General features: G+C 64.2%; 98 protein-coding genes and 1 pseudogene (1 of these 99 running past the window's edge). 41 read left to right on the forward strand and 58 right to left on the reverse strand.

Translation table 11 applies throughout. The features are described from left to right. The 10 genes from CAG44_RS18235 to CAG44_RS18290 form a co-directional block, all read right to left on the reverse strand. On the reverse strand, positions 1 to 269 hold the 5' end (the start) of the coding sequence (locus tag CAG44_RS18235; protein ID WP_085692691.1) for a riboflavin synthase subunit alpha. The gene continues 358 nt to the left of window position 1, outside the view; the window shows 269 of its 627 coding nt (coding positions 1-269); it begins with the start codon at positions 267 to 269; its stop codon lies beyond the left edge, outside the window. Positions 270 to 1,017: 748 nt separating this feature from the next. Beyond that, on the reverse strand, positions 1,018 to 3,084 hold the full coding sequence (gene treS / locus CAG44_RS18245; protein ID WP_085591194.1) for a maltose alpha-D-glucosyltransferase: 2,067 nt from the start codon (positions 3,082 to 3,084) through the stop codon (positions 1,018 to 1,020). 203 nt (positions 3,085 to 3,287) lie between these two features. Then, a complete protein-coding gene (locus tag CAG44_RS18250) occupies positions 3,288 to 4,130 on the reverse strand; it encodes a TIGR03915 family putative DNA repair protein (protein WP_025338955.1) in 843 nt (280 codons plus the stop codon). Then, entirely contained in the window at positions 4,121 to 5,341 is a 1,221-nt protein-coding gene (locus tag CAG44_RS18255) for a putative DNA modification/repair radical SAM protein (RefSeq protein ID WP_075045108.1), read from the reverse strand. The genes CAG44_RS18250 and CAG44_RS18255 overlap by 10 nt, the downstream gene beginning before the upstream one ends. 334 nt (positions 5,342 to 5,675) lie before the next feature. Further along, positions 5,676 to 7,196 (reverse strand): glycosyltransferase family 39 protein, encoded by a 1,521-nt coding sequence (locus tag CAG44_RS18265; RefSeq protein WP_085692693.1) that lies wholly within the window; start codon positions 7,194 to 7,196, stop codon positions 5,676 to 5,678. Between the two features lie 3 nt (positions 7,197 to 7,199). After that, positions 7,200 to 7,472: a lipid-A-disaccharide synthase N-terminal domain-containing protein gene (locus CAG44_RS18270; RefSeq protein WP_025338958.1), complete on the reverse strand. Its 273-nt coding sequence runs from the start codon at positions 7,470 to 7,472 to the stop codon at positions 7,200 to 7,202. Continuing rightward, positions 7,469 to 8,212: a glycosyltransferase family 2 protein gene (locus tag CAG44_RS18275; protein WP_075045110.1), complete on the reverse strand. Its 744-nt coding sequence runs from the start codon at positions 8,210 to 8,212 to the stop codon at positions 7,469 to 7,471. The genes CAG44_RS18270 and CAG44_RS18275 overlap by 4 nt, the downstream gene beginning before the upstream one ends. Before the next feature lie 34 nt (positions 8,213 to 8,246). Next, positions 8,247 to 9,221 (reverse strand): NAD-dependent epimerase/dehydratase family protein, encoded by a 975-nt coding sequence (locus CAG44_RS18280; protein WP_075045111.1) that lies wholly within the window; start codon positions 9,219 to 9,221, stop codon positions 8,247 to 8,249. Next, the gene (locus CAG44_RS18285; RefSeq protein WP_085692694.1) at positions 9,209 to 10,546 is read right to left on the reverse strand and encodes a UDP-glucose/GDP-mannose dehydrogenase family protein; all 1,338 of its coding nucleotides are present in this window, start codon (positions 10,544 to 10,546) and stop codon (positions 9,209 to 9,211) included. Before CAG44_RS18285 ends, CAG44_RS18280 begins: the two co-directional genes overlap by 13 nt. A gap of 48 nt (positions 10,547 to 10,594) precedes the next feature. Further along, positions 10,595 to 11,530, reverse strand: a complete 936-nt coding sequence (locus tag CAG44_RS18290) for a LysR substrate-binding domain-containing protein (RefSeq protein WP_085692749.1) — start codon at positions 11,528 to 11,530, stop codon at positions 10,595 to 10,597. Positions 11,531 to 11,648: 118 nt separating this feature from the next. On the opposite strand from CAG44_RS18290, the gene CAG44_RS18295 reads away from it, so the two are divergent. Then, positions 11,649 to 12,512, forward strand: coding sequence for a type 1 glutamine amidotransferase domain-containing protein (locus CAG44_RS18295; RefSeq protein ID WP_085692695.1), 864 nt, complete (start codon positions 11,649 to 11,651; stop codon positions 12,510 to 12,512). 120 nt (positions 12,513 to 12,632) lie between these two features. Continuing rightward, a complete protein-coding gene (locus CAG44_RS18300) occupies positions 12,633 to 13,679 on the forward strand; it encodes a class I SAM-dependent methyltransferase (RefSeq protein ID WP_075045114.1) in 1,047 nt (348 codons plus the stop codon). Between the two features lie 143 nt (positions 13,680 to 13,822). Here CAG44_RS18300 and CAG44_RS18305 read toward each other — a convergent pair whose 3' ends face one another. The 6 genes from CAG44_RS18305 to yghU all read right to left on the reverse strand — a co-directional run bounded on the left by CAG44_RS18305 (position 13,823) and on the right by yghU (position 21,115). Next, positions 13,823 to 15,067 (reverse strand): saccharopine dehydrogenase family protein, encoded by a 1,245-nt coding sequence (locus tag CAG44_RS18305; protein WP_003248123.1) that lies wholly within the window; start codon positions 15,065 to 15,067, stop codon positions 13,823 to 13,825. Positions 15,068 to 15,098: 31 nt separating this feature from the next. Then, positions 15,099 to 16,196, reverse strand: coding sequence for a carboxynorspermidine decarboxylase (gene nspC, locus CAG44_RS18310; protein WP_085692696.1), 1,098 nt, complete (start codon positions 16,194 to 16,196; stop codon positions 15,099 to 15,101). Between the two features lie 333 nt (positions 16,197 to 16,529). Continuing rightward, a complete protein-coding gene (locus CAG44_RS18315; protein WP_085692697.1) occupies positions 16,530 to 17,447 on the reverse strand; it encodes a pyridoxal-phosphate dependent enzyme in 918 nt (305 codons plus the stop codon). Next, positions 17,444 to 18,118 carry a transcriptional regulator gene (locus CAG44_RS18320; protein WP_085616524.1) on the reverse strand — a complete coding sequence of 225 codons (675 nt, stop codon included), beginning with the start codon at positions 18,116 to 18,118 and terminating at the stop codon, positions 17,444 to 17,446. The genes CAG44_RS18315 and CAG44_RS18320 overlap by 4 nt, the downstream gene beginning before the upstream one ends. Before the next feature lie 184 nt (positions 18,119 to 18,302). Further along, positions 18,303 to 20,006: an amidase gene (locus tag CAG44_RS18325; protein WP_075045118.1), complete on the reverse strand. Its 1,704-nt coding sequence runs from the start codon at positions 20,004 to 20,006 to the stop codon at positions 18,303 to 18,305. Positions 20,007 to 20,272: 266 nt separating this feature from the next. Beyond that, positions 20,273 to 21,115, reverse strand: coding sequence for a glutathione-dependent disulfide-bond oxidoreductase (gene yghU / locus CAG44_RS18330; protein ID WP_085692698.1), 843 nt, complete (start codon positions 21,113 to 21,115; stop codon positions 20,273 to 20,275). 200 nt (positions 21,116 to 21,315) lie between these two features. On the opposite strand from yghU, the gene CAG44_RS18335 reads away from it, so the two are divergent. Further along, complete coding sequence (locus CAG44_RS18335; RefSeq protein ID WP_085591174.1) at positions 21,316 to 22,362, forward strand: dienelactone hydrolase; 1,047 nt, start codon at positions 21,316 to 21,318, stop codon at positions 22,360 to 22,362. On the opposite strand, the gene CAG44_RS18340 is transcribed toward CAG44_RS18335, so the two are convergent. The 3 genes and pseudogenes from CAG44_RS18340 to CAG44_RS29350 form a co-directional block, all read right to left on the reverse strand. Further along, on the reverse strand, positions 22,324 to 23,517 hold the full coding sequence (locus tag CAG44_RS18340; protein WP_085692699.1) for an MFS transporter: 1,194 nt from the start codon (positions 23,515 to 23,517) through the stop codon (positions 22,324 to 22,326). The two genes, CAG44_RS18335 and CAG44_RS18340, sit on opposite strands and share 39 nt — an antisense overlap. A gap of 726 nt (positions 23,518 to 24,243) precedes the next feature. Further along, positions 24,244 to 25,830: an ABC-F family ATPase gene (locus tag CAG44_RS18350; RefSeq protein ID WP_025338972.1), complete on the reverse strand. Its 1,587-nt coding sequence runs from the start codon at positions 25,828 to 25,830 to the stop codon at positions 24,244 to 24,246. A 32-nt stretch (positions 25,831 to 25,862) separates the two neighbouring features. Beyond that, a pseudogene (locus CAG44_RS29350) lies at positions 25,863 to 26,231 on the reverse strand (integrase). Positions 26,232 to 26,374: 143 nt separating this feature from the next. On the opposite strand from CAG44_RS29350, the gene CAG44_RS18360 reads away from it, so the two are divergent. Next, a complete protein-coding gene (locus CAG44_RS18360) occupies positions 26,375 to 26,734 on the forward strand; it encodes a DUF6713 family protein (RefSeq protein WP_025338973.1) in 360 nt (119 codons plus the stop codon). Positions 26,735 to 26,778: 44 nt separating this feature from the next. Here the strand turns inward: CAG44_RS18360 and CAG44_RS18365 are convergent, their stop codons facing one another. Together CAG44_RS18365 and CAG44_RS18370 are read right to left on the reverse strand one after the other, a co-directional pair. Further along, on the reverse strand, positions 26,779 to 27,447 hold the full coding sequence (locus tag CAG44_RS18365; RefSeq protein ID WP_085591170.1) for an SOS response-associated peptidase: 669 nt from the start codon (positions 27,445 to 27,447) through the stop codon (positions 26,779 to 26,781). 130 nt (positions 27,448 to 27,577) lie between these two features. After that, entirely contained in the window at positions 27,578 to 28,945 is a 1,368-nt protein-coding gene (locus CAG44_RS18370) for an HD domain-containing phosphohydrolase (RefSeq protein WP_085692701.1), read from the reverse strand. 171 nt (positions 28,946 to 29,116) lie between these two features. On the opposite strand from CAG44_RS18370, the gene CAG44_RS18375 reads away from it, so the two are divergent. The 10 genes from CAG44_RS18375 to CAG44_RS18410 all read left to right on the forward strand — a co-directional run bounded on the left by CAG44_RS18375 (position 29,117) and on the right by CAG44_RS18410 (position 47,633). Next, positions 29,117 to 30,043 (forward strand): cytochrome-c peroxidase, encoded by a 927-nt coding sequence (locus CAG44_RS18375; protein WP_085591165.1) that lies wholly within the window; start codon positions 29,117 to 29,119, stop codon positions 30,041 to 30,043. Continuing rightward, positions 30,040 to 31,851, forward strand: coding sequence for a DAHL domain-containing protein (locus tag CAG44_RS18380; RefSeq protein WP_085692702.1), 1,812 nt, complete (start codon positions 30,040 to 30,042; stop codon positions 31,849 to 31,851). Before CAG44_RS18375 ends, CAG44_RS18380 begins: the two co-directional genes overlap by 4 nt. An 18-nt stretch (positions 31,852 to 31,869) precedes the next feature. Then, positions 31,870 to 32,019: a hypothetical protein gene (locus CAG44_RS28845; protein ID WP_158091101.1), complete on the forward strand. Its 150-nt coding sequence runs from the start codon at positions 31,870 to 31,872 to the stop codon at positions 32,017 to 32,019. Positions 32,020 to 32,263: 244 nt separating this feature from the next. Then, positions 32,264 to 32,419 (forward strand): hypothetical protein, encoded by a 156-nt coding sequence (locus CAG44_RS28850; protein WP_155951619.1) that lies wholly within the window; start codon positions 32,264 to 32,266, stop codon positions 32,417 to 32,419. A gap of 310 nt (positions 32,420 to 32,729) precedes the next feature. Further along, on the forward strand, positions 32,730 to 33,062 hold the full coding sequence (locus tag CAG44_RS18385) for a hypothetical protein (protein ID WP_085591161.1): 333 nt from the start codon (positions 32,730 to 32,732) through the stop codon (positions 33,060 to 33,062). Positions 33,063 to 33,192: 130 nt separating this feature from the next. Next, a complete protein-coding gene (locus CAG44_RS18390; RefSeq protein ID WP_085591159.1) occupies positions 33,193 to 33,504 on the forward strand; it encodes a hypothetical protein in 312 nt (103 codons plus the stop codon). A 409-nt stretch (positions 33,505 to 33,913) separates the two neighbouring features. Continuing rightward, complete coding sequence (locus tag CAG44_RS18395) at positions 33,914 to 43,033, forward strand: Ig-like domain-containing protein (protein ID WP_085692703.1); 9,120 nt, start codon at positions 33,914 to 33,916, stop codon at positions 43,031 to 43,033. After that, positions 43,033 to 44,304 (forward strand): TolC family protein, encoded by a 1,272-nt coding sequence (locus CAG44_RS18400; RefSeq protein WP_085591155.1) that lies wholly within the window; start codon positions 43,033 to 43,035, stop codon positions 44,302 to 44,304. The genes CAG44_RS18395 and CAG44_RS18400 overlap by 1 nt, the downstream gene beginning before the upstream one ends. Next, positions 44,294 to 46,456, forward strand: coding sequence for a type I secretion system permease/ATPase (locus CAG44_RS18405; protein ID WP_085692704.1), 2,163 nt, complete (start codon positions 44,294 to 44,296; stop codon positions 46,454 to 46,456). Before CAG44_RS18400 ends, CAG44_RS18405 begins: the two co-directional genes overlap by 11 nt. Next, positions 46,446 to 47,633, forward strand: coding sequence for an HlyD family efflux transporter periplasmic adaptor subunit (locus CAG44_RS18410; RefSeq protein ID WP_085692705.1), 1,188 nt, complete (start codon positions 46,446 to 46,448; stop codon positions 47,631 to 47,633). Before CAG44_RS18405 ends, CAG44_RS18410 begins: the two co-directional genes overlap by 11 nt. Before the next feature lie 9 nt (positions 47,634 to 47,642). Here CAG44_RS18410 and CAG44_RS18415 read toward each other — a convergent pair whose 3' ends face one another. Beyond that, positions 47,643 to 48,500: a LysR family transcriptional regulator gene (locus CAG44_RS18415; protein WP_075045131.1), complete on the reverse strand. Its 858-nt coding sequence runs from the start codon at positions 48,498 to 48,500 to the stop codon at positions 47,643 to 47,645. A 90-nt stretch (positions 48,501 to 48,590) separates the two neighbouring features. On the opposite strand from CAG44_RS18415, the gene CAG44_RS18420 reads away from it, so the two are divergent. The 3 genes from CAG44_RS18420 to CAG44_RS18430 all read left to right on the forward strand — a co-directional run bounded on the left by CAG44_RS18420 (position 48,591) and on the right by CAG44_RS18430 (position 50,980). Continuing rightward, complete coding sequence (locus CAG44_RS18420) at positions 48,591 to 49,004, forward strand: VOC family protein (RefSeq protein WP_085692706.1); 414 nt, start codon at positions 48,591 to 48,593, stop codon at positions 49,002 to 49,004. A 45-nt stretch (positions 49,005 to 49,049) separates the two neighbouring features. Further along, entirely contained in the window at positions 49,050 to 50,300 is a 1,251-nt protein-coding gene (locus CAG44_RS18425) for a cation:dicarboxylate symporter family transporter (RefSeq protein WP_238066261.1), read from the forward strand. Between the two features lie 257 nt (positions 50,301 to 50,557). Beyond that, positions 50,558 to 50,980 carry an anti-virulence regulator CigR family protein gene (locus tag CAG44_RS18430; protein WP_015270222.1) on the forward strand — a complete coding sequence of 141 codons (423 nt, stop codon included), beginning with the start codon at positions 50,558 to 50,560 and terminating at the stop codon, positions 50,978 to 50,980. 566 nt (positions 50,981 to 51,546) lie between these two features. Here CAG44_RS18430 and CAG44_RS18440 read toward each other — a convergent pair. After that, positions 51,547 to 51,747 carry a hypothetical protein gene (locus CAG44_RS18440; RefSeq protein ID WP_085692708.1) on the reverse strand — a complete coding sequence of 67 codons (201 nt, stop codon included), beginning with the start codon at positions 51,745 to 51,747 and terminating at the stop codon, positions 51,547 to 51,549. Positions 51,748 to 51,881: 134 nt separating this feature from the next. Here CAG44_RS18440 and CAG44_RS18445 point away from each other — a divergent pair, with 134 nt between their 5' ends. Further along, the gene (locus CAG44_RS18445; RefSeq protein ID WP_085591140.1) at positions 51,882 to 52,241 is read left to right on the forward strand and encodes a hypothetical protein; all 360 of its coding nucleotides are present in this window, start codon (positions 51,882 to 51,884) and stop codon (positions 52,239 to 52,241) included. A 1-nt stretch (position 52,242) separates the two neighbouring features. Here CAG44_RS18445 and osmE read toward each other — a convergent pair whose 3' ends face one another. Both osmE and CAG44_RS18455 read right to left on the reverse strand, forming a co-directional pair. After that, entirely contained in the window at positions 52,243 to 52,599 is a 357-nt protein-coding gene (gene osmE, locus CAG44_RS18450; protein WP_085591138.1) for an osmotically-inducible lipoprotein OsmE, read from the reverse strand. A gap of 81 nt (positions 52,600 to 52,680) precedes the next feature. Beyond that, on the reverse strand, positions 52,681 to 53,916 hold the full coding sequence (locus CAG44_RS18455; RefSeq protein ID WP_085692709.1) for an NADH:flavin oxidoreductase/NADH oxidase family protein: 1,236 nt from the start codon (positions 53,914 to 53,916) through the stop codon (positions 52,681 to 52,683). 111 nt (positions 53,917 to 54,027) lie between these two features. On the opposite strand from CAG44_RS18455, the gene CAG44_RS18460 reads away from it, so the two are divergent. Further along, positions 54,028 to 54,447 carry a MerR family transcriptional regulator gene (locus CAG44_RS18460; RefSeq protein WP_085591134.1) on the forward strand — a complete coding sequence of 140 codons (420 nt, stop codon included), beginning with the start codon at positions 54,028 to 54,030 and terminating at the stop codon, positions 54,445 to 54,447. 148 nt (positions 54,448 to 54,595) lie between these two features. Here the strand turns inward: CAG44_RS18460 and CAG44_RS18465 are convergent, their stop codons facing one another. Then, the gene (locus CAG44_RS18465) at positions 54,596 to 54,802 is read right to left on the reverse strand and encodes a hypothetical protein (protein ID WP_025338990.1); all 207 of its coding nucleotides are present in this window, start codon (positions 54,800 to 54,802) and stop codon (positions 54,596 to 54,598) included. Between the two features lie 228 nt (positions 54,803 to 55,030). Between CAG44_RS18465 and CAG44_RS18470 the strand changes: the two genes are divergently transcribed. From CAG44_RS18470 to CAG44_RS18500, 7 genes are all read left to right on the forward strand, one after another. After that, positions 55,031 to 56,011, forward strand: coding sequence for a quinone oxidoreductase (locus CAG44_RS18470; protein WP_085692710.1), 981 nt, complete (start codon positions 55,031 to 55,033; stop codon positions 56,009 to 56,011). Positions 56,012 to 56,024: 13 nt separating this feature from the next. After that, the gene (locus CAG44_RS18475; RefSeq protein WP_013972530.1) at positions 56,025 to 56,873 is read left to right on the forward strand and encodes a TauD/TfdA family dioxygenase; all 849 of its coding nucleotides are present in this window, start codon (positions 56,025 to 56,027) and stop codon (positions 56,871 to 56,873) included. Between the two features lie 54 nt (positions 56,874 to 56,927). After that, positions 56,928 to 57,980 carry a 3-keto-5-aminohexanoate cleavage protein gene (locus CAG44_RS18480; protein WP_085692711.1) on the forward strand — a complete coding sequence of 351 codons (1,053 nt, stop codon included), beginning with the start codon at positions 56,928 to 56,930 and terminating at the stop codon, positions 57,978 to 57,980. A 188-nt stretch (positions 57,981 to 58,168) separates the two neighbouring features. Continuing rightward, the gene (locus tag CAG44_RS18485) at positions 58,169 to 59,485 is read left to right on the forward strand and encodes an MFS transporter (protein WP_085692712.1); all 1,317 of its coding nucleotides are present in this window, start codon (positions 58,169 to 58,171) and stop codon (positions 59,483 to 59,485) included. After that, positions 59,482 to 60,135, forward strand: coding sequence for a DsbA family protein (locus tag CAG44_RS18490; RefSeq protein ID WP_085692713.1), 654 nt, complete (start codon positions 59,482 to 59,484; stop codon positions 60,133 to 60,135). Before CAG44_RS18485 ends, CAG44_RS18490 begins: the two co-directional genes overlap by 4 nt. Beyond that, the gene (locus tag CAG44_RS18495) at positions 60,132 to 60,458 is read left to right on the forward strand and encodes a Rieske 2Fe-2S domain-containing protein (RefSeq protein ID WP_025338995.1); all 327 of its coding nucleotides are present in this window, start codon (positions 60,132 to 60,134) and stop codon (positions 60,456 to 60,458) included. Before CAG44_RS18490 ends, CAG44_RS18495 begins: the two co-directional genes overlap by 4 nt. Next, the gene (locus CAG44_RS18500) at positions 60,455 to 61,465 is read left to right on the forward strand and encodes a YeiH family protein (RefSeq protein WP_085692714.1); all 1,011 of its coding nucleotides are present in this window, start codon (positions 60,455 to 60,457) and stop codon (positions 61,463 to 61,465) included. The genes CAG44_RS18495 and CAG44_RS18500 overlap by 4 nt, the downstream gene beginning before the upstream one ends. A gap of 152 nt (positions 61,466 to 61,617) precedes the next feature. Here the strand turns inward: CAG44_RS18500 and CAG44_RS18505 are convergent, their stop codons facing one another. Next, positions 61,618 to 62,676, reverse strand: coding sequence for an AraC family transcriptional regulator (locus tag CAG44_RS18505; protein ID WP_085692715.1), 1,059 nt, complete (start codon positions 62,674 to 62,676; stop codon positions 61,618 to 61,620). Between the two features lie 207 nt (positions 62,677 to 62,883). On the opposite strand from CAG44_RS18505, the gene CAG44_RS18510 reads away from it, so the two are divergent. The 8 genes from CAG44_RS18510 (at position 62,884) to CAG44_RS18550 (ending at position 75,268) form a co-directional block, all read left to right on the forward strand. Beyond that, positions 62,884 to 63,462 (forward strand): alpha/beta hydrolase, encoded by a 579-nt coding sequence (locus CAG44_RS18510; protein ID WP_085692716.1) that lies wholly within the window; start codon positions 62,884 to 62,886, stop codon positions 63,460 to 63,462. A 74-nt stretch (positions 63,463 to 63,536) separates the two neighbouring features. Next, a complete protein-coding gene (locus CAG44_RS18515; protein ID WP_085692717.1) occupies positions 63,537 to 65,492 on the forward strand; it encodes a DUF1302 domain-containing protein in 1,956 nt (651 codons plus the stop codon). 38 nt (positions 65,493 to 65,530) lie between these two features. Further along, positions 65,531 to 66,889: a DUF1329 domain-containing protein gene (locus CAG44_RS18520; RefSeq protein ID WP_003258795.1), complete on the forward strand. Its 1,359-nt coding sequence runs from the start codon at positions 65,531 to 65,533 to the stop codon at positions 66,887 to 66,889. Positions 66,890 to 66,910: 21 nt separating this feature from the next. Beyond that, on the forward strand, positions 66,911 to 67,906 hold the full coding sequence (locus tag CAG44_RS18525) for a YCF48-related protein (protein WP_085692718.1): 996 nt from the start codon (positions 66,911 to 66,913) through the stop codon (positions 67,904 to 67,906). A gap of 15 nt (positions 67,907 to 67,921) precedes the next feature. Next, positions 67,922 to 70,486 (forward strand): RND family transporter, encoded by a 2,565-nt coding sequence (locus tag CAG44_RS18530; protein ID WP_085692719.1) that lies wholly within the window; start codon positions 67,922 to 67,924, stop codon positions 70,484 to 70,486. Continuing rightward, positions 70,479 to 72,257: an acyl-CoA dehydrogenase C-terminal domain-containing protein gene (locus CAG44_RS18535; protein ID WP_085692720.1), complete on the forward strand. Its 1,779-nt coding sequence runs from the start codon at positions 70,479 to 70,481 to the stop codon at positions 72,255 to 72,257. Before CAG44_RS18530 ends, CAG44_RS18535 begins: the two co-directional genes overlap by 8 nt. Before the next feature lie 11 nt (positions 72,258 to 72,268). Continuing rightward, a complete protein-coding gene (locus CAG44_RS18540; protein ID WP_085692750.1) occupies positions 72,269 to 73,909 on the forward strand; it encodes a fatty acid--CoA ligase in 1,641 nt (546 codons plus the stop codon). An 858-nt stretch (positions 73,910 to 74,767) separates the two neighbouring features. Further along, a complete protein-coding gene (locus tag CAG44_RS18550; RefSeq protein ID WP_085591111.1) occupies positions 74,768 to 75,268 on the forward strand; it encodes a methylated-DNA--[protein]-cysteine S-methyltransferase in 501 nt (166 codons plus the stop codon). Positions 75,269 to 75,272: 4 nt separating this feature from the next. On the opposite strand, the gene CAG44_RS18555 is transcribed toward CAG44_RS18550, so the two are convergent. From CAG44_RS18555 to CAG44_RS18565, 3 genes are all read right to left on the reverse strand, one after another. After that, positions 75,273 to 75,515 (reverse strand): hypothetical protein, encoded by a 243-nt coding sequence (locus CAG44_RS18555; RefSeq protein ID WP_085692722.1) that lies wholly within the window; start codon positions 75,513 to 75,515, stop codon positions 75,273 to 75,275. Beyond that, positions 75,512 to 76,255 (reverse strand): carbon-nitrogen hydrolase family protein, encoded by a 744-nt coding sequence (locus CAG44_RS18560; RefSeq protein WP_085692723.1) that lies wholly within the window; start codon positions 76,253 to 76,255, stop codon positions 75,512 to 75,514. Before CAG44_RS18560 ends, CAG44_RS18555 begins: the two co-directional genes overlap by 4 nt. A gap of 76 nt (positions 76,256 to 76,331) precedes the next feature. Beyond that, complete coding sequence (locus CAG44_RS18565) at positions 76,332 to 76,847, reverse strand: DUF3016 domain-containing protein (RefSeq protein WP_085591104.1); 516 nt, start codon at positions 76,845 to 76,847, stop codon at positions 76,332 to 76,334. 75 nt (positions 76,848 to 76,922) lie between these two features. Between CAG44_RS18565 and CAG44_RS18570 the strand changes: the two genes are divergently transcribed. Next, positions 76,923 to 77,648, forward strand: coding sequence for a metallophosphoesterase (locus CAG44_RS18570; protein WP_085692724.1), 726 nt, complete (start codon positions 76,923 to 76,925; stop codon positions 77,646 to 77,648). Here the strand turns inward: CAG44_RS18570 and CAG44_RS18575 are convergent. Next, positions 77,596 to 78,210 (reverse strand): LysE family translocator, encoded by a 615-nt coding sequence (locus tag CAG44_RS18575; RefSeq protein ID WP_085692725.1) that lies wholly within the window; start codon positions 78,208 to 78,210, stop codon positions 77,596 to 77,598. The two genes, CAG44_RS18570 and CAG44_RS18575, sit on opposite strands and share 53 nt — an antisense overlap. A gap of 203 nt (positions 78,211 to 78,413) precedes the next feature. After that, positions 78,414 to 79,232 (reverse strand): AraC family transcriptional regulator, encoded by an 819-nt coding sequence (locus CAG44_RS18585; RefSeq protein ID WP_085692727.1) that lies wholly within the window; start codon positions 79,230 to 79,232, stop codon positions 78,414 to 78,416. A gap of 131 nt (positions 79,233 to 79,363) precedes the next feature. Here CAG44_RS18585 and CAG44_RS18590 point away from each other — a divergent pair, with 131 nt between their 5' ends. Then, entirely contained in the window at positions 79,364 to 79,987 is a 624-nt protein-coding gene (locus CAG44_RS18590) for a LysE family translocator (RefSeq protein WP_085692728.1), read from the forward strand. Positions 79,988 to 80,004: 17 nt separating this feature from the next. Here the strand turns inward: CAG44_RS18590 and CAG44_RS18595 are convergent, their stop codons facing one another. The 19 genes from CAG44_RS18595 to CAG44_RS18685 all read right to left on the reverse strand — a co-directional run bounded on the left by CAG44_RS18595 (position 80,005) and on the right by CAG44_RS18685 (position 101,336). Next, positions 80,005 to 80,280, reverse strand: coding sequence for a peptidylprolyl isomerase (locus CAG44_RS18595; RefSeq protein ID WP_013972552.1), 276 nt, complete (start codon positions 80,278 to 80,280; stop codon positions 80,005 to 80,007). A 189-nt stretch (positions 80,281 to 80,469) separates the two neighbouring features. Continuing rightward, positions 80,470 to 82,428: an acetoacetate--CoA ligase gene (locus CAG44_RS18600; RefSeq protein ID WP_085692729.1), complete on the reverse strand. Its 1,959-nt coding sequence runs from the start codon at positions 82,426 to 82,428 to the stop codon at positions 80,470 to 80,472. Positions 82,429 to 82,571: 143 nt separating this feature from the next. Next, a complete protein-coding gene (eco, locus tag CAG44_RS18605) occupies positions 82,572 to 83,051 on the reverse strand; it encodes a serine protease inhibitor ecotin (protein WP_063914771.1) in 480 nt (159 codons plus the stop codon). Between the two features lie 55 nt (positions 83,052 to 83,106). Further along, positions 83,107 to 83,877, reverse strand: a complete 771-nt coding sequence (gene hbdH / locus CAG44_RS18610; RefSeq protein WP_085692730.1) for a 3-hydroxybutyrate dehydrogenase — start codon at positions 83,875 to 83,877, stop codon at positions 83,107 to 83,109. A gap of 10 nt (positions 83,878 to 83,887) precedes the next feature. After that, positions 83,888 to 85,279 carry a GntP family permease gene (locus CAG44_RS18615; protein WP_075045288.1) on the reverse strand — a complete coding sequence of 464 codons (1,392 nt, stop codon included), beginning with the start codon at positions 85,277 to 85,279 and terminating at the stop codon, positions 83,888 to 83,890. 284 nt (positions 85,280 to 85,563) lie between these two features. After that, complete coding sequence (locus CAG44_RS18620) at positions 85,564 to 86,958, reverse strand: sigma-54-dependent Fis family transcriptional regulator (RefSeq protein ID WP_085692731.1); 1,395 nt, start codon at positions 86,956 to 86,958, stop codon at positions 85,564 to 85,566. Between the two features lie 140 nt (positions 86,959 to 87,098). Beyond that, positions 87,099 to 88,115: an ABC transporter permease gene (locus tag CAG44_RS18625; RefSeq protein WP_025339234.1), complete on the reverse strand. Its 1,017-nt coding sequence runs from the start codon at positions 88,113 to 88,115 to the stop codon at positions 87,099 to 87,101. Further along, positions 88,115 to 89,173 (reverse strand): microcin C ABC transporter permease YejB, encoded by a 1,059-nt coding sequence (locus CAG44_RS18630; protein WP_085692732.1) that lies wholly within the window; start codon positions 89,171 to 89,173, stop codon positions 88,115 to 88,117. The genes CAG44_RS18625 and CAG44_RS18630 overlap by 1 nt, the downstream gene beginning before the upstream one ends. Then, the gene (locus tag CAG44_RS18635; RefSeq protein ID WP_085692733.1) at positions 89,170 to 91,113 is read right to left on the reverse strand and encodes an extracellular solute-binding protein; all 1,944 of its coding nucleotides are present in this window, start codon (positions 91,111 to 91,113) and stop codon (positions 89,170 to 89,172) included. The genes CAG44_RS18630 and CAG44_RS18635 overlap by 4 nt, the downstream gene beginning before the upstream one ends. A gap of 13 nt (positions 91,114 to 91,126) precedes the next feature. Continuing rightward, the gene (locus CAG44_RS18640) at positions 91,127 to 91,408 is read right to left on the reverse strand and encodes a peptidylprolyl isomerase (protein WP_003258780.1); all 282 of its coding nucleotides are present in this window, start codon (positions 91,406 to 91,408) and stop codon (positions 91,127 to 91,129) included. A gap of 80 nt (positions 91,409 to 91,488) precedes the next feature. Beyond that, a complete protein-coding gene (locus CAG44_RS18645) occupies positions 91,489 to 92,544 on the reverse strand; it encodes a 3-deoxy-7-phosphoheptulonate synthase (protein ID WP_025339231.1) in 1,056 nt (351 codons plus the stop codon). A gap of 555 nt (positions 92,545 to 93,099) precedes the next feature. Then, positions 93,100 to 93,651: a YbhB/YbcL family Raf kinase inhibitor-like protein gene (locus tag CAG44_RS18650; protein WP_025339230.1), complete on the reverse strand. Its 552-nt coding sequence runs from the start codon at positions 93,649 to 93,651 to the stop codon at positions 93,100 to 93,102. 48 nt (positions 93,652 to 93,699) lie between these two features. After that, complete coding sequence (locus tag CAG44_RS18655) at positions 93,700 to 94,008, reverse strand: hypothetical protein (protein WP_075045285.1); 309 nt, start codon at positions 94,006 to 94,008, stop codon at positions 93,700 to 93,702. Positions 94,009 to 94,154: 146 nt separating this feature from the next. Further along, positions 94,155 to 95,120 carry an endonuclease gene (locus tag CAG44_RS18660; RefSeq protein WP_085616401.1) on the reverse strand — a complete coding sequence of 322 codons (966 nt, stop codon included), beginning with the start codon at positions 95,118 to 95,120 and terminating at the stop codon, positions 94,155 to 94,157. Positions 95,121 to 95,352: 232 nt separating this feature from the next. Beyond that, entirely contained in the window at positions 95,353 to 96,984 is a 1,632-nt protein-coding gene (locus CAG44_RS18665; RefSeq protein WP_085692734.1) for a BCCT family transporter, read from the reverse strand. Between the two features lie 119 nt (positions 96,985 to 97,103). After that, positions 97,104 to 98,228, reverse strand: coding sequence for a hybrid-cluster NAD(P)-dependent oxidoreductase (locus CAG44_RS18670; RefSeq protein WP_085692735.1), 1,125 nt, complete (start codon positions 98,226 to 98,228; stop codon positions 97,104 to 97,106). A gap of 5 nt (positions 98,229 to 98,233) precedes the next feature. Then, entirely contained in the window at positions 98,234 to 99,490 is a 1,257-nt protein-coding gene (locus tag CAG44_RS18675) for an SRPBCC family protein (RefSeq protein ID WP_085692736.1), read from the reverse strand. Positions 99,491 to 99,592: 102 nt separating this feature from the next. Then, positions 99,593 to 100,498, reverse strand: coding sequence for a LysR substrate-binding domain-containing protein (locus CAG44_RS18680; protein WP_256575276.1), 906 nt, complete (start codon positions 100,496 to 100,498; stop codon positions 99,593 to 99,595). Positions 100,499 to 100,868: 370 nt separating this feature from the next. After that, positions 100,869 to 101,336 carry an Lrp/AsnC family transcriptional regulator gene (locus CAG44_RS18685; protein WP_085692738.1) on the reverse strand — a complete coding sequence of 156 codons (468 nt, stop codon included), beginning with the start codon at positions 101,334 to 101,336 and terminating at the stop codon, positions 100,869 to 100,871. Between the two features lie 166 nt (positions 101,337 to 101,502). On the opposite strand from CAG44_RS18685, the gene CAG44_RS18690 reads away from it, so the two are divergent. From CAG44_RS18690 to CAG44_RS18705, 4 genes are all read left to right on the forward strand, one after another. Next, positions 101,503 to 102,753: a Zn-dependent hydrolase gene (locus CAG44_RS18690; protein WP_085692739.1), complete on the forward strand. Its 1,251-nt coding sequence runs from the start codon at positions 101,503 to 101,505 to the stop codon at positions 102,751 to 102,753. A 79-nt stretch (positions 102,754 to 102,832) separates the two neighbouring features. Continuing rightward, entirely contained in the window at positions 102,833 to 104,044 is a 1,212-nt protein-coding gene (locus CAG44_RS18695; RefSeq protein WP_085692740.1) for a diaminopropionate ammonia-lyase, read from the forward strand. Between the two features lie 69 nt (positions 104,045 to 104,113). Then, positions 104,114 to 105,742: an APC family permease gene (locus tag CAG44_RS18700; protein ID WP_085593406.1), complete on the forward strand. Its 1,629-nt coding sequence runs from the start codon at positions 104,114 to 104,116 to the stop codon at positions 105,740 to 105,742. Positions 105,743 to 105,756: 14 nt separating this feature from the next. Next, a complete protein-coding gene (locus tag CAG44_RS18705; RefSeq protein WP_085692741.1) occupies positions 105,757 to 106,923 on the forward strand; it encodes a M20 aminoacylase family protein in 1,167 nt (388 codons plus the stop codon). Between the two features lie 156 nt (positions 106,924 to 107,079). On the opposite strand, the gene CAG44_RS18710 is transcribed toward CAG44_RS18705, so the two are convergent. The 7 genes from CAG44_RS18710 to CAG44_RS18745 all read right to left on the reverse strand — a co-directional run bounded on the left by CAG44_RS18710 (position 107,080) and on the right by CAG44_RS18745 (position 114,185). Next, positions 107,080 to 108,264: an MFS transporter gene (locus tag CAG44_RS18710; protein WP_085692742.1), complete on the reverse strand. Its 1,185-nt coding sequence runs from the start codon at positions 108,262 to 108,264 to the stop codon at positions 107,080 to 107,082. Positions 108,265 to 108,488: 224 nt separating this feature from the next. Then, complete coding sequence (locus CAG44_RS18720) at positions 108,489 to 108,959, reverse strand: Lrp/AsnC family transcriptional regulator (protein WP_075045277.1); 471 nt, start codon at positions 108,957 to 108,959, stop codon at positions 108,489 to 108,491. Between the two features lie 20 nt (positions 108,960 to 108,979). Beyond that, on the reverse strand, positions 108,980 to 110,275 hold the full coding sequence (locus tag CAG44_RS18725) for an FAD-binding oxidoreductase (protein ID WP_085692744.1): 1,296 nt from the start codon (positions 110,273 to 110,275) through the stop codon (positions 108,980 to 108,982). Positions 110,276 to 110,372: 97 nt separating this feature from the next. Continuing rightward, positions 110,373 to 111,212, reverse strand: a complete 840-nt coding sequence (locus CAG44_RS18730; RefSeq protein WP_085692745.1) for an ABC transporter substrate-binding protein — start codon at positions 111,210 to 111,212, stop codon at positions 110,373 to 110,375. 61 nt (positions 111,213 to 111,273) lie between these two features. Then, positions 111,274 to 112,038 carry an amino acid ABC transporter ATP-binding protein gene (locus CAG44_RS18735; protein ID WP_085619546.1) on the reverse strand — a complete coding sequence of 255 codons (765 nt, stop codon included), beginning with the start codon at positions 112,036 to 112,038 and terminating at the stop codon, positions 111,274 to 111,276. A gap of 15 nt (positions 112,039 to 112,053) precedes the next feature. Beyond that, entirely contained in the window at positions 112,054 to 113,019 is a 966-nt protein-coding gene (locus tag CAG44_RS18740; protein WP_085692746.1) for an amino acid ABC transporter permease, read from the reverse strand. A 284-nt stretch (positions 113,020 to 113,303) separates the two neighbouring features. Continuing rightward, positions 113,304 to 114,185 carry a LysR family transcriptional regulator gene (locus tag CAG44_RS18745; protein ID WP_025339213.1) on the reverse strand — a complete coding sequence of 294 codons (882 nt, stop codon included), beginning with the start codon at positions 114,183 to 114,185 and terminating at the stop codon, positions 113,304 to 113,306. A 170-nt stretch (positions 114,186 to 114,355) separates the two neighbouring features. Between CAG44_RS18745 and CAG44_RS18750 the strand changes: the two genes are divergently transcribed. Then, the coding region (locus tag CAG44_RS18750; protein WP_256575277.1) for a thiamine pyrophosphate-binding protein at positions 114,356 to 114,721 on the forward strand (366 nt) is incomplete at its 3' end.

A 114,721-nucleotide genomic window follows, 5' to 3' on the forward strand; every position in this document is an offset into this window, starting at 1 on the left:
ATCTTCGCCGAGCGTTCGATGTTGACGCCCTGGCCGGCCTTGAAGTTGCGCAGGTTGGTGCGCTCGAGGGTGGCGGTCATGGCGTCGAACCTGACCTGGGTGCCGTGTATTTCGGTGACCGACAGGCAGGTGCCTTCGACACTGACGCTGGCGCCGATCTTCAGCTCGTCGAGCAGTTCGGGGGTGAGGTCGATGGTGAACTGGTTGTGGCCCGGGTAGGTAGTCACATCAAGCAGAGGGCGGACGGCCTGGACGATGCCGGTGTACATGGAGTTGCTCCTGGGCACGGAAAAGAAAACTTCCGAACGCTATGCCCGTGGAGCGGTAAAAGCAAGCCGGCCATTTGTCTGGACACTTGAAACCCACAGGTATGGCGCACTCCTTCAGCTGGTGGGTCCACCCTGTGGGAGCGGGCATGCCCGCGAAGCAGGCGACGCGGTGGATGGCGCCGGCTGCGCCGGTGTTCGCGGGTGAACCCGCTCCCACAGGTATGGCGCATTCCTTCAGTTGGTTGGGGCCCTGTGGGAGCGGGTTTACCCGCGAAGCAAGCGACGCGGTGGATGGCACCGGCTACGCCGGTGTTCGCGGGCGCGCCCGCTCCCACAGGTACGGCGCACTCCTTCAGCTGGTGGGGTCCCTGTGGGAGCGGGTTTACCCGCGAAGCAGGCGGCGCGGTGGATGGCACCGGCTACGCCGGTGTTCGCGGGCGCGCCCGCTCCCACAGGTATGGTGCAGTCCTTCGGCTGACGGGGACCCTGTGGGAGCGGGCATGCCCGCGAAGCAGGCGACGCGGTGGATGGCACCGGCTAGGCCGGTGTTCGCGGGCGCGCCCGCTCCCACAGGTACGGCGCACTCCTTCAGCTGGCGGGGTCCCTGTGGGAGCGGGTTTACCCGCGAAGCAGGCGACGCGGTGGATGGCACCGGCTGCGCCGGTGTTCGCGGGTGAACCCGCTCCCACAGGTATCGCGTGGCTACCGTTCTGAGCTTCACCGGCGAAGGCAATGGGGCAAATACAATTCAGACATGGCCGCTGCTGTTGACGATCCGCAGGCACAGCGCCTCATACGGGTCCAGGTTCACCATCAGGCGCCCATCCTCGGTCAAATCCCCTTCGACCGTTTCATTGATCATGTCCACCACCGGCCCCGGCGTGAACCCGGTCAGTTGCAGCTCCTCGGCAATCACTTCCTGGCCAAAGTTCAGCGCAGTGATCTGGATGCCACGCCCGGCCGGCAGTTCATGCACCATTACCAGCAAGCCTGGGCTGCTGACTTCAGGCACCAGCACCTGGCGGCTGGTGGCGATGCCATAGGCCTGGCGCACCGCCAGCAGCTTCTTCACCTTGCAGGCAAACGAATCGCCATTTTCCAGCTGGCTGTCCAGGCTGCCATACAGCGCTCGGGCACGGGGCATGCCACGCACCGACGTCTGGGCCTGCGGCTCCAGCCCGGCCAGGTCGTAGCCGCCGCGGTGAATCCAGCGGGTATCGCCATCCAGCATCCGCTGCGCGACCGCTTCGGCGGGCAAGGGCAGGGCGCCCACCAGGTCCCAGCCGGACAGCGCCACCACCCCCGGCTGCATGGCGTTGTACATGACCAGCAGTAGGTGCAACTTCTGGATCAGCTCGATTTCTGCAACCCCGATCTGCCCGAGGTCGCGGATGCCCAGTGCGGCAGCGATCAGGCTGGCCGTGGTGCAGGCTATGCCATTGGTGACGAAGCGCAGGTTGTACGGCGCATGCTCGCCCGAGAGCCGTTCGTAGATCTCTTCGCGGATGTGCTCGCGCAGGATGCCGCCGGGCAAGGTCTGGCCTTTGTACAGGTACATGTCATGGGCATGCAGGGTCCAGAAATGCACCAGCTCCACGGTCAGCTCGTCATGGTTCTGCAGGGCATGGATCAGCGAGGCCGGGTCGATGCCGAAGGCATGCATCTCCTTGAGCATCAGGCGCAGGAACTCGGTGTCACCGGTCAGCAGCGCATGCTGGTAGGCCGGCCGGGTAATGAAATCGTAGGACAGGTCGGCACCGCCCCTGGACATCTGCGCGATGTCGTCGAGGGTCAGGTTCAGTTCCTGGAAGCTGAAACCGCCGGCCTTGCGGATCATGCCGCCGATCAGCTGGTTGCCGACGATCGACAGCGGGTGGCTTTCCGACCAGGCAGTGCCGCTGGCGCGGGTCTCCACGCCGAGAAAGCCGTTGGCATCCAGGCGCAGGCCGCGTGCACCCAGGCAGTCCAGGGCGTGCAGGGCATCGCCAATGATCATCTGCTGGGCGGCAAAGGTCGGGTCCAGCCAGTTCAGCGACGGCTGGCCTTCCTTGAAGTAGTGCAGGTACACCCAGCGCCGGGTCTTGCCATCTACACCGGTCACCGGCGGCGTGGCGCTCCAGTCGGTTTCCTTCACACCTGGTTCGAAGAAGATCACCCGTTGCAGCTGGCCGACGATGTAATGGCGGGCCTTGAGCTCGTCGCACTGGGCCGGCAGCAGGTTGACCGCGTCTCGCCCGGCAGGCACTTCGGGCAGCAGCGGCCAGTCTTCCTCGCGGATTTCGACCATGTGGTACAGCCCCGGGTAGGGGCCGTGGGCCAGTTCGGCCAGGCGGAAGTCGGCGCCCTTGCCCGTATGCGAGGGGATCAGGTCGTCGATGGTCACGGCGTTGTGCGCAGCGGCCATGCGGCTCATCTGGATCAGCTCCTGTTCGCTCCCGTACAGCGGGTCGATGTCGAAACTGATGCGGTCGAAGTTGCCGTCCACGCTGGGGGTGAGTTCGCGGCCACGAATGCCGCCGGACAACTTGATCGGGCCGGTGTGCAGGCCCTGGATGCCGATCTCCGACAAGCGCTTCCACAGCGCTTCGTGGGCCAGGGCAGCGAGCACCGAACAGCCTTCGGGGGCGATGATGGCGTCGGGGTAGACGGTCAGCCAGACCGAAGCGATTTCAGTGGCGCGGCGGGGCTGGGCTTCGGCGTAGGGCTGCTGCCACAGGCGCGACTGGCCCGAGTACAGGTGGGTGCGTTGCTGTGAGGCCCTGAGCATGGCGCGGTCTTCGAGCCATTTGACGTATGACGGGTCGGGTTGGGTCATTTCGCGTCCTCTTTGCGTGTCGGCAGCGGCTCAGGTTATGACGGCTGTGGCGGCTGATCGTTCGGCTTGAGTATGGTTTGGCTGCTTCGCGGGCGCGCCCGCTCCCACAGCGGTCTCCACACACGTTGAGAACAGTGCAATACCTGTGGGAGCGGGCATGCCCGCGAAGAAATCCCCACTGATCAAGGTTTGCGAATACGCAACTACCGTGTGGGCTTGCTGATCTGTTTGCCAGCCTGGGAGGCGACTTCCAGGGCTTGGCCATCCCGTTGCTTGCCTTGCCGAGCCAGGCCTTCGAGCTGCGGAATCAGCATGCCCTCCGGCAAATGTCGCCAGAACCGCCCGGGCATGTGCAGGCGCAAGGCGTCGGGGTTGAGGCGGGCAGGGTTGAAGGTATGGCGATAGTAGGTGCGCCACAATTCGGCGCCAGGGTCTTCGGCGTTGCGGGCCCACTGGCGCCAGGGCTCGGGGCACTGGCGCTGGTAGTCGAATGCCTGGCCGTCGAAGCGTATGCCGTCGTGCGCCGTGGCAATCATCCAGCGCAAACGCCCCAGGCGGTCGGCGAAATGCGCACTGGCGCTTTCCAGAATGTCATGCGCCGGCTCGTGATAGGCCACCAGGTCGAGTTGCAGCTGTTCAGCCAATACTTCGGGTAGTGGCACGAAGCGTACAAACGCATGCAGGTGGTGCGCTTCGCGATTGACCTGCTTGATCCGTCTTTGCAGCTCGCTGCCCAGTCGGTCACCCGCCAGCATTGCAGTGCGGTCGCCATGGGCCACCCGCCAAAGTACCTCGTAAAGCAGGTTCCAGCGGTGCTCGCCACGGTAGCGGGCGGCCTGTTCCAGCTGGCTCAACAGCGCCGCTGGCACCTTGGCGCGAAAAGGACCGGAGCCTTCCGGCAGCGCTGTCGGTACGGCCAGCAAATCAGCCACCGGCCCTTGCGCCCAGGTCACCTCCGACGGGTCGATGCCATGCCCCAACAACACCCGGGCCTGGTCACGCCAGGTGGCGAACAGGCCATCGCAGTCGAGCGCGATCATCCCCACAAGCCCATCTGCACCGGCGCCTGCGGCTCACGCAAGCGCGCCCTCAGCAGGCCGCTGCGCAGCTCGGCCTGGGCCGGGCGGTAGTCGCTGGTGACAATGAACGGCCGCGCCTTGTCCAGCACGCAGCGCAGCTGGATCAGGTCATCGTAGCGAATGCGCCGTTCGCGTCGCAGGGCTACCAGGCGCTGCACGCTGCGCAGGCCGATGCCGGGGATGCGCGCCAGTAGCGCCGGCTCGGCACGGTTCACGTCCAGCGGGAATACTTCGCGGTTGGCCAGCGCCCAGGCCAGCTTGGGGTCGATGTCCAGTGCCAGGTTGCCGCTCTGGCCCAGCAGCTCGCCGGCCTTGTAGCCATAGCCACGTAGCAGGAAGTCAGCCTGGTACAGGCGGTGCTCGCGCAGCAGCGGTGGTGCGGCCAGGGGGACGCTGCCGGGGCTGTCAGGGATGGGGCTGAAGGCGGAGTAATACACGCGCTTGAGGCCGTAGCCTTGGTACAGCGATTCGGCATTGCGCAGCAATGTGCTGTCATCGGTGCTGTCGGCCCCTACGATCACCTGGGTGCTTTGCCCGGCCGGGGTAAAGCGCGGCGCCTTGGGTTCGTGGGCCACGGCTTGCTGGCCTTGGTGAATCACGCCCATGGCCTGGCGAATGGTGTGCGCCTGTTTCTCCGGTGCCAGGCGTTTCAGGCTGGCGTCGGTCGGCAGCTCGATGTTGACGCTGAGCCGGTCTGCCAGGCGCCCGGCCTCTTCGATCAGCAACGGGTCGGCATCGGGGATGGTCTTGAGGTGGATGTAGCCACGGAAGTCGTGCTCTTCGCGCAACAGCTTCGCCACGCGGATCAACTGCTCCATGGTGTAGTCAGCAGACCGGATGATGCCGGAGCTGAGGAACAGGCCGCTGATGCAGTTGCGCCGGTAGAAGTCCAGGGTCAGCCGGACCACTTCCTCGGGGCTGAAGCGCGCGCGTGGCACGTTGCTTGAGCGACGGTTGACGCAGTACTGGCAGTCGTAGAGGCAAAAGTTGGTCAGTAGCACCTTGAGCAGCGAGACGCAGCGCCCGTCGGGAGTGTAGCTGTGGCAGATGCCCATGCCATTGGTAGCACCCAGGCCATCAGCCCCGCGCGAGTTGCGCTTGGGCGCGCCGCTGCTGGCGCAGGATGCGTCGTACTTGGCAGCATCGGCAAGGATGCCGAGTTTGGCGATGAGTTGCATGGGGCTGACCTGTGATACTGAATATTCATACAGTATTTTGAGATGTGACGGATTGCAAGCGATTGTGCGCCGGCCATGCCCGACTACCTTGGCGGGCAGGAACCTGGACTGCCCCCGAAAAAGTGGCGCGATCCCCTGTGGGAGCGGCCTTGTGTCGCGAAAGGGCCGCAACGCGGCCCCAGAATTGATGCGCAATAGTTGAAATTGCTGGGGCTGCTTTGCAGCCCTTTCGCGACACAAGGCCGCTCCCACAGGGATAGCGCGTAGCTTGAGCTCAGCGCCAAACCTTTGGGAGCAAGCGTGCCCGCGAAGTCCTGCAGAAACGTTGGAGGCACTAAGGCGAGCCCGTCCAGGCGAAGTGGTAGACGTGGCTGGGGGCCGTGGCCTGGCACTGGCCGTTATCGGCATCGGCACCGACCACATACCACTCTGCGCGCGAGGTCTCGCCCAGCCTGCGTGCCTTGTCGGCACTGAAGCAGCGGCCCAGCTCCGAAGCCGGTACCAGGGCGAAGGCCGTGGGGTTGTGGCGCAGCCAGTAAGCGGCCGTGTCCGCCCTGGGCTGGCCGGTGAAACCGAAGTGCACGATGGGTTGCCGGGCAAACAGCCAATGCCCCTCGCGCCAGTTGACCAGCACCAACTCGGCGCCGCCGGTGGCCCGTGCGGCTTCACTCATCAATGTTTCATGCGGGTTGCGGCCTTCCTTCAGCGGCTCGACGAAGCCGCGTGCGAACCACAGCGCGAACCATGCCAGGGCCACGGCAGTGAACGCCTTGCGCCAGGCTGGCCGGCGCTGCAGCCAGCGCTTGAGCAGCCACGGCAGCAGCGGCGCGATGGCCAGCACCAGGCCCGGCAGCGCCGGGAAGATATACAGCTTGCGCTTGCCGCTGCTGAGGCTGAAAAACAACAGCACCAGCACCACCCAGCCGAGCAGCAGCAGAAAGCGCGCGTCGCGTTTTTGCAGCTGCCGGCGCCAGGCCGGTACCAGCCAGGGCAGGGCCAGCACCAGTGGCAGCCAGTATTTTGGGATGACCTTGACGAAGAAGTACCAGAACGGTTCGCGATGGTCCCAGGCATTGGCATAGCGGCTGGCGGTCTGGCGCAGGAGTATTTCCTTCAGGTAGGCCAGCTCCGCCGCGCCACCACCATGGGCGATCGAAACCAGCAATGGCAGCAGCCACACCGCGCAACCGGCCAGCAGCCACGCCAGCCCCAGGCTCCAGCGCCAACCCTGGCCGGGCATGGCCACCACCCCGTGCCAGCGGTGGCGCACCGCCCAGGCATAGGGCAGCAGTAGCAGCGCCGGGACAAAGCCCACGCCCTTGCTGATAATGCCCATGCCCATGGCCGCGCAGGCCAGGTAGAACCAGCCCCAGGCCGGCCCGAGCAGCAAGTGGCGCAGCATGCCGTAGAAACCCAGTGCCACCCATAGGCACAGGAAGCTGTCGATCTGCCCGGTGCGCAGGATGCTGTAGCTCTGGTAGGTGGCCAGGAACAGCAAGGCGGCGATCACGCCGATGCGCCGGTTCCACAGGCGCCGCCCCAGGTCATGCAGCACCCAGGTAATGGTCGCCGCCGACAGCAGCCCTGGCAGGTACAGGGCAACCTTGGGCGAGCCGGTGAGGTGGCTGAACAGGGCCACGGTCCACATGAACAGCGGCGGCTTGTCGCCGTAGATTTCCGCCGCCCGGTGGGGGATGAACCAGTTGCCGCTCTGCAGCATTTCCAGGGCGACGCCGAGAAAGCGTTCTTCATCCACGTTCATCGGCTGGCGCCAGCCGATACCCGCGCCCACCAGCAACACCGCGAGGGCAATCAGGGCCAGGCGTTCGGCCCCGAGCGTGTTGAACCTTGGCAAGGGCTATTCCTTCTGTTCCTGGTGGCGAGCGATCAGCTGCAGGTTGCGCAGGTAGACCAGGAAGCCGAAGCTCTGGCCGATGATGAACACCGGGTCCTGGCGATAGATGGCGTAGGTCAGCAGCAGCGCGCTGCCGAGCATGCTCAGGTACCAGAAACCCACCGGGATCACGCTGCGGCGCTTGAACTCGCTGTACAGCCACTGCAACACGAAGCGCCCGGTAAATACGGCCTGGCCGGCGAAACCGATGACCAGCCACAGGGTTTCGCGGGTCATCCTTCGAACTCCTGGGGGCGCGTGTCCAGGCGGGTGCGCCGGATCAGCCACCAGACCCCGAACAGGTCGAGGATGCCGACCAGGGCGCGGTCCAGGTTGCCGTACTTGGACACCCCGGCCTGACGTGGCCGGTGGTTGACCGGGTGCACCAGCATGCGGCCGTTGTGGCGCAGGATCAGCGCCGGGATGAAGCGGTGCATGTGGTCGAAGTAGGGCAGGCGCAGGAAGGCCGCGCGTTCGATCAGTTTCAGCCCGCAGCCGGTGTCTGGCGTGGCGTCCTTGAGCAAGCGGCTGCGCAGGCCGTTGGCAAGCCGCGACGCCCAGCGTTTGCTGGCGCTGTCGCGGCGGTTGACCCGGTGCCCGGCCACCAGCTTGACGCCGCCGGCCAGGTCCTGGTTGGCGCGCACCAGGGCCAGCATGCCGGGGATGTCCGCCGGGTCGTTCTGGCCGTCACCGTCCAGGGTCGCCAGCCAGCGCCCGCGCGCCGCCTGGGCGGCATGCCACAGCGAGGTGCTCTGGCCCAGCGAGCGCTCGTGACGGAGGATGCGCAGTTGCGTGTAGCCCTGGCTTTTCAGTTGCAGCAGTACGCTCAGGGTGCGGTCGCTGCTGCCGTCATCGACCACCAGTACTTCATGGTCTTCAGCCGCCAGCGCGATGCGTATTTCCATCAAGAGTGACGGCAGGTTGTCGACCTCGTTCCTGGCGGGAATGAGCACCGAGAGGTCAAGTGGATCTGTCATGAGGCTACCTGTAATCTTGTTGTGATTGCGCGGCTCAGACCCGGTAGAAATCCCGGTACCAGCCAACGAAGGCGTTGACGCCGTGTTCCAGCGATGTGCCGGGGGTGTAGTCGATCCAGCGTGCCAGCGAGCCGACGTCGGCCCAGGTTTCCAGCACATCACCTGCTTGCAGCGGCAGGTAGTCGCGTCGGGCCTTGATGCCCAAGGCATGCTCCAGGCATTCGACGAAGTGCAGCAGGCGTACCGGCTGGCCTCGGCCGATGTTGAACAGCTGGCAGGGCGGTTGCCCCTCGGCCGGCAGTGGCGGCTTCAGGCGCAGGCGCACAATGCTCTCGACGATGTCGTCGATGTAGGTGAAGTCGCGCCCCATCAGGCCGTTGTTGTAGACCTCGATCGGCCGGCCCTCGAGCATGGCGCGGGTGAACTTGAACGGCGCCATGTCGGGGCGGCCCCAGGGGCCGTATACGGTAAAGAAGCGCAGGCCGGTGGTCGGCAGCTGGTACAGGTGTGCGTAGCTGTGCGCCATCAGTTCATTGGCGCGCTTGCTGGCGGCATACAGCGACAACGGTTGCTCGACTGGGTCGTCGACGCTGAACGGCAGCTTGGCGTTGGCGCCGTACACCGAACTGCTGGAGGCGTAGATCAGGTGGCGGGGCGGCTGCTGGCGGCAGGCCTCGAGGATGTTGAGAAAGCCGACCAGGTTGGCCTGGCCATAGGCGCCGGGGTTGTCCAGCGAATAGCGCACACCGGCCTGGGCCGCCAGGTGGATCACCTCACTGAACGCCTGGCCGGCGAACAGCTGTTGCAGTTCGCTCGGGTGGGCGATGTCGAGGGTGTGGAAGCGGAAATTGGCAAAGCCGAACAGCTGCTGCAGGCGCGCCAGCTTCAGCTGGACGCTGTAGTAGGCATTGAGGTTGTCGATGCCGACCACCTCGATGCCTGCTTCGCACAGGCGCCGCGCAACGTGGTAGCCGATGAAGCCGGCCACGCCGGTAATCAGTACGGGCATGCTGGCTGCACCTGGCCACGGCCGATGCCGTAATAAGTCAGGCCGGCGGCGGCCATGTGTTCGGGTTCGAACAGGTTGCGCCCGTCGAACACCACCCGGTCGGCCAGCTGTTGCGGCACCTTGTCCAGGTTGAGCACGCGGTAGTCCTGCCATTCGGTGACGATCACCAGGGCATCGGCGCCGCGCAATGCATCGTCCTTGCATGGCACCAGTTGCAGGTCGGCGCGCGGACCATAGTGCCGCTGGATTTCTTCCATGGCCTGCGGGTCATGGGCCTGCACCCGCGCGCCGGCGGCCCACAGCGCTTCCAGCAGGACCCGGCTGGAGGCCTCGCGGATATCATTGGTATTGGGCTTGAACGACAGCCCCCACAAGGCGAAGACCTTGCCCCGCAGGCCGCGTGGGTAGTGGCGCTGGATCTTGCTGAACAGCCGGCCCTTTTGCTGCTCGTTGACCGATTCCACCGCACGCAGCAGCTGCGGCTCGAAGCCTTCGGCCTCGGCGCTGCGGCGCAGGGCTTGCAGGTCCTTGGGGAAGCACGAGCCGCCAAAACCGCAGCCGGCATAGATGAAGTCGTAGCCGATGCGCGGGTCCGAACCGATGCCGCGGCGTACCATTTCGATGTCGGCGCCCAGGTGCTCGGCCAGGTTGGCGATCTCGTTGATGAACGAGATCTTGGTCGCCAGCATGCAGTTGGCCGCGTACTTGGTCAGCTCGGCGCTGCGCGCATCCATGACCATGAGCTTTTCGCGGTTGCGGCTGAACGGCAGGTACAGCTCGCGCAGCAGCTCTACATCAGCAGGTTCCGCGCCACCGATGATGATGCGCTCCGGGCGCATGCAGTCATCAACTGCCGAGCCTTCCTTGAGGAACTCGGGGTTGCTGACGACGTGGAAGCGGCTGGTATCGGCCACGGCCTGGGCGATGCGCGCCTTGATGCGGTGCACCGTGCCGACCGGCGCGGTGGATTTGTTGACGATCAGCTTGGGGCCGTCGGCATGTTCGAGGATGCTGTCGACCACGGCAAACACGTGCTTCAGGTCGGCGCTGCCATCGGCCTGTGCCGGGGTGCCGACGGCAATGAACTGCAACCTGGCGTAGTTGGCCGCTTCGCTGGCGTCGGTGGTGAAACGCAGGCGACCGCAGGCCAGGTTCTTCTCCAGCATCGGCGCAAGGCCGGGTTCGAAGATCGGGCAATGGCCTGCATTGAGGCTGGCGACCCGCTCGGCGTCGACATCCATGCACAACACCGAGTGCCCCACCTGGGCCAGGCACACTGCCTGGGTGAGGCCGACATAGCCGGTACCGAAAACTGTGACCTTCATTTGACAGCTCCTTGGCGAGAAAGCTGAAAAAAAATGTCACAACGTTGTTTAGATATTGTTACTTGCGCAGGCCGCTGCTTCCTGGGCGACGTTCCACAGCTGCTGGCGGAACCAGCGCCGCAAGGGGTCGGCGTGGGTGCGTTCATGCCATATCTGCATCACCTCGATTGCGGGCAATGTCAGCGGCAGCGGGTACATGCGCAGGTCGTCATCACGCTCGGTGGCTTCGATAGCCAGCGAGCTCAGGCAGGTGAGCAGCAGGTCGGTGCCGCGCAGCAGGCGCGTGGGGGCCACGAAGCTCGACAGGCCAGCCACGACCCGTCGTTGCATGCCCTGGCTGCGCAAGGCGCGGTCGACCAGGCCATCGAGGTCGCCGGTGAGGGTGGTGAGCAGGTGGTCGCTGGCGAGGAAGGTATCCAGGCCCAGGCCGTTTTCCAGGCCGGAATGGCTGCGCGAGGCCAGCACTACCAAGTGTTCGCTGAGCAGGCGCTGTTGGTGGAAGGTTTCCGGCAGGTCGGTGTAGAACCCGGCAACGGCCAGGTCACAGGTGCCTTTCTCCAGTTCTTCGCGAGGCAGCTGGCCACGGGTGTTGTGGGTGACCAGCGTCAGGTTCGGCGCCTGGCTGCGCAGGATCGGCAGCAGCCTGGGCAACAGCGTCTGCTCTACAAAATCGGTGCTGTACAGGTGCAGGCGGGCAGGGCGGGTGAGGAAGTCCTGCCCTTCGCAGCGTTCATAGAAGCCCTCCAGGCCCACTACCAGGCGTTCTACCTCGGGCGCCAGTTCGTGGGCGCGTGGCGTCGGGGTCAGGCCCCTGGGCGCGCGGACGAACAGCGGGTCGCCAAACTGATGGCGCAGCTTGTTGAGCTTGTGGCTGAGGGCGGGCTGGCTCAGCGCCATGCGCTGGGCGGCGAGTGTGGCGTTGCGTTCCTGATACAGCACATGGAACAGGTACAGCAGGTTGAGGTCCTTGCTGGAGATATTCATTTTCTGGATCGCAGACATGAGAGCTTTCGAATTATCGAATCATAGCCTTGCCATTAGCATGAACGCATCCCGCCGACATGATCGGACGGCTCTTTTTGCCTGATCAGGAGATTGTTGCATGACCAAGATGTCCCGGCTTGCCCTGGCTGTTGCCAGCACCCTGCTTGCCGCTGGCGCCCACGCTGCGCCCAAGGGAGAGGTGCTGGTGCTGTTGTCCAGCGAGAACCAGCTGCCGCTGCAGGACGGCAAGCGCTACGCCACTGGCTACTACCTCAACGAGTTCGGCGTGCCTGCCGACCAGTTGCTCAAGGCTGGCTACAAGCTGGTGCTGGTAACCCCCAAAGGTAATGCCCCGAGCGTCGACCAGCGTTCGATCGACCCACGCTACTTTGCCGGTGATGCGGTGGAGATGCGCCGGATCGAGAAGGTCGTGCAAGGCCTGCCGGGCATTGACGATACCCTGTCGGTGAAAGAGGTCCTGGCAGGTGACTTGGGCCGCTATGCCGGGCTGTTCATCCCCGGCGGCCATGCGCCGTTGATCGACCTGGCCAACAACCCGGACGTGGGCGCCTTGCTGCGGCATTTCCACCAGGCCGGCAAGCCCACAGCCGCCATCTGCCACGGCCCCATCGCCTTGCTCTCGGCCCAGCAGGACCCGGCGAGCTACCAGTCGGCGCTGGCGCGTGGTGAAAAGCAGGCAGCCAATGACTGGCTGTACAAGGGTTACAAGATGACCATCTTCTCCGACCCGGAGGAGCAGGTGTTCGAGGGTTCGCTCAAGGATCAGCGGCTGTTGTTCTACCCGGCCAACGCCATGGCAATGGCAGGGGGCGACATGGGCTATGCCAAGGCCTGGCAACCGAATGTGGTGGTGGACCGCGAACTGATCACCGGGCAGAACCCGTTCTCGGACAAGGTGCTGGCCAAGGTACTGCTGGAAAAGTTGGCCCGGCAGGCAAAGCCCTCTGATCAAGGCATCTAGACTTACAAGTGGCCTGCATCGGGTAACGCTCGGCAGGCCCATACCATTCAACCGACCACCGCCTCCCCGGAGCGGATGTCCCTCGCTGGCGATGGCCTTCTTTGCAGAGGAGGGCAGGTCATGGACGAGGCAAGGCTTCACGACTTCATGGGCAAGCTGGTGGGCGACATGGGCGCGGCGGCGACCTTGGCCAACGTGATTCTTGGCGATGAGTTGGGGTTGTACCGGGCCATGGCCGACAGCCAGCCGACCACCCCCGAGGCGCTGGCGGAAAAGACCGGCTGCCACCCGCGGCTGGTGCGCGAATGGCTCAGCGCCCAGGCCGCCTCGGGCTACATGGTGCATGACAAGGGCCGTTTCGTGTTGCCCGAAGAGCAGGCCATGGCTCTGGCGCTGGAGGATTCGCCGGCCTACATGGCCGGTGGAGCGGCGGTGGTGGCCGCGCTGTTCCATGACAAGGACAAGCTGGTCGCGGCCATGCGCGGCGATGGCGGGCTGGCCTGGGGCGACCATCACCCCTGCATGTTCAGCGGCACCGAACGGTTCTTCCGGCCGGGTTACCGCACCTTCCTGGTGGCCGAATGGCTACCGGCGCTGGAGGGCGTGGTGGCCAAGCTGCAGGCGGGCGCCAAGGTGGCGGATGTGGGCTGTGGGCATGGCGCTTCCACGCTGGTCATGGCCCAGGCGTTCCCGGCATCCACCTTCGTCGGCTACGACTACCACGGGCCTTCCATCGCCACCGCCAACGAGCGTGCGCGCGAGGCGGGGTTGGCGGGGCGGGTCAGCTTCCAGCAGGCCAGCGCCAAGGACTACCCGGGGCATGACCATGACCTGGTGTGCTTCTTCGATTGCCTGCACGACATGGGCGACCCGGTGGGGGCTGCTAAGCATGCCTACCGTGCGTTGAAGGCCGACGGCACGGTGATGCTGGTGGAGCCTTATGCCGAGGATTCGCTGGAGGGCAACCTGACACCGGTCGGGCGCTTGTTCTATGCGGCGTCGACGTTTATCTGCACGCCGAACTCGTTGTCGCAGGAGGTGGGGTTGGGGCTGGGTGCGCAGGCGGGGGAAGCGCGGTTGCGGGCGGTGTTCGAGGAGGCGGGTTTCGGCCGGTTCCGGCGGGCGACGCAGACGCCGTTCAACCTGATTCTGGAGGCTCGGAAGTAGAGGTCAGCCTGTGCCGGCCTCTTCGCGGGTGAACCCGCTCCCACAGACCTGTGAAATACCTGTGGGAGCGGGTTCACCCGCGAAGAGGCCGGGCCTGCAAAAGCAGAAGGGGCGCCTTGATGGCGCCCCCTCTGTCTTGCTGCTTAGGCTTCAGCGTCCCAGGGACGATCGCCTTTTTCATCCTTGACGCGGGTCGGCAGGCCCATCACATCCAGCGCCTTGAGGAACGGCTCGGCTGGCAGCTCTTCGACGTTGACCATGCGCTTGGCATCCCACTCGCCACGGGCGACCAGCAGGGCGGCAGCCACTGGCGGTACACCCGCGGTATAGGAAATGCCCTGGCTGTCGGTCTCGGCGTAGGCTTCTTCGTGGTCGGCCACGTTGTAGATGAACACTTCGCGCGGCTGGCCATCCTTGGTGCCCTTGACCAGGTCACCGATGCAGGTCTTGCCGGTGTAGCCCGGGGCCAGCGAGGCTGGGTCCGGCAGCACGGCCTTGACCACTTTCAGTGGTACCACTTCCAGGCCTTCGGCGGTTTTCACCGGTTGCTCGGAGAGCAGGCCCAGGTTCTTCAGCACGGTGAACACGTTGATGTAGTGCTCGCCGAAGCTCATCCAGAAACGCACGTTCGGCACGTTGAGGTTCTTCGAAATCGAGTGAACTTCATCGTGGCCGGTCAGGTACAGGTTCTGCGAACCTACCACCGGCAGGTCGTCGGTACGCTTGACCTCGAACATGGTGTTGCTGGTCCACTGGCTGTTCTGCCAGCTCCACACTTGCCCGGTAAACTCGCGGAAGTTGATTTCCGGGTCGAAGTTGGTGGCGAAGTACTTGCCATGCGAACCGGCATTGACGTCGAGGATGTCGATCGAGTCAATGCTGTCGAAATACTGTTGCTGCGCCAGCTTGGCGTAGCTGTTCACCACACCCGGGTCGAAACCGACGCCGAGAATGGCGGTAATGTTCTTTGCCTGGCACTCTTCGAGGTGTTTCCACTCGTAGTTGCCGTACCACGGCGGGGTCTCGCAGATCTTGCCCGGCTCTTCGTGGATGGCGGTGTCCAGATAGGCGACACCGGTATCGATGCAGGCACGCAGCACCGACATGTTGAGGAAGGCGGAACCAACGTTGATCACGATCTGCGATTCGGTCTCGCGGATCAGCGCTTTGGTTGCCTCGACATCGAGGGCATTGAGCGAGAAGGCCTGGATGTCGGCGGGTACCTTGAGGCTACCCTTGGCCTTGACGCTGTCGATGATGGCCTGGCATTTGGAGATGTTCCGTGACGCGATGGCGATACGACCCAGTTCGTCGTTATGCTGCGCGCACTTGTGGGCCACCACCTTGGCGACACCTCCTGCACCAATGATAAGAACGTTCTTCTTCAATTTATCCCTTGCTCCTTACTGAAAGCCGGTCTTACGACAGGCTGGAAACGTAGTCTTCGAAACCGAACTCGCGCACCACTTCGACGCTGCCGTCGAGTTGCTTGACCACGATGGATGGCATTTTCAGACCGTTGAACCAGTTTTTCTTGACCATGGTGTAACCCGCCGCGTCGACGAACGACAGGCGATCACCGATGGTCAGCGGACGATCGAATTGGTATTCGCCGAAGATGTCACCGGCCAGGCACGACTTGCCGCAGACCATATAGGTGTGCGCGCCGTCGTTGGGGGCCATCTTGGCGTTGAGGCGGTAGATCAGCAGGTCGAGCATGTGCGCTTCGATCGAGCTGTCGACCACGGCCAGGTGCTTGCCGTTGTACAGGGTGTCGAGCACGGTCACTTCCAGCGAGGCGCTGTTGGTGATGGCTGCTTCGCCCGGCTCCAGGTACACCTGCACGCCGTACTTTTCCGAGAAGGCTTTCAGGCGCGCGCAGAAGGCGTCCAGCGCGTAGTCTTCACCGGTGAAGTGGATGCCGCCACCGAGGCTTACCCACTCGACCTTGTGCAGCAGGTGACCGAAGCGCTCTTCGATGTGCGTGAGCATCTTGTCGAACAGGCCGAAGTCGCCGTTTTCGCAGTTGTTGTGGAACATGAAGCCGGAGATCTGCTCGATCACCTGTTCGACCTTGGCCGGGTCCCATTCGCCCAGGCGGCTGAACGGGCGGGCAGGGTCTGCCAGCAGGTAGTCGGAGCTGCTGACCTGCGGGTTGACGCGCAGGCCGCGGACCTTGCCTTCGGACTGTTCGGCGAAGCGCTGCAGCTGGCCGATCGAGTTGAAGATGATCTTGTCGCAGTTCTCGAGCATTTCCTCGACCTCGTCGTCGGCCCAGGCCACGCTGTAGGCGTGGGTTTCGCCGGCGAACTTCTGGCGGCCGAGCTTGAGCTCGTACAGCGACGAAGAGGTGGTGCCGTCCATGTACTGTTGCATCAGGTCGAAGACCGACCAGGTGGCAAAGCACTTGAGGGCGAGCAGCGCCTTGGCACCGGAGTGTTCGCGCACGTAGGCGATCTTCTCCATGTTGCCCAGCAGCTTGGTTTTATCGATGAGGTAGTACGGCGTCTTGATCATTTAAAGGCCCCCGGCCAGGCCGGCCAAAAAAAGGACACGCATTGTGCCTTCACTTGCCGCAGACCGAAAGGGTGGGTTACGCATTTCGTCGTGGTTGACGCTGTTGCGAGAGGATTTTTCCGGTTGCGGCGGGCTCAGTAGAACAGCGGCATGTGACTATCGTAATCAGCATCCGGGTGCCGCAAGGAGAATCCGATGAGTGTTGTATTGGATGGCACCGGCTCCGCCGGTGTTCGCGGGCTTGCCCGCTCCCACAGGAACCGCGCATTTTCTGAGCCTCGCGCTAAACCTGTGGGAGCGGGCAAGCTCGCGAAGAGGCCGGTACAGGCAACCTCAATCAACCTGCTGCAACCACGCCTGGATCTGCTCCAGCGTGGCGGTAGCCCCGCCACAAACCACCACCAGCACATTCTGGTACTGCGCCAGGGCGCCCGGTGCATAGGCCAACGCCAAAGCAGCCCCACAGGCAGGCTCCACCAGCACGCGATGGTCCAGCAGGAACCGCTCGCACGCCTCCAGCGCCGCGCGGTCAGTGACCAGGTGGCTGTGCACCGGATGCTCCTTCACGCACACCAGCGCCTGGTCAGCCACACGCTTGGCCCCCAACGAGGTCGCCACCGAGGCAATCCGTTCCAGCTCCACTGAATGCCCCGCCTGCATGGCCGCATGCAGCGATGCCGCGCCCTCGGTTTCCACCGCCAGCACTGGCACATTGCCCCAGCCGTTGCGCTGTAGCCCCTCGACCACACCACTGAGCAAACCACCACCGCCTACCGACAACACCACGGCATCCGGTTTCACGCCGGCCTCGGCGACTTCATCCACCAGGCTGGCATGCCCGGCCCACAGCAGCGGGTCGTCGAATGGGTGAATGAAGGCGTCATCCGGGCCGACCAAGGTCTGCGCCAGGGCGTTGGCCTCCTGCCAGGAACTGCCATGCACCACCACCTTGGCGCCCTCCAGGCGCAGCAGGTCCTTGGCCCGCTCGGTGGTGGTCTCGGGCACTACCACGGTCACCGGCACGCCCAGCTTGCGCCCGGCATAGGCCACTGCCAGGCCGGCGTTGCCGCCCGAGGAAGACACGAAATGCCGCGCGCCACGGGCATGGTGCACCTCACAGGCGTGGCCCACGCCGCGCAGCTTGAACGAGCCGCAGGGCTGCAGTGCATCGACCTTGAGCCAGACGTTGCTGCCTGCGGCCAGTGACAGCGGGCGGGATTCGATCAGGGGGGTATGAATATGCAAGGTCATTGGCTGGCTCCGCGCAGTTGCTCGAGATAGTTGTAAACGGTGTAGCGGGTCACACCCAGGGCGCTGGCGGCCTTTTCCACACCGCCCTTGACGATGAACAGGCCACGCTCCTGCATCACTCGCACGGCCTCGACCTTGGCCTGCTTGTTCATCCGCCCCTGGCCGCTGCGCTGCAGGGATGCCTGGATTATCTCGCTCATCAGCAGTTCCATGTCGGCGGGTTCATTGACGGCAGGTGTGGCCCCCAGCGGTTGGAACTGCTGAAGAAAGTTCATGGCGGCATCCAGGCCGGTGACGTCGGTGTTGACGCAAAGGCTGGCGAAGGGGTGGCCGTTGCTGTCACGGAAGATGGCCGTGGCGCTGCGCAGCGTGCGGCCCTTCAGCGTGGTGGGGTAATCGGGCAGCACCACCGGCTCACAGCCGTGCTGATCGGCCGAGGCCTGCATCAGTGCCTTGAAACCTTGGTCTTGTTCCGGGGCGGCGAGAATCGGGCTACCGACGCTGCGGCCGGAAAGGTGGCCGTTGACGATCGCCACCACGGAGTGTTCCGGATGGTCGAGGTCGTGCAGGAGGATTTCCATGTTGCGCGCGGCAACGCTGCCCAGCGCCTGGATGGCGGCCTTGAGGACGGTGAGGGTGAGCTGGCGTTCTTCGCTTGGGGTGATAGGCATGGCAGATCGTAAAATCAACGTTTTGTGTATTTTTACACAAAAAGTTGAATTAGGCGATTTGCTTTTCCAGGCCCATTCGCGGGTAAACCCGCTCCCACAGGGACCCCACGGTATTCAAAACCTGTGGTGAACCTGTGGGAGCGGGTTTACCCGCGAATGGGCCGAAAAGCGGCCCCTTTAACCCTCAGCCCAGGGCCGGGGTGCGCGGTGGGATCATACGCCGCGACCCGGTCGCCTCGAAGGCCGCACCAAAGCTCAGCAGCGCATTGTCGCTGTAAGCCCGGCCAGCAAAGGTCAGCCCCACCGGCATGCCGATATCGGCCATAACGCCCATCGGCACGGTCACGGTCGGCACGCCCAGGTGACGGATCGCCAGGTTGCCGTTGGCCACCCAGATGCCGTTGCTCCAGGCGATGTCCGCCGATGCCGGGTTGACGTCGGCATCGGCCGGGCCCACGTCGGCCACGGTGGGGAACAGCACCGCGTCCAGGCCCAGATTGTCCATCCAGTCTTCCAGGTCGATCTTGCGGGTCTGCTCCAGGCCGCGCAGGCCGTCGGGCAGGGTTTCGATCTGGTCCCAGGTCTTCAGGCCACGCTTGGCCATGTTGACGTACTCGTCCATGCCAGCGGCCAGGTCGTCCTCACGGTTGGGCAGGGTGCCCGGGTCGTGGGGGAAGATCTGCGGCCCGTCGACATCGGCCAAGCGGTTGAGCCTGGGGTCACCGTTGGCGCGCAGGAAGTCGTCGAAGGCCCACCCCGACAGCTCCCACAGCTCGTCATGCAGGAACTCCTTGCTGACGATGCCGCGGTTGTACACGGTCGGTGCGCCCGGGCGGTCGCCCTCGCAGTTGGACACCAGCGGGAAGTCCACTTCCAGCACTTCGGCACCAGCCGCCTCCAGTGCCTGACGGGCCTGCTGCCACAGGTCGATCACCGTGGCGCGGGTGTTGATGCGCTGGCCAGTCGGGCCGCCGATGCCAGGCTTCTCGGAAGTACCGGCCTCGGCATCGGCATTGATGTACATGCGTGGCACGCCAAAGCGCTTGCCCTTGAGCGCGCTGGCATCCACGGCCAGGTCCAGGTACGAAGCCGGGCGCACCGTCGAAGCCGCCGGGATTGGCACCCAAGGTTGCAGGCGCCACAGGTCGCCGCGCTTGTCGGCGTCGTCGGCTACGACCACGTCAAGGATTTCCAGCAGGTCGGCCATGGTGCGGGCATACGGCACCACCACGTCCATGGTCGGTGTCAGCGGCCAGTTGCCACGCACCGAAATCACCCCACGCGACGGGGTATAGGCGCACAGGCCGTTGTTGGACGCCGGGCCTCGGCCGCTGGACCAGGTTTCTTCGGCCAGGCCGAAGGCACTGAAGCTGGCAGCGGTGGCGGTGCCGGCACCGTTGGACGAGCCCGAGGCGAACGGTGCGGTCAGGTAGTTGGCGTTGTACGGGCTTTCGGCGCGGCCATACACGCCGCGTTGCATGCCACCGTTGGCCATGGGCGGCATGTTGGTCTTGCCCAGGCACACGGCGCCGGCGGCGCGCAGGCGTTCGATGGTGAAGGCGTCGCGCTGGGCCACCAGGTCCTTGAAGGCTGGGCTGCCGGAGGCAGCGGTCAGGCCTTTGACCAGGTAGCTGTCCTTGGCGGTATAAGGGATGCCGTCCAACGGGCTCAGGACCTGGCCTTTGGCGCGACGGGCGTCGGAGGCTTCGGCCTCTTTCAGCGCCTCGGGGTTGCGCACCACCACGGCGTTCAGGGCAGTGGCGGTGTCGGCGCCATCGTAGGCATCGATGCGCGCCAGGTAGGCCTGGACCAGCTCGACCGCCGTCGTGCGGCCCGACTCGAGCGCGTCGCGCAGCTCGGCAATGGAAACCTCGGTTACCTCGATCATGCGTTCACCAAAAAAATGTGCAGGTGGGGGCTAATGCGAGGAGTGTACAAGAAGGGCTTGGCCGGCGCAGGTTTGCGCGGGGGCAAATGGTTTTTTGCAGGCGGGCATTGTCGAGCCTCTTAAGCCCGGCGCGAAACCTTGTAGGAGCGGCCTTGTGTCGCGATAGGGCCGCAAAGCGGCCCCAATTATTTCACTGTCATACGAAGACCCTGGGGGCGCTTCGCACCCCTTTCGCGACGCAAGGCCGCTCCCACAAGGGGGCCGCGTCAACCGTCCAGGTCTGCCGCTGCATGCCGCTCCGGCACCTGGCTGGCCTCATCCCCCCAGGTCCGGTTCACCCGTGTGCCACGCTGCACCGCCGGGCGCAAGGCAATCTCCTCGGCCCAGCGCTGCACATTCGGGTACTCGTCCACCGCCAGGAACTCCGCCGCGCCATACAGGTTGCCGCGCACCAGCTGGCCATACCAGGGCCACACGGCAATGTCGGCGATGCTGTATTCCTCGCCGCCCAGGTAGCGGCTTTCGGCCAGGCGCCGGTCGAGCACATCCAGCTGGCGCTTGGCTTCCATGGTGAAGCGGTTGATCGCGTACTCGAACTTTTCCGGCGCATACACATAGAAGTGGCCAAAGCCGCCGCCCAGGTATGGCGCCGCGCCCATTTGCCAGAACAGCCAGTTCAGGCTTTCGGTGCGTGCAGCTGGCGCTTTCGGCAGCAAGGCACCGAACTTTTCCGCCAGGTACAGCAGGATCGAGCCCGACTCGAACACCCGCACCGGCGGCTCGACGCTGCGGTCGAGCAGGGCGGGGATCTTCGAGTTGGGGTTGACCTGGACGAAGCCGCTGGAGAACTGCTCACCCTCGCCAATGCGGATCAACCAGGCATCATATTCGGCGCCCGGGTGGCCCAGCGCGAGCAGCTCTTCGAGGGCGATGGTGACCTTGACGCCATTGGGCGTGGCCAGGGAGTACAGCTGCAGCGGGTGCTTGCCCAGCGGCAGGTCCTTGTCGTGAGTCGGGCCGGCAACCGGGCGGTTGATGCTGGCGAACTGGCCGCCGGACGCTGCGTCGTTGCGCCAGACCTTGGGTGGCACGTAGGCGGGCTTGCTCATGCATGAATCTCCTTCAATGGCGCGAAACGGTCACGTAGAGACGTGGACCTGCATCTATGCCACGGGTTCGACGAAAAGCGCAAATGCATAGGGCGCGGGCGTGAAGTGCATGACTTCGGTTTCATCCAGGTTTCATCCGGTGCAGCCCAGGCCAGTTCTATGCTGAGCTATCTCTTCGCCCTGCAAGGAACCGCCGGCCGATGACTCTCCCACGCTGCGTGTTGGCGCTGGCCCTGTTCGGCAGCCTGCTGGCCCACGCCGAGGCCGCGCCCTGGGTTGCCGGCCTGCACCACATGACCCTGGCCGACCCGGTCGACGCCCGGCCCATGCAGGCGCTGGCGTTCTACCCGGCTATCGGCAATACCCGCAGCAGCCGGATAGACGGCTACCCGATCGACGTGAGTGAAGAGGCGCCGGTAGCGTTGGGCCAGTTCCCGTTGCTGGTGCTGTCCCACGGCAATACCGGCAGCCCGCTGGCCTTGCACTACCTGGCGACGTCGCTGGCGCGCCAGGGCTTTATCGTGGTGGCGGTGGTGCACCCCGGCGACAACGCCCGCGACCACAGCCGCCTGGGCACCCTGAGCAACCTGTATGGCCGGCCGCTGCAAGTGAGTGCCGCGATTACGGCCGCCCGCGATGATGCCTTGCTGGGGCCCTACCTGAACGGTGGCAAGGTTGGGGTGATAGGCTACTCGGCCGGTGGTGAAACCGCCTTGATTCTCTCAGGCGCGCGCCCCGACCTGGACCGCCTGCGCAAGTACTGCCTGGAGCGCCCGAACGACGCCGACGCCTGCAGGACCCACGGCGTACTGATTGCCGACCGCAGCGAGCTGGTGCCAGAGGCCGACCAGCGGGTGGGGGCGGTGATGCTGATGGCGCCGCTCAGCCTGCTTTTCGGACGCCATGCCTTGGCCGGGGTGCAGGTGCCGGCGCTGATCTACAGTGGCGACAGCGACCAGTTGGTGGCGGTGGACCGCAACGCCGAAGCCCTGGCCCGCAAGTTGCCGGTCACACCGGACTATCGCCTGCTGGCTGGCGCCGGGCACTTCGTGTTCATGGCCCATTGTGATGCCGAGCAGTCCGTGCGGATGCCGGCGCTGTGCAAGGATGCCGCAGGCGTGGACCGTCGGCACATCCACCATTCCCTGCAACGTGAAGCCGCGGTGTTCTTCAGCCAGGCGTTGGGCGCGCCGCAGCCTGCCGAGCGTTCAGCCGCGAGCGGCGCGCCGCGCCAGCAACAGCGTTAGGCCCACACCCGCCAGGGCGAGCAGGGCGGCCACGCAGAAGATCGAGGCATAACCCAGGTGCGCCGCCACCGCGCCCATCACCGGCCCGGCGATGGCCAGGGCCATGTCGAAGAACACCGCGTAGGCACCCAGCCCTGCGCCGCGGCTGCTGCTGGGCACCTGCTTGATCGCTTCCACCCCCAGCGCCGGGTACACCAGCGACAGCCCGAAACCGGTAAGCCCGGCACCGATCAGCGCCCACGGCGGCGATGGTGCCAGCCACAGCAGGCCCAGGCCGAGCACTTCGGTGGCCATGCACGCGATCGCCACGTTGTAGCCACCAAAACGGTTGACCGCGTTGACGAACAGCAGCCGGGAAATGATGAAGCACACGCCAAAGGCACTCAGGCACCAGGCCGCGCCCGCCCAGCCGCGCTCCAGGTAATACAGGGTGACGAAGGTGGTCAGGGTGCCGTAGCCGATAGAGGCCAGGGTCAGGCCCAGGCCACAGGGTGCGACCCGGCCGAAGGCCGACCAGAAGGGCAGGCGCTCGCCACGCACCACCACCACGTCCGGCCGCTTGCGCAGTACCAGCAGGGCCGATACCGCCAGCACCAGCAATGCCGGCCCCAGCACGCTGAAGTCCAGCCCGTCCACGGCCAGTACACCCAAGGGGGCACCAATGGCGATGGCGCCATAGGAGGCGATACCGTTCCAGGAAATCACCCTGGCGGTGTGCTCGGGCCCGACCTGGCTGATGCCCCAGCTCAGCGTGGCCACGCCGATCAGCCCTTGGGCGATGCCCAGCAGCAGGCGCCCGCCGAGCAACAGCGCCAGGCTCAGTAGCGGTAGCGTCAGGGTCCAGGCCGATAGCAGGGTCAACACCCCGCAGCCGGCAATCCCCAGCAAGCCGAAGCGAATGGCCTGCTTGCCCCCCTGGGTATCGGCAACGCGCCCGGCAAACGGGCGGCTGAGCAGGGTGGCCAGGTATTGCAGGCCAATGGTCAGCCCGGCGACCACCGCGCCAAACCCCAGCTGGTCGTGCACATGGCTGGGCAAGACGGCGATCGGCAGGCCGATGCAGAGGAAGGCAATGAAGGTGTAGAAAACGATCGACAGGATCTGCAGGGTAATTTGTAGCGTGTTGCTGGCGGGGGCGGGTTGTTGCGCGGTCATGGGCTCGTTCGCGGGCGGGCGGTTGGGCGTGGTCCCATCATGGCCGTTGCGCGAAGGAAATGAAAGCAGGCTAACGAATTATTCGTCGGGCAGTGCCAGCCTGTGGGATCGGCGGTGGATTCTTCGCGGGTGAACCCGCTCCCACAGGATTTGCATAGGCTTCAAGTGCTACGCAGTCCCTGTGGGAGCGGGTTTACCCGCGAAGAGGCCGGCCCAGCCATACAAGATGGCCAGGCCGCCGCATCAATCAGACCACTACCTGGCTACGCAGGTAATCGTCATTCGCGGGCTCGCCCGCTCCCACAGGATTTTGCATAGGCCTCAAATGCTACGCAGTCCCTGTGGGAGCGGGTTTACCCGCGAAGAGGCCGGCCCAGCCATACAAGATGGCCAGGCCGCCGCATCAATCAGACCACTACCTGGCTACGCAGGTAATCGTCATTCGCGGGCTCGCCCGCTCCCACAGGATTTTGCATAGGCCTCAAATGCTACGCAGTCCCTGTGGGAGCGGGTTTACCCGCGAAGAGGCCGGCCCAGCCATACAAGATGGCCAGGCCGCCGCATCAATCAGACCACTACCTGGCTACGCAGGTAATCGTCATTCGCGGGCTCGCCCGCTCCCACAGGATTTGCATTGGGCTCAAGTGCTACGCAGTCCCTGTGGGAGCGGGTTTACCCGCGAAGAGGCCGGCCCAGCCATACAAGATGACCAGGCAACTCCATCAATCAGACCACTACACCCTGGCTACGCAGGTAATCGTCGTAGGTGCCGCTGAAGTCCACCACGCCATCAGCCGACAGCTCGATGATGCGCGTGGCCAGCGACGACACGAACTCACGGTCGTGGCTGACGAACAGCAGGGTGCCCGGGTAGTTTTCCAGCGCCAGGTTCAGCGCCTCGATCGATTCCATGTCCAGGTGGTTGGTCGGCTCGTCCATCACCAGCACGTTCGGCTTCTGCAGGATCAGCTTGCCGAACAGCATGCGGCCTTGTTCACCACCGGAAATCACCTTCACCGACTTGAGAATCTCGTCGTTGGAGAACAGCATGCGCCCGAGGGTGCCGCGGATCACCTGCTCGCCGGAGGTCCACTGGCCCATCCAGTCGAACAGGGTCATGTCGTCTTCGAAGTCGTGGGCGTGGTCCTGGGCGTAGTAGCCCACTTCGGCGCTGTCGGTCCACTTCACTTCACCCTTGTCCGGGGTCATTTCACCGACCAGGGTGCGCAGCAGGGTGGTCTTGCCGATACCGTTGGGGCCGATGATCGCCACGCGCTCGCCAGCCTCGATGGTGAAGCCCAGGTCCTTGAACAGCACCTTGTCGTCGAAGGCCTTGGCCATTTTCTCGACGGTGACGGCCTGGCGGTGCAGCTTCTTGGTTTGTTCGAAACGGATGAACGGGCTCACCCGGCTCGACGGCTTGACCTCGGCCAGCTGGATCTTGTCGATCTGCTTGGCCCGCGAGGTGGCCTGCTTGGCCTTGGAGGCGTTGGCCGAGAAGCGGCTGACGAAGGTCTGCAGTTCGGCGATCTGGGCTTTCTTCTTGGCGTTGTCCGACAGCAGCTGCTCGCGGGCCTGGGTGGCAGCGGTCATGTACTCGTCGTAGTTGCCCGGGAATACGCGCAGCTCGCCGTAGTCCAGGTCGGCCATGTGGGTGCAGACACTGTTGAGGAAGTGCCGGTCGTGGGAAATGATCACCATGGTGCTGTTACGCGCGGTGAGGATGGTTTCCAGCCAGCGGATGGTGTTGATGTCCAGGTGGTTGGTCGGCTCGTCGAGCAGCAGCACGTCCGGGTCCGAGAACAGCGCCTGGGCCAGCAGGACACGCAGCTTCCAGCCCGGTGCCACTTCGCTCATCGGGCCGAAGTGCTGTTCCAGCGGAATACCCAGGCCCAGCAGCAGTTCACCGGCACGGGATTCGGCGGTGTAGCCGTCCATTTCGGCGAATTCGGTTTCCAGCTCGGCGACGGCCATGCCGTCTTCCTCGGTCATTTCCGGCAGCGAGTAGATACGATCGCGCTCGGCCTTGACCTTCCACAGCTGGCCGTGGCCCATGATCACTGTGTCGATCACGGTGAATTCCTCGTAGGCGAACTGGTCCTGGCGCAGCTTGCCCAGGCGGGTGTTCGGCTCGAGCATGACCTGGCCGCCGGACGGCTCCAGGTCACCGCCGAGGATCTTCATGAAGGTCGACTTGCCGCAACCGTTGGCGCCGATCAGGCCGTAGCGGTTGCCGTTGTTGAATTTGACGGAAACGTTTTCGAACAGCGGCTTGGAGCCGAACTGCATGGTGATGTTGGCGGTAGAAATCAAGTGCTTGTCCTGCGGGGGTTCCAGAGGTGTATTTAGGCCATCTTGTCAGTCTTGGGCCAATTTTGGGCCAATTCGACTCGGGGCGGCAGCTTCTCCAGCTCCCTCCAGTCCGAGGAGGAGCTGATCCATTTCGCGTAGGTAGAAAGCAACATCTCGACGCTGTGACCAAGCTGGTTCGCGATGAACGCGGGTTCATCCCAGACATCAGGCATAGGGTGGCGTAGGTGTGGCGGGTGTCGTACTGACGGCGTTCACGGATGTTCAGCGCCTTGGGCGCCGATTTGAAGTGGCGGATTGTAACACTTGGTTCGTTGATCCACAGCCCACCTTTGCTCGGCTGGAACAGAAATGGGCGGATCGGGTGCGCTGGCTTGGGATGCCATGCGCCGGAGAGTTGCCATCCTCTGGGCCTGCTGGATGGCATTCAGCGCGCGCTCGTTGAGCAGCACTGATCTGCAAATACTTCCAAGCGTCGCATAGAGGCGCGAGATATCATCGTCAGCGCTTTACTCAGGGATGATCACTAGCTGAAGGGATTGCTTACATGGAAAGAAGCTATTTCGTAACGATGCTTGCACTGATTCTTCATCAAATAGATGCCGCGTATTGGCAGGAATGGGAGATGTTTTTCCTACCGGGTGGGGTACAGGGCTTCCTCCTGTTCAATATCTTGGCAATACCCGTGTTGCTGGTTGGTTATCGAAGCGTGTTGCTGGGTACGGTTAACGCGGTGTTCTTCGCCAAAGTTTGTGCCGGCCTAGGCCTGATCACGTTCCTTATCCATGCCGGCTTCGGATTGGCTGGATATCACCAGTTTCACCTGCCTGCTTCGATCTCCATCCTCATTCTCTGCTTGGCCAGCTCTGTATGGCTGATGGCAGGGATACGGTCCTCATCGCAATGATCGCAGGCGCCGCACTTACGATCCTGCATCGCTGCGCATTCAAATCACACCTGAAGCGGGTTCATCAGCTCGGCACCTTGGTTACGCACATTCCCCACGGCGATACCCACCCGGTACCACTCGAAGGCTTCGGCCGGCTCACCCAGGTTGAGCACCAGTTGTTCTGCGCGCTCGCTGGGCATTGCTGCCGCGATCCACTCGTACGCCAGTTCTGGCGACAACACGACAGGCCGGCGGTCGTGAACGTCGACCATTCCGCCCTGAGCGTCGGCGGTAATGATGACGAACCCGTCGTGCTCGGTGCCGGTGAACTGGCCGATCGAGGCGCAAAGGGCAGGGCGCCCATCCTGGCGGCGGATGTAGTACGGTTGCTTCTTCGGCCCACCTTCATCAACCCATTCGTACCAGCCGTCGATAGGGGTGATGGCCCGGTGCGGCCAGATCGCCCGGAAGAATGGGCCATGCGCCACCTTCTCGACCCGGGCGTTGATCGGTGCAGCGCGATCGTTTGCCCAGTGCGGCCGCCATCCCCACTTCACTAGGTCCGCTCGTGGGCCTGCGTCATCCATCCGCAGTACTGCCACCAGCGTGGTCGGCGCGATGTTGTACCGGCCAAGCGGCTGGTCGCCGACGTTGTTCCGCCAGGCCTCTGGCAGGCTCAGGGTTGCAACGAAGTCATGTATGCCACGGTACTGGCTGAGCCTTCCGCACATACGCCCTCCTACCGAAACCTGAAGGATAGCCGTTGGCTGGTAGTAGTGCCGCCAGTCATACGGGGACGGCCAGGCACCCCGCTTGCCACGATGCAGGGCGAACGGATTTCAGCGCCTGCCCGCAACGGGGTCAGCCTGCCGTTGCGGGCGATGGCTGCAGGCTGCCTGCCTGCTCGGGAACCCTGATGAACACGTTGTATCTGCCACCTTCCATTTCTTCGAAGGCAATCAGTTTTTTCACCAGCGCACCGTTCAGTACCTTGCCGGCATTCAATAGCAGCATGCCATTGTCGGCATTCAGGTTGCGCGCCAGTATCATGCCCTCTGCCAGTTCGTGCGTGCTCAATACCTTGATCGCCGGGTCGGTCAAGGTAATGTCGCGCATGTACTCGGCACAGACGTTGACGAAGTCTTCCACCAGGTCTGGGTCATACAGCTTTCCAGCATACTTGCGTATGTAGAGCAGTGCCTCATCGCTATTGAGCTGGCGATCCAGGACCAGTCCGCGCTGCAATTCGATGAAATCCACGGCCATTTTCAACCAGCGGGCGCCCAGTGGAATTGCCGCGCCCTTCAGGTGGCCCGGAAAACCGCTGCCATCCCAGCGTTCCTGGTGGTGAAGTATGAGTTGTGCAGCCTCTTTTATTGGCTCCAGGGTCATGACCAGCGCTTCGCTCTGTTTCGGGTATGACCGGTACAGTTCGCGCTCTGGTGGAGGTATGAGATCGGCAGGGCAGGTGAGCATGCTGTCGGTCCAGCTCATCTTGCCGATGTTGTAGAGGGCAGCAGCCATGGTCAGGTTGCGACAGCTACCTTCGTCCAGCCCATGGCTGGTGCAATACACCCGTATCAATTCTATGACTTGCCGGTTGGTCTGCTTGGCCTTGGGCAGACGCAGGTTGCCTAACTGCGAAAAGAATTCGGTGCTGGTCACGTAACTGCGCTTGAGTTCTTCATAGGCAAGGTCAAGCATGTCGGCAGTTTGCTGCAACTCGGCGGTGCGCGCCGCTACACGCTGTTCAAGGCTTTCGTTAAGCGCCTTGAGTTGCTTGATCTGAACCTGAGTCAGCTGTTCCAGGCGCTTTCGTTCGCTTTCCGAATGTTGGTGGGCCAATGCCTGGCGCAATGTGACCAACAGCTCTTCATCATTCCAGGGTTTGCTGATGTAACGATAGATGTGCCCATCATTGATGGCTTTCGCGATGGTGTCCGTGTCAGCGTAACCCGTAAGCAGAATGCGCAACGTGTCGGGAAAACGCTCATGTACGTGGGCCAACAGTGTTGCCCCGTCCATGTTTGGCATGCGCGCATCACTCATCACCAGATTGATCGGGCGTTGTTGGAGCAGTTGCAGGGCGTCGGCACCGCTTTCGGCAAGGAGGAGTTCGTAGGGTTGGTTGCGAAGTAGACGACGAAGGCTGCTGAGAATCGAGGGCTCGTCGTCAACCAGAAGTATCACCGGCTTGGCTGCTGCGCCATCGGTAACGGGTAGCTCCATGGGTCCCTCCCTGCCGGTCTCGGCCAGACTACTCCCTGGCCACAGCCTAGATGATATTTGCCCCCGCCGTTAGCTTTTGTCTGTTGGCCTCACTATGCTCGGAGGCAGGTGCATCTCGCCAGGGAGGGTTGTGCTGTGCCGACTTGTCTGCAGGTTCGCATCGTTGCCTCGATGCTTGTCGTTTTGCCGGCATGGGGGCTGGCCCAGAGCATTGGTGGGCCGCTCACGCCATTGCCGGCGGTGCCTGAGCTTGACCCTGCCCGGGTGGAGCTGGGGCGCAAACTGTTCAATGACTCGCGTTTGTCCCTCGATAACAGCCAGTCCTGTGCTGATTGCCATCGCCTGGATCGCGGTGGCGCGGACGGGCAGGCGCGCTCGCCTGATGCAGATGGCAAACCCTTGCCAGTTCACACACCCAGCGTCTTCAACGCCAGCCTGAACTTCCTGCAGTTCTGGGATGGGCGCGCGCAATCGTTTGACGGCCTGGTGCACCTGGCAACCGGTAATACGGATGGCAAAGAAGATGGCTGGGCTACCGTGGTTCAACGAATTGCTGACGATCCGGCCTACCAGACGGGGTTCGCCGAAGCCTATGGCAAACCAGTGACCGCCATCGATGTCAAAGATGCCCTGGTTACGTACCAGCGCACCCTGCTGACACCCGATTCACGCTTCGATCGCTATCTGAAAGGAGATACCAGCAGCCTCAGCCTGGAAGAGAAGCATGGCTATCAGCGCTTCCAGGAGTACGGTTGTATAGCCTGCCACCAGGGCGTGAATATCGGCGGCAACATGCTGCAGAAGTTCGGTGTTTTCGATGATTATTTCACCAACCGTGGCAATGTTACCGGGGCAGACCGGGGACGCTACAACGTGACAGGTGACCCGGATGACCTCCACCTGTTCAAAGTTCCAAGCCTGCGAAACGTGGAGGTGACCGCCCCTTATTTTCATGACGGTTCGGCGCCCACCTTGGAAGCAGCCGTCGATGCCATGTTTCATTATCAGTTGGGACGTACGCCGAGCGACGATGATAAAGCGCTGATCATCAAGTTTCTCCAGACCCTCACCGGCCAATGGGAGGGTAAACCGCTATGAGGTTGAACGCTCGGCGCAGTCTGCTGCTGTTGGCTGCGTGCGCCATGTCGCTGGCTTCCGTGCTGGTCTACCTGTACTGGATGTCCAGGTCCGATGAGAGTGCCAACTACGCCCAGGCGCGCGATCTGATTCGCCAGATCAAGCAGTACGATGCGCAGTGGGAGGGTGCGGTGCTCAAGGCGCGCACCACCACCAATTACAACTACGACCCGCTGGTGCTGCCGTTGATTGAAATGAAGCGCCTATGGCGGGAATTCGACACGCTGGAAGGGCGTCATCAAAAAGCAGAAATGCTCGCTTGGCAAAAGGCTTTTCGCGATTACCAACAGTCCTTTGACGACAAGGTCCTGCTGGTCTCTCGCTTCAAGACGCACAATGCGATCCTGCGAAATTCCCTGGCTTTTCTCCCGGCTGCAGCCGATGTAATACAGGTGCACCTTCGTCAATTGGTCGATGCCGATACACTGCGCCTGCGCAGAATCACCAGCGATACCTATGACTTGATGCTGAGCAGCCTTGAGTTTGCCCAGACCACAACCGATGAAAAAGCTGCCGACATCCTTGTCGGACTGAACAATCTTTCGGTCAACAAGGAGCGCTTGCCCGTCGATTTTCAGGTGCCCATCGATACCATCAGCAAACACATAGAGTTGATTCTTCGTGAGCAACCCAAGGTCGACCAACTGCTCGAAGCGATCGAGGCGGTTCCGATTGCCGAGAGTCTGGACGCCATTGCGCTGATGTTGGACCGCGACGAGCAAGCAGCAGCGCTGACGGCTCAGCGATACCATTTCTATCTGTTGGTGTTTTCCACGCTGCTGGTATTGCTATTGCTGTACATGGGGATGTGGTTGATGCGTAGCTACGCCGAAATAAACCGTGTAAACCGAGCGCTGGTGAGTGCCAACGACGAATTGGAACAGCGGGTCGAACGGCGTACCCAGGCACTTACCCAAGCCAGCGCAGCACTGCAGCGCGAGGTGGATGAACGCCGGTTGCTCGAGAACCAGTTGGTCCAGTCCGAAAAGCTCGCCTCGCTCGGTCAGCTGGCAGCCGGCGTAGCCCATGAAGTCAACAACCCGATTGGGTTTGTCTCTTCCAACCTCGGTGCACTGGATGATTATTTCGGCCGTTTGCAGGACATGCTGAAGGCATATGCCGACGCGGAAAATACTCTGGTTCCGAACGCGCTCGGCGCGGAGCTGGCGAAGTTGCGTACGGAAATCGAGCTGGATTACTTGCTGGAGGATATTCCGGTGCTGATCCGCGAATCCAAGGACGGTATCAGTCGCGTTGCGCGGATCGTCAAGGACCTCAAGGACTTTTCGCGAGTAGAGAGCAGCCATGACTGGCAAGTGGCAGACCTGCTTCAAGGCATAGAGTCAACGCTGAACATTGTTGCCAGCGAACTCAGGCACAAGGCGGACCTTGTCAAGGATTACAGCCCATTGCCGCCGGTCGAGTGCCTGCCCTTGCAGATCAATCAGGTAATCATGAATCTGCTGGTCAATGCCACCCAGGCGATGGGTGCCGAGCGTGGCAGAATTACCCTGCGAACCGGTGCCAGTGACAAGTGGGTGTGGATTGAAGTCGCAGACAATGGTTGTGGCATCCCTGCCGAAAGCCTGCAAAAGATCTTCGATCCCTTCTACACGACGAAGCCCATCGGCCAGGGCACCGGGCTGGGATTGTCACTTTCGTACGGAATCATCAAGCGTCATGGTGGCGAGATCCGCGTAGACAGCGAGGTGGGAGTCGGTACGACATTCAGGGTCGAACTGCCCATCCATCAGGCCCGGTCAGCCTGAGAGCAGCAGGGAAGTGGAATGCAAATTGCTGTGACCCTCTGGGGCATCGATCATGCGGAGTACGCAGAAATGACTCAGAATGACCGCTACTACATGATCTTCGTTGTGGTTGCTGTACTGGTCCTGGATCTGGCGGCGACATTTGTGTTTCTCAAGGCAATCGCCTGACCCCCGTTTGTGGGCCTGGTAGTACCCGAAATCGGGGTCATCTGCAGAGTGACTACCCGGTTTGGGACAAGTTTTGTCCGCCCCCTGTCTGGTTCATGGCCACACGGCGCTGCACGCCCTTGAGTCGACCGCCAGCTGAAATCTCGCCCGCAAGATGACCAGCGGCGTACCTCTGCCTGAACATCCCTCCTTTGTGCGGTCCAACGTAAGCAAGGCCTGGTTTCACCTGGCCGGAGGTACGCACATGAAACGCAAGACTGCATGGGTCGTAGTGTTGTCAGGGTTGCTGCTGCTCGGTGGTTGCTGGCCATATTGGCACCACGGTGGGCATCACGGCGGCGGCCATCACCGGCATTTCAACGACGGTTACCATGGTGGCCAGGACTACCGCCGCTATTGATGCAGGCAGCATCCCTTCCGCTTGCGGCCAGGCCTGTGCGAATACACTGCAAGAGAACGCAAACTCGCCCAGGCCGGCCTGTCTGGAACTTGCCCGCTTATCCATGAACGAAGGTTAACTTCGCGGGGAACGCCCGCCCTGAAACCGATATAGCAAACAAGCATATTGCCCGGCTGACGTTGAGCAGTAACATGGGCAAACAAAAACAAAAAAGGTGCATGCGGCTTGGCAACACTTTCCCAAGTTACTCGATGGGGCGGCAGGAGCGTGTCGCGTGAAGAGCTCAAGATCGGTAGCAGGTGCAATAGTGATGTCCACCTTCGCCACACTGTTCATGGCAGGCTGCGCACATGACCCCGATGTGCGTGAGGGCCATGGGTATGCGGCCGGGGCCACGGAAAGAAGTACGCCGGCGTATCTGGGATGCGTCAAAAGCGAACTTCAAGGGAATGTGAAAACCTATCAGGTCGATGGCGATAATTCGGTCAGACTGTTCGTCGATAGTACCGACCCCGACAAGGCGGGTGGCATGGTCGAGGTGCGGGGCACGGGTAATCAGCGCCAGTTCGCGGCCTATCAACGCGATGCCTGGTATGACCATGGCAGGCTGCTGGACGCCGCGCTGATGTGTTCTAAAGCATGATCAACTGACCCTCGCGAACAAAATGCCCGCCCTCGAGAGCGGGCTTTTTGCATTTGCTGACTCCAGCGGCAATAATCCGCTCATTTGAACGGAGAGCACCAGGTTGGAAGCAAGAAGCATTGTCGCGGAAATGTTCATTGGAATGCCGACGCATTTCTGGGTGTTGCCGGTTGCCGGCCTAGTCGCCTGGTTCGGCCTGAAATGGGCCGAGCAGTCCGATAACCGCGCCACCATGCTGCGGACCGTGACCTACCTGCTGCTCATCGCGTTGGCGGTGTTGCCCAACGGCTTTTATGCGCTGTTTCCCCCGTCGCCCGACATGCCCGAGCTGTTGTTGAATCGTGAACCGCTACCGAACTACGAAGGCCGCTTCTATCTGGATGCGTTCTACGTGTTCAGTGGGTGGGCACTGAGCAAAGTGGCAAAGCTCAAGTTCAACTAAGGAAACGCTGAACGAGCCGCTCGAAGACCAGCACCGAGCGGCCTACTGTCTCATGTTGCTCGATAATCTGCCTTGCTGTCGGGCTTACCCAGGCTCAAGTTGAAAAGGTTCGTCAGGAGCTGGAAGCAAACACGATTTGTTTGCATTTATCAAGGTGTGGGGGCGGCTACTTTTCAACTAATACCTTCCTGTTAACACCAACTTTCAGTTACGCCATCCTGCGGTGAGGAAGGGCTAACTCAAAAGTAATAGATCAGGTAGATTTTTGCGAACCTTGATGATGATCCTCCCCGCAAGACACCTTCCTTAAATATTTTAAGGCCCGTCTGGCGTTTTATCGGGGTCGTGCTATTTGTGGATATACGCGTGCGATCGCTCGGTCGTGCTGTAGACAAAAGGACTGTCACGTATGTCGATTCAGGCCAAGGTATCTCCCCTCGCTCAAAGTGTTACTTCTGCCGCCCCCATCGCAATCCCCGATAACGGAATCCTGACGCTTACTCAGAGCAGTAACATTGTTCTGGATATTGCTCCCGAAAGCGTGACGAGCTACACAAAAAGCGGGGCGGACCTGATCGTACAACTGAAGTCTGGCGAGAGCCTGCGCATTGCCAACTTCTATGTCGAGGGGCAGCCGGTAAGCCAGTTGTACCTGGTAGACCGGGACAAGCTGCTTGCCGTCGACCTGCCACCGGTCGCTGCCGATGGGCCGCTGGTGGCAGGTTATGTGCCCCAGGAAACTGCGGCCGGGTTCGAGTCGCTCACTGGCGCCGACGGCACCATTGCCGGGCTCAGCCCCGGCGCTGCATTGCTGGCTGGGGCTGCGATCATTGGCGGCGGCGTCGCGATCGCCAACAGCAACGATGGCGGTGGTGGTGGCGGCGGCGGTGACAGTGTGCCGCCTGACACCACGGCTCCGGCGCCCGCCAGCGGACTGCAGATTGCCCCGGATGGCAGCAGCATCAGCGGCACGGCCGAGCCGGGCGCCACCGTGGGCATCGACAGCAACGGCGACGGGCAAACCGACGTCAGCGTGGTGGTCGGCTCTGACGGCAAATTCCAGATTCCACTGAATCCGCCACTGACCAACGGTGAAACGGTTACCGTGGTGGTGACCGATCCGGCCGGCAATAGCAGCCCGCCCGCGACCGTGCAGGCCCCTGACTTCCCCGACGCGCCGCAAATCAACCCGAGCAACGGCTCCAGCCTCAGCGGTACCGCCGAGCCGGGCAGCACCGTGGTGCTCACCGACGGCAACGGCAACCCCATCGGCCAGACTACTGCCGACGGCAACGGTAACTGGTCGTACACACCCGATAGCCCACTGCCCGATGGCACGGTGGTCAAAGCAGTGGTAGTGGATGCCGCCGGTAACAGCGGCCCGCCCGCCAGCATCATCATCGACGGCGTGGCGCCAGCGGCACCCGTAATCAACCCGAGCAATGGTACCGAGCTCAGTGGTACCGCCGAGCCGAACAGCACCGTGACCCTCACCGATGGCAGCGGTAACCCGATCGGCCAGGTGACGGCCGATGGCAACGGCAACTGGAGCTATACCCCCGCGACCCCGCTGCCCGATGGTACCGTGGTCAACGCGGTGGCCCAGGACGCGGCTGGCAATACCAGCGGGCAGGGCAGCACCACCGTGGATAGCGTGGCGCCGGGCGCTCCCACCATCAACCTGAGCGACGGCAGCAGCCTCAGCGGTACCGCCGAGCCGAACAGCACGGTAACCCTCACCGATGGCAGCGGTAATCCGATCGGCCAGGTGACGGCCGATGGCAGTGGCAACTGGAGCTACACCCCCGCGACACCGTTGCCCGACGGTACCGTGATCAACGTGGTGGCCCAGGATGCAGCTGGCAACACCAGCGCTCCGACGAGCACGACAGTGGATGCGCAGGCCCCGGCTGCACCAGTGGTCAACCCCAGCAATGGCACCACGATCAGTGGCACCGCTGAACCGGGCAGCACCGTTACCCTGACCGATGCCGGCGGCAACCCGATCGGCCAGGTCACCGCCGATGGCAGTGGCAACTGGAGTTTCACTCCGGGCAGCCCGTTACCCAACGGCACCGTGGTGAACGCCACCGCGACCGACCCGACCGGCAACACCAGCGCTCCATCAAGCACCACAGTGGACTCGGTGGCCCCGGCCGCGCCGGTGGTCCAGCCGAGCAACGGCAGCGAAATCAGCGGCACCGCCGAACCGGGCAGCACCATCACCCTGACCGATGGCAGCGGCAACCCGATCGGCCAGACCACCGCCGACGGCAGCGGCAACTGGTCGTTCACCCCAGGCACACCGTTGCCGGATGGCTCCGTGGTCAATGCCACGGCGACCGACCCGGCCGGCAATACCAGCGGGCAGGGCAGCACCACCGTGGATGGCGTGGCCCCGGGCGTACCTACCATCAATCTCAGCAACGGCAGCATTCTTAGCGGCAGCGCCGAGCCAAACAGCACCGTGACCCTCACCGACGGCAGTGGTAATCCGATTGGCGAAGCCACCGCTGACGGCAGCGGTAACTGGACGTTCACCCCAGCCACGCCGTTGCCCGATGGCACCGTGGTCAATGCCACGGCGAGCGACCCGGCTGGCAACACCAGCCCGGCAGCGACGGTCACCGTCGATTCCAGCGCGCCGGCTGCACCGGTAATCAATCCGAGTAACGGCGCGACCATCGGCGGTACCGCTGAAGCAGGTGCCACCGTCACCCTGACCGATGGCAGCGGCAACCCGATCGGCCAGGTCACCGCCGACGGCAGTGGCAACTGGAGTTTTACACCGGGCAGCCCGTTACCCAACGGCACCGTGGTGAACGCCACCGCGACCGACCCGACTGGCAATACCAGCGCTCCATCGAGTACGACAGTGGACTCAGTGGCCCCGGCCGCGCCGGTGGTCCAGCCGAGCAACGGTAGCGAAATCAGCGGTACCGCCGAGCCGGGCAGCACCATCACCCTGACCGACGGCAGCGGCAACCCGATCGGCCAGACCACTGCCGACGGCAGCGGCAACTGGTCGTTCACCCCTGGCACACCGTTGCCGGATGGCTCCGTGGTCAATGCCACGGCGACCGACCCGGCCGGCAATACCAGCGGGCAGGGCAGCACCACCGTGGATGGCGTGGCCCCGGGCGTGCCCACCATCGACCTCAGCAACGGCAGCAGCCTCAGCGGCACCGCCGAGCCGAACAGCACCGTGACCCTCACCGACGGCAGTGGTAATCCGATTGGCGAAGCCACCGCTGACGGCAGCGGTAACTGGACGTTCACCCCAGCCACGCCGCTGCCCAATGGCACCGTGGTCAATGCCACGGCGAGCGACCCGGCGGGCAACACCAGCCCGGCAGCGACGGTCACCGTCGATTCCAGCGCGCCGGCTGCACCGGTAATCAATCCGAGTAACGGCGCGACCATCGGCGGTACTGCTGAAGCGGGTGCCACCGTCACCCTGACCGATGGCAGCGGCAACCCGATCGGCCAGGTCACCGCTGACGGCAGTGGCAACTGGAGTTTCACACCGGGCAGCCCGTTACCCAACGGCACCGTGGTAAACGCCACCGCTACCGACCCGACTGGCAATACCAGCGCTCCATCGAGTACGACAGTGGACTCGGTGGCCCCGGCCGCGCCGGTGGTCGAGCCGAGCAACGGCAGCGAAATCAGCGGTACCGCCGAGCCGGGTAGCACCGTCACCCTGACCGATGGCAGCGGCAACCCCATCGGCCAAACCACCGCCGACGGCAACGGCGACTGGTCGTTCACGCCAGGCACACCGTTGCCGGATGGCTCCGTGGTCAATGCCACGGCGACCGATCCGGCCGGCAATACCAGCGGGCAGGGCAGCACCACGGTGGACGGTGTGGCCCCGGGTGTGCCCACCATCGACCTCAGCAACGGCAGCAGCCTCAGCGGCACCGCCGAGCCAAACAGCACCGTAACCCTCACCGACGGCAATGGTAATCCGATTGGCGAAGTCACCGCCGACGGCAGCGGCAGCTGGACGTTCACCCCAGCCACGCCGCTGCCCAATGGCACCGTGGTCAATGCCACGGCGAGCGACCCGGCCGGCAACACCAGCCCGGCAGCGACGGTCACCGTCGACTCCAGTGCGCCGGCTGCACCGGTAATCAATCCAACTAACGGCGTGACCATCAGCGGTACCGCCGAAGCGGGCGCCACCGTCACCCTGACCGACCTCGGCGGCAACCCGATCGCCCAGGTCACCGCCGACGGCAGCGGCAACTGGAGCTTTACCCCCGGCACACCGCTGGCCAACGGTACCGTAATCATCGCCACGGCAACCGACCCGACCGGCAACACCGGTCCGCAGGCCGCCACCACGGTGGACTCGGTAGCCCCGGCCGCACCAGTGGTCGAACTGAGCAACGGCAGCGAAATCAGCGGCACCGCCGAGCCAGGCAGTACCATCACCCTGACCGATGGCAGCGGCAACCCGATCGGCCAGACCACTGCCGACGGCAGCGGCGACTGGAGCTTCACCCCCGGTACGCCGCTGGCCGACGGAACCGTGATCAACGCCACGGCGACCGACCCGGCCGGCAATACCAGCGCGCCGGCCAGCACAACCGTGGACGGCGTGGCCCCGGGTGTACCTACCATCAATCTCAGCAACGGCAGCAGTCTTAGCGGCACCGCCGAGCCGAACAGCACCGTGACTCTCACCGACGGCAGCGGTAACCCCATTGGCGAAGTCACCGCTGACGGCAGCGGCAACTGGACGTTCACCCCAGCCACGCCGCTGCCCAATGGCACCGTGGTCAATGTCACGGCGAGCGACCCGGCGGGCAACACCAGCCCGGCAGCGACGGTCACCGTCGATTCCAGCGCGCCGGCTGCACCGGTAATCAATCCCACCAACGGCGCGACCATCAACGGTACCGCTGAAGCGGGCGCCACCGTCACCCTGACCGACCTCGGCGGCAACCCGATCGCCCAGATCACCGCCGACGGCAGCGGCAACTGGAGCTTCACCCCCGGCTTGCCGCTGGCCAACGGTACCGTAATCATCGCCACGGCAACCGACCCGACCGGCAACACCGGTCCGCAGGCCGCCACCACAGTGGACTCGGTAGCCCCGGCCGCACCAGTCGTCGAGCCAAGCAACGGCAGCGAAATCAGCGGCACCGCCGAGCCGGGCAGCACCGTCATCCTGACCGATGGCAGCGGCAACCCCATCGGCCAAACCACCGCCGACGGCAACGGCGACTGGAGCTTCACCCCGACCACGCCGCTGGCCAATGGCACGGTGGTCAACGCCGTCGCCCAGGACCCAGCCGGCAACACTGGCCCGCAGGGCAGCACCACGGTGGATTCGATCGCGCCCGCCGCGCCAGTGGTCAATCCGAGCAACGGCGCCGTGATCAACGGTACTGCCGAGCCGAACAGCACCGTGACTCTCACCGATGGCAATGGTAATCCGATTGGCGAAGTCACTGCCGACGGCAGCGGCAACTGGACGTTCACCCCGGGCACGCAACTGCCCAATGGTACCGTGGTCAACGCCACGGCGACCGATGCCGCCGGCAATACGGGTGCTCCAGGTAGCACCACCGTGGACTCGTCGCTGCCGTCGATTCCGCAGGTCGACCCGAGTAACGGCTCGGTGATCAGCGGTACTGCCGATGCCGGTAACACCATTATCCTCACCGATGGCAACGGCAACCCGATCGGCCAGGTCACCGCCGACGGCGCCGGTAACTGGTCGTTCACACCCGGCATTCCGTTGCCGGATGGCACCGTGGTCAACGCGGTGGCGCGCAACCCCGGTGGGACCGATAGTGCGCCGGCGGTCATTACCGTGGACGGCGTGGCGCCGGCCGCGCCGGTGGTCGAGCCGAGCAATGGCACGGAAATCAGCGGTACCGCCGAAGCCGGCGCCACTGTCATCCTCACCGACGGCGGCGGCAACCCGATAGGTCAGACTACCGCCGACGGCAGCGGCAACTGGTCGTTCACGCCCGGCACGCCGCTGGCCAACGGCACGGTCATCAACGCCGTGGCCCAGGACCCGGCCGGCAACACCAGCGGGCCGGCCAGCGTCACCGTTGACGCCATCGCCCCGGCCGCACCGATTATCAGCCCGAGCAACGGGGTGGTGATCAGTGGTACCGCCGAAGCCGGGACCAAGGTGATCCTCACCGACGGCAGCGGCAACCCGATCGGCCAGACGACCGCCGATGGCAGTGGCAACTGGGCGTTCACGCCTTCGCCTGCGCTGGGCAACGGCACGGTGATCAACGCCGTGGCTCAGGACCCGTCCGGCAACACCAGCGGGCCGACCAGCGCCACCGTTGACGCCGTCGCGCCGGCCGCACCGGTCATCAACCCGAGCAACGGGGTGGTGATCAGTGGTACCGCTGAGGCCGGGGCCAAGGTGATCCTCACTGACGGCAGCGGCAACCCGATCGGCCAGACCACTGCCGACGGCAGCGGCAACTGGTCGTTCACGCCCGGTACGCCGCTGGTCAACGGCACGGTCATCAATGCCGTGGCCCAGGACGCCGCTGGCAACACCAGCACCCCACAAGTCAGCACCACGGTGGATGCGGTAGCTCCTGGCCAGCCGACGATCGAGCCGAGCAACGGTACCGAGATCAGTGGTACCGCTGAAGCCGGCGCCAGGGTGATCCTCACCGACGGCAGCGGCAACCCGATAGGTCAGACTACCGCCGACGGCAGCGGCAACTGGTCGTTCACGCCCGGCACGCCGCTGGCCAACGGCACGGTGATCAACGCCGTGGCCCAGGACCCGGCCGGCAATACCAGCGGGCCGGCCAGCGTCACCGTTGACGCCATCGCCCCGGCCGCACCGATTATCAGCCCGAGCAACGGGGTGGTGATCAGTGGTACAGCCGAAGCCGGGACCAAGGTGATCCTCATCGACGGCAGCGGCAACCCGATCGGCGAGACGACCGCCGACGGCAGTGGCAACTGGACCTTCACGCCTGCGCCTGCGCTGGCAAACGGCACGGTGATCAACGCCGTGGCCCAGGACCCGGCCGGCAATACCAGCCTGCCGGGCAGCACCACGGTGGATTCAGTCGCACCTGGCCAGCCGACGATCGACCCGAGCAACGGGACCGTGATCACGGGTAGCGCTGAAGCCGGGGCGAAGGTGATCCTCACCGACGGCAACGGCAACCCGATCGGCGAGACGACCGCTGACGGCACTGGCAACTGGGCCTTCACGCCTGGTGCGCCGCTGGCCAACGGCACGGTGATCAACGCCGTGGCCCAGGACGCCGCTGGCAACACCAGCACCCCACAGGTCAGCACCACGGTGGATGCGGTAGCCCCCGGCCAGCCGACGATCGAGCCGAGCAACGGCACCGAGATCAGTGGTACCGCCGAAGCCGGGGCCAAGGTGATCCTCACCGACGGCAACGGCAACCCGATCGGTGAGACGACCGCCGACGGCAGTGGCAACTGGTCGTTCACGCCCGGCACGCCGCTGGCCAACGGCACGGTGATCAACGCCGTGGCCCAGGACCCGGCCGGCAATACCAGCGGGCCGAGCAGCGTCACCGTTGACGCCATCGCACCGGGCGCGCCGACTATCGAGCCGAGCAATGGTGTGGTCCTCACGGGTACTGCTGAGCCCGGCGCCACCGTCATCCTCACCGATGGTGGCGGCAACCCGATCGGCGAGACTACCGCCGACGGCAGTGGCGACTGGAGTTTCACCCCAACCACGCCGCTGGCCAATGGCACGGTGGTCAACGCGGTGGCCGAGGACGCCGCCGGCAACAGCAGTGGCCCGGCCAGTACCACGGTCGACTCGGTGGCGCCGTCGGCACCGCTGTTGAGCATCAGTGCCGACGGTGCGCTGCTGACCGGTACCGCCGAGCCGAACAGCCAGGTACGCCTCGTGATAGACGGCGATACCGCCAACCCGATCACGGTGAATGTCGACGGCGCCGGTAACTTCAGCCTGCCGTTGGCGCCACCGCTGATCACCGGCGAGCTGATCAGCGGGGTTACCGCCGACGCTGCCGGCAACCTCAGCGGCCCGGCGACGATCAACGCGCCGGACCTGGCGCCGCCGACCATCAGTGTGCCGGAAGCCGCCGACACCTGGATCAACGCTGCGGAGATCAGCGACGGCATCCAGGTCGACGTGACGATCCGCCCGACCATGCAGGTCGGCCAGGTGATCACCGTCGCCTTCGCCGGGCAGAACGGCTACGAGACGCAGGCAACGCACACCATCACCGCCAGCGATATCCTGGCCGGCAGCGTCACCGTGACCATTCCCCCTGGCGGTGGCATGGGGCCGTTCCCGGAGGGCGCCTCTACCGTCATCGCTGACATCAATGGCGGTACTGCTTCGACCCCGGTGCCGTTCACCGTCGACACCATCCCGCCTGCGACCCCGGTGCTGTCGCTGGTGGGCAGCATCCTGACCATCTCCACCGATCCGGGAACCGAACTTACGGTTGAAGTGGACATCGGCGGCGTCACCGCCACCGCCACGGTGACCGCCGACAACAGCGGGCTGGCTTCGCTGAACCTGCTCACCGACCTGGACATCGACCTTACCCTGGACCAGTTGCTCAACGCCCAGGTCTCGGTGACCGGCGAGGACCCGGCCGGCAACACGAGCAATGTGGCGACCATCGGCGTTGGCGGCAGCATCGAGCAGCCAGTGACCATCGGCAACTTCGGCGTCGATGTCAGCCTCAACCCGCTGAACCCGCGGTTCGGTTTCAGCGGCACCACCGAGCCGGACTCCAGCGTGGTGATCCGTGTCATCACCCCTGCGCTGAACGTCGAACTGCTGCCGATCCAGGCGGACAGCTCCGGCAACTTCTCGCTGAACCTGCTGAGCCCGACCGTCCTCACCCAGTTGGGGCTGAACATCACCGATATCCTCAACCTCGGTTCGCAGATCTCGTTCAACATCGTCGCCACCGACACCAACGGCAACGACAGCTCGGCCTACGGCATCACCCTGGCCCCTAACGGGCTTTCGCTGAACATCGGCCAGATCGACGTCAACGGCACCTCGGGGGACGACGTCATGTCCGGGGCGAGCGGCAGTTCGGAGCACATCAATGGAGGTGATGGCAACGACCTGATCTTCAACGTGGGGACCGGCGATCAGGTAGTGGCCGGCGACGGCAACGACGCCATCCAGATCACTGCGACCAACTTCACCAGCATCGACGGCGGCGCGGGCTTCGACACCCTGATCCTGGCCGATGGCATCGACCTTGACTACAACGCGGTCGGCGTCGGCACGCTCTCCAACATCGAGCGTATCGACCTCGGCAAGGGCGACTCGGGGAGCGTGCTGACCCTGACCGCGGCGGAGGTCGACGCCATCACCGATGCCAACAACGTGCTGCAGATTACCGGCGAGAGCAACGACACCCTCAACGTGGTGGGTGCCGTGAACACCGGGACCACGCAGCAGCTCAACGGCATTACCTACGATGTCTACAACTTTGGCAGCAGTACCCTGCTGATCGAGGACAACACGGTACAGGTCGTGGTCTGATGCGCGGCCTGTCCGTGCTCAAGGGACGGCGCCGTGGCGCGGGAGCCCTCTGGCTCCTGTGCCTGGGGCTACCGTTGTCCGCCCCGGCCATCCCGCTCGACCAGGCGGTGCGGGCGGGATTGGCGATCCACCCGCAGGTGCGTTCGGCGATGGCCGAGGCGGACCGTGCGGGCACCGAGGTTGAGATCGCCAAGGGCGGCTATTACCCCTCTGTCACCATGTCCGGAGGGCCGCAGGAGTTCGACGTTGGCGAGGTCGTCTACGACGTCACCGTCTCGCAGATGCTGTATGACTGGGGAAGGGTGACGAGCAAGGTCGACAGCGCCAGTGCCACCCGGCGCAAGCTGTCCGAGGCGGTGCTGGTGGCGCGCGACGATGCGGCGCTGGATATCGTCGAGACCTATCTCGATGTGCTTGCTTCGGAGCGCCGGGTGGAGACGGTGCGCCAGCACATCCAGCGCCTGGACGGCATCCGCGAGATGACCCAGGCACGCGGCAGCGATGGTTACGCCGACCGCAGCGAACTGGACCGCGCCAACCTCGAACTGTCACGTGCCCAGGAACAGCTGTCGCTGGAGAAGGGCAACCTGCAGGACGCGCGCAACCAGTACGCGATCCTGGTTGGCCAGGACCCCTCCGAACTGGTGGAGCCCGAGCCGATGTCGCTGCAGCGCTACCTGGCTGCCAGCGACGTGGCGCGGGTGATCCGTGAGTCGCCGTTGCAGCGCAAGGCGTTGGAGGACGCCAATGTTGCTGAGGCGCAAGTCCGCGAGGCCAAGGCTTCGTTGCTGCCGCAGTTGAACCTGGAGGCCTCCGCGTTGCGCCGGGAGATCGGCGGTCGCCCGGAAAGCGACTCGGTGATGTCGCTGCGCTTTCGCATGGACACCTTCCAGGGGCTCTCCAACTTCCGCCGGCCGACTGCTGCGCAACAGCGTCTGGAGTCGGCGCAATGGACGGCCGATGCGATGCAGCGTGACATCCGCCGGCAGTTGCAGACGCTCTTCGATAATGGCGACACCCTGCGCTGGCGGGAACAGTCGCTGAGCCAGCAGGTGACGGAGTCGGAGCAGGTGGGCGAGCTGTACCGCGAGCAGTTCGAGGTCGGCCGGCGCGACGTGATCGACTTGCTCAACGTGCAGCGCGAACGCTTCGAGGCCGAGCGGCAATTGATCAATCTGCATATCGAGCGCAAGCGCATCGAGTACCGGGCGGCCGCGCAGGTCGGGCTGTTGGGGGCATTACTGGAGAATCGGTTGAATCATGGAAGTTGAACAATCCCCGGATAATGTCGTGACCCTGAACCACGACGACCCGCTGCGCCAGGGCCTGCTGCTGCTGTGCCGGCAACTGGGCCGGCCGCTGGGCGACGCCGAGCTGGTCGACGGCCTGGCGCTGGAGCACGGACGCCTGCCGCTGCGCCTGGTCGCCCGCGCCCTGCGCCGCGCCGACATCACTGCCAGGGTCGCGGAGCTGCCGTTGCGGCAGATGGACGCCTACCTGCTGCCGGCCCTGCTGTTGCTCGACGATGGCCGCAGCCTGTTGCTGGTTGGCATCGAGGGTGAGCAGTGCGAGGTGCTGGTGCCGAAGAGCGACGGCGGCCGTGAGTGCATGGCGCTGCCCGCTCTGGAGGCGCTTTACAGCGGCACGGCGGTGTTCGCCAAGTGCCGCTACCGCCCCGATGGGCGGGTGGGCGACTACGCCAGCGGCCTGCCGGAGCACTGGTTCTTCGGGCCGCTCAAGCGGCTCTGGCGCTCCTATGCGGAAGTCACGGCGGCGGCCCTGGTGGCCAACGTCCTGGCCGTCGCCTCGGCGCTGTTCGCCATGCAGGTTTACGACCGCGTGGTACCCAACGCGGCCTTCGATACCCTCTGGATACTCGCCAGCGGCGTGGCCCTGGCGATCATCGTCGACGGGGTACTGCGGATCCTTCGCGGGCACCTGCTGAACGTTCTCGGCAAGCGCCTGGACCTGCAGTTGTCGAGCCTGCTGTTCGCGCGTGTGCTGAGCACCCGGATCGCCGCCAAACCGGCGTCGATGGGCGCGTTCAGCACCCAGGTGCGTGAGTTCGAGTCGGTCCGCGAGTTCTTCACTTCGTCCAGCGCCGCGCTGATCAGCGACCTGCCGTTCGTGGTGATCTTCCTGTTGATCATTGCCGTGATCGGTGGCCATGTGGTCTGGGTGCCGCTGGTGGCCTGCGTGTTGATGCTGCTGCCGGGGCTGCTGACCCAGCGCCTGCTGGGGCACCTGTCGCGGCAGAACCTGCGTGAGGGGGCGATGAAGAACAGCGTGCTGCTGGAAGCCTTCGAACACCTGGAGACGGTCAAGGCCGCGCGTGCCGAAGGCCGCTGCCGCCAGCAGTGGGAGACGCTCACCGGGGAACTGGCCGGTACCGCAATGAAGACCCACGCCCTGGCCTCGACCCTCAGCTATTCGGCGAGCATCGTCCAGCAGCTGTGCTATGTCGGGGTGGTGGTGTTCGGCGTCTACCGGATAAGCGACGGCGCGATGACCGTCGGTGCCCTGGTGGCCTGTTCGATCCTGGCCTCGCGGGCCATCGCACCGCTGTCCCAGGCTGCCGCCATTCTTGGCCGCTGGCAGCACACCAAGGTAGCGCTGGAGGGCCTCGACCAGCTGATGTCCGCCGAGCAGGAGCGGCCCGCCGGCAAGCGCTTCGTGCACCGCGACCGGCTCCACGGGCATTACCGTCTGGAGGCGCTGCGCCTGGCCCATGGCGACAGCCCGCCGGTGGTCGACGTGCAGGCGCTGAACATCCAGGCCGGCGAGCGGGTAGCGCTGCTCGGCGGCAACGGCGCCGGCAAGTCGACCCTGCTGCGGCTGCTCAGCGGCCTGCTCGACGCGCAATCCGGCCGGCTGTTGCTGGACGACATCGCCCTGAGCCAGCTCGACCCGGCCGACCGCCAGCGCGGCATCGGCTACTTGCCGCAGGACGTGGCGCTGTTCCACGGCAGCCTGCGCGAAAACCTCAACCTGGCCAACGCCGCGCTGGGCGACGAGGAATTGCTGGAAGCCCTCGATGGCGTGGGGCTGGGCACTTTCGTACGCGCCCACCCGTTGGGGCTGGACATGCCGATCCAGGGCAACGCCAGTCTCTCCGGTGGCCAGCGCCAGGCGGTGGGGTTGGCCCGGGTGCTGCTGCAGGACCCGCCGATCCTGCTGCTCGACGAGCCGACCGCGGCCTTCGACCAGAACAGCGAGAAGCAGGTCATCGACTACCTGCAGAAATGGCTGGGCCGCCGTACCCTGATCATCACCACCCACAAGAAAAGCGTCTTGGCGCTGGTGGACCGTGCGGTGGTGCTGCGCAACGGCCAGGTGATCATGGACGGCCCGCTGAACCAGGTGGTGCTGGGCAACCAGGTGCAGGCGCCACAGGTCGCCGAAGGAGCCGGCCATGGCAGCTGAAAAGAGTTCTGAAGTGCTGCGTCGGCAACTGGCCGACCCCTTGCTGGCGACCACTCACCCGGTCTATCGCCCGCTGCTCTGGACCCTGCTCGGCAGCGTCTTGCTGTTCGTCGCTTGGGCCGCCTGGGCAGAGCTCGATGAAGTGACGCGCGGCGATGGGCGGGTGGTGCCTTTCAGCCGTATCCAGAAGATCCAGAGCCTGGAAGGGGGCATTCTCGACCGTCTGCTGGTGCAGGAGGGCGACCTGGTGGAGGTCGGCCAGCCGCTGCTGCGCCTGGACGAGACGCGCTTTCTCACCAATTTCCAGGAGTCGGCCAACCAGGCCGGCGTGCTGCGCGCGGCCATCGCCCGGCTGGACGCCGAAGTGCTGGGCAAGGCGGCCATCGAGTTTCCATCGGACATCGACCCGCAAGGGCCGCTGGCGCGTTCCGAGCGCGAGCTGTTCAAGTCGCGGCGGGACAAGCTGCTCGAAGGCAGCCAGGCAATCCAGAGGCAGATCAGCCTGGCCCAGAGCCAGCTCGACCTGGTCCGCCCGCTGGTGGCCAAGCGTGCGGTGAGCCAGATGGAGGCGCTGCGCCTGAGCCAGGACATCGCTACCCTCAACGGCAAGCTGACCGAGCTGAAGAGCAGCTACTTCCAGGATGCCTATACCGAACGCTCACAGCGCAAGGCCGACCTCAGTGCCCTGGAGCCGATTGTCCAGCAGCGCCAGGACCAGCTGCGCCGCACCGGGATCGTTTCGCCGGTGCGTGGGCGAGTCAACACCGTGCTGATCAACACCCGTGGCGGGGTGATCCAGCCCGGCGAGGCGATCATGGAAGTGATCCCGGTGGAGGACCGCCTGCTCGTCGAGGCCAGGATCAAGCCGCGCGACGTGGCCTTCCTGGTGCCGGGCATGCCGGCCAAGGTGAAGATCACCGCCTACGACTTCAGCATCTATGGCGACCTCAAGGGCACTCTGGAGCAGATCAGCGCCGACACCATCGAGGAGGACACGCCCCATGGCAAGGAGTCGTTCTACCAGGTGCTGATCCGCACTGACGGCAGCCAGCTCAAGCGCGGCGAGGAGGTGTTGCCGATCATCCCCGGCATGGTTGCCGAGGTGGATATCCTCAGCGGCAAGCGCAGCGTGCTCAATTACTTGCTGCGCCCGCTGATCAAGGCCCGTCTGTACTGAACTGGGGTGTCAGGCCATCAGTACGGATGCCAGCAGCTTGATTGCCGATGTGCGGTGATGGCCGGCACTGTAGGCCAGCACTATGTCGCGGCAGTACCTTGGTTCTTCGCTCAGAATCCGGGCGTTCGGCGATTGCTCCAGCAATGACGGCCATTGCGGTACCAAGGAAACACCTTGCCCCAGCGACACCAACAGGCTGATGGCCTCGAGCGCATCCAGGTCGCAAGCCACGCTGGGCGCGAGGCCCAGATCGTCCAGATAACGCTGGGTTATCAGGCCGCCCCAGGAGTCCACGGCATATCGGATATAGGGCCCGGTGGCCAGCATTGCCTGCGCTTCAGCCCGGGAGGCCGCGGCAGGTGCCAACAAGCACAGCGGTTCGCTGCGCAACGTGAGCGTTCTCAACGATTTTGCTGTCTTGAAGGGTGGCGCCACCAGAATTGCCGCATCCAGTTCCTGATTGATCAGCTTGTCATGAAGCAGTTTCGAGTCACCGGGCGTGATGGTGAGTTTGAGGTCGGGCGCGGAGGATGACAAATGCTCCAGTGCTGCCGGTACAAGGCCGGTGAGGGCGGTTGATATGGCGCCAATGCGCAGTTCCCCGGTCAGCGTATCGGCGTTCAGGTCGTTCCTGAGCTGATTGGCATGCTCGACGATGCAACGTATCCGTGGAATCAATGCCAGCAGCTTTTCTGTCGGCCTTATCGCGTGTGCCTCTCTATTGAAGAGAGTGCAGCCCAAGTGTTTCTCCAAGTTTCGAATGCGCAAACTTATTGCGGCGGCTGAAACATTTGCTTTCTTTGCCGCACCCGCAATGGAGCCGCATTCAACAACAGATATGAGGCTTTCCAGATTTTGAATGTCCATAAGTAATGCTTATGCTCAGACCAAGTGTCAGTTGGTGTACATGAATGCCGGGCGGTGTGAGGATAGTGGTTCCGTTCGAGGAGTACCATCATGTTGACACCCTTTCATGTTGCTTATCATGTCAAAGATCTGGATGAAGCAAGAAAATTCTATAAAGAGGTTCTTGGCTGTGTCGAGGGGCGTAGCACTGATACGTGGGTAGACTTCGAGTTCTTTGGTCACCAGATATCTCTGCATGTGGGCAAGCCCTTTGAAACCAGCCGCACTGGCAAGGTCGGCCCGCACCTTGTACTGATGCCTCATATCGGGGTGATATTGCCTCTGGATCGCTGGCAAGCCTTGGCTGAACGCCTTGAAGTTCTGGGCGTGCAGTTCGAAATTCCACCGGTTGTACGTTTCGAGGGTGAGCCTGGCGAGCAGAGGACAATGTTTTTCCTGGATCCAAGTGGTAACCCGATCGAAATCAAGGGGTTCAAGAATTTGAGTGCAGTCTTTGCTTTCTAGTGTCTTATAAAAACAGAGATCAGTCCTGTGAGAATAAAAATAAATTTGATCACGCAAATTGCAATTGGTCTGGCTGTCGGTATATGCGTTGGCGTGTTGTTGAATCATTTTCCCGATTACAAGGGGTGGTGGATCGAACAGGTGCTACAGCCGGCGGGCGACGCGTTTATAAAACTGATGAAAATGATCATCGTGCCGCTGGTGTTTTCCTGCATGGTGGTAGGCATAGCCGGCTCTGGCAAGCGCGCCCTGGGGCGGGTGGGAACAAAAAGCCTTGTCTATTTCTTTGTCGTGACCGGGGTCGCAATCATTTTCGGCCTGCTGGTCGGTAACGTGCTCCAGCCAGGCGCCGGTGCGGGTTTCGCCGTTTCATCGGCGAGTGAAGCAGTGCCACCGGTGCAAAATGGTTCGGCAGGGCTCGGCAAGGTATTGTTGGGCATCATTCCTGACAATGTAGTGGCCGCAATGGCAGAGGCGAAGCTGTTGTCGGTACTGTTCTTCGCCATCTTGTTCGGGGTGGCACTGTCTACGCTGGATGAACCCAGGAGGCAGCCTTTGGTTGCCGTGCTGCAGACGGTAGTGGATACCATGTTCAAGGTCACTCATATGGTCATGGCCTACTCACCGATCGGCATCTTTGCCCTGATAGCTGTCACGGTGTCGACCTTCGGGATTGATTCACTGATGCCGCTGGCAAAACTGATAGCCATTACTTATGTGGCGGTACTGTTCTTCGCGATTGCCGTGCTGGGCCTTGTCGCCAGGGCTGTTGGCGAGAATATCTTCGAGATCATCAAGGCCTTCAAGGATGAACTGATACTGGCCTTCAGCAGCGCGAGTTCTGCCACCGTCATGCCGCAATTGATGGCCAAGACCGAAGCTCGGGGTGTGCCGCGAGCGATCACGTCGCTGGTGATCCCGTTGGGTTATTCATTCAATCTGGATGGCGCGTCGCTGTTTGCGGGCCTGGGTACGCTGTTTATCGCGCAGGCCTACAATATTGAACTGGCCCTGGCCGACCAGGTGATGCTGGTATTCATCATGGTATTGACGTCCAAAGGCGCTGCCGGAGTGCCCGGGTTCATGTTTGTGATTCTGACTGCAACCCTGACAGCGGCAGGTTTGCCATTGGAAGGCGTGGCCCTGATTGCAGGGGTATATCGATTGATGGACATGCCCGTTACGGCACTGAACGTACTCGGCAATGCGCTGGCGCCAATCGTGGTCGCAAAATGGGAAAGCCGCGCTGGAACATTGCCGGCTGATGTCGTGGTTACGGAGCAATCATCTCGATAGCAGAGGGGAGGCTCGTTCAGCCAGGCGTTTGGAACGGGAATTGCTGCATCCCTGAAAACCTGCCCATTTGGGGATACGGCCATGTTTCCAGAAGATCTGTACTTCATGATTCTCTTCGCCGTTGCCGTGTTGGCACTCGATGTGGCAGCCATCATGCTCTATCGGAGTGCCAAGCCCTGACCCGGGTTTGGGGACTTTCACCCTGAACCGGGTTTTGGTCTACAGTGCTGGGACGTCTCTGGTGTAAGGAAACAGCTATGGCAAAGCGTCGATGGGCAGTTATCGCTACCTCGATCGCGCTGGCAGTGGGGCCGGCGCTCACTTATGCCGACCCGGGTAATGGTAAAGGGCAGGGCCATGGCAAGGACAAGGGCCAGCATGGTCAAGGTCACGGGGGCTCGTATGGTGGGCCGTCGATAAACCGTGGTGATGTGCTTGGCATTCTTGATGGGCACCGTGGCTACTGGAGCGCAGGGCCGGCGCTGCCCCCCGGCATTCAGAAGAACCTGGCCCGTGGCAAACCGCTGCCGCCGGGTATCGCCAAGAAGCTCGATGGCAGGCTGCTGGGGCAACTGCCTCATTACGATGGCTATGAATGGATGCAGGCGGGTGCGGACCTGATCCTGGTGGCAGTTGCTACGGGGATTATCTACGAGGTGTTGAACGGCGCGCTGGATTGACGTCAGGCGCAGGTGTCAGCGAGCGCCCCCGGCAGGCGACGCGGTGGTTGGCACCGGCTACGCCGGTGTTCGCGGGCACGCCCGCTCCCACAGGACAGCGCATTCCTTTGGTTGGCGGGGACCCTGTGGGAGCGGGTTCACACGCGAAGCAGGCGACGCGGTGGCTGGCACCGGCTGCGCCGGTGTTCGCGGGTAAACACGCTCCCACAGGGACAGCGCATTCCTTCGGCAGGTGGGGGCCTTGTGGGAGCGGGCATGCCCGCGAAGCAGGCAACGCGGTGGCTGGCACCGGCTGCGCCGGTGTTCGCGGGTAAACCCGCTCCCACAGGGACAGCGCATTCTTTCGGCAGGTGGGGTCCTTGTGGGAGCGGGCATGCCCGCGAAGCAGGCGACGCGGTGGCTGGCACCGGCTGCGCCGGTGTTCGCGGGCACGCCCGCTCCCACAGGAACGGTGCGTTCTTTCGGCTGATGGGGTCCCTGTGGGAGCGGGTTCACCCGCGAAGCAGGCGACGCGGTGGCTGATACCGGCTACGCCGGTGTTCTCGATAGCGCCCGTTCCTCCAGAATCAGGTGTTTTCCTGCACGTTCAGTACTGAACCCTTATCGTCCGTCGCCAGCAAGCCGCTGGAGTGCGTGCCTTCCGTTTGCAGTTCGGCGAGTGGCACATCTGTAGTACGGAAAAAGCTGCGACCTTGTTCACCAACCCTCAGGGTGATCAGTTTTCCATTCTGATAGAAGAATTGCGTTCTGTTGGTGTTCCTTTGCATGGTGTGTGCTCCGAAGGCTATTGGCAGATACACTTTCCCAGCCTTCACTTACCCAGGCCACTGGCAGAAATATCAGTTGCGGCCCGTGCAGCGAGACTTTGGTTGATTGGTAAGCCAATACAACCCCCGTTAAAATGTCGCGTATCCTTGATGGCCAACTGCAAATGTCTACGTTTCGTATCTTTCTCGCCGCCGTGCTGGTCACCGGCCTTGCCGGCTGCGCAACCCCTGGCAAACCCACTGCCAGCAAACTGACCCACAAATCGCCCCAGCAGTATGCCGCCTGCGTACTGCCCAAGTGGCAAGCGCTGGCGCCACAGGCCACGCAGAAATCGATCGCCCACGGCTACCGGTTGACGGCTCCCAGCGCCGTGGCATCCGATGATGTATTGGACGTAGTCGATTCCCGCGAGGGCAGCCGCGCGACCTTCTACAAGGGCAGCTTCCTGTCTGGCGACAAATTGCGCCAGGCTGCCAAGGAATGCCTGGACTGACTCAGTAACCCGATCCGCTAGAGCCGCCCATGCTGGGCAGGCGGGCCCTGCGCTGAGCATTGCTCCACTCGGCGCAGGTCATGAAAGCGGTATTGTCCACTTTGCCGGTGCCGTCGAAACTCACGCTGTAGGGTTGCCGGTTGTCGGCCTTGGTCAGCAGGTAGTCGAAGCAGGTGCCGGGTACCACGGTGCGTTCGGTCTCGGCATCGGGCTTGCCGCCGACCTGCATGACCTGGTCTCTGCTCATGCCGTTGGCGACTTTCGCCACCAGCGGCTGGTCGTGGTACAGCGCGGAGTTGGACGAGCAGGCAGAAAGCGCTGCCAGTGCAAGGATCAGCGCTTGAAAGGGTTTGTTCATGGCAGTGCTCCGGTAGAGGACGCCGATGAAGGCAGGTGCTCCCAGCGCGAATGTGCGACCCCTGGCTCTGCGATCACACCATCAATCCGCTCGGCTTTTCATCATACGCCTGTACTGCCGCACCCGCAGTAACGTGCAGCCTTGCTCCAGCAACAAGGCGCGCAAGGGCGACGCATGCGCCTTGGGCCGGCTGCCGGCCGCCAGGCGGCGCATCTGCAATTTCACCAGGGCCATGTAGGCCAGTGCGGCAAATGCCTTGCGCTTCCAGCGAATGGGCTGCAGCTCGGCGGTTGCCGTCGGCTCGCCGTTCTGCCAGCGTCGGGGCAGGGCAGGCTCGACTGCCAACGCCGTGGCAATCCCCGCCATGGCCACACCGCTGGCCAGCACCTGCTCGACCACCGGCAACCGCCGGATACCGCCGGTGACCATCACCGGCATCTTCGCGATGGCGGCGATTTCCCGGGCAAACTCCAGGAAGTAGGCCTCGCGAGCCAGGGTGCGCCCATCGCGGGCATCACCCTGCATCGCCGGTGCCTCATAGCTGCCGCCCGACAGCTCCACCAGGTCCACCGGCAATTCATTCAGCCACAGCACTACCTGGCGCGCATCCGCCGGTTCGAAACCGCCGCGCTGGAAATCCGCCGAATTCAGTTTCACTGCCACGGCGAAACCGGGCGAAACCACTTCGCGCACGGCCTTGACCACCTCCAGCAGCAACCGCGCACGATTTTCCAGGCTGCCACCCCAGCGATCCTGGCGCTGGTTGCTCAGTGGCGAAAGAAACTGGCTCAGCAGGTAACCGTGGGCAGCGTGAATCTGTACGCCACTGAAACCAGTTTCTTCAGCCAGCGCCGCAGTGCGGGCGAAGCGCTGGATCAACGCGCCGATCTCGGCTTCGTCCAGTGCCTTGGGCAGGGGGAACAGCTTTGACAAACCGCCCATGTCCAGGGCAATGGCCGAAGGCGCCACGGTGGGCTGGCCGAGGTTGGCCTGCATCTGCCGGCCCGGGTGGTTGATCTGCATCCAGAACTGCGCGCCGTGGGCGCGGCCGATGCGCGCCCAGTCGCGAAAACGTTGCAGTGGCTGGCTGGCATCGAGCATCACGCCACCCGGGCCGGTCATGGCGCCAGGGTCGACCATCACGTTACCGGTCAGCAACAGCCCGGCACCGCCCTCGGCCCAAGCCTGGTAAAGGCGCAGCAGCTGGTCGGAAGGGGTCTGGTCCGGGTTGGCCAGGTTTTCCTCCATCGCCGCCTTGGCGATGCGGTTGGGGATGACACTGCCATTGGGCAGGTGCAGGGGCTGGAACGGCGTCATGGCGATCTCCGCAAAGGGTTGCCACGCATCGGTTTTTGCGCGCGTGGGCTAGGTTCGGGAGAAGGCTAAGGTTAAAGTCAGCTTTAAGGTCAAGAGGGGAATGCTGCCGCTATGAAAATTGGTGAACTGGCGCGACGCACGGGGCTTAGTGCATCGCGTATCCGCTTTTACGAAGCCAGCGGACTGATTACTGCGCGGCGCCTGGGCAATGGTTACCGGGATTACCCGGAGCAGGTGGTGCGGGCGCTGGAGATCATCACCTGCGGCCAGCAGGCCGGGTTCAGCCTGGAAGAAATGCGCAAACTCACCGACGCCTCCGGGGCTGCGGCGGGTGGGCATGATCTATTGCTGGGCAGCCTCAAGCGCAAGGTGGCGGAGATCGAAGCGATGCAGCAGCGGCTGGCGCACAACCGCGCGCAGTTGCTGGCGGTTATTGCAGGCATGGAAGACAAGCCGCAGGGGATGGATTGCGAGGAGAATGCCCAGCGCCTGATTGCCGGATGGCAGCAGGGCGAGGCCACGAACACGTGACCCCCTGTAGGAGCGGCATTGTGTCGCGATGGGCTGCGTAGCAGCCCCCGGATCTTGCGTCGATGCACAGATTGCCGGGGCCGCTACGCAGCCCATCGCGACACAAGGCCGCTCCCACAGGGATCGAGCAAGGCTATTGCTTGCGCGATCAGCCTGCATCACCGCGCTTGTTCATCTGCTCGCACTGCATCAGCGCATCCGTCCTGCTTGGATAACTGGGCTTGAGCCGCTCCTTCGCTTGGTTATCGTAAATGTCGAAACCCCCACAAACGGTAGCGGCGTAATAGCGGCTACCCACGCGGAACGACTCCTTTTCGATCGGCACAGCGGGAACGATAACGAATCTTGGTTGCATTTTTCGTGCCTCCCCAGGCAGAGACTTAAGTATTAGTCTGGCCATGGATAACCATCAAGGAGACTCATGAATAAAACCGGTTTTCGTGATCGGCAGGTCGACGCACGTACTGTCATCAAATGAAAACCCGCTGTCGTCCGATGCGAAGCACCCCGCACACCAAGGGCATACAGTCCAATCACCCAGAACTGACGCCATGCGTCCAGATCGATGATTGGAGAGACAAGCATGTCCAAAGTCGTACGTTTCCATCAGACCGGTGGCCCCGAGGTGCTGCGCTACGAGGACGCCGAGGTCGGCGAGCCCGGCCCGGGGCAGGTGCGCTTGCGCCAGGTGGCGGTGGGCCTGAACTACGCCGATACCTATTTCCGCAACGGCACCTACCCGATCCCGCTGCCCAATGGCATCGGCGTGGAAGCGGCCGGCGTGGTCGAGGCGCTGGGCGAGGGCGTGACCCAGGTGGCGGTCGGTGACCGGGTCACCTACACCGGCTTCCTCAACACCCTGGGCGCTTATTGCACCGAGCGCCTGATCCCTGCCGCCGCGCTGATCAAGCTGCCGGATACCATCGCCTTCGAAACCGCCGCCGCCATGACCATGCGCGGCCTGACCTCCGCCTACCTGCTGCGTCGGCTCCATGACTTCAAACCCGGCGACAGCGTGCTGCTGCATGCCGCCGCTGGCGGGGTCGGCCTGATCGTCGCGCAGTGGGCGCAACTGCTGGGGCTGAACGTGATCGGCACGGTGTCCACCGAGGCCAAGGCCGAAGTGGCTCGCGCCCATGGCTGCAACCACGTCATCAACTACGGCGTCGAGGACGTTGCCACGCGCGTGCGTGAGCTGACCGACGGGGTGGGGGTGAACGTGGTGTTCGACAGCGTTGGCAAGAACACCTTCATGGGCTCGCTCGATTCGCTCAAGCGCCGCGGCCTGATGGTTTGCGTCGGCACGGCGTCAGGCACCATCCCGCCGTTCGACCCGCAGTTGCTGGCGATCAAGGGCTCGCTGCAGCTCACCCGCCCGGCACTGGCCGACTTCATCGCCGACCCGGCGGAAAAGGCCGACCTGGCCGGCGAGCTGTTCGATCACGTCGGCAGCGGGCGCATCCGTATCGAGATCAACCAGCACTACGCACTGCAGGATGCCGTCCAGGCCCACCGTGACCTGGAAGCGCGCAAGACCACCGGCTCGTCGATCTTCGTCATCTGAAGAGGGCAACAGCATGCACATCGAACAACTGACCTGCGCGATCGGTGCCGAGGTAAGTGGGGTCAACCTGGCCGACGCGATCCACGACGACGACCTGTTCGCCCAGCTTCGCGCGCAGTTGCTCCGGCACCGTGTGCTGTTCCTGCGCGACCAGCACTTCAGCCGCGCCGAACACGTGGCATTCGCCCGCCGCTTCGGCGACCTGGAGGACCACCCGGTGGCCGGCAGCGACCCGGAGCATCCGGGCCTGGTGCAGATCTACAAGCGCCCGGACCAGCCCAACGACCGCTATGAAAATGCTTGGCACACCGACGCCACCTGGCGCGAGGCCCCGCCGATGGGCTGTGTGCTGCGCTGCATCGAATGCCCGCCCGTGGGTGGCGACACGATGTGGGCGAACATGGTGCTGGCCTATGAAAACCTGCCAGGCGATGTGAAGGCCAAGATCGAAGGCCTGCGCGCCCGTCACAGCATCGAGGCCAGCTTTGGCGCCGCCATGCCGCTGGAAAAGCGCCTGGCGCTGAAGGCGCAGTTCCCCGATGCCGAGCACCCGGTGGTGCGCACCCACCCGGAAACCGGCGAGCAGGTGCTGTTCGTCAACGCCTTCACCACCCATTTCAGCAACTACCACACCCCGCAGCGGGTGCGCTTCGGGCAGGACGCCAACCCCGGTGCCAGCGACCTGCTGCGTTACCTGATCAGCCAGGCCTACCTGCCGGAGTACCAGGTGCGCTGGCGCTGGAAGCCCAACAGCGTGGCGATCTGGGACAACCGCAGCACCCAGCACTACGCCGTCATGGACTACCCGCCGTGCCACCGCAAGATGGAGCGCGCCGGGATCAAGGGCAGCCCCACGTTCTGAGTTCGTCGCCGTCGCTGGCGGCAACCGCACAATAACAATAGCGAGGACTACAGCATGCAATTCTTCGACGATTCGTTGCACCCGGAAAACATGGAAAAGGTGGTGATCACCGTGGCCCCCTATGGCCCGGAGTGGATGCCCGAAGACTTCCCTGAAGACATTCCCCTGACCATGGACGAGCAGGTGCAGAAGGCTGTCGACTGCTACGAGGCAGGTGCCACCGTACTGCACCTGCACGTGCGCGAACTGGACGGCAAGGGCTCCAAGCGCCTGTCCAAGTTCAACGAGCTGATCGCCGGGGTGCGCGAAGCGGTGCCGGATATGATCATCCAGGTTGGCGGGTCGATTTCCTTTGCCCCGGAAGGCGAAGGCGAGGCGGCCAAGTGGCTGTCGGACGACACCCGGCACATGCTCGCCGAGCTGACGCCGCGCCCCGACCAGGTGACCGTGGCCATCAACACCACGCAGATGAACATCATGGAGTTGCTGTACCCCGAGTACCTGGAAGGCACCTCGCTGGCCAACCCGGCGATTCATGCCGCCTACAGCGAAATGACCGTGCCGGCCGGCCCGGCCTGGGTCCGCGAGCACCTGCGCCGCCTGCAGGCCAGCAACATCCAGCCGCACTTCCAGCTGACCGGCATGCATGCCCTGGAGACACTCGAGCGCATCGTCCGCCGTGGTGACTACATGGGCCCGCTGAACCTGACCTGGATCGGCATTGGCGGCGGTTTCGACGGCCCCAACCCGTTCAACTTCTTCAACTTCATCCACCGCGCGCCGGACGGCTGCACCCTGACCGCCGAATCGTTGCTGAAGAACGTGCTGCCGTTCAACACCATGGCCCTGGCCATGGGCCTGCACCCACGCTGCGGCAACGAAGACACCATCATCGACCAGCATGGCAAGCGCTTCACCTCGGTGCAGCAGATCCAGCAGACCGTGCGTGTGGCCCATGAGCTGGGCCGCGAGATTGCCAGCGGCAAGGAAGCACGCGCCATTTACCGCATCGGGCAGCAGTACGACAGCATCGAGCAGACCCTCGAGGCCAACGGCATGGCGCCGAATCGCCAGCCGGGTGTGAAGGGCGTGCCGCAGCGCGGCTGATGCTGGTACGGCTGGCCCGGCCTCTTCGCGGGCATGCCCGCTCCCACAGGTGCGGCACTGGCCCAAAGGTCGACGCAGTCCCTGTGGGAGCGGGCGAGCCCGCGAAGAGGCCCGCAAAAGCAACATGAATGTTGGCTGTAGTCCATAACAACAAGAACAACCTCACGCCCCGCACCCAAGGAGGCAACATGGCCACCTATCTCGCCAGTGCCGAAGATTCCGGCACCGACACCGCCCACAGCGTCCCCCGGCGCTATGCCTGGGTGGTCTTCGCCCTGACCTTTGGCCTGTTGATCTCCGACTACATGTCGCGCCAGGTGCTCAACGCGGTGTTCCCGCTGCTCAAGGGCGAATGGGCATTGAGCGACAGCCAGCTCGGCCTGCTCAGCGGTATCGTCGCGCTGATGGTTGGCCTGCTGACCTTCCCGCTATCGCTGCTGGCCGACCGCTTCGGCCGGGTGCGCAGCCTGGTGCTGATGGCGGTACTGTGGAGCCTGGCCACCCTCGGCTGCGCCCTGGCGGAAAACTACCCGCAAATGTTCATCGCGCGGTTTCTGGTCGGGGTAGGCGAGGCGGCCTACGGCAGTGTCGGCATCGCCGTGGTGGTCGCCGTGTTCCCCCGCGACATGCGCTCGACCCTGGCCGGCGCGTTCATGGCCGGTGGCATGTTCGGCTCGGTGCTGGGCATGGCCCTGGGCGGTGTACTGGCCCAGCACCTGGGCTGGCGTTGGGCATTCGCCGGCATGGCGCTGTTCGGCCTGGTGCTGGCGATGCTGTACCCGATGATCGTCAAGGAGGCGCGTATTGCGCCTCGATGCGCGCAGCAGTCGCAAGGCAAGGCCGGCCGCCCGTTGCGCACCCTGTACAGCAGCCGTTCGGTCATCGCGGCCTACGTCGGCAGCGGGCTGCAGCTGTTCGTCGGCGGCACCGTGATCGTGTGGATGCCCAGCTACCTGAACCGCTATTACGCCATGGGCACAGACCGCGCCGGGGCTATCGCGGCAGTCATCGTGCTGTGCAGCGGTATCGGCATGATCCTCTGCGCCATGCTCTGCGACCGCCTCGGGCGGCAGCGCCCGGACCGCAAGATCAGCCTGGCCATCGCCTACTGCCTGGGCAGTTGCGCGCTGTTGTCCCTCGCTTTCGCGCTGCCAGCCGGCACCGCCCAACTGGTGCTGATCTGCCTGGGCATGATGATCGCCGCCGGCACCAACGGCCCGTCCAGTGCCATGGTCGCCAACCTCACCCACGCCTCGGTGCACGGCACCGCGTTTGCCACCCTGACCCTGGCCAACAACCTGTTGGGCCTGGCCACTGGTCCGCTGATCACCGGGCGCGTTTCCGACCTGATCGGCCTGCATGCCGCCTTCCAGCTGGTGCCGCTGATGAGCATCGGCGCAGCGGCGGTGTTTTTCCTCGCCAAACGTCATTACCACCGCGACATGGATCGTCTGCACGCACCGGCACACGACGCCGCCGACGCACCCCGGGAGTTGAAACCGTGAAACAGCTGTTGTCCGTCGAAGTGTTCTTCGATTTCGTCTGCCCGTGGTGCCTGATTGGCCAGCGGCACCTGCAGGCCGCCCTGTTGCTGTTGCAGCGCGAACAGCCGCAAGTGCAGGTACAACTGCAATGGCGAGGTGTGCAGTTGTTGCCTGGCTTGCCAGCCGGTGGCGTGCCGTTCCATGCCTTCTATCTGCAACGCCTGGGCAGCGAGGAGGCGGTACGCGAGCGCCAGGCCCAGGTGCGCGCCGCTGCCCGTGTGGTAGGCGAGGACATCGACTTCTCGCGTATCCGCCGCATGCCCAACACCGGCAATGCCCATCGGCTGCTGCAACGGGCTGCCCAGTTGCTCGAACCATCGCAACTGGAAGCCTTGCTGGCGCAGCTGTTCATCGCCTATTTCCACCAGGGCCGCGACCTGGGGGATAGCCGCACCTTGCTCGACATCGCCCAATGTTGCGGGCTGGATACCGCGCAGGTGGTCGACTGCCTGCGTGACGACGGCAGCCCGTTCCTCGATGGGGCCGGGCGCGCTGGCAGTGCCGTGCCGCGTTTCCGTTTCAATCAGGGGCCGCTCGTTGCGGGTGCACAGCCTGCCGAGGTGCTGTATGCGGCCATGACCGAAGCGCTGCAAGAGGTTGAGAGGGCATGACCCGGCGCATTGCATTGGCCCCCCATCAGGTGCCGGAACGTGACGGCCGTGTGCTGTTGGCCTGCGAAGGGCGCAGCGTGGCGCTGTTCAACGTCGCCGACTCGCTCTATGCCATCGAAGACAGCTGCCCGCACCAGGGCGCGTCGTTGTGCGGCGGGCGGCTGGAAGGCCGTGTCATCCAGTGCTGCGCGCATGGCCTGCGTTTTGACCTGGCCAGCGGCTACCTGGTCAATTCCAGGGCCTTGAAGGTTGCCAGCTACCCGGTCGAGCAGCAGGGCGGGCAGGTCTACATCGTGTTTGACAGTGAGGAGGCGGGGCAATGAATACACTGGCACTTGGCGCTACCCATCAGCGTATCCGCACCCTTGCCCCGGGGGTGGTGGTCAGCCTTGTCGTCGGCGCGGCCGCCAGTTTCCTCAGTGAGCATTACGCGGCCCCGGTCATGCTGTTTGCCTTGCTATTGGGGATGGCGCTGAACTTTCTCGCGGTCGACGGCCCCTGCAAGGCCGGTATCGAGTTCACCGCCCGCACGGTACTGCGCCTGGGCGTGGCGCTGCTTGGCATGCGCATCACCCTGGACCAGATTGCCAGCCTGGGCTGGAAGCCCGTGGCCCTGGTCGTGACCCTGGTGGTGGTGACCATCCTGGTCTCGGTGGTGGTGGCCAAGGTGCTGGGGTTTTCACGGCTGTTCGGCATGCTCACCGGCGGTGCCACGGCCATTTGCGGTGCCTCGGCGGCGCTGGCGCTGGCAGCTGCCTTGCCACAGCACCCGCGCAAGGAGCATGCAACGCTGTTCACCGTGATCGGCGTGTCGGCGCTGTCGACCCTGGCGATGATCCTCTACCCGATGATTGCCCAGTGGCTGCACCTTTCCCCAGCGCAGGCCGGGGTCTTCCTCGGTGCGACCATCCACGACGTGGCGCAGGTGGTGGGGGCGGGCTACAGCATGTCTACCGAGACCGGCGACATCGCCACGGTGGTCAAGCTGATGCGGGTGGCCATGCTGTTGCCGGTCATTGTCTGCGCGGCCATGATCACCCGGCGCCAGGGCCTCGAGGCCGGTGGCCAGCGGCCGCCCTTGCTGCCATGGTTCGCGGTCGGCTTCCTGCTGCTGGCGTGCGTCAACAGCACAGGCTGGGTACCCACCGCGGTGCAAGCCGGTATCAACGACCTGTCGCGCGGCTGCCTGGTGGTGGCGATCAGTGCCCTGGGCATGAAAACCCAACTCAAGGCGCTGGCCGCGGTCGGGCTGAAACCCATTGCGCTGATGGTGGGGGAGAGCGTGTTTCTTGTGCTTTTGGTGCTGGCGTTGATGCACTGGGGCCTTTAGAAGGTGACCGTGGGTGACAACACTCCGCGGCGCCTGCTTCGCGGGCATGCCCGCTCCCACAGGGCCCGCGCTGGGTCGAGGGTTTGTACCATACCTGTTCTGGCCTCATCGCCGGCAAGCCAGCTCCCACAGGGATAGCGCATGGCTTGAGGTCAATACGGTCGAGGTGGGAGCTGGCTTGCCGGCGATGGGCTGCATGGCAGCCCCAATGGGCCAGCCCGCTGTGCCCGCCAACTGGCCGGCGGCATGCCGAACTGGGCGATGAACCAGCGGGTGAACGAGCTGGGCATCGAATAACCCAGCATGTCGGCGATACGCCCCAGCGAATACCCGGGGTTTTCCAGGTAGCGCATCACCAGGTCACGGCGCACGCTGTTGATCAGGTCCTTGAAGGTCAACCCGCTTTCTTCCAGGCGCCGCTGCAGGGTGCGCACGTTCATGCCCTGGGTCTGTGCCACCTGCTCGATGGTGGCGCGGCCCATGGGCAGCAACAGGTAGATGGTCTTGCGCAACTCCAGCTCCAGGGACGGCGTGCCGCCCGCCGGCAGGCTGTCCAGATAGCGCTGCGCCAGGCGCGCCATGGCCTCGTTGGCTTGCGGGCTGGCGCTGTCGAGGTCGGCGGCCGGGCAGACGATACCGTTGAACTCGCTGCCGAACACCAGCGTGCAGCCGAAAATGCGCCGGTGGGTGGCCAGGTCGGCGGGAGGCGCGTGAGTGAAGTTGGCGCTGATCGGGTGCCAATGCGCACCTAGCAGCGCCGCGCACAGGCGCATCATCACGCCGATCGCCAGCTCGGTGGCCTGGCGGCTGCAGGGCGCGCGTTCGTTGATCACCTCTTCACGGATGACCACGGTCTTGCCGGCTTCCTCGATATGAATGGCCAGGGCGTCATTGAGCAGGTGACGGTACTGCACGATTACCTGCAGCGCATCGCGCAGGGTGCGTTGGTGGCTGAGCAGCAGGCTGATTTCGCCGAAGTCCGACAGTTGCCGCAACTCGGCCATGCGCAGGCCGAAGCTTTCGCAACGGGTGGTGCTGGCGGAGGCCTCCAGCAAGGTGATGACGCTGGCAACCGGGATACGCCGGTTGGGGTCATCGAGCAACGCGGCGCTGAGGCCAACCTGTGCCAACAGTGCATGGGGATTGAGGCCCAGGTGGCGGGACACCTCAAGGTAATTGGTCAAGCTGGCGGCACGGACTAGGGCAGGCATCTTTGGTTGTTTTCCATGCGGTTTCTTGTTGTTGGGTATGCCGACATGCGTTTTGTGTTTTATAGCCTGCGTGTCATGAATTGAAAAGCAAAGCCCTGCCTTGGCCATTGTCATCAAATGAAAAGCCCCTGACGCCCAATGTGAAGCACCCGGTGGGTGGGCTGTTTACTGTGAACCTCAAGAGCTACACCGCACACGAGGTTCACCGTGGAAAAACTGCAAACCACTGCCACCGTGCTGATCGTCCCCGGCCTGCGCGACCATGTCGCCGAACACTGGCAGACCCTGCTCGCAGGCCGCCTGGCCAAGGTGCGCAGCGTACCGCCGCTGCAAGTCGATGGCCTGAGCTGCACGGCCCGGGTCGAGGCGATCCAGCGCGAACTGGACCAGATAGATGGTGAAGTGATCCTGGTAGCGCACAGCGCAGGCGTGCTGATGGTCGCCCACTGGGCGGTGCGCTACCGGCGGCCGATCAAGGGTGCATTGCTGGCGGCGCCGCCCGACCTGAACGCGCCATGGCCGGCCCACTACCCAAGCCCGGCCAGCCTGGCCGAGCACGGCTGGTCGCCATTGCCCCAGCAGCCGCTGCCGTTCCCCAGCATTGTCGCGGCCAGCAGCAACGACCACCTGGCCAGCTTTGCCGCAGCCAGCGCCCTGGCCCAAGGCTGGGGTAGCAAACTGGTTGCACTGGGGGCCGTCGGCCACCTCAACCCGGCCTCCGGCTTCGGCCCCTGGCCGCAGGCCGAGGCGTTCATCCAGCGACTGGACCAGCCCAACCTGCAATAGCGCATGGACGCCCCAGCCACGCTCGCAAACGACGGGCGGCGAAAAAAACAATAACAATACGTGGAGCCATCGTAATGCCAGAACACCGCATTCACCGTGCTGTGAAACCACAGCGCTGCCTGCTCGCCTGCGCCATCGGCCTGCTCACGCTGCCCGCCGCCCAGGCGTTCGAAGTCGATACCGGTAATGAAAACTGGGCCGTGCGCTTCGACAACACCGTCAAGTACAACTATGGCGTGCGCACCGAAAGCGCCGACAAGCGCATGCTGGGCACGCCCAACAGCAACGACGGTGACTACAACTTCCGCAAGGCCGGCACCAACATCACCAACCGGGTCGACCTGCTGACCGAACTGGATGTGGTCTACCAGGGCAACACCGGGTTCCGCGTCAGCACCGCCAGCTGGTACGACAAGGCCTATGACAACACCGGTTCCAACAGCAACCCGTTCGTCAACGGCAACGGTGACCAGTCCGGCATCAACCCCAGCCTCAATGGCCTGCCCGGCACCGGTGTGCCGCTGGGCAGCCCGCACCTGAGCAACTACGCCCAGCGTTACTACAGCGGCCCGTCCGGTGAAGTGCTGGATGCCTTCGTGTTCTTCAGCCGTGAAGTCGGCAAGGCTTCGCAGGTCAGCGCCAAGCTGGGCCAGCACAACCTGTTCTGGGGTGAAACCCTGCTCAACCCGGTGCACTCGCTGAGCTACGGCCAGTCGGGCCTGGACCTGGCCAAGCTGGCCGCCTCGCCGGGCACCGAGGCCAAGGAGCTGTTCGTGCCGCGCAACCAGCTGTCGACCTCGTTCCTGGTCAATTCCGAACTGACCCTGGGCGCCCAGTACTTCTTCGACTGGGACGCCGCCCGCCTGCCCGAAGCCGGTACCTACTATGGCGGCTCGGACGTGGTAGGCGAGGGCGCCCAAAGCTTCCTGCTCGGCCACACCGGTACCCCGGGGCTCATCCCGGTACGCGGCGCGCTGACCACCATCCGCCGTGGCCATGACCTGAACCCGGGCAAGAGCGGCGACTGGGGCATCATGGCCAAGTGGTCGCCCGAGTGGCTGGGCGGCACCCTCGGCTTCTACTACCGCAAGACCTCCGAGATTCTCCCGCAGGCCTGGCTCGACGCGCGCGGCATGACCGTCGCCAATGGCCCGTTCGGCAACCCGCCGGGCAGCCGCCAAGGCGCAGTCGGCAACCTGTACAACTCGCTGCAAAGCACTACTTACCAGTTCGCCTACTCCGACGACATCGACATCTATGGCCTGAGCCTGTCCAAGGATGTGGGCGGCATCAGTGTCGGCAGCGACCTGAACATCCGCCACAACATGCCGCTGGCGAGCATCCCGGCAATCGTCAGCGCCCCCGGCCAGGGCGGCCTGGGCGGCGGCTTCGGCCTGCTGCCGGCACGCCTGCCCAGCAGCGGGGTGATCTACGACGTGCCCAAGGATGGCGACGGCCTGAGCGCCACCGGCGACACCCTGCACTGGACCTTGAACGGCCTGATGACCATTGGCGACACGCCGCTGTTCGATTCGGCAACCCTGCTTGGCGAGCTGTTCTACAGCAACCTGCTCAAGCTCGATAGCCACAACGAGGCCTTGTACAAGGGCAAGAGCAGCTACCGCGGCATCGACAAGGCCACCCGCGACAACTGGGGCATCGCCGTCAACTTCACCCCTACCTGGTACCAGGTGCTGCCTGGCATGGACCTGAGCATGCCGCTGTCGGTCAACGTCGGCCTCGACGGCGTGTCGCCGGTGCAGGGCGGTGGCGCCGAGAACACCGGCAACTATGCGGTGGGCGTGAGCGCCGCGATCTACAACCAGTACTTCGTCGACCTCAAGTACGTCGACAGCTTCGGTGAGACCAAGGCCTGCAAGGACGGCCAGACCGACGGCAGCACCCCCAACGCCCTGGACGGCGAACAGGATTACACCTGCTACGGCGGCGGCTACGCCTCCTTCTCCGGCGGTGGTGCCACCACCGAGGACCGTGGCGCCCTGTACCTGACCGTCAAGACGACCTTCTGAGTCATGTTTCCTACAGCCTACACAGGAAGACAACCATCATGAATTTCGTACGTACCCTGCTGGCCTCGTGCCTGTCACTGGCCGCCCTGAACGCTGCCCAGGCCGCCGTTTCCACTGACCAGGCCGCGCGCCTGGGCACCAGCCTGACCGTCATCGGCGCGGAAAAGGCCGGCAACGCCGATGGCTCGATCCCGGCCTACCAGGGCGGCCTGCTGACGCCGCCAGCCAGCTACCAGAGCGGCGCCAGCATGCGCCCCGACCCGTTCGCCAGCGACAAGCCGCTGCTGGTGATCGATGGCAAGAACGCCGAGCAGTACAAGGGCCAGCTGACCGCCACCACCCTGGAACTGCTCAAGCGCTACCCCAGCTACCGCGTCGATGTGTACCCGACCCACCGTAGCGTGGCGCTGCCGCAAGCGGTACTCGACAACACCCGCAAGAACGCCACTGCCGCCAACAGCAAGGAGGGCGGCACTGCGGTGGACAACGTGCTGCCGGGCATCCCGTTCCCCATTCCGCAGAACGGCGCCGAGGCCATGTGGAACTTCCTGCTGCGCTATCAGGGCGTGAGCATGACTGCCAAGTACGACTCTTGGAACGTCGACGCTGCTGGCAAGCCATCGCTGTCGACCACCGGCCAGGCCAATATCAGCTACCCGATCTACGAAGACATGGCCAAGCCGATCGGTGCCAAGGACACCTACTACCAGATGAAGCTGGTATACACCGGGCCCGCACGCCGTGCCGGCGAAGCGATGATGCTGCGCGATGCCGCCAACCCGCTGGTGCAGCCACGCAGCGCCTGGCAGTACCTGCCGGGCCAGCGCCGGGTCAAGCTGGCGCCGAACCTGGCCTACGACACGCCCAACCCGGGCACCTCGGGTTCGGGTACCTACGATGACGTGTTCGTCTTCAACGGTGCGCTGGACCGCTACGACTGGACCCTGGTCGGCAAGCAGGAAATGTACGTGCCGTACAACACCTACCAGCTGACCTACAACACCGACGTCAAGCAGGTGATTACCCCCAACCACCTGGCGCCGCAGTTCGTGCGTTGGGAGAAGCACCGGGTGTGGGTGGTGGAAGGCAAGCTCAAGGACGGTGCGCGCCATATCTACCACAAGCGCCGCTTCTACCTCGACGAAGACAGCTGGATCGCCCTGGCCTCGGACCAGTACGACGCCCGTGGCCAGCTGTACCGCGGCTCGTTCGCCTTCCTCACCCAGAGCTACGACAAGCAGACCCCGGACGCCACGCCGTTCATGATCTACGACCTGATCGGCGGCACCTACAACCTCAATGGCGTGGTCGGTGCCTACGGCGGCATCCGCTACATCGACCCGCTGTCGAAAACCCAGTGGTCGCCCGAGTCGCTGGCCGGCAACGGCATTCGCTGAACGCACGGAGCAGAGGTGGCAATGTCTGTCTTCAAACGATGCAGCGTGGTAGTTCTGGCTTTGGCCGCGCTGCAGGGCGCGGCCCAGGCTGCGCCCTTCACCGATGTGCTGGACCTGCCCGCCATGCCCAGCGCCCTGGTCGCCAGCAGCGCCTTGCGCGATGTAACCCTGGCCGGCCAGCGCCTGGTCGCGGTGGGCCCGCGAGGGCACATCCTGTACTCCGACGACCATGGCGCGCACTGGCAGCAGGCCCAGGTGCCGGTCAGTGCCGACCTTAATGCCGTGAGCTTCGCCACGCCCGAGCTGGGCTGGGCGGTTGGCCACGATGGCGTGGTGCTGCACAGCCGTGATGGAGGCGCGCACTGGCAGAAGCAGCTGGATGGCCGGGCGCTGGCCGAACAACTTCCGGGCACAGGTAGCGACAATGCCTTGCTCGACGTTTGGTTCAGCGATGCCCGCAATGGCTATGCGGTCGGCGTGTTCAACCTGCTGTTGCGCACCGTTGATGGCGGCGAGCACTGGCAGCCCTGGCTCGACCACAGCGATAACCCGCAAGGCCTGCACCTGACCAGCCTGGCCGCGGTGGGGGGCGAGCTGTACATCACCGGCGAGCAAGGCCTGCTGCTGAAGCAGGACGGTGAGCGCTTCAGCCGTGTCGAGACACCCTACGCCGGCACACTGTTCGGTGCTGTCGGCAAGCCTGGCGTACTGCTGGTCTACGGCCTGCGTGGGCATGCCTACCGCAGCACCGATGGCGGCCGGCAATGGCAACCGGTCAGCACGGGTGTGAACACCAGCCTCACCGCCGCCGGCGTCGACCGTGATGGCCAGCTGTGGCTGGCCAGCCAGGCTGGCGACCTGCTGCTCAGCCGGGATGATGGCGCAAGCTTCAGCCCGGTGCCGCAAAGCGCCCGTGGCCCGGTGACCGCGCTCGCCACCGATACCGGCAACGGCCTGGTACTGGTGGGTGAGCGGGGCGTGCGCAACCAGGCCGGTAACCCCACGCTGCACCCATAACAAGAGAAGACCCTGATGGCCGCTACCCGCCAAGACACCCTGCCGGTAATCCGCAACCTCGACGATTTCGACCCACGCTCGGGCAATTGCCTGGAGCGCCTGGTGTTCAACCATCGCCTGCCGTTCCTGCTATGCATGCTGCTGGCAACCCTGGTGCTGGGCTACATGGCGCTGACCCGCCTGGAGCTGCGCCCCAGTTTCGACAAGATGCTGCCGCAGAGCCACCCCTACATCCAGAACTACCTGGAAAACCGCCCATCACTGCGTGGCTTGGGCAACGCGGTGCGGGTGGTAGTGGAGAACACCCAGGGCGACATCTTCGACCCGGGCTACCTGCAGACCTTGCGCCACATCAACGACGAGCTGTTCCTCAGCCAGGGCGTGGACCGGGCCTGGGTGAAGTCGCTGTGGAGCCCGGCGGTGCGCTGGACCGAGGTGACCGAGGAGGGCTTCCAGGGTGGCCCGGTGATGCCCGACGGCTACCAGGGCGCTGCGGGTGACATCGAGCAGCTGCGGCAGAACATCGAGCGCGCCAACATCGTCGGCAGCCTGGTGGCGCGCGACTTCAAATCGAGCATGCTGGTCGTGCCGCTGCTCGACCAGGATTCGGCCACCGGCAAAGGCCTCGACTACCACGCCTTCTCGCAGAAGCTCGAACAACTGCGCAGCCAGTATCAGGCCAGCGGCCAGTACCGCATCCATGTGATCGGCTTCGCCAAGCTGATGGGCGACCTGATCGACGGGCTGATCCAGGTGATGGCGTTCTTCGCCCTGGCGGTGCTGACCAGCCTGCTGATCATCTACTGCTACACCCGTTGCGTGCGCAGCACCCTGCTGGTGGTGCTGTGTTCGCTGACCGCGGTGGTGTGGCAGCTGGGCATCGTCGCCTGGCTGGGCTACGCCATCGACCCGTATTCGATCCTGGTGCCATTCCTGATCTTTGCCATCGGCGTATCCCACGCGGCGCAGAAGATGAATGGCATCCTCCAGGACATCGGCCGTGGCACCCACCGTCAGGTAGCAGCGCGCTATACCTTCCGCCGCCTGTTCGTGGCCGGGGTGACTGCGTTGCTGGCCGATGCGGTGGGCTTTGCCGTGCTGATGCTGATCGACATCCCGGTAATCCAGGACCTGGCCATCACCGCCAGCATCGGCGTGGCGGTGCTTATCTTCACCTCGCTGCTGCTGATGCCGGTGGCGCTGTCTTATGTTGGTGTTGGCCGCAAGGCTGCCGAGCGGGCCCTGGAAATTGATGCTCGTTGGGGCCGCTCTGCGGCGCTTCGCGGGCATGCCCGCTCCCACAGGTATCGCGATAGACTTGAAGCTGACGCGGTCCCTGTGGGAGCGGGCATGCCCGCGAAGGGCTGCAACGCAGCCCCGATCAACCCATGGAGCCTGCTCGACCGCTTCACCGAACGCAAATGGGCCAGCGCCGCACTGCTGGTGGCCCTGGCCCTGGGCGCCATCGGCATCTGGGGCAGCCTGCAACTGAAAATCGGCGACCTCGACAGCGGTGCCCCCGAGCTGCGCGCCGACTCCCGCTACAACCTCGACAACGCCTACATCACCCAGCACTACGCGCTGTCCAGCGATACCTTCGCGGTCATGGTCAAGACCGCTCCGGAAGGCTGCCTGCAATACCAGACACTGGTCCTTGCCGACCGCCTGGCCTGGGAACTGCAGCAATTGCCGGGTGTGCAGACCACCGTGTCGCTGGCCAACGCAGTGCGCCAGATCACCGCCGGCACCTACGAAGGCAACCCGCGCCTGAACAGCCTGCAGCGCAACCAGGACGTGCTCAACTACGCCGCCCAGCAGGCCTCGGTCAATGCCCCCGAGCTGTTCAACAACGACTGCTCGCTGATGCCGGTAATCGCCTACCTCAAGGACCATCGCGCCGACACCCTGGCCCAGGTGGCCGCCGTGGCCGAGCGTTTTGCCCAGGCCAACAGCAGCGCCGAACAGCAGTTCCTGCTGGCCGCCGGCAGCGCCGGCATCGAGGCCGCCACCAACGTAGTGGTCCGCGAGGCCAACCACCGCATGCTGTTGCTGGTGTACCTGGCGGTCACGCTGTTCTGCCTGTTCACCTTCCGTAGCTGGCGCGCCACGCTGGTGGCGATCCTGCCGCTGATGCTCACCTCGGTGCTGTGCGAGGCGCTGATGGTAGCCATGGGCATTGGCGTCAAGGTCGCCACCTTGCCGGTGATCGCCCTGGGCGTAGGCATCGGCGTGGACTACGCGCTGTACCTGCTCAGCGTGCAACTGCACTACCAGCGCGCCGGGTTGAGCCTGGCCCAGGCCTACCAGAAAGCTGTGGCCTTCACCGGCCGTGTGGTCGGGCTGGTCGGCATCACCCTGGCAGCCGGCGTGGTCGGCTGGGCCTGGTCGCGGATCAAGTTCCAGGCCGACATGGGCCTGCTGCTGACCTTCATGTTCCTGTGGAACATGCTCGGTGCGCTGGTGTTGATCCCTGCGTTGTCGCATTTCCTCCTGCGTGGCCAGGCCGCCCCGGCACCTGCCGAGGCCCAGGCCACGTCGCTTCCGCAAACCCAAGAAACCGAGTGTTCGCCTCATGTCTGATTACCTTCCGCCACTGCGCGACATGGATTTTCTGTTCAACGAAGTGTTCGACATCCCGGCCTGGTGGGCGCAAACGCCCGCGCTGGCCGAACAGGTCGATGGCGATACTGCCCGGGCCGTGCTCGAACAGGCCGGCCGGCTGATTGCCGAGGTGGTGGCGCCGCTAAACCGCAGTGGCGACGAGCAGGGCTGCCGCTGGGAGGCCGGCCAGGTACACACCCCCGATGGCTTCGCCGATGCCTACCGGGCATTTGCCGCAGATGGCTGGGTGGGTGTGGCTGGTGCCCCGGAATATGGGGGCATGGGCATGCCGAAAGTGATCGGTGCCCAGCTCGAAGAAATGCTCAATGCCGCCAACCTGTCGTTCGGCCTGTACCCGATGCTCACGGCCGGAGCCTGCCTGGCGCTGCTCAACCATGCCAGCGAGCCGTTGAAGGCGCTCTACCTGCCGCCCATGTACCAAGGGCGCTGGACCGGTTCGATGTGCCTGACCGAGCCGCACGCTGGCACCGACCTGGGCCTGATTCGCACCCGCGCCGAGCCGGTTGCCGATGGCCGCTACCGCATCAGCGGGACCAAGATTTTCATCACTGGCGGTGAGCAGGACCTGACCGAGAACATCATCCACCTGGTGCTGGCGCGGCTGCCGGATGCGCCCGCCGGGCCCAAGGGCATCTCGCTGTTCCTGGTGCCCAAGGTGCTGGTTGACGCCGACGGCGTGCTGGGCGAGGCCAATGCGGTGAGTTGCGGGTCGATCGAGCACAAGATGGGCATCAAGGCCTCGGCCACCTGCGTGATGAACTTCGACGGTGCAATCGGCTACCTGGTCGGCGAACCGAACAAGGGCCTCAACGCGATGTTCACCATGATGAACTACGAGCGCCTTGGCGTAGGTATCCAGGGCCTGGCCCTGGGCGAACGCTCCTACCAGGGCGCCATCGCCTATGCCCGTGATCGCCAGCAGGGCCGTGCGCCGACCGGCGCCGAAGCGCCGGGGCAAGGTGCTGACCCGATCATCGTCCACCCGGACGTGCGGCGCATGCTGCTGACCATGAAAGCGCTGAACGAAGGCGGGCGGGCCTTCTCCACCTATGTGGCACTGCAGCTGGACCTGGCCAAATACAGCGAGGCCCCGGTGGCACGCGCCCAGGCCGAGGCCAAGGTGGCGTTGCTCACACCGGTGGCCAAGGCCTTCCTCACCGACATGGGGCTGGAAACCACCGTGCACGGCCAGCAGGTGCTGGGCGGCCATGGCTATATTCGCGAGTGGGGGCAGGAGCAGTTGATCCGCGACTGCCGCATCACCCAGATCTACGAAGGCACCAACGGCATCCAGGCCCTCGACCTGGTGGGGCGCAAACTGTTTGCCGATGGCGGCCAGGCCTATCGCAGCGTGTCCGACGAAATTACCGCCTTTGCCGAGACGCTGCCCACGGCGTGCGCCGAATTTGGTGCGCCGCTGCTGGCTGCCGTGCGCAACCTCGACGAGCTGACCGCCTGGGTGCTCGACCGCGCCCAGGGCAACCCGCGCGAGCTTGGCGCGGCGGCGGTGGAGTACCTGCAGGTGTTTGGCTACACCTTCTACGCCTACCTGTGGGCACGCATGGCCGTGGTATGCCAGTGTCATGCGGCCCCCGAGCCGTTCCACCTGAGCAAGCTGGGCACCGCGCGGTTCTACTTTGCCCGCCTGCTGCCACGCATTCATTCGCTGAGCGCCAGCGTCAGGGCCGGTAGCGACAGCCTGTACCTGCTCGAGGCCGGGCAACTGTGAAGGCCGCCGACATGATCACCACTCGCATCATGCCTGCGGCCGAGCAGGCCTACGCCTATCCGCTGCTGATCAAGCGCCTGCTGCTGTCGGGCGTGCGCTACCAGCCCAACCAGGAAATCGTCTACGCCGACAAGCTGCGCTACACCTACACTACGCTGCTCGAACGCATCCAGCGGCTGGCCAATGTGCTGACCGCTGCGGGGGTCAAGCCTGGCGACACCGTGGCCTTGCTCGACTGGGACAGCCACCGGGCGCTGGAGTGCTTCTTTGCCGTGCCGATGCTGGGTGCGGTGCTGCACACGGTGAACGTACGGCTGTCCACCGAGCAGGTGCGCTACACCATGAACCATGCCGAGGACCGCCTGGTCCTGGTGCATGACGATTTCCTGCCGTTGATGGCGCAATTGCGCGATGACTTGCCGACGGTCGAGGGTTTCATTCGCCTCGGCGAAGGCGACCCCGCAACGCAAGATGTGCCGCTGCTGGGTGAGTACGAACAACTGCTGGCGGCTGCCGAGCCGCAATTCGACTTCGCCGATTTCGACGAGCACTCACTGGCCACGCTGTTCTACACCAGCGGTACCACCGGCAACCCCAAGGGCGTGTACTTCAGCCACCGGCAACTGGTGCTGCATACCCTGGTCGAGCAGGGCACCCTGGCTGCCTGCGGCGAGGTGCCGCTACTGCGCAGCGGCGACGTGTACATGCCCATCACGCCGATGTTCCACGTGCATGCCTGGGGCGTGCCCTATGTGGCCACGGCGCTGGGTATCAAGCAGGTCTACCCCGGGCGCTACGAGCCCAACCGCCTGGTGCGCCTGTACCGTGACGAGGGCGTGACGTTCTCCCATTGCGTGCCCACGGTGCTGCAGATGATGCTCGACAGCGAAGAAGGGCGCCGCGCCGACCTGACCGGTTGGAAGATGCTGCTGGGCGGCAGCGCCCTGACCCTGGGCCTGGCGCAGCGTGCCAGCGAGCGCGGCATCAGCGTGCATTGTGGTTACGGCATGTCGGAAAGCTGCCCGCTGCTCAGCATCACCCACCTGAGCGCCGAGCTGCTGGCACTGCCCATGGCGCAACAGCTGCCGCTGCGTATCGATGCCGGCGTGCCGATTGCCCTGGTGGACCTGCGCATCGTCGACGCTGAAGGCATTGATGTGCCCCGTGACGGCGAAAGCCTGGGTGAAATCGTGGTGCGTGCACCGTGGCTGACCCAGGGCTACCTGCATGAACCGGAGCAGGGTGCCGCGTTGTGGTTGGGGGGCTGGATGCATACCGGCGACCTGGCCTGCATCGACCCGGCGGGTGTGGTGCGTATTCGTGACCGGATCAAGGATGTGATCAAGACCGGAGGCGAGTGGGTCAGCTCGGTGGCGCTGGAAAACCTGATCAGCCAGCACCCGGCTGTCGCGTCGGTGGCGGTGATCGGCATCCCGGATCCGCAGTGGGGTGAGCAACCGTTGGCCTTGGTAGTCTGTTGTGACGGCATGCAGTTCGACCAGGCGGGATTGGTCGGGCATCTGCAGCCGTTTGTCGACAGCGGGCACCTGAACAAATGGGCGATACCACGGCAGTTGCGTTGCGTGGACGAGATCCCCAAGACCAGCGTTGGCAAGATCGACAAGAAACGGATCCGGCAGGCATTTCTCTGAATGCTGGCAGCACCGGCTGATGGCACCGGCTACGCCGGTGTTCGCGGGCGCGCCCGCTCCCACAGGTATGGCACATTCCTTCGGCTGATGGGCACCCTGTGGGAGCGGGTTCACCCGCGAAGCAAGCGACACGGTGTATGGCACCGGCTGCGCCGGTGTTCGCGGGTAAACCCGCTCCCACAGGTACGGCGCATTCCTTCGGCTGATGGGCACCCTGTGGGAGCGGGCATGCCCGCGAAGCAGGCGATGCGGTGGATGGCACCGGCTACGCCGGTGTTCGCGGGCGCGCCCGCTCCCACAGGTACGGCGCATTCCTTCAGCTGGTGGGCACCCTGTGGGAGCGGGCATGCCCGCGAAGCAGGCGACGCGGTGGATGGCACCGGCTGCGCCGGTGTTCGCGGGCGCGCCCGCTCCCACAGGTACGGTGCATTCCTTCGGCTGATGGGCACCCTGTGGGAGCGTGCATGCCCGCGAAGCAGGCGATGCGGTGGATGGCACCGGCTGCGCCGGTGTTCGCGGGCGCGCCCGCTCCCACAGGTATGGCACATTCCTTCGGCTGATGGGCACCCTGTGGGAGCGGGATCACCCGCGAAGCAAGCGACACGGTGTATGGCACCGGCTGCGCCGGTGTTCGCGGGCGCGCCCGCTCCCACAGGTATGGCGCATTCCTTCAGCTGATGGGATCCCTGTGGGAGCGGGTTCACCCGCGAAGCAGGCGACGCGGTGGATGGCACTCTGGCCCGGGCAATATGCCGACGCCGATGTTCCGCTTGCGTGATTGCCTGAGCAAGAAAGCGGATGCAGGCAGGGCTGTGGATGCGTACAGTAGGTTGATCGCAACCTGGCAGGAGCCTGCTTATGTCCAGCGCATTCACCTTCATGCAGTCGCCCGTCGGCACCTTGACCCTGGTAGCCCGTGGCGAGCGCCTGGCTGCCGTACTCTGGGAGGAGGAGCGGGAAAACCGCGTGCGCCTTGGCGCCCTGCACCGTGATGACCAGTGCCCGGTACTGCTGGAAACCGCCCGCCAGCTCGGCGAGTACTTCGCCGGCAAACGCCAGCGCTTCGAACTGGCGCTGGATTTTGCCGGTACCGAATTCCAGCGTCAGGTATGGGCCGCGCTGTTGGCAATACCGTTCGGTGAAACCCGCAGCTACAGCGACATCGCCCGGCAGATCGGCAACCCCAGCGCGGTGCGCGCGGTAGGCGCCGCCAATGGCCGCAACCCGATCTCGATCATCGCCCCGTGCCATCGGGTGATCGGTGCTTCGGGCAGCCTCACCGGCTTTGCCGGTGGCCTGGCGGCCAAGCAGTACCTGCTGGCGCTGGAGGGCCGGCAAAGCCTGGCACTGGACCTGTAAGGCGTCAGCAGAACCAGCTGGCGACCAGGCAGACCAGCACGGCCAACGCCGAGCCGGCCATCAGCGTGTACTGTCGATGAGCCCGGCGCGCATGAGGCTTGACTGCGCGCAGGTACTCGCCAGGTGTCGGCGCATCGGGCCGGTGGCGCAAACCCTCGGCCACATCGGCCAGTTGCCCCTGAATCAGCAGACCCGTCAGGTAGTAGGTACAGGCATAGCTCAGCAACGCCAGAAACAGATAGATCATGTCGGGTGCGGGGCCAGGGGCACCGCCATGGCACTGGCGTTGGCGGTGTCCAGCACGATCAGCCCTTCGCTGTGGTCGTCCAGGCTGGCCAGCAAGCGCCCCTGGCTGTCCCAGGCCGCCGAGCCACCGGCGCCGATGAAGGTGTCGGCCGGCCCCACGCAGTTGGCCAGCAACACCGTCATGCCCAGCTCACGAGCCACCTCGGGGTAGTGCTGGTAACCCTCGCGGATGCCCTTGGCGGTTTTCGCCACGCTGACCAGGTACAGGTCGGCGCCGTGTTCCCGTGCGGCTACCGCATGCGCCATGAACATCGATTCGTAGCAGATCGCAGGCGCTACCCGGTGCGCGCCTACCTGCAGCAACAAGGCTTGATCGCCTGGGCTGAACCAGGGCAGTTCATCATCATGCAGGCGCCGCTTGGCATAGGCCTGGCGCGGTGCACCGGGGCTGAGGATTGGCATGCCGATACGAATGCCATCAGGCGTCGGTAGTGGCAGGCCCGCGGCCACGGTGATACCAAACCGGTCGCACGCTGCCTGCAGCGGGTCCAGCCGCGTCGAACTGACGGGCAGGGCGGCCTGGCGCGCTAGGGTTGGCTCATAGCCGGTCAGCGACAGTTCGGGAAATACCACCAGTTCGGCGCCAAGGGCCGCGGCCTGTTCGATGCAGGCCAGGTGGCGTTCGAGGTTGGCTTGCACATCGCCCTTGAGCGACGCCAGTTGCACGGCGCACAACTTCATGAAAAACCCTTCCCTGGTACAGGTTGAAGGGCCGAGCATACTACCGGCACCAACGCCTGTACCAGTGAAGGGATTTTCAGGATGCCGGGTGGACGGCGAAGCGTTGGCGGAACCAGTCGTTGAGCATGGCCTTTTCGGCATACAGGCGGTCGCTGCTGCTCGTGACCCGGCCCGGGCGGCTGAGGTACATCTTGTCGCTGACCCGTTCCTGCGCCTGCTGGTCGGGTTTGCCCGGTTGGCTGAGGGTGTAGCTGAGGTCGATGGTCGGCCAGGTGATTTCGCGCATGTAACGTACATCGTAGGCCTGGCTGTGCCAGGGCTCGAAACGCCCGGCCAGGTCGATGTCGCGAATGTCGATGACCAGTTGCTGGCCAGGTTGCAGGTAGCGTTGGCCAAGCTTCTGCAGGTACTGGGTCAGGGTTTTCATCACATAGGTGTCGGCGCCACGCTCGTACCCGTGGCTGTCGAGGCTGGCATCGCGGAATTTTTCCGGATGCTCGAAGCGTACCTCGACCTGCGCGGCCGGGGCACCTTGTGCCATGCTGTCCAATGACAGCGCCATGAGCACGGCACACACGAGGGCGGTACGCATGATGCACCTCCGGGGCAGATTGCGTGTGCCTCCATTTTACCCCTGGCATGGCGCTACCAGCAGAGGAAGATTGTAATGGCACGGTTTCGGCGTCTGATTGCCAACCTGCGGGGGCGTGACCTGGCGGTGGGCGATATCCATGGTCACTTCCAGCGCCTGCAGCAATGCCTGGATGGGGTGGGTTTCGATCCGGCCGTGGACCGCCTGTTCAGCGTGGGGGACCTGGTCGACCGTGGCCCGGACAGCGAGGCGGCGCTGGAATGGCTGGCGCAGCCCTGGTTCCATGCCGTGCAGGGTAATCACGAAGCCCTGGCAATCACCCGCGTGCGCGGCGGGCGGCTCGATCTGGACATGTACCGCGCCGCCGGGGGTGGCTGGTTTCTGGACCTGCCGAGGGCTCGGCAGTTGCGTTTCGTGGAGCGCTTCGAGCAGCTGCCGATTGCGATAGAGGTTGAAAGTTCAGCGGGCCTGGTAGGGCTGCTGCATGCCGACAGCCCATATGCCGACTGGACAGTGTTGAGGACCTGGCTGGAACTGGAGGACGACCCGCAAGTACGGGAAGTGTGCCAATGGTCGCGGCGGCGGTTGAAGGTAGGTGATACCGAGCCCGTGCAGGGCCTGCGTGCCTTGTTGGTGGGCCACACGCCGGTACTGGAGGCCAAGCTGCTGGGCAACGTCTGGCACCTGGATACCGGGGGTTGGGCCAGTGGCCATTTCACCTTGATGGACATGCGGACCCTGCAACTGGTCAGCCCCAGGCCAGGTGAAACAACAGTGCCGCAGCCAATAGCACCAGCATGACCCCGGAGGCCCGCTCCAGCCACGGCAGGCAGCGGGCGAAGCGCCGCAGCACCAGCGGGTTGCCGATGGCCACGGCAACCAGCAGGTCCCACAGCAGCACGATGCTGAACATCCACAGGGCACAGGTTGCTTTCCAGGCAATGCTGGCGCTGGCGACCATGCTGACCAGGCTGGCATAGAACAGCGCATTCTTGGGGTTGAGGATGCCGGACAGGAACCCCATGCCCAATCCCCGCCACCACCCTTGGGCGGTCCGCTTGCCAGCGACTGCGCCCAGGCTGGTTTGCCCGGCATGGCGCAGGAACAGGGTGCCGATGTACAGCAGGTAGCCGGCGCCGGCCAGTTGCAGGATGGTGAACAGCAGGCTGCCTTCCTGCAGTACCGACAGGCCGGTGAAAGCCATGGTGATGAACACGCCATTGGCCAGGGCGATACCCAGGCAGGCGCCGCTCGCGACGCGCCAGCCGGCGCTGACCGAGGTGCGTGAGACCAGGAAGAAGTCCGGGCCGGGAGAGAGCAGGGCGAGGAAGTGGGCGAGGGCGATGATCAGGAACTGTTGCATTGGGGTGTGGCTGCTCTGGAGGAAAGCCTGACTCTGCCCCTCAGCGCAAATGCCGTATTGAACAATATTGCAGGCTCAGCCAGCAGGCGCGGTACCTGTGGGAGCGGGCGTGCCCGCGAAAAATCCAGCGCGGAGAATGGCACCGGCGTAGCCGGTGTTCGCGGGCGCGCCCGCTCCCACAGGTACAACGTGAGCCCAAAACCTCAAAGGCCAAGCCGATCCCGATACTGCCCCGGTGTCACCCCCACATGGGCCTTGAACACCCGCTGGAAATGGCTTTGGTCGGCAAATCCGAGCCGATAGGCCACCTCCGCCAGGGCCTGCCCTTCACCCAACAATTGCCGCCCACGGTTGACCCGGGCATTGAGCAGGTAGGCATGCGGCGTAAACCCGGTGGCCGCGCGAAATGCGCGAATCAACTGGTAGCGCCCAAGCCCGGCCTGCCGGGCCAGTACCGCCAGGCTCAACTGCGCCGGGTCCTGGCCTTCGATGTGGGCGATCAGCCCACTCAACGCGGTCGCCCCCAGGGCCGGTGCCGGTGCCAGCGGCGCGTGCCTGGCAAAGTCCAGGTCACCCAGAAAGGCAATCAGCGCCGCATCCTTCTCACCACTGCTGGCGTTGGAGAACAGCAGACTGTTCATTTCGCAGAACTGCCGATACACCTCCGGCACCTGGCAGATACGTGCCGGCTCGCCGGGCCCGGCACCATCCAGCCCTGATTCCAGGTGCAGCTGTGCCAGCCAGTCGGCATCCACATGCAGCATCTGGTAGCTCCACGCCTGCCCGGGCTCGGGGTTGCAGGCATGTACCCGGCGGGCCGGGACCAGCACCAGCGTGCCGGGTGACAGGCGTTGCTGGCCGTTGCCGGCACCGGTGAAATGACTGTGGCCGGCGTCCACCACACCGATGGAAAACGTCGGGTGGCTGTGGGCCTTGTAGCAGGCGCGGCTATGGCAGGCGCGGCGGCTTTCGACATGCGGCAGGGCCGGGTCGCGCCACAGCGCGGCATGGGAACGGTGCATCACAGGGTCCTCGGTATGCGCGGCAGCTTATCAGGCGCCGCGCACCCATACAGTTTTTTCCGCTGGCTGTAACTTGACCGCAAGGCCCGCTACCCGCCGAAATAGACGCCTGTTGCCAAAGGAAAACAATAATGGACCTCTCAAGCCTGCTGCTTTTCATTCCTGCCTGCTTCGCCCTGAACATGGCGCCGGGGCCGAACAACCTGCTGTCGCTGCACAATGCCAGCCGTTACGGCCTGCGCACGGCCTGCGTGGCCGGTGGCGGGCGTATCGTCGCCTTCAGCGGCATGATCGCCCTGGCGGCCATGGGCCTGGCAGTGGTGCTGCACACCAGCGAATACCTGTTCCTGGCCATCAAGGTGGTGGGGGCGGCGTACCTGTTCTATATCGCCTGGCAACTGTGGCGGGCACCGGTGGGCGAGGCGGTGGTGGCAAGCGATCACCCACGCGGCACCTGGCGCCTGGCACGTCAGGAGTTCTGGGTGGCCGCTGGTAACCCGAAGGCAATCCTGATCTTCACCGCCTTCCTGCCGCAGTTCGTCTCGGTCGGCAGCGCCACCCCGGTGAGCGAGCAGTTCCTCTGGCTGGGTGTGCTGTTCATTTTGCTGGAATGGGCCGCCATCGCCATCTACGCCGGCCTGGGGGCGTACCTGCAGCGCTGGTTCAGCCAGCCTGGCCCACGCCGGCTGTTCAACCGGGTCAGCGCCTCATTGCTGGGCTGCGCCGGCCTCGGGCTGCTGGCTGCGCGGCGCTAGAACTGCGTACTCGGCACTTAGTCGCGGTAGAACGTCTGCACCAGGTGATAGCCGAACTTGCTCTTGATCGGCCCGTGCACCACGCGCAGGGGCTTCTTGAAGATCACCTGGTCGATGGCGCCGACCATCTGCCCGGGGCGGATTTCACCCAGGTCGCCGCCACGCTTGCCCGAAGGGCAGGTGGAGAACTTTTTTGCGAGCACGTCGAAAGCCTCGCCATTGGCGATGCGCTGCTTGAGCTTTTCGGCTTCGTCAGCGGTCTTGACCAGGATGTGACGGGCTTGGGCTTTCATGGGGTACCTGTGCTTCGGGAGAGAAAATGGCGGCATTATGCCCAATGCCTGCCAAATAAGCACTTGGGGCTGCTATGCAGCCCATCGCCGGCAAGCCGGCTCCCACATGGACGGCGAAAATCTCGAAATCTGCGCTGTACCTGTGGGAGCTGGCTTGCCGGCGATGGGCCACAAAGTGGCCCCTTGCGACTACGCTGGCCCGCGCAATTCGACACGATCCCGGAACTGCTCCAGCGCCTCGGGGTTGGCCAGGGCGTCGGTGTTCTTCACCGGCAAGCCATGCACCACATTGCGAATCGCCAACTCCACCAGCTTGCCGCTGATGGTACGCGGGATGTCATCGACCTGGGCGATCACCGCCGGTACATGGCGGGGGGTGGTGTACTGGCGGATCACCTGGCGGATGTGCTGGCGCAGGGTCTCATCCAGCTGCAGGCCGTCACGCAGGCGAACGAACAGCACCACCCGCACGTCGCCTTGCCAGTCCTGGCCGATGGCCACGCTTTCCAGCACCTGCTCGACCTTTTCCACCTGGCGGTAGATCTCCGCCGTGCCAATGCGCACCCCGCCGGGGTTGAGCACGGCATCGGAGCGGCCATGAATCACCAGCCCGCCGTCGGCACGCTGTTCGGCATAGTCGCCCTGGGCCCACACCCCCGGGAACTGGCTGAAGTAGGCGTCGTGATAGCGGCTGCCGTCCGTATCTTTCCAGAACCCCAGCGGCATGGACGGGAAGTTGCGCGTGCACACCAGCTCGCCTTTTTCGCCCTGCACCGGCTGGCCATGCTCGTTCCACACTTCCACCGCCATGCCCAGGCCCTTGCCCTGGATCTCGCCACGGCGCACTGGCAGGGTCGGGTTGCCCAGCACGAAGCAGGAGACGATATCGGTGCCGCCGGACATCGACGCCAGGCACAGGTCGGCCTTGATCTTGCGGTACACGTAGTCGTAGCTGTGTGGCGACAGCGGCGAGCCGGTGGACAGCAGCAGGCGCAAGCGTTCCAGGCGGTGGCTTGCCGCAGGTTCGAGGCCCGCCTGCTCCAGTGCCGCCAGGTACTTGGCGCTGGTACCGAAGGCCTGGATGCCCTCGGCGTCGATCAGGTCCAGCAGCCGTTCGGGGCCGGGATGGAACGGCGAGCCGTCGTACAGCACCAGCGTGGCGCCCACCGCCAGGCCGCTGGCCAGCCAGTTCCACATCATCCAGCCGCAAGTGGTGTAGTAGAACAGTACGTCATCGGCCTTCAGATCGTTGTGCAGGCCATGTTCCTTCAGGTGCTGCAACAACACGCCGCCGGCGCGGTGGACGATGCACTTGGGCACACCGGTGGTGCCGCTGGAATACAGGATGTACAGCGGGTGGTCGAAGGGCAGCGGGGTGAAGCGGGGCTCGCCGCCGGGCTGAAAGAACTCGTCCCACAGGCTGACATTGGCGGCCTGGAATTCGTCGGCGCGCGTCCCGCTGCGGGTATGGGGCACCACGATCAGCCGCTGCAGACCGGGCAGTTGCGCGCACACCTGGTTGACCTTGTCCACCTGGTCGATGGCCTTGCCGGCGTACTGGTACCCGGCACAGGCGATCAGCAGCTTGGGCTCGATCTGGCCGAAGCGGTCGATGATGCCGTGTACGCCAAACTCGGGCGAGGAGCTGGACCACACCGCACCGAGGCTGGTGCAGGCAAGCATGGCGACCAGTGTCTGCCAGGTATTGGGCATGACCGCGGCTACCCGGTCGCCGGGGACGATGCCGGCGGCCTTGAAGGCTGTTTGCAGGCCGGCCACCTGGGCCGCCAGCTGGGCATGGGTGAACAGCTGGCGTTGGCCATCTTCGCGCACGGCGACCAGGGCCGGGCGGTCGTCGCGGCGGCGCAGCAGGTGTTCGGCGAAGTTGAGGGTGGCGTTGCTGAACCACTGGGCATCGGGCATCTGCGGCCCTTCGCTGAGCACCTGGCTCGGCGGGGTATGCCAGTGAACGTGGAAATAGTCGGCAAGGGTTTGCCAGAAGGCAGGGCGCTGCTCGATGCTCCAGCGGTGCAGCGCCTGGTAGTCGTCGAGTTGCAGGTTGTAGCGCAGGTTGACCCGGCGGCGGAAGGTATCCATCCGGCTGGCCTCGATCTGCGCCGTGGAGGGGCGCCAGAGCACATCGTTCATGCCGAACCTCCTGTTGCCTGCAAGGGCCCCATCGCCGGCAAGCCAGCTCCCACAGGAACCTCACAGGTCTTGAGTGCAGTGACCAACCTGTGGGAACCGGCTTGCCGGCGATGAAGGCATCATCAAGGCCAAAGGCTTGCGTTTTACTCTACTTTAGCCTTTTGCACGTCCTGCGACGCGGTCCAGACGCGGTAGCGCACTTCGACGTCCTTGGGCACATACACCACCACCGGCAGCTTGCTGTTGTAGCGCAGCATGAAGCCTTCACCGACCACTGGCACGAAGGCCTCGGTCTTCTTGCCATCGGGGCAGGCCATCAGCGTGCTGACCGGGCCGCTGACCTTGTCCAGGCGGTAGTAGCTGTAGCCCCAGCCTTCCAGGGTACGTTCCTCCAGGCTGCCGCCCAGGCGCTGGCGATTGCAGTCCACCTTCAGGGTCTTGCCGGCGAGGATTTCCAGTTGATAGGCCGACTCATCAGCCTGGGCCGGCAGGTGGATGACCTGCCGGGTGAAGCCTTTTTCCGCCTCGGGGTAGGGCGCGACGTCCTTCAGGCTGGCTGCCATCGCGGGTGCGGCGGCAGCCAGGGTCAGGGCCAGGATCGCGGTCATCGGGGTTGGGCGCATAGGGCCTCCTTGCAGATAAACGAATGCAAGACCGTCGCCAGGCCCAGGCCGCCCGTCACTGGGCCAACCAGCCACCATCGACATTCCAGGCGGCACCGCGAACCTGGCTACCGGCCTCGCTGCACAGGAATAGTACCAGCTCACCCAGGTGTTCGGGGGTGACGAAGGCCAACGATGGCTGTTTTTCTGCCAGCAGATCGTGCTGCGCTTGCAGCGGATCGCCACCGTTGGCAGCACGATCGTCGATCTGCTTCTGCACCAGCGGGGTCAACACCCAGCCAGGGCAGATGGCATTGCAGGTGACGTTGCTGGTGGCGGTTTCCAGGCCCACCACCTTGGTCAGGCCGACCACGCCGTGCTTGGCCGCCACATAGGCTGCCTTGCCGGTGGAGCCGACCAGGCCGTGCACCGAGGCGATGTTGATGATGCGTCCCCAGTTGCGCGCTCGCATGCCGGGCAGGGCCAGGCGCGTACCATGGAACACGGCCGACAGGTTGAGGGCGATGATCTTGTCCCAGCTTTCCAGCGGGAACTGCTCCACCGGCGCCACGTGCTGGATACCGGCGTTGTTGACCAGGATGTCGACGCTGCCGAACTCGCGCTCGGCCAGGGCGAACAGCGCTTCGATCTGGGCCACGTCCGACAGGTCGGCCGGGTGATGGACTGCCTTCACCCCGTGCCGGGCGATCTCGGCCAGCGCCGGGGCAGGGTCGCCGAAGCCGTTGAGCACGATGTTGGCGCCTGCGCGGGCCAGCACCTGGGCAATGCCCAGGCCGATGCCGCTGGTGGAACCGGTGACGAGTGCGGTCTTGCCTTTGAGGGTCATGCAAAGCTCCTTAGACGATGCCGGTGGCGTAGAACGTGGCGATGACCACGAACACCGCCAGGGTCTTGATCAGGGTAATACCGAAGATGTCCTTGTAGGCCTCGCGGTGGGTCAGCCCGGTCACGGCCAGCAGGGTGATGACCGCACCGTTGTGCGGCAGGGTGTCCATGCCACCGCTGGCCATGGCGGCCACCCGGTGCAGCACTTCAAGCGGGATGTTGGCGGCATTGGCGGCGGCGATGAAGCTGTCGCCCATGGCCGCCAGGGCGATGCTCATGCCGCCCGAGGCAGAGCCGGTGATGCCGGCCAGCAAGGTCACGGTGATGGCTTCGTTGACCAGTGGGTTGGGGATGCCGCGCAGGGCATCGGCCAATACCAGGAAGCCCGGCAGCGAGGCGATCACCGCGCCAAAGCCGTATTCCGAGGCGGTGTTCATGGCCGCCAGCAAGGCGCCGCCCACGGCGCTTTTGGTGCCTTCGGCCAGGCGGGTGCGGATGGCGCCGAAGGCACACACCAGCACCATCAGGATGCCCACCAGCAACGCCGCCTGCACCGCCCAGATGGCCGTGAGCTTGGCCACATCGCTTTGCACCGGCGCGCTCATGCCGGGCAGTTGCAGGCTGTGGCTGGGGCCGTACCACTGCGGGATCCAGTGGGTGAACAGCAGGTTCATCACCCCCACCAGCAGCAACGGCGACAGGGCCAGCCAGGGGTTGGGCAGCGCCAGGTCGGCAGCGGTTTCCGGTTCGTTGCGCAAGTCGCTGCCATAGCCTTCACCGGCGCGCTGGGCCTTGTTGCGCTGGCGCTGCAGGTAGGCCATGCCGGTGCAGAACACGAACAGCGTGCCGATCAGGCCCAGCCAGGGTGCGGCCCAGGCGGTGGTGTTGAAGAAGGTGCTGGGGATGATGTTCTGGATCTGCGGGGTGCCGGGCAGGGCATCCATGGTGAACGAGAACGCGCCCAGGGCGATGGTTGCCGGGATCAGGCGCTTGGGGATATTGCTCTGGCGGAACATCTCGGCGGCGAACGGGTACACCGCGAACACCACCACGAACAGCGACACGCCGCCGTAGGTGAGCAGGGCGCAGACCAGCACGATCACCAGCATCGCCTGGCGGGTGCCGAGCACGCGGATGGCGGCGGCGACGATCGAGCGCGAGAAGCCGGACAACTCGATCAGCTTGCCGAACACGGCGCCCAGCAGGAACACCGGGAAGTAGAGTTTGATGAAGCCGACCATTTTCTCCATGAACACCCCGGTGAATGCGGGGGCCACGGCGGACGGGTCGGTGAGCAGTACCGCACCGAGGGCGGCGATGGGGGCGAAGAGGATTACGCTGTAGCCGCGGTAGGCAGCCAGCATCAGCAGGGCCAGAGCGGCGAGGGCGATGAGCACGGTCATCGGGGTGGGTCTCCTGGGTGAGTCTTGTTTTTATCGGTGAGCAGGAGATAGCGGGAATCGTGCCAGATCGGTAAGTTGATGATTTTAAATGATTAATTTTGTTTTTCTAAAAATCTTGTCTACATTTTGAGACTGTAGGGGCTGCGTTGCAGCCCATCGCCGGCAAGCCAGCTCCCACAGGGTTATCCAAAAGCTCTGAAAGCGGTGCAATACCTTGTGGGAGCTGGCTTGCCGGCGATCGAGGGCGAAGCCCTCGCAGCGATCTCAAATCAGAAACACAAGTCTCAAATTGGAGACGAAATCCCCAGCGCTAGAATCTTCTTGTACAACGTCGACCGCCCCACCCCCAATGCCTGCGCGGCCTGCGGCACATTTCCCGCATGCTCGGCCAATGCCCCAACAATCAGCTTACGTTCAAACTCTTCACACGCCTCACGGTAAGTCTGCCGCATAGGTTCACCCGCCACTGGGCTCAACGGCCCCAATGCCGCCCGTAGATCCGCCACCCCCAGCCGCGGCTGATCCGCCAGCAGCGTGGCCCGCTCCAGCACATTGCGCAGCTCGCGAATGTTCCCCGGCCATGCATGCCGCGCCAATAGCTGCTGCGCTTCGGCCTCGAGCTCATACTGGCTGCCCAGTTCGCCCAGGATGGCCTCGCACAGCGCCGGCAGGTCCTCCAGCCGTTGCCGCAGTGGCGGCACCTCGATCGGCAGCACATTCAGCCGGTAATACAGGTCGGCGCGGAATGCCCCGCGGGCGATGGCGGCCTGCAGGTCGATGGAGGTGGCGGCAATGATGCGCACATCACTGCGCAGCATCTGGTTCGAGCCTACCGGCTCATACTCCTTCTCCTGCAACACCCGCAGCAGCTTGCTCTGCAGGGCCATCGGCATGTCGCCGATCTCGTCGAGGAACAGCGTGCCGCCTTCGGCCAGTTGCAGCTTGCCGCTGCGGCCCTTGCGATCGGCGCCGGTAAAGGCGCCGGGGGCGGTGCCGAAGAATTCGGCTTCCAGCAGCGTCTCGGGGATGGCCGCACTGTTGATGCTGACAAACGCCTTGTGCGCCCGCGCCGACGCCGCATGGATGGCATGGGCCAGCAGTTCCTTGCCGGTGCCGGTTTCGCCCAGCAGCAACACCGGCGAGTCACTGCTTGCGCCACGCCGGGCGCGGCGCTTGGCCTCCAGGCTGGCGGCGCTGCTGCCGACGAACTGGGCGAAGCTGTACTTGGCCTGGCGGGCGCGCAATTGCGAGCGGGTCGAGGCCAGCTCCTGCTGCATGCTGGAGTAGCGTTTGAGCAGTGGCGACAGGCTGCGCAACTCATCGAACAGGGCAAAGCCGATGGCGCCGATCAGCGCGCCCTGGTCGTCGTGGATGGGCAGGCGCATTACCACCAGCGGCTCGTTCGGGGTGTCGAGCATGTCCAGCAGGATTGGCCGGCCATTGCTCACTACCTCGCGCATCAGGCTGCCCGGGATCACCGCCTCGCATGGCTGGCCGATGGCACTGGCGGCGTCGGCCAGGCCAAAGCGCCGGGCGTAGCGCTCGTTCATCCAGACGATGCGCGCCTGGCGGTCGACGATTACCGTGCCCTCGCTGGACTGCTCGATGATCTCGAACAACGAGCGGATCGCCAGTTGCCGTACCTGGGGGTAGTCCTTGAGGCTGTCGCTGTCGTGCATGGGTAGAAATCCTGAAATCTGTGTAAGCAGGGCCGGCCTCTTCGCGGGCTTGCCCGCTCCCACAGGGTCACCACAAATCCTGAGTACTGCGGGGTACCTGTGGGAGCGGGCAACCCCGCGAAGAGGCCAGGCCTGAAAACCTATCCCCTGGGGTCGAACGCCTCGCGCAAGGCATCCCCGATAAACACCAGCAGCGACAGGATCACCGCCAGCGCAAAGAACGCGGTAAAGCCCAGCCACGGCGCCTCCAGGTGCTGTTTGCCCTGGGTCACCAGCTCTCCCAGCGAAGCACTCCCGGCCGGCATGCCGAAACCGAGAAAATCCAGCGCAGTCAGGGTGGTGATCGCCCCGGTCAGCATGAACGGCACATAGGTCAGCGTTGCATTCATGGCATTGGGCAGGATGTGCCGCAGCATCACCTGGCTGTCTGGCAACCCCAGCGCCCTTGCGGCCTTCACGTACTCCAGGTTGCGACCGCGCAGGAACTCGGCGCGCACCACATCGACCAGAGTCAGCCAGGAGAACAGCGCCATGATCCCCAGCAGCCACCAGAAGTCCGGCTCGACGAACCCGCTGAGGATGATCAGCAGGTACAGCACCGGCAACCCCGACCACACCTCCAGCAGGCGCTGGCCGACCAGGTCGACCCAGCCGCCGTGGTAGCCCTGCAGGGCACCGGCCGCCACCCCGATCAGCACGCTGACCACGGTCAGGGCGAAGGCGAACAGCAAGGATACCCGGGTGCCATACAGCACCCGGGCCAGCACGTCGCGGCCCTGGTCGTCGGTACCCAGCCAGTTGCTCGCGCTCGGCGGGCTGGGGGTGGGCACTTGCAGGTCGTAGTTGGGGGTATCGGCGCTGAACGGGATGGGGGCGAACAGCATCCAGCCACCTTGCTGCTCGATCAGCTGGCGTACATAGGCGCTGCGGTAGTCTGGCTGGAACGGCAGCTGGCCGCCGAACTGCTGCTCGGTGTAGCGCTTGAGCGCCGGCACGTACAGGTCGCCCTTGTAGCCCAGCAGCAGCGGTTTGTCGTTGGCCACCAGCTCGGCACACAGGCTCAGCAGCAGAAGGGCGGCGAACAGCCACAGCGAAACCCAGCCGAGGCGGTTGCGGCGAAAGCGTTGCAGGCGACGACGCGAGATCGGTGAAAGCATCAGCGCGCCCTCGTGTCGAAGTCGATACGCGGGTCGAGCAGGGTGTACGACAGGTCACCGATCAGGCGGATCAGCAGGCCCGCCAGGGTGAAGATGAACAGCGTGCCGAACACCACCGGGTAGTCCCGCGACACGGCCGCCTCGTAACTCATGCGGCCCAGGCCATCGAGCGAGAAGATTACCTCGATCAGCAACGAGCCGGCGAAGAACACCGTGATCAACGCCTGCGGCAAGCCGGCCACCACCAGCAGCATGGCATTGCGCAGCACGTGGCCATACAGCACCCGGCGTTGGCTCAGGCCCTTGGCGCGGGCGGTAACCACGTATTGCCGGGAAATTTCGTCGAGGAAGGCGTTTTTGGTCAGCAGCGTCAGGGTGGCGAAGCCGCCGATCACCAGGGCACCGACCGGCAGCACCAGGTGCCAGAAGTAGTCGGCGACCTTGCCCAGCAGGCTGAGCTCGTCGAAGTTGTCCGAGACCAGGCCGCGCACCGGGAACCAGCTGAGCGAGGTGCCGCCGGCGAACAGCACGATCAGCAAAAGGGCGAACAGGAACGAGGGCAGGGCATAGCCGACCACGATCAGTGCACTACTCCAGGCATCGAAGCGGCTGCCGTGGCGCACTGCCTTGCGGATGCCCAGCGGGATCGACACCAGGTAGGTGATCAGCGTGGCCCAGAAGCCCAGCGACAGGGTGACCGGCAACTTGTCGAGGATCAGGTCGGTGACCTTGGCGCCGCGGAAGAAGCTGTTGCCGAAGTCCAGCCGGGCGTACTGGCCCAGCATCAACCACAGGCGCTCGGGGGCGGATTTGTCGAAGCCGTACTGGCGCTTGATCTCCTCGATCAGTTTCGGGTCCAGGCCACGGGTGGCCCGTGACTCACCGTGCACCACCTCGGCCCGGGCACCTGGGGCGCCGCCGCCGATGCCTTGCAGGCGTGCCACCGCCTGCTCCACCGGGCCACCCGGCGCGGCCTGGACAATGGCAAAGTTGACCAGCAGGATCGCCAGCAGGGTCGGGATGATCAGCAACAGGCGGCGCAGGATGTAGGTGGTCATGGCGAGGATTTCCGGCGCTCGGCCATTTGCGCGTTGGTCAGCGCGGTGGGGCTGACTTCCCACCAGGTGTCCAGGCCTTCGTCATAGGCAGCCTGGACCTTGGGCAGGCCGAAGCGGTTCCACCAGGCAGTGGAGCTGCCCGGTGGGTAGTAGTTGGGGATCCAGTAGTAGTTCCATTGCAGCACCCGGTCCAGGGCATGGGCGTGGTGCAGCATGTCGGCCTGGGTGTCGGCGCGCACCAGGCCGTCGATCAGGCGGTCCACGGCAGGGTCCTGTAGCACCATCAGGTTGTTCGACCCAGGGTCGTGGGCCGCTGCCGAGCCAAAATAGTTGTACAGCTCGGCGCCGGGCGACAGGGTGACCGGGTAGCCGGTGACGATCATGTCGTAGTCACGCGCCATCAGGCGGTTGACGTACTGGGCCGAATCGACGTTGCGGATGTCCAGGGTCACGCCAATCTGTGCCAGGTTGCGCTTCCACGGCAGCAGCAGGCGCTCCATGCCTGCCTGGCCGTTGAGGAAGGTGAATGCCAGCGGCGTGCCCTGGCTGTTCACCAGGCGGTCGACTTCGGGGCGCCAGCCGGCTTGTTCGAGCAGCGCCAGTGCCTGCAGCTGCTGCTTGCGGATGATCCCCGAACCATCGGTGACCGGGGCGGTGAACACGGTGCTGAAGACTTCGTCCGGCACCTTGCCGCGCAACGGTTCGAGCAGTTTCAACTCGCCGGCATCCGGCAGTTGGCGGGCGGCCAGCGGGGTATTGGAGAAAACACTCTGCTGGCGGATGTACATGTTGCGCATCATCTGCCGGTTGCTCCACTCGTAGTCCCACAGCATGCCCAGCGCCTGGCGCACGCGACGGTCCTTGAACTGCGGCCGGTCGAGGTTGAACACGAAGCCTTGGGCCACCTGCGGTTTGGCCGGGCCCAGGTGGGCGCGCTGCAGGCGGCCGTCGTCCAGTTGCGCGCCGTTGTAGCCCAGGGTGTAGGCGGTGGCGGAGAATTCGCGGTTGTAGTCGTAGCCGCCGCCTTTGAGCACCTGCCGCGCCACTTCGGTATCACCGAAGTACTCGATGCGCAGCTTGTCGAAATTGTAGCGGCCACGGCTGACCGGCAGATCGCGCGCCCACCAGTTGGCGTCGCGCTCGAAGGTGATGCTGCGGCCGTTGTCGATGCGCCCGATACGGTACGGCCCGCTGCCGACCGGCTTGTCGAAGCCGGCGCCGTTGGCAAAATCGCGCTGCTGCCAGTCGTGTTCGGGCAGTACCGGCAGGCTGGCGAGGTCCAGCGGCAGGGTGCGGCCGTGGTCGGGCTTGAAGTCGAAGCGCACGCTGTGCGGGCTTTCCACGATGACGGCGGCAACATCGGCGAACTGGGTGCGGTACTTGAGGCTGCCCTTGCTCATCAGCAGCTCGAAGGTAAAGCGTACGTCCTCGGCGCGCACCGGCTTGCCATCGGCGAAGGTGGCGCGCGGGTCGATCTCGAAACGCAGCCAGGCATCCTCCGGGCCGCGCTCCATGCGCCGGGCGATCAGGCCGTAGACGGTGTAGGGTTCATCGAACGAGCGCACGGCCAGTGGCGCGTACAGCAGGCCATCGACCTCGCTGACACCGATGCCTTTGTCGATGTACGGCAGGATATGGTCGAACTGGCCGATCTCGATGGCCGAGCGGCGCAGGATGCCGCCTTTGGGGGCGTCGGGGTTGACGTAGTCGAAATGCTGGAAGCTGGCGTTGTAGCGGGGGGCTTCGCCGTAGACGGTGAGGGCGTGGGTAGAGGCGGCGTGGGCGTTGAAAGCCAGGCAAAGCAGAAGCAGGCACCACAATCTCTGTGGGAGCGGCGGTGCGCCGCTGCGACGTGCCCGCGAATGCGTCAGCTCAGGCAACGAGGCTGCATGCTCGGACGCATTCGCGGGCACGCCCGCTCCCACAGGGGATCTCATCACCTGAACAGGTGAATCAGTCCTGGCGGCTGGTCACTTCCAGCAGGTGGTAGCCGAACTGGGTCTTCACCGGGCCTTGCACGGTATTGACCGGGGCGCTGAACACCACGGTGTCGAACTCCTTGACCATCTGGCCCGGGCCGAACGAGCCCAGGTCACCGCCCTGGCGGCTGGACGGGCAGGTGGAGTTGGCTTTGGCGATTTCAGCGAAGTCGGCGCCTGCTTCGATCTGGGCTTTCAGTTCGTTGCACTTCTCTTCGCTGCTGACCAGGATGTGGCGGGCGGTTGCACGGGCCATGGGTACTGCTCCTTGGGGTAAAAAAGGCAAGCCTAGCGCACTTGTCCGGGGTATGTCTCGCCAGGCTTGCGTCCCGCTACCTAGAGTTTTTGTGCCGCCTCGCGCAACAGGGTTTCGGTCGAGGCCCAGCCCAGGCAACCGTCGGTGATCGACACGCCGTATTTCAGCGCGCCCTTGCCCAGCGCCTGGCAGCCGTCGAACAGGTGCCCTTCGATCATCACGCCGACGATCGAACGGTCGCCGGCCAGGCGCTGCTCCAGCACATCGTTGAAAACCGCCGGCTGGCGCGCCGGGTCCTTGCCGCTGTTGGCATGGCTGCAATCGACCATGATCCGCGCCTGCAGCCCGGCCTTGGCCAGCGCCTGGCGGGCCATGGCGATGCTGTTGGCGTCAAAGTTCGGGCCCTTGTGGCCGCCGCGCAGCACCAGGTGGGTGTCCGCGTTGCCCAAGGTCTCGATGATGGCCGGGTAGCCCTGCGCATCCATGCCGAAGTGGCGGTGCGGGTGGGCGGCGCTGCGCATGGCGTCGCTGGCGATGGCGATGCCGCCGTCGGTGCCGTTCTTGAAGCCGACCGGCAGCTCCAGGCCACTGACCATTTCGCGGTGGATCTGCGACTCGGTGGTGCGCGCGCCAATCGCGGCCCAGGCCAGAAGGTCATCGAAGTAGCCGGCGGCCATTGGCTGCAGCAGTTCGGTGGCAACCGGCAGGCCGCGTTCGATCATGTTCAGCATCAGCCCGCGGGACAGGGCGATGCCGGCGTGCATGTCGTCGCTGCCATCGAGGTGCGGGTCGTAGGCAAGGCCTTTCCAGCCGACCGTGGTGCGGGGTTTTTCGACGTAGGCGCGCATCACCAGTAGCAGCTTGTCGTCGACTTCGCGGCTGAGGGCGGCCAGGCGGTCGGCGTATTCCAGGGCCGAGCGCGGGTCGTGGATCGAGCACGGGCCAACGATCACCAGCAGGCGCTGGTCGCGGCCTTCGAGGATGTCGCGGATGGCCTGGCGGTGGGCATGGACTTGCTGGGTAAGTTCGCTGGACAGCGGCATTTGCTGTTTGAGCAGGTGCGGGCTGGGCAGGCGCTGGCTGACGGTGGTGTTGGCCGCTTGCGGCTGGGTCAGGGCGAGGCTGGAAGCTTGCATGGCGTTTTTTCCCTGGGCGGACGGCGGGTTCTGGCCCGCGTGGTCGGCCCTATCGAGGTGTTCGACAGATCGTTGAATTCGTATTGGCTGCTGCATTGCCACCTGTGGAAGACCGAACGGAGGCGGCAGGCTGGCCCGAACGGGATTGGCTAAATCGCCAGGCGTAGGTGTTTGCGTAGTAATAAGTGGCGTAGTTCATGAATCTGTCCTCAATGTGAATCGGTGTTGTTCAAAGGCCTGAAAAGCAAAACCCCCGGTCGGGGAGCCGACCGGGGGTTTGAGTATTCTCATGTTCGGCGGCCCCTCGAAGGTGGGCGCCGTGTGGGTATCGGCGCCTAGTGGCTAAACCAATACCCAAAGTAATAGCTGGCAGGTGCCACGCAGCCGGCAACGGCCAGCACAGGGCGCAGGCTGCGACCGGTGTGGTTGGCGTGGTTGCGGGTGTGTTTCGGCATGTTGCTCTCCAGTGAATGAGCCCGAGCTTACTTCAGTTCGGCCGGGCCATTCAATGGATAAATGTTATGGGGGTGATCAATTGTTTTTGTACCGCACGGTTCAATGGCCATAGCGCCCGACCAGGCTCTGCGCCCCTAGCGCGTGGCCTTGCAGCAGTTGCAGCAGGCCGCTGCGGTCCAGGCCTTCGGGCAGGGTGCCCAATGGCAGGTCGGTGGCGATCAGCGTCAGTGCGTAGTGGTGCGGGTTGTCGCCGGCGGGTGGGCAGGGGCCGCGGTAGCTGAGCGTGCCCCGCGAGTTTCGTCCCACGGTCACGCCTTGCCCGGTCAGCCCGGCGACGCCTTCCTTCAGCCCATCCTGGGCCGGGTCGATGTTGTAGGCGATCCAGTGGACCACGCCAATGCCCTTGCCGCCGTCCGGGTCGAACATGATCAGGGCCAGCGACTGGGTGCCTGCGGGTAGGTTGTCCCAGCTCAGTTGCGGGGTGCGCTCTTCGCCGGCACCGCAGGCCGGGTCCGGGCCAACCTGTTGCAAGGCGATCACGCCGCCATCGGTGAACGACGATGAGCTGATCGACAGTGCGCCCTGGCCGCCAGCGACGGCCAGGGCGCTGCATGGCAGCAGGGCGGCGAGCAGCCAGGGTTTGAGGTTCATGGCGGGTCCTTGGCAGGGCGTTCCGGCGCAGTGTAGCCCAGGTCGGCCTCAATGGCTGTCCTGGTCCTCGGCGGTGCCTCCCGAGTGCCCGGCGCCGGAGCCGGTGGCTTCGCCGGTGCTGTTGGAGCCACCAGCGGCGCCGTCGGCGGCATCGCTGTTGCTGCCGGTGTCGCTGCTGTCGTTGGCTTTGCTGCTGCCTGGGCTGTTGACGCTGCTGTCTTCACCGGCGGTCTTGCCACCGTACTGGTCGGTTTGCGGGCGGCTGTCGGTGTCGGTGTCGGTGGCGGCGAAGCTGGTGCCAGTGACGCTGGCCAGGGCAAGGGCAAGGCACAGTGAGAGTGGGCGAATGCGGATCATGGAACGTCTCCTTTGCGGATGATCTGTCATTCGTTGGGCTGGGGGCGGGGAGTGGGGTGCCGTCTGGGCGACGGATGGTCATTGTTGCGGGCTGCCGTGCAGCCCGCTCGGTTGCAAAGGGGCCGCGCAGGCCCCGAGGAAGGCGATCAGCGGCAGTTGCCCGCCTTGCGATAACCTGCTGCCTGCGCCTCACCCTCTGTGGCGAAGGTGACCTGGTTCTTCGCGGTAACCTGGGTATAGCCCGGGCAGCCGACGGAAAGGTGATAGACGTGGCTGTTGCGGTTGCCAAGCACCGCCCCCACCGACCCGGCACTGGCCAGGCTCGGCTTGGCCTCTGGCTTGGCAGCCTTCGCCGGCACCGCTTGCACCACGCCACTGCCGACCGGCTTGTAGTTGGCGGTCCATTTGCGTTCCCCGGTCACGAAGGGGTTGGCATGCCCCATGATCGCGGCAATGCGCCGGTCACGCTCTTTCTCCCAGGCCGACACCGGGTGCTGTTTGTCCCAGGCCATCAGCAACTGCTGCTGTTGGCGCGACATGCTCAGCTTGTAACGGTCGTACATGTAGAAGGTGGTGCGGGCGACCAGGCCTTTCACTTCGTCACGTGGTTCGGCAGCACGCTGCACGAAGTCGACCTTGGTGGAGCACTGCCCGTATTGCCCTGCATTACCAGCAACCATGCCGTAGTTGAAATTGCTGCGGTCGCCGTTGACCTCGCCTACTGCCGGGTACAGGTTGAACAGGTCGGCCTCCATGGCGCGGAATACCGGGTCGTCATCCACGCAATGCTCGCGGCCACCGTTCTTCCAGCACTGGCGCTGGTTGCCGAAGGTGTAGGCCGGCACGATGTGCTCCCATTCGGTGCGTTCGGCGCGGTTCTGCTGCTTGCGGGTCTGATAGCCGCACGAGGCGGCATCAATACGCCCGCCAGACTTGCCCACCCAGGCCCATTTGCAACCGCAGTACAGGTCGCCCATGGCACTGCTGGCCTGGTCCATGTACACCTTCTGCTTGGCCACCACCTTGGCCTCGGTGAAAGTCGCCGGCGGGCTGGCCAGGGCAGGGAGGGTGAAGGAAAACAGTAAGGATACGGCGTAAAGCAGTGATTTCATGGGAAAAACATATTTCAGGTTGGGGCGCGCATTGTAATCGTTTCCTTGGGGCTGGCCAGCTTGCTGATCCACACTTGAGCCCCTGGGGCTGCCTTGCAGCCCATCGCGACACAAGGCCGCTCCTACAGGGAATCGCGCACAGACCCGGACATTACGCACAGTCCCGGCCTGACGCGATCCCTTGTAGGAGCGGCCTTGTGTCGCGAAAGGGCCGCAAGGCGGCCCCGGCTATCTACGCCACTTCACCGGTCGCGCGGGCTGGCTCCGCCGCCAGATTCGCCGGCACTTCGCGGGCAATGACCTGCTCGCTGGCAAACAGGCTGCGCATCAGGCTATACCCGGTCAGCAACATGTAGAACGCAATCGGCAACCCGACCACGATGCTGGCCATCTGGATCGCCAGCAACCCGCCGGCAATCACCAGGCTGGCGGCGATCGCCCCCTCCAGCACGCACCACAGCACCCGGATCCAGTGCGGTGGGTTGATGCTGCCCAGCGAGTTGAGCATGCACAGCACCTGCGTTCCCGCATCGGCGGCCGTAACAAAATGCACGGCGAGCAACAGGCAGATGATCACGCTCAGCACCGCACCCAAGGTCGGGCCGTCAAGGCGGTCGAGCAGGGTGAACATGGCTGTGGTGGTCTCCTTGCGCGTGGCCTCCAGTATCGGGCCACCCTGGAACGGGCCGGCGGCTGCCTGTTCGGCGACCGGCAACTGCTGGTAGGCCTGTCGCGCCTGCTGCTCATCCTTCAGTGCTGTACCGCCAAACACCGCCATCCACAGGATCGTCACCAGCGTCGGGACCAGCAGGGCGCCGAACACCAGTTCGCGGATGGTGCGGCCACGGGAGATGCGTGCAATGAACAGCCCCACGAACGGGCCCCAGGTCATCCACCACGGCCAGTAGAAGGCAGTCCAGCTCTTTTGCCAGGCGCTGTCGGCCTGGGCGTCGGTCCAGAAGCTCATGCCGATGATGTTCTGCGCGTAGTCACCAGCCGATTCGAACAGCAGGTTCATCAGGTAGTTGGTCGGGCCCAGTGCCAGCACCACCAGCATCAGCCCCAGGGAAATCCACATGTTCAGCGTCGAAAGGCGCTTCATGCCGCGCGACACGCCGGCCACCAGCGAGATCGAGGCAATCACGGTGACGATGGCGATGATGCTCAGCTTGAACGACAGGGTGACCGGGGTGCCGAACACCTGGTGCATGCCCATGTTGATCTGCTCCACGCCCAGCCCCAGCGACTGCGAGACGCCAAAGGCGGTGACCGCGCCGCCGATGATGTCCACGGCATGCCCGATCGGCCCGTAGATGCGGTTGCCGATCAGCGGGTAGAGGATCGAGCGCAACGCCAGCGGCAGCCCCTCACGGTAGGCGAAGTAGGCCAGGCCCAGGCCGATCACGGTGAAGATTGCCCACGGGTGCAGGCCCCAGTGCAGCAAGGTGATGCGCATGGCCATGGATGCGGCCTGGTCGGTGAGCCCTGGGGTGAACGGATTGCTGGCATAGTGCAGCACCGGCTCGGCCACCGACCAGAAGATCAGCCCCACGCCCATGCCGGCGCTGAACAGCATGGCGATCCAGGCGGCGAAGCTGAATTCCGGTTTTTCGTCGGCACGCCCGAGCTTCAAGGTGCCAAAGCGGCTGAAGGCGATGAACACCAGCACCCCGAGGATGCCGCTGACCAGCGCCAGGTAAAACCATTTCAGATGGTCGAGGATGGCGTCGGAGGCGGCCTTGAATACCCCGGCGGCCTGGTCGCCATAGGAGGCGCAGAGCACCACGAAGGCCACGACAATGGAAAGCGACCCAACGGTCACAACAGGATTCAGGCCCTTGAACAGGCCTTCTTTTGCACGCATCGGCTATATCCTTTTTATTCTGGCAGGCAGGTGCGAACGCACCCGCCTGGCGGCGTTGCGGGTTGAAGGGACTGCAGATGAAAAACGGGCGCCTGAAGCTCAAGCGCCCTGGGTGTCGGTCAGAGGTCGACCACCAGGTCCGAGGTGGGGCGGCTGCAGCACAGCAGCCGCAGGCCCTTGTCGATTTCGCGCTGGCGGATGCCGCCGTTGTGCTTCATGTCGACGCTGCCTTCCAGCAGCGCCGTCTTGCAGGTACCACAAACCCCTTGGCTGCAGGACGAAGGCACCACGGCGCCTGCCAGCTTGGCAGCCGCCAGCACGGTCTGGTCGGCGCGCATGGTGAAGGTCTTGCCCGAGCGGGCCAGGTGCACCGTGAAGGTATCCAGGGCCTGGCCCGGGGCAACCGGAGCGGGTTCAGGTTCGGCATCGGCGTTGATGTCGAAGCTTTCCTGGTGGTAGCGGGCCAGGTCGAATCCGGCACCGGCCAGCAGCGCCTTGGTGGCGTCCATGTAACCCTTGGGCCCGCAGGTGAACACGGCGCGGTCCTTGAAATCAGGGATTTCGCGTTGCAGCGCTTCCAGCGACAGGCGCCCGAGCGGGCCGTTCCAGTCGGCCTCGTCACCCTGGTTTTCGCAGAAGAACAAGGTGCGCAGCTGTGGCATGCGACGCTCCAGCTGCGCCAGTTCCTCACGGAAGATGATGTCCTTCGGTGTGCGGGCGCTGTGCACGAAGACGATGTCCAGCTCCGCGTGCAGGTCGGCGGCAGCGCGGGTCATGGCCATCAGCGGGGTGACCCCGGAGCCGGCCGACAGGTACAGCAACTTGCGCGCCGGGCCTGCCACCGGGGTGAACACCCCGGCCGGGCCTGAGGCAGCCAGGGCCTGGCCCGGGCGCAGGTTGTCGTGCAGCCAGTTGGACACCGTACCGCCCGGCACCCGCTTGACCGTGATGGCAAAGGTGAACGGCCGGGTTGGCGTGGAAGACAGGGTATAGCAGCGCGACACGCTGGCCCCGCCGATCACCGGCGACACGGTCAGGAACTGCCCGGGTTCGTAGGCCAGGGCATGGTAATCCGGGCTGTGGAAGGTGAAGGTCTTCACGTCGTGGGTTTCGTCCACCACGCTGAGGCATTCGATGCGCCGGCTTTCGCCACTGGCCCATTGCGCCCCGTGGGCGGCCCAGTGGTCGCTGTCGGTAAAACGCTGGTCGGCGCGCAGGCCGGCGATGCTGTGCAATGCGGTCATGGCCTTCAAACCCCGTGTGCGGCGAGACGCGAGGCGTACCAGCGGGCGAACTGGTCGACGTACGGCTCGGTGAAGGTGGAGTAGGGGCCCGGCTCGAAGGCGGGGTCCTGGGTACCGCTGTGGGTGATGGCGACCAGCGCGGCATCCTGCTGGGTGGTGGCAACCCACACTTCGATCAGGCGTTGCAGGTCGTAGTCGACACCTTCGATAGCGTCGCGGTGCACCAGCCACTTGGTGCGCACCAGGGTGCGCTCCGGCGACAGCGGGATGATCCAGCTGATCATGGCGTGGTCACTCATCACGTGAGCCCAGGCGTTGTTGCCCCACAGGTGGGTGTCGCCGAGGTCGCGGCGGGTGAGGTTGCCCAGCAGCTTGCTGCAGGCCACCTTGGTGTCGAGGGTTTGCGACTCGCCGCTGCCGGCAATGATCATGCGCTGGGTGCGGAACTGGGTGGGCGAGCTGTCCTGCAGGTGTTCGACGGTCTCGTACAGCAGGCCGGCGCTGGCCCAGTCGGCTTCGATGCCGGCCTTGCGCACCTGATAGGCATCATAGGAGGCACGCGCTTCGTCGCTCATCTCCTCCAGGCTGACGCCGAGGTCCTCGGATTGATACGAGACGATCAGTTCCGGGTGGGTGCCAGCGCAGTGGTAGCACTCGCGGTTGTTTTCCATCACCAGCTTCCAGTTGCCGTTCTCGATGTAGTCGAGTTCGTAGGCGATGCGGGTATTGGTCAGGTCGAAGGGGGTGAAGCGTGGACCCATGACTTCTTCGAGGTCGCTGATGTCGTCCGGTGGGGTGTCGCTCAGGCACACCAGCACATGGCTGCCGATGACCTTGCAGTGCACCGGGATCAGGCTGCGGCACTTGGGGTCGAAGGCCTTGCCCATGTGGCTGGCGTGCCTGAGGCTGCCATCGAGGTCGTAGGTCCACTGGTGGTAGGGGCACACCAGCATGCCGACGGTGGACTTGCCAGGCTCTTTCAGGCGTGCGCCACGGTGGCGACAGACATTGCGGTAGGCGCGGATCTGTTCGTCATCGTCGCGCAGGATCAGCACCGAAGCCTTGCCGATATCCACGGTAAACACATCGCCGGGCTCATCGACATCGGCAGTAACGGCTACTTGTATCCAGTGTTTGTGAAAGAAGATATCCATATCGGTGTCGAAGATATCCTGGCGGCTGTATAACTCGCCAGGCATGCCGAAGCCCGGTTGCCGCGCATCGACAAGTTCGCGATGGGTTTTATTGATTGGGCTGCTCATTGTTGTCCTCAGGCACTTTTATTTTTAATTGATAAAGCCATGTGCGGCGAATTATTGAAGTGCCCTCGAATAGCGTCAATGCGCTTAATTTTCCATTTCCCATTACCTGAGGTTATGCAGGAACGGGTTGTCGTGCGCAGGCGCCGGGCTTTGCAGCCAATGGGCAATCGCACGGGTGTACACCGATGCCGGCCGACCGTGCGGTACGACGATGTAATAGGATTCGCGGGTGCGTACGGTGAAAGGCTCCAACCGCACCAGGGCCCCGGTACTCACCAGGTGCTCCACCAGCCGCCCCCAGCCCAAGGCAATGCCGTAGCCGGCCAATGCCGCGTTGATGGCATCGGTGTACAGGCTGCAGCGCAGGTTGTAGCGGGGCGCTGCCGGGGCCAGGCCCAGTTCGCGGAACCATCCAGGCCAGTCGACCCAGCCCTCGGAGGTGGAGTCGGCATCCAGCAGCCCGGCCCCGGCCAGTTCCTCCAGGGTGACGGGCAGGTTGTTGCGGGCCAGCCAGGCAGGGGCGCAGACCGGGAAAATTTCTTCCTCGAACAACAGGATGGCTTCGCCGTCGTCCCACTGGCCGTTGCCGTAGCGTACGTCCAGGTCGTAATCGCGCTTGCGCAGATCGCCGGTGAACATCTGCGTGGCCAGGCGCAGCTGCACCTGCGGCAGGGCGTCGGCCAGGGCGTTCAGGCGGGGCATGATGCGCAGTTGCGAGAAGGGTGCGGTGGAGCCCAGCACGATTTCCTGATGGTGGCTGATGTGGGTGATCTGGTCGAACGCGCTGGCCACCCGCTGCAGTGATTCGGAGATGCTGGCAAAGAGGATTTCGCCGCCTTCGGTCAGGTGAATGCTGCGGTGCGAGCGATGGAACAGCAGCGCCCCGAGGTTTTCCTCTAGGGCCTTGATCTGTTTGCTGACCGCCGCCTGGGTCACGCCCAGCTCAATGGCTGCCTGGGTAAAACTGTTGAGCCGGGCCACGGCTTCGAATTGCAGCAAGGCGGTCATCGACGGAATGATTCTTCGATAACCTTTTTGTTGGAAGGCGCCTGTTTGAGTTGTCATTTTATTCCAGACACGGTTGTGGGGCAGGAAGAGCAAGTCGACCCGCCTGGTAATTGTTATTTTGATAAATGCACTGGCACGCACCTTGGCAACTTTTTTCATGATGCACAGTTGCCGATTGCTGTGATATTACAAACATGACAATTAATAGTAAGACTTGAAGAGTGCGCGATCTCCTGTAGGAGCGGCCTTGTGTCGCGAAAGGGCCGCAAAGCGGCCCCGGCGATCTCGGCTTCAGCGCAACAATAGCTGGGGCTGCTACGCAGCCCTTTCGCGACACAAGGCCGTTCCTACAGGGGATTGCAACAAGGCTTCAAGGCGTGAGGGTCGGCACGAACATGCCCGTCTTCACATTGCTCATCGACACCAGCGTCTTGAAGCGCTTGACGTTGTTGTTCTCGAAGAACAGTTCACGGGTCAGCTGGGTGTACTGCTCCATGTTCCGCACCAGCATGATCAGCACGAAATCGCATTCCCCGGCCACGTAGTAGCACTGCTGCACCTGCGGGCAGGCGAGGAAGGTGCGTTTCATCTCGTCCAGCAGGTCCAGCCGCTCGTTCTCCACTTCAACCTCGGTTATCACCGTCAGCGTGTACCCAAGCTGCTCTGGATTCACCTGTGCCACCGTGCCGCGGATCACGCCGTCGGCCGTCAGCTTCTTCAGCCGCCGATTGACCGCTGCCGAGGACAGGTTGACCTGCGCACCGAGGTCCAGCTGTGAAGTACCAGCGTCGCGCTGCACGGCATCGAGCAGGGCCAGGTCGAAGTGATCGAGGGGCATGAAGGGGCCTCTGTAGGTAAACAGCGGTAAACGCCGGGAATGCGTAATAAAAGTGCGCGCGAAGGCCAAAAATCAAGGTTTTCGTACATGGCGAGCGAATAGAATTCTCCCATGAACAAAAACGGCGGTGTAGAGCCAAGGCTTTGCACCCAGGGAGAAACGGTTGATGAATGCGAGTACCCCACTGCAACTGAACGGCGCTTTGCTGCTGCAGCAGATCCGTGCACTCGGCCAGGTAGGCGCTGACGCCACCCACGGCGGGCGCACCCGGATCGCCCTGAGCGATGCCGAAAAGGCCGGGCGCGACCTGCTGGTCGGCTGGATGCGCGAACTTGACCTCGACGTGCAGGTCGACCGCATCGGCAACATTTTCGGTACTTTGCGCGCTGCCGCCGACAGCGGTGAGCAACGCCCACTGATGATGGGTTCGCACATCGATACCGTTACCAACGCCGGAGCCCTGGATGGCTGCTATGGCGTGCTGGCCGGGTTGGCGGTGATTCGGGCCTACCGTGATGCCGGGCGCTTGCCTGAGCGTTCGATCACGGTCGGCGCATTCACCAATGAAGAGGGTGTGCGCTACCAGCCCGACATGATGGGCTCACTGGTATATGCCGGCGGCCTGCCCTTGCAGCAGGCGCTGGACACCCTTGGCACCGACGGTACGCGGCTTGGCGATGAACTGGCGCGCATCGGCTATGCCGGCACGCTGGAGCCTGGCGCCATCGTGCCGCATGAATACCTCGAACTGCATATCGAGCAGGGGCCGATCCTCGAAGCCGAGAACACCCTGATTGGCGTGGTCGAGAACCTGCAGGGCATTTCCTGGCAGCAAGTAGAGGTGAAAGGGCACGCCAACCATGCCGGCACCACGCCGACCCACCTGCGTCATGACGCAGGCTTCGTCGCCAGTGCCATCGTTGCCGAGTTGCGCGCCATGGCCGTGGACTCCGGTACGACCCTGGCCACCGTCGGTTGCATGCAGTTCGAGCCGAACGTGATCAACGTCATCCCGCGCAAGGCCACCTTCACCGTCGACCTGCGCGACCCCGACGAAACTTGCCTGGCTTACGCCGAAAACCGCCTGAGCCAATACCTGGAGGCGCTTGCCGAGCGCGAAGGGGTCACCATCACCACCGAGCGCCTGGTGCGTTTCGAACCGGTGATCTTCGACGCAGGCCTGGCCGATGCCATAGAAGCCTCGGCGCAGCGTTTCGGCTTCAGCCACCGGCGCATGACCTCCGGTGCTGGCCACGACGCGCAAATGATCGCCCGTATCGCCCCCGCCGCGATGATCTTCGTGCCCAGCCAGGGCGGTATCAGCCACAACCCGCGCGAGCATACCGACGACGCACAACTGATCCAGGGCGCCCAGGTGCTGCTGGATGTGGTCAGCCGTCGCCTGATCCACCCCTGATCCCCACTGTAATGCCCCGCCCGCTGAAGCCTGGTTTCAGCGGCATGGGCTTCCTGTTGCCTGCAGAAAGGAGTACCGCATGTTTGTTTCCAACCCCAAGGCTGGCCGCCGGCCTTACCCGCAAGCGTTGCAAGAGGTGATGAGCATTGCCAGGGCTGAAGAAAGCCGCCAGTGGCTGGCCGGCTGGGCGCGCTTGAACGCTGGCGCTACGCCGCTGTACAGCCTGCCTGACCTGGCCGCCGAGCTGGGTGTTGCCCAGGTGTCGGTGAAGGATGAATCGGTGCGCTCGGAACTGGGCAGCTTCAAGGCCCTGGGCGCGCCGATTGCCCTGGTCCGGCTGATCCGGCGTACCTTCCCCGCGCAGCAGTTCGACCCGCGTGGCTTGCTGGAAGGCCAGTACGCCGACCTGCTGGCGCAGTTCACCGTGGCCAGCGCCACCGATGGCAACCATGGAAAGGGCCTGGCGGCCGCCGCGCAAAGCATCGGCTGCCGCTGCGTGATCGTGCTGCATGCCAACGTCAGCATCGAGCGCGAACAGGCGATTGCGGCCTATGGTGCGCAGATCGTGCGCATTGCCGGCAATTACGACGAGTCGGTCGAGCATGCTGCGGAGCTGGCGACCAGCAATGGCTGGACCGTGGTTTCCGATACCTCCTATGAAGGCTACGAAGTGATCCCGCGTGACGTGATGCAGGGCTACGGCACCATCGCTGCGGAAATCATCGAAACCACTGCCGGGCAACCGCCGTTCACCCACGTGTTCCTGCAGGGTGGGGTGGGCGGCCTGGCGGCCGGCATCGTCAGCTACCTGTGGGAGCACTACGGCGCACAGCGCCCGCTGTTGGTCATGGTCGAACCGGAGCAGGCGGACTGCCTGTACCAGAGCGCCTTGCTCGGCAAGCCGGCCAGGGCGACCGGCGCGGTGGACTCGGTAATGGCAGGCCTGGCGTGCGGCGAGACATCGCCGCTGGCCTGGCGCTTCCTGGAGCCGAGCGTCGATTACTTCATGACCATCAGCGATGACCAAGCTGTCGCCGCCATGCGCCGTCTGGCTGCTGGCAGCGCTCGCGACATTCCGCTGGTTGCCGGTGAGTCCGGCGTCGCCGGCCTGGCCGGGCTTGCCCACCTGGTAACGGATGCTGGCGCATCTGCCGACCTGGGTATCGACGGCAACGCCCGCATCCTCTTCATCAGTACCGAAGGCGCCACCGCCCCCGGCGTATATGCCGACCTGCTGGGCGAGTCGGCCAGCTCGGTACTGGCCCGCCAGCAAGCCTGGGTACGTACCTGATCCACCCCTGAGGGCCGGGTATTACCTGCCCTCCGTCAGCTCCACACAAGAAAAACAAGCGGAGATTCCATGAACAAACTCAAACGTGACATCAGCCCCTGGTCGCTGATGCTGACCGGCCTTGGCTCCATCATCGGTTCAGGCTGGCTGTTCGGCGCCTGGCATGCATCGGCCATCGCCGGGCCGGCGGCGATCCTGGCCTGGGTCATTGGTGCGGTGGTGGTGCTGGCGATTGCCCTGACCTATGCGGAAATGGGCGCGATGTTTCCTGAGTCCGGCGGCATGGTGCGTTATGCGCGCTATTCCCACGGCTCGCTGGTGGGCTTCCTGGCGGCCTGGGCCAACTGGATCTCCATCGTGTCGGTGATCCCCATCGAAGCGATCGCCTCGATCCAGTACATGGCCTCCTGGCCATTCCCGTGGGCCCAGGCGCTGGTGCACCACGGCGAGTTGACCCATGGCGGGCTGCTGGCCAGTGCGGGCCTGGTGCTGGTCTACTTCGGCCTGAACTACTGGGGCGTGAAGCTGTTCGTCAAGACCAACACCGCAATCACCGTGTTCAAGCTGGTGGTGCCTGCGCTGACCGCCGTCGCGCTGATCTCGACCCAGTTCAATACACAGAACTTCGGCGACGGCTCGGTTGCCAGCTTTGCGCCGTATGGCTGGTCTGCAGTGTTCACGGCAGTGGCCGCCAGTGGCATCGTGTTCAGCTACAACGGCTTCCAGAGCCCGGTCAGCCTGGCCGGCGAGGCGCGCAACCCCGGGCGCAGCATCCCGTTCGCCCTGGTCGGCTCGGTGCTGATTGCGCTGGTGGTCTACGTGATGTTGCAGGTGGCCTTCATCGGGGCCTTGAGCCCGGCGAGCATCGCTGCAGGCTGGCACAACCTGAACTTCGATTCGCCCCTGGCGCAACTGGCACTGGCGCTGAACCTGAACTGGCTGGCCATGCTGCTGTACCTGGATGCGTTCGTCAGCCCTTCGGGTACCGGCTCCATCTATACCGCCACCACTGCGCGCATGATCTATGCGATGGAGAAGAACAACACCCTGCCGAAAATCTTCGGCAACCTGCACCCGCTGTATGGCGTGCCGCGCCAGGCAATGTGGCTGAACCTGGCGGTGAGTTTCATCTTCCTGTTCTTCTTCCGTGGCTGGGGCGTACTGGCGGCGGTGATCTCGGTGGCCGTGGTGATTTCGTTCCTGACCGGGCCGATCAGCCTGATGTCGCTGCGCGCTACCGCGCCGGAAATCCACCGCCCGCTGCGCCTGAAGGGCATGGGCATCATTGCGCCATTCGCCTTCATCTGTGCCTCACTGGTGCTGTACTGGGCCCGTTGGCCGCTGACCGGCCAGGTGATCCTCCTGGTGATCGGCGCCTTGCCTATCTATTTCTACTACCAGGCCAAAGCCGGCTGGGCGGGGTTCGCTCGCGAGCTGCGCGCCGCTGCCTGGCTGATCGGCTATCTCCCGGCGATTGCCCTGGTGTCGTGGCTGGGCAGCGAGGCGTTCGGCGGTATCGGCCTGCTGCCAGAGGGCCTGGACATGGTCGTGGTCAGCGCAGTTGCCTTCGCGTTCTACCGCCTGGGTGTGGGCAGCGGCTACCGCACGCCATACCTGAGCGAAAGCGTCATCTGGCACGGCCAAGCGCCTGCGGATGAACCCCAGCCTTCCGGTCAACGCCCGACGTTGGCCCAGTAACAGGAGCTTCAAGCATGAGCAACGACCCTGCATTCGAACTGCGCCTCAAGCATTGGCGGCACGCGTTTCACCGGCACCCGGAAACCGGCTTTGAAGAGTTCGACACCGCCGAACAGGTCGCCAGCATCCTCGCCAGCCTTGGCCTGGAAGTGCACCGTGGCATCGGTGGCACCGGCCTGGTTGCCAGCCTCACTGTCGGTGACGGCCCGGGCGTGATCGGCCTGCGTGCCGACATGGATGCCCTGAACATCACCGAACAGGCGCATCAACGGCCGCATGCGTCCTGCAACCACGGCAAGATGCACGCCTGTGGCCACGACGGGCACATGGCGATGGTGCTGGGTGCCGCAGACCTGCTGTGCCGCGAGCGTAACTTCAACGGTACCGTGCGTTTCGTGTTCCAGCCGGCCGAGGAGCATGGGCGGGGGGCCAAGGCGATGATGGCCGATGGGTTGTTCGAGCGCTTCCCGGTCGATGCCCTGTATGGCGCGCACAATATGCCGGGCATGCCGGCTGGCCATATCGCCACGCGGGCCGGTGGGATCATGGCCAGCGAGGACAACTTCGTCATTCACATCCAGGGCAAGGGCACCCATGCCGCCCGGCCGCACATGGGTATCGACCCGATGGTGATCGGCGCCGAGATCGTGCTGGCCTTGCAGACCATTGTCGCGCGCAATGTCGACCCGAGCCTGTCGGCAGTGGTTTCCTGCACCGAGTTCATCACTGATGGCATCCGCAATGCGATACCGACCCATGTCACGATCAAGGGTGATACCCGCAGCTACAGCCCTGAGGTGCAACGCCTGCTGGAAAAGCGCATGCGCGAGATCAGCGAGGGTATCTGCCACCTGCACGGTGCAACCTGCCGGTTCGAGTACAGCCACGAGTTTGCGCCGACGGTGAACTGGGCGGCGAACACGGAAATTGCCGTGGCGGCGGCGCGCAATGTGGTGGGGGTGCAGGCGGTGAATGCCGAAGTGATGCCGATGATGATTTCCGAGGACTTCGGTGCGTTTCTGCAGCAGGTGCCGGGCAACTTCGTGTTCATCGGCAATGGTGCAGAGGGCGAGGCGGGGGCTACGCCGTTGCACAACGCTTCGTATGATTTCAACGATGCGATCCTGGCAACCGGGGCCCGTTATTTTGCCGAGGTGGCCAGGGTCAGCCTGCCGCGTTGATGGTTGATTCGGGGGCCGCTTTGCGGCCCATCGCCGGCAAGCCAGCTCCCACAGGGACCGCACAAATTTCAGGTATTGTGCGGTCTCTGTGGGAGCTGGCTTGCCGGCGATGGGCTGCATGGCAGCCCCGTTCACGCTATCTGTCAGGCCTCAACCTTAGTGCCCACCCTTCATCCGCCGTGCCACCAGGTAGATCCCCAGCCCGACCAGCGCCGTAGCCGCGCCGATGTACCCGGTGCTGGTCCAGCCCATGCCTGCGGTAATCGCCATGCCACCCAGCCACGGCCCCAGCGCATTGGCCAGGTTGAAAGCCGCATGGTTCGACGCCGCCGCCAGGCTTGGCGCTTCATGGGCAATGTCCATCAGGCGGATCTGCAACGGCGCCGCCAGGGCAATCATGGTGCCGACCAGGCCAATGCCCAGCAGCAGGCTCCACAGCGCCTGCGCGGCAAAGCTGAAGAACAGCAGTACGGCAATCGACCACACCAGCACCAGCCCGACGGCGCGGAACTGCAGGCGGTCGAACAGCTTGCCACCGGCGATGTTGCCGACAATGCCACCGACGCCGAACGCCGCCAGGCCGAACGGAATCCACTGCGGCGACACCTGGGTCACCTGCAACATGGTCGGCGCCAGGTAGCTGAACACACAGAACATGCCGGCAAAGCCGATCGAGGCGATGCCCAGCGCCATCCACACCTGCGGCAGGGTGAAGGCTTGCAGTTCCTTGCGCGGGTCGCTGCGCACTTCATCGTGGCGCTGGGGCACGAAGCGCCAGACCAGGGCGATGGTGCACAGGGCGATCGCGCCAACCAGCACGAACGCCGAGCGCCAGCCGAAGTACTGGCCCAGCAAGGTGGTGATCGGGTTGCCGAGCAACATGGCCAGGGTCAGGCCCATCATCACTCGGGCCACGGCCCCCGCCCGCTGGTCCTTGGCCACCATGCTCGACGCCACCACCGCCGCGATGCCGAAGTAGGCGCCATGGGGCAGGCCGCTGATGAAGCGGAAGGCGACAAGGCCACCGAACGAGGGGGCGAAGGCGGTAGCCAGGTTGCCAAGGGCATACAGCGCCATCAACAACAGCAGCATGTGCTTGCGCAACAGCCGGGCACCGATGATCGCCAGCGTCGGGGCGCCGACCATCACCCCCAGCGCATAGGCGCTGATGGCATGGCCCACCTGGGGCTCGCTCAATTGCAGGTTGCTGGCGATATCGGGCATCAGGCCCATGATGGCGAACTCGCCGGTGCCAATGGCAAAGCTGCCCAGCGCCATGGCGGCTTCCATCTTCGCGACGGTAGTTTTGCTAGGGAGAGGGGGTAATTCCTGAACTGACATCTGGATCCTTGTTGAAACATGCTGAAACGTTCAAGGCGGGATCATAGTCAATCCGTGACGGTGACGTCGAGGAAGCTGGCCGGCTTCCTGGACCTGCGGCATGAACAGCACCTGTGGAAGCGGGCATGCCCGCGAAGAATCCAGCGCGGAGGATGGCACCGGCTGCGCCGGTGTTCGCGGGCACGCCCGCTCCCACAAGGCTCTGCATAAGCCTGGGAGGGGGATTACAACGTCAGCTTCTTGCTGAACTTGGTCTCCATGACAATGTGCGACGCCGTATGGGTCACACCCTTGATCATGTTTATACGGGTCAGTTCGGCATTCAGTTCGCCCAAGGTGTGGGTGGTCAGGTGGATGATGAAATCCATTTCGCCCGATACCGCGTACACCGCCTGCACCGACTCCATCTTGCGCAAGGTGGTCATCACGTCGGTGTAGCTCTTGTTGCTGCAGGAGGTCATGGTGAAGCAGTTGATCACCTGCTGCAGCTTGTCCTGGTCGATGCGCACGCTGTAGCCGGTGATCACGCCGGCATTCTCCAGGCGGTTGATGCGCTCCTGCACCGCCGAGCGCGACACACCCAGCTTGCGTGCCAGCGAGGCGGTGGGCTCGCGGGCGTTGGCCTGCAGCAGCGCCAGCAGTTGGCGGTCCTTTTCGGTAAGTTTGAACAGCGCGCCGGGGGGGAGGGGGTCCATGGCGATTCCTGGTTGTCGTTCTAGTTGTTGTACTGCGAGCGCGCTTCCTGGAACCGGTCCATCAGCTTCAGCCCGGCATACACCGCTTGTGCCGCAGCAGGCCCAAACGGTCCGCCGTTCCATTCCAGGCCATAGGCATCGAACAGGCGATAACGGTCGGTTTCGCCGCACACCGCCTCGGCGACTACCCTGGCGCCCACGGGTGCGGTGTTCATACCATGGCCCCCAAATGAAGTACAGGCCCACAACCCCGGGCCCAGAGGGCCGATGTGCGGCATCTTGTGGCGGGCGTAGCCCATCAGCCCGGACCAGGCCTTGGCGATTTTCAAACCCTGCAGCTGCGGATAAACGTTGAGGATGTCACGGGTCAGCAACTGCCCGAGGCGTTGTTCGTCCTGCAGATTGCGGGTGGTGATATGGCCACCCCACAGCAGGCGGTCACCTTCGACGATGCGGTAGTAATCCGAGGCGCGGCGGTTGTCGCCGACGGCATCCGTGGTACGTACCACGGCATTCAGGCGTTCACCCAGGTGTTCGGTGAGTACCACGTAGGTGGCGATCGGCAGGAAAGCTCGGCGCAGCCGGCCGAACTCGGCGCCGCCGTAACCGCCGCAGCAGTACACCACATCGGCACAGGTGACCGCGCCGTGGGCAGTGGTTACGCGGTGGCGCCCGGCCACGCGTGTTACCCGCAGCATGGGCGATTGCTCGTGGATACAGCCGCCGGCAAGCTCGACCAGCTCGGCCAGGCCCAGGCAGTAGTTCAGCGGGTGGAAATGAAAACCATGGCTGTCGCGCAGCCCCTGGTAGTAGCGGTCGGTGTTCAGGTGGCTACGTAGCGTCGGGGTATCCAGGTATTCCATCTCGAAACCGAAGTCACGGGCCATGCGGTCGCGGGTGCGCTGCAGGTTGTCGGCGTCGTCGTAGCGCACCACGCTGAGTTTGCCGGTGGTCGCGGCACAGCCTGGCAGCTGGTGGCGGGCGATGGTGTCGCGGACGATATCGACGCCCTCCAGTGACAGCCGGAACAATGCCGCTGCTGTCGGCTTGCCGCAGCGCCGCTCGATGGCCGACAGCCCTTCGGACCAGCCCTGCAGCACGAAGCCGCCATTGCGCCCTGAGGCCCCCCAGGCCACTCGCGCGGCTTCCAGCAATACCACCGAGCGCCCGCGCGACAGCAGTTCCAAGGCTACGCTCAGGCCCGCCAGGCCGCCGCCGATGACGCATACATCGGCCCGGGTTTCGCCGGCCAAAGCCGGGCGCTGCGAGGCCGGGCGCATGGTTCCGGTGTAGTAGTTGTTGCTGTAGCTGGACATCGGCTGGGTCATCCTTTTACTGAGCGTTGCAGGTTCTACGGGCACGCGGGGGCCGCACGCCCTTCAGCTGAGGGGCGCTGGCCTGTGGGTGATGGGGTTATTGCACTTGCGTGAGGTCGGCGCCGTACCACTTCTCGGACAGCTGCTTCAGCGTACCGTCGGCCTTCATGCTTTCGACGGCCTTGGCCAGTTCGGCATTGAAGGCGTCGTCGCCCTTGTCGGTGGCGATGGCCAGCGGTTCGTAGTAGGCGGGCTTGCCCTGCACCGGGGCAATCGGGTAACCGGCCTTGATCGCGCCCATGATGGTCGGCAGCGGCGACAGTGCGGCATCCAGGCGGATGCCGTTGCCCATGCGCAGGTCATCCAGCGGGCCCATGCTGTCGCCGTAGGTCTGCACATCACCAGGCTCCACGGTGTAGCTGAATGCAGGTACGTCCGCCGCGTCGATCTTCAGCCGGCGGTTGATGTAGTCCTCGGAGGTAGTGCCGGCCTCGACGCCGATGGTCTTGCCATTGAGGTCGGCAGCGCTGGCGCCGGCGGCATCCTTGTGCACTGCGAACATGTAGGGGGTGTAGTAGTAGATGGCCGGGAAGTCGAGTACGCGGCCACGCTCGGTGGTAGGCGTCATCGAACCGACCGACAGGTCCCAGCGGCTGGCCCAGCGCCCGGCAGTGATGATGCCGTACTCGGGGGTGACAAACGCTACCGTGGTGCCCATGCGCTTGCCGATTTCGTTGGCAACATCGATGTCGAAGCCCTTGAGGGTGTTGTCCTCGCCAAGGAACGACTGCGGTGGCCAGTTGGCGGCGGTGGCCACTTTCATGACCTTGCTCTGGTGGATGCGATCCAGGGTGGCGCCCGCCCAGGCGGCGCCGGTCATCAGGGCCAGGCTGCCGGCGACGGCAGTGAGGGCAAACAAGCGTGCAAGTGGGTTCATTCGGTAAGTCTCCGGGTATGCAATTGTTGTTGTGGTGTCGGCACAGCGGTAGACACAGGCCTCAGTGGCTGAGAATCTGCGAAAGGAACTCCCTGGCGCGGGCATGGCGCGGGTTGTCGAAGAAGTCGTTGGGCCGGGCCTGCTCGATGACCTGGCCTTGGTCCATGAAGATGATGCGGTCGGCGACCCGGCGGGCGAAGCCCATTTCGTGGGTGACACAGAGCATGGTGATGCCATCCTGGGCCAGCTCGCCCATCACATCGAGCACTTCCTTGACCATTTCCGGGTCCAGTGCCGAAGTGGGTTCGTCGAACAGCATGATCCGCGGCTTCATGCACAGCGCGCGGGCAATGGCTACCCGCTGTTGCTGGCCACCGGAAAGCTGGCCGGGGAACTTGTCGGCTTGGCTGGCGATGCGCACCCGCTCCAGGTACTCCAGGGCCAGGGCGCGGGCCTGGGCCTCGTTGAGCCTGCTGACCAGGCGCGGACCGAGCATCAGGTTTTCCAGCACGGTCAGGTGCGGGAACAGGTTGAACTGCTGGAACACCATGCCGACCTGGCGACGAATGGCGGCCACGCTGGCGGCATCACGGTCAAGCGGGTTGCCGGCAATCAGCACCTGGCCTTTCTGGAAGTCCTCCAGCAGGTTCAGGCAGCGAATCAGTGTGGACTTGCCTGAGCCTGACGGGCCGCAGACCACCACGATCTCGCCGCTGGCGATTTCCAGGTCGATACCCTTGAGTACATGAAAGTCGCCGTACCATTTCTGCAGACCGCGGATCGATACGGCGGCCTGGGCGGCAGCTGGGGTGACTACTTGGTTCATCGTGATGCTCCTCGATCAGCGGTGGGCGCGGTCGAAACGTTTTTCCAGGCGCGACTGCACGGCTTCGAGCAGGATCGACAGCACCCAGTACAGGACGGCGGCGGTAATCAGCATTTCCAGGTGGCGGAACTCTGCGCGGCCCTGTGTGCGAGCCAGGAACATCAACTCCCACACGCCGATCACCGACACCAGCGAGCTGTCCTTCAGCATGGAAATGAACTGGTTGCCGGTGGGCGGGATGATCAGTCGCATCGACTGCGGCAGGATCACCCGGGTCATTGCCTGGAAGGGGGTCAGGCCAATTGCTCGCGAGGCTTCCCACTGCCCGCGCGGGATGCTGCTGATGCCGGCGCGGAAGATTTCCGTCATGTAGGCGCCATAGCACAGCGACAGGGCCAGGATGCCCGCCGGCACTGCACCGACCACGTAGCCGAGTTGGGGGATGCCGAGATAGATCAGGTAGATCTGGATCAGCAGCGGTACACCGCGGAAGAACGAGGTATAGAAACTGGCGATGGCGATGGCGAAGCCGTTGGACGACAAGCGTGCAGTCGCACCCATCAGGGCCAGGACGAACGCGATGGCGATCGAGATCGTGGACACGTAGACGGTGGTGAACACCCCTTGGGTGATCATGAAGCCGACCTTGCTGGCGATGAAACTGTAAGACAGGTCGAAAGTGTCGAAGAACAGCAGGAACAGCAGCAACAGTTCGAACCAGACGGTAATTACCTGGGCCCGTAGCGCAAAGCGGCCGAGGATGAACAGATTCAGCACCAGGGTGACGGCCAAGGTGCCGGCCACGGCGATGTTGCGCATTAGCGGTGCCTGCAGGTCGAGCACGATCGGGCCCATCAGCCGGGCCAGGCTACCGTCGCCCACACCGTAGAAAAGGGCGAGTGCAAAGATCACGGCGGTGGCCAGGGCCATGAACGCAGGGTTGTCGGTCGCACGCGGTTTGACGATATGGTCTCTGTACATGGGGTCGTGCCTCACGGAGCTGGGCTCGTTTGTTGTTGTGAGGCCATTGTAGGGAGGCGAAGCGCAGGCAAGAACCTGACGGATTGCAACGATTGACAGGTTTGTAATGGCATTTGACGGGTGCATTGCCTGACATTTGCTGCCTGGCCCCGTCAAATCGTTTGCCACCGGATGCGCCGGTATTCGCGGCTAAAGCCGCTCCCACAGGGATCAGTGCAGGCTTGCGGTATGCACAACCCCTGTGGAAGCGGCCTTAGCCGCGAAGAGGCCGGAACAGGCTGGTATCAACGCTCCAGGTAATGGGTCTGCGCGGCAAAATCGATGAAGCGCTTGCTGGCCAGCGACAGGTATTCCCCCGAGCGCCAGCACAAGCGGAAGCTCATCTGCTGCGCTGGCTGGAACGGTACGCCGACAATGCCCGGCGTGCGTTGTTGCACCGAGCGCAGCAGGGTCGCCACGCCCATGTTGTCCAGCGCGGCCTGTACCACCAGCGATACGAAGTTGCTCTGCAGTGCTACCTGGTACGTGATGCCATGTTCGGCGAAGAACGCATCCAGCAGGTGGCGCTGCACGAAGGTGCGGTCGAATACCACCATGTCGGTATTGCGCAGGTCCTCGGCCGTGAGGAAGGCCTTGCCGGCATAGGGATGGTCAGGGTGCATGCACGCCAGCATCTCGTCGCTGCCCAGCAGGATCGATTCCTTGTCGGGCGGCACGCGCCTGGACTCCAGCAGCGCCAGGTCGATTTCCCGTTGTTCCAGGCGATGGCCAATGTCCTCGGCACTGCCTTCGAACACGGTCATGGCAATGCCCGGGTACAGCTGGCGGAAGGCGTTCATCAAGCCGGGCACATAATGCAGGCCGAACATCGGCGGGATACCCAGGCGCACCTCGCCGCGCTTCAGGTCGGCCATGTCGCGCAGTTCTTGCCGGGCCACATCCATTTCGCGCAGGGCCGATTCGATACGTGGCAGGAAGCGTTCGCCCTCGGCTGTGAGGATGACTTTGCGCGTGGTGCGGTTGAACAGGGTGACGCCCAGTTCTTCTTCCAGGCGGGTAACAGCCATGCTCAGTGCCGGCTGGGCAATATGCAGGTGCTGCGCGGCTTTGGTGAAGCTGCCTTGGCGCACGATCTCGACGCAGCAGCGCAATGCCTTGAGGTTCATTGAGGGGGTTTACCGTTCATAACAAACTGTGATGCCAAGCATCATAACAATATATTTATTATTATTAACCAGAGGGCCTACGATGCGCGCCACTGAGACATCCTGCAACATCTCAGTCACGCAGCTTAATAAATCTGCAATCCCACAAAGATTTTGAGGTAGTACCCCAAATGGCCAAGGCCGCCGATGTCGTTGTGCAATGCCTGGAAAACGAAGGTGTCGAGTATGTATTCGGCATTCCTGGTGAGGAAAACCTCGACCTGCTCGAATCCCTGCGCAAGTCGAAGATCAAGCTGGTACTTACCCGTCACGAGCAGTCCGCAGGTTTCATGGCTGCCACCTATGGTCGCCTGACTGGCAAGACCGGCGTCAGCCTGTCGACCCTCGGCCCTGGCGCCACCAACCTGGTCACCGCCAGCGCCTACGCCTACCTGGGCGGCATGCCGATGATGATGATCACCGGCCAGAAGCCGATCAAGAAGTCCAAGCAGGGCCGTTTCCAGATCATCGACGTGTGCGGCATGATGGACCCCATC

The sequence above is a fragment of the Pseudomonas sp. B13(2017) genome (assembly GCF_002113245.1).
In the GTDB taxonomy this organism is placed as follows: domain Bacteria; phylum Pseudomonadota; class Gammaproteobacteria; order Pseudomonadales; family Pseudomonadaceae; genus Aquipseudomonas; species Aquipseudomonas putida_Z.

Bases quoted from the DNA above. Each gene is read 5' to 3' on its own strand.
- treS (WP_085591194.1), bottom strand. From the start codon at position 3,084: ATGACCCAACCCGACCCGTCATACGTCAAATGGCTCGAAGACCGCGCC.
- CAG44_RS18255 (WP_075045108.1), bottom strand. From the start codon at position 5,341: ATGCAACTCATCGCCAAACTCGGCATCCTTGCCGATGCTGCCAAGTAC.
- CAG44_RS18270 (WP_025338958.1), bottom strand. From the start codon at position 7,472: ATGACCCGCGAAACCCTGTGGCTGGTCATCGGTTTCGCCGGCCAGGCC.
- CAG44_RS18275 (WP_075045110.1), bottom strand. From the start codon at position 8,212: ATGACAGATCCACTTGACCTCTCGGTGCTCATTCCCGCCAGGAACGAG.
- CAG44_RS18280 (WP_075045111.1), bottom strand. From the start codon at position 9,221: ATGCCCGTACTGATTACCGGCGTGGCCGGCTTCATCGGCTACCACGTT.
- CAG44_RS18285 (WP_085692694.1), bottom strand. From the start codon at position 10,546: ATGAAGGTCACAGTTTTCGGTACCGGCTATGTCGGCCTCACCCAGGCA.
- CAG44_RS18290 (WP_085692749.1), bottom strand. From the start codon at position 11,530: ATGAATATCTCCAGCAAGGACCTCAACCTGCTGTACCTGTTCCATGTG.
- CAG44_RS18295 (WP_085692695.1), top strand. From the start codon at position 11,649: ATGACCAAGATGTCCCGGCTTGCCCTGGCTGTTGCCAGCACCCTGCTT.
- CAG44_RS18300 (WP_075045114.1), top strand. From the start codon at position 12,633: ATGGACGAGGCAAGGCTTCACGACTTCATGGGCAAGCTGGTGGGCGAC.
- nspC (WP_085692696.1), bottom strand. From the start codon at position 16,196: ATGATCAAGACGCCGTACTACCTCATCGATAAAACCAAGCTGCTGGGC.
- CAG44_RS18315 (WP_085692697.1), bottom strand. From the start codon at position 17,447: ATGACCTTGCATATTCATACCCCCCTGATCGAATCCCGCCCGCTGTCA.
- CAG44_RS18320 (WP_085616524.1), bottom strand. From the start codon at position 18,118: ATGCCTATCACCCCAAGCGAAGAACGCCAGCTCACCCTCACCGTCCTC.
- CAG44_RS18325 (WP_075045118.1), bottom strand. From the start codon at position 20,006: ATGATCGAGGTAACCGAGGTTTCCATTGCCGAGCTGCGCGACGCGCTC.
- yghU (WP_085692698.1), bottom strand. From the start codon at position 21,115: ATGAGCAAGCCCGCCTACGTGCCACCCAAGGTCTGGCGCAACGACGCA.
- CAG44_RS18335 (WP_085591174.1), top strand. From the start codon at position 21,316: ATGACTCTCCCACGCTGCGTGTTGGCGCTGGCCCTGTTCGGCAGCCTG.
- CAG44_RS18340 (WP_085692699.1), bottom strand. From the start codon at position 23,517: ATGACCGCGCAACAACCCGCCCCCGCCAGCAACACGCTACAAATTACC.
- CAG44_RS18360 (WP_025338973.1), top strand. From the start codon at position 26,375: ATGGAAAGAAGCTATTTCGTAACGATGCTTGCACTGATTCTTCATCAA.
- CAG44_RS18365 (WP_085591170.1), bottom strand. From the start codon at position 27,447: ATGTGCGGAAGGCTCAGCCAGTACCGTGGCATACATGACTTCGTTGCA.
- CAG44_RS18370 (WP_085692701.1), bottom strand. From the start codon at position 28,945: ATGGAGCTACCCGTTACCGATGGCGCAGCAGCCAAGCCGGTGATACTT.
- CAG44_RS18375 (WP_085591165.1), top strand. From the start codon at position 29,117: ATGCTTGTCGTTTTGCCGGCATGGGGGCTGGCCCAGAGCATTGGTGGG.
- CAG44_RS18380 (WP_085692702.1), top strand. From the start codon at position 30,040: ATGAGGTTGAACGCTCGGCGCAGTCTGCTGCTGTTGGCTGCGTGCGCC.
- CAG44_RS28845 (WP_158091101.1), top strand. From the start codon at position 31,870: ATGCAAATTGCTGTGACCCTCTGGGGCATCGATCATGCGGAGTACGCA.
- CAG44_RS28850 (WP_155951619.1), top strand. From the start codon at position 32,264: ATGAAACGCAAGACTGCATGGGTCGTAGTGTTGTCAGGGTTGCTGCTG.
- CAG44_RS18385 (WP_085591161.1), top strand. From the start codon at position 32,730: ATGTCCACCTTCGCCACACTGTTCATGGCAGGCTGCGCACATGACCCC.
- CAG44_RS18390 (WP_085591159.1), top strand. From the start codon at position 33,193: ATGTTCATTGGAATGCCGACGCATTTCTGGGTGTTGCCGGTTGCCGGC.
- CAG44_RS18395 (WP_085692703.1), top strand. From the start codon at position 33,914: ATGTCGATTCAGGCCAAGGTATCTCCCCTCGCTCAAAGTGTTACTTCT.
- CAG44_RS18400 (WP_085591155.1), top strand. From the start codon at position 43,033: ATGCGCGGCCTGTCCGTGCTCAAGGGACGGCGCCGTGGCGCGGGAGCC.
- CAG44_RS18405 (WP_085692704.1), top strand. From the start codon at position 44,294: ATGGAAGTTGAACAATCCCCGGATAATGTCGTGACCCTGAACCACGAC.
- CAG44_RS18410 (WP_085692705.1), top strand. From the start codon at position 46,446: ATGGCAGCTGAAAAGAGTTCTGAAGTGCTGCGTCGGCAACTGGCCGAC.
- CAG44_RS18415 (WP_075045131.1), bottom strand. From the start codon at position 48,500: ATGGACATTCAAAATCTGGAAAGCCTCATATCTGTTGTTGAATGCGGC.
- CAG44_RS18420 (WP_085692706.1), top strand. From the start codon at position 48,591: ATGTTGACACCCTTTCATGTTGCTTATCATGTCAAAGATCTGGATGAA.
- CAG44_RS18430 (WP_015270222.1), top strand. From the start codon at position 50,558: ATGGCAAAGCGTCGATGGGCAGTTATCGCTACCTCGATCGCGCTGGCA.
- CAG44_RS18440 (WP_085692708.1), bottom strand. From the start codon at position 51,747: ATGCAAAGGAACACCAACAGAACGCAATTCTTCTATCAGAATGGAAAA.
- CAG44_RS18445 (WP_085591140.1), top strand. From the start codon at position 51,882: ATGTCGCGTATCCTTGATGGCCAACTGCAAATGTCTACGTTTCGTATC.
- osmE (WP_085591138.1), bottom strand. From the start codon at position 52,599: ATGAACAAACCCTTTCAAGCGCTGATCCTTGCACTGGCAGCGCTTTCT.
- CAG44_RS18455 (WP_085692709.1), bottom strand. From the start codon at position 53,916: ATGACGCCGTTCCAGCCCCTGCACCTGCCCAATGGCAGTGTCATCCCC.
- CAG44_RS18460 (WP_085591134.1), top strand. From the start codon at position 54,028: ATGAAAATTGGTGAACTGGCGCGACGCACGGGGCTTAGTGCATCGCGT.
- CAG44_RS18465 (WP_025338990.1), bottom strand. From the start codon at position 54,802: ATGCAACCAAGATTCGTTATCGTTCCCGCTGTGCCGATCGAAAAGGAG.
- CAG44_RS18470 (WP_085692710.1), top strand. From the start codon at position 55,031: ATGTCCAAAGTCGTACGTTTCCATCAGACCGGTGGCCCCGAGGTGCTG.
- CAG44_RS18475 (WP_013972530.1), top strand. From the start codon at position 56,025: ATGCACATCGAACAACTGACCTGCGCGATCGGTGCCGAGGTAAGTGGG.
- CAG44_RS18480 (WP_085692711.1), top strand. From the start codon at position 56,928: ATGCAATTCTTCGACGATTCGTTGCACCCGGAAAACATGGAAAAGGTG.
- CAG44_RS18485 (WP_085692712.1), top strand. From the start codon at position 58,169: ATGGCCACCTATCTCGCCAGTGCCGAAGATTCCGGCACCGACACCGCC.
- CAG44_RS18495 (WP_025338995.1), top strand. From the start codon at position 60,132: ATGACCCGGCGCATTGCATTGGCCCCCCATCAGGTGCCGGAACGTGAC.
- CAG44_RS18500 (WP_085692714.1), top strand. From the start codon at position 60,455: ATGAATACACTGGCACTTGGCGCTACCCATCAGCGTATCCGCACCCTT.
- CAG44_RS18505 (WP_085692715.1), bottom strand. From the start codon at position 62,676: ATGCCTGCCCTAGTCCGTGCCGCCAGCTTGACCAATTACCTTGAGGTG.
- CAG44_RS18515 (WP_085692717.1), top strand. From the start codon at position 63,537: ATGCCAGAACACCGCATTCACCGTGCTGTGAAACCACAGCGCTGCCTG.
- CAG44_RS18520 (WP_003258795.1), top strand. From the start codon at position 65,531: ATGAATTTCGTACGTACCCTGCTGGCCTCGTGCCTGTCACTGGCCGCC.
- CAG44_RS18525 (WP_085692718.1), top strand. From the start codon at position 66,911: ATGTCTGTCTTCAAACGATGCAGCGTGGTAGTTCTGGCTTTGGCCGCG.
- CAG44_RS18530 (WP_085692719.1), top strand. From the start codon at position 67,922: ATGGCCGCTACCCGCCAAGACACCCTGCCGGTAATCCGCAACCTCGAC.
- CAG44_RS18535 (WP_085692720.1), top strand. From the start codon at position 70,479: ATGTCTGATTACCTTCCGCCACTGCGCGACATGGATTTTCTGTTCAAC.
- CAG44_RS18540 (WP_085692750.1), top strand. From the start codon at position 72,269: ATGATCACCACTCGCATCATGCCTGCGGCCGAGCAGGCCTACGCCTAT.
- CAG44_RS18550 (WP_085591111.1), top strand. From the start codon at position 74,768: ATGTCCAGCGCATTCACCTTCATGCAGTCGCCCGTCGGCACCTTGACC.
- CAG44_RS18555 (WP_085692722.1), bottom strand. From the start codon at position 75,515: ATGATCTATCTGTTTCTGGCGTTGCTGAGCTATGCCTGTACCTACTAC.
- CAG44_RS18560 (WP_085692723.1), bottom strand. From the start codon at position 76,255: ATGAAGTTGTGCGCCGTGCAACTGGCGTCGCTCAAGGGCGATGTGCAA.
- CAG44_RS18565 (WP_085591104.1), bottom strand. From the start codon at position 76,847: ATGCGTACCGCCCTCGTGTGTGCCGTGCTCATGGCGCTGTCATTGGAC.
- CAG44_RS18570 (WP_085692724.1), top strand. From the start codon at position 76,923: ATGGCACGGTTTCGGCGTCTGATTGCCAACCTGCGGGGGCGTGACCTG.
- CAG44_RS18575 (WP_085692725.1), bottom strand. From the start codon at position 78,210: ATGCAACAGTTCCTGATCATCGCCCTCGCCCACTTCCTCGCCCTGCTC.
- CAG44_RS18585 (WP_085692727.1), bottom strand. From the start codon at position 79,232: ATGCACCGTTCCCATGCCGCGCTGTGGCGCGACCCGGCCCTGCCGCAT.
- CAG44_RS18590 (WP_085692728.1), top strand. From the start codon at position 79,364: ATGGACCTCTCAAGCCTGCTGCTTTTCATTCCTGCCTGCTTCGCCCTG.
- CAG44_RS18595 (WP_013972552.1), bottom strand. From the start codon at position 80,280: ATGAAAGCCCAAGCCCGTCACATCCTGGTCAAGACCGCTGACGAAGCC.
- CAG44_RS18600 (WP_085692729.1), bottom strand. From the start codon at position 82,428: ATGAACGATGTGCTCTGGCGCCCCTCCACGGCGCAGATCGAGGCCAGC.
- eco (WP_063914771.1), bottom strand. From the start codon at position 83,051: ATGCGCCCAACCCCGATGACCGCGATCCTGGCCCTGACCCTGGCTGCC.
- hbdH (WP_085692730.1), bottom strand. From the start codon at position 83,877: ATGACCCTCAAAGGCAAGACCGCACTCGTCACCGGTTCCACCAGCGGC.
- CAG44_RS18615 (WP_075045288.1), bottom strand. From the start codon at position 85,279: ATGACCGTGCTCATCGCCCTCGCCGCTCTGGCCCTGCTGATGCTGGCT.
- CAG44_RS18620 (WP_085692731.1), bottom strand. From the start codon at position 86,958: ATGCACGACAGCGACAGCCTCAAGGACTACCCCCAGGTACGGCAACTG.
- CAG44_RS18625 (WP_025339234.1), bottom strand. From the start codon at position 88,115: ATGCTTTCACCGATCTCGCGTCGTCGCCTGCAACGCTTTCGCCGCAAC.
- CAG44_RS18630 (WP_085692732.1), bottom strand. From the start codon at position 89,173: ATGACCACCTACATCCTGCGCCGCCTGTTGCTGATCATCCCGACCCTG.
- CAG44_RS18640 (WP_003258780.1), bottom strand. From the start codon at position 91,408: ATGGCCCGTGCAACCGCCCGCCACATCCTGGTCAGCAGCGAAGAGAAG.
- CAG44_RS18645 (WP_025339231.1), bottom strand. From the start codon at position 92,544: ATGCAAGCTTCCAGCCTCGCCCTGACCCAGCCGCAAGCGGCCAACACC.
- CAG44_RS18650 (WP_025339230.1), bottom strand. From the start codon at position 93,651: ATGAACCTCAAACCCTGGCTGCTCGCCGCCCTGCTGCCATGCAGCGCC.
- CAG44_RS18655 (WP_075045285.1), bottom strand. From the start codon at position 94,008: ATGATCCGCATTCGCCCACTCTCACTGTGCCTTGCCCTTGCCCTGGCC.
- CAG44_RS18660 (WP_085616401.1), bottom strand. From the start codon at position 95,120: ATGAAATCACTGCTTTACGCCGTATCCTTACTGTTTTCCTTCACCCTC.
- CAG44_RS18665 (WP_085692734.1), bottom strand. From the start codon at position 96,984: ATGCGTGCAAAAGAAGGCCTGTTCAAGGGCCTGAATCCTGTTGTGACC.
- CAG44_RS18670 (WP_085692735.1), bottom strand. From the start codon at position 98,228: ATGACCGCATTGCACAGCATCGCCGGCCTGCGCGCCGACCAGCGTTTT.
- CAG44_RS18675 (WP_085692736.1), bottom strand. From the start codon at position 99,490: ATGAGCAGCCCAATCAATAAAACCCATCGCGAACTTGTCGATGCGCGG.
- CAG44_RS18680 (WP_256575276.1), bottom strand. From the start codon at position 100,498: ATGACCGCCTTGCTGCAATTCGAAGCCGTGGCCCGGCTCAACAGTTTT.
- CAG44_RS18685 (WP_085692738.1), bottom strand. From the start codon at position 101,336: ATGCCCCTCGATCACTTCGACCTGGCCCTGCTCGATGCCGTGCAGCGC.
- CAG44_RS18690 (WP_085692739.1), top strand. From the start codon at position 101,503: ATGAATGCGAGTACCCCACTGCAACTGAACGGCGCTTTGCTGCTGCAG.
- CAG44_RS18695 (WP_085692740.1), top strand. From the start codon at position 102,833: ATGTTTGTTTCCAACCCCAAGGCTGGCCGCCGGCCTTACCCGCAAGCG.
- CAG44_RS18700 (WP_085593406.1), top strand. From the start codon at position 104,114: ATGAACAAACTCAAACGTGACATCAGCCCCTGGTCGCTGATGCTGACC.
- CAG44_RS18705 (WP_085692741.1), top strand. From the start codon at position 105,757: ATGAGCAACGACCCTGCATTCGAACTGCGCCTCAAGCATTGGCGGCAC.
- CAG44_RS18710 (WP_085692742.1), bottom strand. From the start codon at position 108,264: ATGTCAGTTCAGGAATTACCCCCTCTCCCTAGCAAAACTACCGTCGCG.
- CAG44_RS18720 (WP_075045277.1), bottom strand. From the start codon at position 108,959: ATGGACCCCCTCCCCCCCGGCGCGCTGTTCAAACTTACCGAAAAGGAC.
- CAG44_RS18725 (WP_085692744.1), bottom strand. From the start codon at position 110,275: ATGTCCAGCTACAGCAACAACTACTACACCGGAACCATGCGCCCGGCC.
- CAG44_RS18730 (WP_085692745.1), bottom strand. From the start codon at position 111,212: ATGAACCCACTTGCACGCTTGTTTGCCCTCACTGCCGTCGCCGGCAGC.
- CAG44_RS18735 (WP_085619546.1), bottom strand. From the start codon at position 112,038: ATGAACCAAGTAGTCACCCCAGCTGCCGCCCAGGCCGCCGTATCGATC.
- CAG44_RS18740 (WP_085692746.1), bottom strand. From the start codon at position 113,019: ATGTACAGAGACCATATCGTCAAACCGCGTGCGACCGACAACCCTGCG.
- CAG44_RS18745 (WP_025339213.1), bottom strand. From the start codon at position 114,185: ATGAACCTCAAGGCATTGCGCTGCTGCGTCGAGATCGTGCGCCAAGGC.